Source organism: Streptomyces sp. NPDC051738, assembly GCF_044453205.1.
Lineage (GTDB): Bacteria > Actinomycetota > Actinomycetes > Streptomycetales > Streptomycetaceae > Streptomyces.
On sequence record NZ_JBITCM010000002.1, the window covers coordinates 402,026 to 516,253 of the forward strand.

Annotated in this window: 91 protein-coding genes, 2 tRNA genes and 4 pseudogenes (2 of these 97 only partly in view); 53 read left to right on the forward strand and 44 right to left on the reverse strand. The window is 70.7% G+C overall.

The features are described from left to right. On the reverse strand, nucleotides 1–1,129 hold the 5' portion of the coding sequence (locus tag ACIA8X_RS06390) for a dihydrodipicolinate synthase family protein (protein ID WP_393451893.1). Its footprint begins 23 nt before the window's first position; only the first 1,129 of its 1,152 coding nucleotides appear in the window; the start codon lies at nucleotides 1,127–1,129; its stop codon lies beyond the left edge, outside the window. Continuing rightward, a complete protein-coding gene (locus tag ACIA8X_RS06395) occupies nucleotides 1,126–2,283 on the reverse strand; it encodes a Gfo/Idh/MocA family protein (RefSeq protein WP_399457871.1) in 1,158 nt (385 codons plus the stop codon). Before ACIA8X_RS06395 ends, ACIA8X_RS06390 begins: the two co-directional genes overlap by 4 nt. A 368-nt stretch (nucleotides 2,284–2,651) precedes the next feature. Between ACIA8X_RS06395 and ACIA8X_RS06400 the strand changes: the two genes are divergently transcribed. Continuing rightward, nucleotides 2,652–3,701: a LacI family DNA-binding transcriptional regulator gene (locus ACIA8X_RS06400; protein WP_393451899.1), complete on the forward strand. Its 1,050-nt coding sequence runs from the start codon at nucleotides 2,652–2,654 to the stop codon at nucleotides 3,699–3,701. Between the two features lie 140 nt (nucleotides 3,702–3,841). On the opposite strand, the gene ACIA8X_RS06405 is transcribed toward ACIA8X_RS06400, so the two are convergent. Continuing rightward, nucleotides 3,842–5,770, reverse strand: coding sequence for a zinc ribbon domain-containing protein (locus tag ACIA8X_RS06405; RefSeq protein ID WP_393451902.1), 1,929 nt, complete (start codon nucleotides 5,768–5,770; stop codon nucleotides 3,842–3,844). A gap of 450 nt (nucleotides 5,771–6,220) precedes the next feature. Between ACIA8X_RS06405 and ACIA8X_RS06410 the strand changes: the two genes are divergently transcribed. Then, nucleotides 6,221–7,153, forward strand: coding sequence for a GNAT family N-acetyltransferase (locus tag ACIA8X_RS06410; RefSeq protein WP_399457872.1), 933 nt, complete (start codon nucleotides 6,221–6,223; stop codon nucleotides 7,151–7,153). A 95-nt stretch (nucleotides 7,154–7,248) separates the two neighbouring features. Continuing rightward, nucleotides 7,249–8,049, forward strand: coding sequence for a sugar phosphate isomerase/epimerase family protein (locus tag ACIA8X_RS06415; protein ID WP_399457873.1), 801 nt, complete (start codon nucleotides 7,249–7,251; stop codon nucleotides 8,047–8,049). A gap of 49 nt (nucleotides 8,050–8,098) precedes the next feature. On the opposite strand, the gene ACIA8X_RS06420 is transcribed toward ACIA8X_RS06415, so the two are convergent. Beyond that, complete coding sequence (locus ACIA8X_RS06420; protein WP_393451911.1) at nucleotides 8,099–8,506, reverse strand: VOC family protein; 408 nt, start codon at nucleotides 8,504–8,506, stop codon at nucleotides 8,099–8,101. Nucleotides 8,507–8,642: 136 nt separating this feature from the next. Between ACIA8X_RS06420 and ACIA8X_RS06425 the strand changes: the two genes are divergently transcribed. Further along, complete coding sequence (locus ACIA8X_RS06425) at nucleotides 8,643–9,941, forward strand: MFS transporter (RefSeq protein ID WP_399457874.1); 1,299 nt, start codon at nucleotides 8,643–8,645, stop codon at nucleotides 9,939–9,941. On the opposite strand, the gene ACIA8X_RS06430 is transcribed toward ACIA8X_RS06425, so the two are convergent. Together ACIA8X_RS06430 and aroA are read right to left on the reverse strand one after the other, a co-directional pair. Next, nucleotides 9,922–10,503, reverse strand: coding sequence for an RBBP9/YdeN family alpha/beta hydrolase (locus tag ACIA8X_RS06430; protein ID WP_399457875.1), 582 nt, complete (start codon nucleotides 10,501–10,503; stop codon nucleotides 9,922–9,924). The two genes, ACIA8X_RS06425 and ACIA8X_RS06430, sit on opposite strands and share 20 nt — an antisense overlap. Nucleotides 10,504–10,594: 91 nt before the next feature. After that, a complete protein-coding gene (gene aroA / locus ACIA8X_RS06435) occupies nucleotides 10,595–11,848 on the reverse strand; it encodes a 3-phosphoshikimate 1-carboxyvinyltransferase (protein ID WP_399457876.1) in 1,254 nt (417 codons plus the stop codon). Nucleotides 11,849–12,229: 381 nt separating this feature from the next. On the opposite strand from aroA, the gene ACIA8X_RS06440 reads away from it, so the two are divergent. Both ACIA8X_RS06440 and ACIA8X_RS06445 read left to right on the forward strand, forming a co-directional pair. Next, nucleotides 12,230–14,098 (forward strand): glycoside hydrolase family 3 protein, encoded by a 1,869-nt coding sequence (locus tag ACIA8X_RS06440; RefSeq protein ID WP_399457877.1) that lies wholly within the window; start codon nucleotides 12,230–12,232, stop codon nucleotides 14,096–14,098. A gap of 141 nt (nucleotides 14,099–14,239) precedes the next feature. Next, nucleotides 14,240–14,935: a hypothetical protein gene (locus ACIA8X_RS06445; protein ID WP_393451926.1), complete on the forward strand. Its 696-nt coding sequence runs from the start codon at nucleotides 14,240–14,242 to the stop codon at nucleotides 14,933–14,935. Nucleotides 14,936–14,947: 12 nt separating this feature from the next. On the opposite strand, the gene ACIA8X_RS06450 is transcribed toward ACIA8X_RS06445, so the two are convergent. The 5 genes from ACIA8X_RS06450 to ACIA8X_RS06470 all read right to left on the reverse strand — a co-directional run bounded on the left by ACIA8X_RS06450 (nucleotide 14,948) and on the right by ACIA8X_RS06470 (nucleotide 22,793). Continuing rightward, nucleotides 14,948–16,351: a S28 family serine protease gene (locus ACIA8X_RS06450; RefSeq protein WP_399457878.1), complete on the reverse strand. Its 1,404-nt coding sequence runs from the start codon at nucleotides 16,349–16,351 to the stop codon at nucleotides 14,948–14,950. 92 nt (nucleotides 16,352–16,443) lie between these two features. After that, on the reverse strand, nucleotides 16,444–16,833 hold the full coding sequence (locus ACIA8X_RS06455; protein WP_393451933.1) for a hypothetical protein: 390 nt from the start codon (nucleotides 16,831–16,833) through the stop codon (nucleotides 16,444–16,446). Between the two features lie 104 nt (nucleotides 16,834–16,937). Beyond that, the gene (locus ACIA8X_RS06460; RefSeq protein ID WP_399457879.1) at nucleotides 16,938–20,672 is read right to left on the reverse strand and encodes an ABC transporter ATP-binding protein; all 3,735 of its coding nucleotides are present in this window, start codon (nucleotides 20,670–20,672) and stop codon (nucleotides 16,938–16,940) included. A gap of 115 nt (nucleotides 20,673–20,787) precedes the next feature. Next, entirely contained in the window at nucleotides 20,788–21,828 is a 1,041-nt protein-coding gene (locus ACIA8X_RS06465; protein ID WP_399457880.1) for an esterase-like activity of phytase family protein, read from the reverse strand. Nucleotides 21,829–21,881: 53 nt separating this feature from the next. Then, a complete protein-coding gene (locus tag ACIA8X_RS06470) occupies nucleotides 21,882–22,793 on the reverse strand; it encodes a serine hydrolase (protein ID WP_399457881.1) in 912 nt (303 codons plus the stop codon). 60 nt (nucleotides 22,794–22,853) lie between these two features. Between ACIA8X_RS06470 and ACIA8X_RS06475 the strand changes: the two genes are divergently transcribed. Beyond that, complete coding sequence (locus ACIA8X_RS06475) at nucleotides 22,854–23,345, forward strand: nucleotidyltransferase domain-containing protein (RefSeq protein WP_399457882.1); 492 nt, start codon at nucleotides 22,854–22,856, stop codon at nucleotides 23,343–23,345. On the opposite strand, the pseudogene ACIA8X_RS06480 reads toward ACIA8X_RS06475, so the two are convergent. Then, nucleotides 23,346–23,706 (reverse strand): annotated as a pseudogene (locus ACIA8X_RS06480) (hypothetical protein). Nucleotides 23,707–23,955: 249 nt separating this feature from the next. Between ACIA8X_RS06480 and ACIA8X_RS06485 the strand changes: the two are divergent. Beyond that, a pseudogene (locus tag ACIA8X_RS06485) lies at nucleotides 23,956–24,318 on the forward strand (Scr1 family TA system antitoxin-like transcriptional regulator); the annotation flags it as partial. A gap of 169 nt (nucleotides 24,319–24,487) precedes the next feature. On the opposite strand, the gene ACIA8X_RS06490 reads toward ACIA8X_RS06485, so the two are convergent. From ACIA8X_RS06490 to ACIA8X_RS06500, 3 genes and pseudogenes are all read right to left on the reverse strand, one after another. Beyond that, complete coding sequence (locus ACIA8X_RS06490; RefSeq protein WP_393451948.1) at nucleotides 24,488–25,426, reverse strand: sigma-70 family RNA polymerase sigma factor; 939 nt, start codon at nucleotides 25,424–25,426, stop codon at nucleotides 24,488–24,490. Between the two features lie 10 nt (nucleotides 25,427–25,436). Then, nucleotides 25,437–26,630, reverse strand: coding sequence for an NAD(P)/FAD-dependent oxidoreductase (locus tag ACIA8X_RS06495; protein ID WP_393451951.1), 1,194 nt, complete (start codon nucleotides 26,628–26,630; stop codon nucleotides 25,437–25,439). Between the two features lie 212 nt (nucleotides 26,631–26,842). Next, nucleotides 26,843–27,621: pseudogene (locus ACIA8X_RS06500) on the reverse strand (transposase). Between the two features lie 191 nt (nucleotides 27,622–27,812). Between ACIA8X_RS06500 and ACIA8X_RS06505 the strand changes: the two are divergent. From ACIA8X_RS06505 to ACIA8X_RS06515, 3 genes are all read left to right on the forward strand, one after another. Next, a complete protein-coding gene (locus ACIA8X_RS06505) occupies nucleotides 27,813–30,107 on the forward strand; it encodes an ArnT family glycosyltransferase (protein WP_399457883.1) in 2,295 nt (764 codons plus the stop codon). A gap of 206 nt (nucleotides 30,108–30,313) precedes the next feature. Then, complete coding sequence (locus ACIA8X_RS06510; protein ID WP_399457884.1) at nucleotides 30,314–31,123, forward strand: endonuclease I family protein; 810 nt, start codon at nucleotides 30,314–30,316, stop codon at nucleotides 31,121–31,123. A 160-nt stretch (nucleotides 31,124–31,283) separates the two neighbouring features. Continuing rightward, nucleotides 31,284–31,520 carry a hypothetical protein gene (locus ACIA8X_RS06515; RefSeq protein ID WP_399457885.1) on the forward strand — a complete coding sequence of 79 codons (237 nt, stop codon included), beginning with the start codon at nucleotides 31,284–31,286 and terminating at the stop codon, nucleotides 31,518–31,520. 4 nt (nucleotides 31,521–31,524) lie between these two features. Here the strand turns inward: ACIA8X_RS06515 and ACIA8X_RS06520 are convergent, their stop codons facing one another. The 3 genes from ACIA8X_RS06520 to ACIA8X_RS06530 form a co-directional block, all read right to left on the reverse strand. Continuing rightward, a complete protein-coding gene (locus ACIA8X_RS06520; RefSeq protein WP_399457886.1) occupies nucleotides 31,525–33,213 on the reverse strand; it encodes a thiamine pyrophosphate-binding protein in 1,689 nt (562 codons plus the stop codon). Continuing rightward, nucleotides 33,210–34,190 (reverse strand): agmatinase, encoded by a 981-nt coding sequence (gene speB, locus ACIA8X_RS06525; protein ID WP_093908281.1) that lies wholly within the window; start codon nucleotides 34,188–34,190, stop codon nucleotides 33,210–33,212. The genes ACIA8X_RS06520 and speB overlap by 4 nt, the downstream gene beginning before the upstream one ends. 63 nt (nucleotides 34,191–34,253) lie before the next feature. After that, nucleotides 34,254–35,801, reverse strand: coding sequence for a sodium:solute symporter (locus ACIA8X_RS06530; RefSeq protein ID WP_399457887.1), 1,548 nt, complete (start codon nucleotides 35,799–35,801; stop codon nucleotides 34,254–34,256). A gap of 198 nt (nucleotides 35,802–35,999) precedes the next feature. Between ACIA8X_RS06530 and ACIA8X_RS06535 the strand changes: the two genes are divergently transcribed. The 4 genes from ACIA8X_RS06535 (at nucleotide 36,000) to ACIA8X_RS06550 (ending at nucleotide 40,763) form a co-directional block, all read left to right on the forward strand. Continuing rightward, nucleotides 36,000–37,700, forward strand: coding sequence for a helix-turn-helix domain-containing protein (locus ACIA8X_RS06535; RefSeq protein ID WP_399457888.1), 1,701 nt, complete (start codon nucleotides 36,000–36,002; stop codon nucleotides 37,698–37,700). 95 nt (nucleotides 37,701–37,795) lie between these two features. After that, nucleotides 37,796–38,587 (forward strand): phosphatase, encoded by a 792-nt coding sequence (locus ACIA8X_RS06540; RefSeq protein ID WP_399457889.1) that lies wholly within the window; start codon nucleotides 37,796–37,798, stop codon nucleotides 38,585–38,587. A 159-nt stretch (nucleotides 38,588–38,746) separates the two neighbouring features. Beyond that, nucleotides 38,747–39,970, forward strand: a complete 1,224-nt coding sequence (locus tag ACIA8X_RS06545) for an acyltransferase family protein (RefSeq protein ID WP_399457890.1) — start codon at nucleotides 38,747–38,749, stop codon at nucleotides 39,968–39,970. Between the two features lie 175 nt (nucleotides 39,971–40,145). Then, a complete protein-coding gene (locus ACIA8X_RS06550) occupies nucleotides 40,146–40,763 on the forward strand; it encodes a DedA family protein (protein WP_399457978.1) in 618 nt (205 codons plus the stop codon). Nucleotides 40,764–40,794: 31 nt separating this feature from the next. On the opposite strand, the gene tesB is transcribed toward ACIA8X_RS06550, so the two are convergent. From tesB to ACIA8X_RS06570, 4 genes are all read right to left on the reverse strand, one after another. Continuing rightward, nucleotides 40,795–41,661: an acyl-CoA thioesterase II gene (gene tesB, locus ACIA8X_RS06555; RefSeq protein ID WP_393451977.1), complete on the reverse strand. Its 867-nt coding sequence runs from the start codon at nucleotides 41,659–41,661 to the stop codon at nucleotides 40,795–40,797. Between the two features lie 50 nt (nucleotides 41,662–41,711). Beyond that, nucleotides 41,712–42,869, reverse strand: coding sequence for an acyl-CoA dehydrogenase family protein (locus ACIA8X_RS06560; protein ID WP_399457891.1), 1,158 nt, complete (start codon nucleotides 42,867–42,869; stop codon nucleotides 41,712–41,714). Between the two features lie 106 nt (nucleotides 42,870–42,975). After that, nucleotides 42,976–43,761 (reverse strand): hypothetical protein, encoded by a 786-nt coding sequence (locus tag ACIA8X_RS06565; protein WP_399457892.1) that lies wholly within the window; start codon nucleotides 43,759–43,761, stop codon nucleotides 42,976–42,978. Further along, a complete protein-coding gene (locus ACIA8X_RS06570) occupies nucleotides 43,740–44,681 on the reverse strand; it encodes a helix-turn-helix domain-containing protein (protein WP_399457893.1) in 942 nt (313 codons plus the stop codon). Before ACIA8X_RS06570 ends, ACIA8X_RS06565 begins: the two co-directional genes overlap by 22 nt. Before the next feature lie 267 nt (nucleotides 44,682–44,948). Between ACIA8X_RS06570 and ACIA8X_RS06575 the strand changes: the two genes are divergently transcribed. Continuing rightward, nucleotides 44,949–46,043, forward strand: coding sequence for a hypothetical protein (locus ACIA8X_RS06575; protein ID WP_399457894.1), 1,095 nt, complete (start codon nucleotides 44,949–44,951; stop codon nucleotides 46,041–46,043). Beyond that, nucleotides 46,006–46,401 (forward strand): hypothetical protein, encoded by a 396-nt coding sequence (locus ACIA8X_RS06580; RefSeq protein ID WP_399457895.1) that lies wholly within the window; start codon nucleotides 46,006–46,008, stop codon nucleotides 46,399–46,401. Before ACIA8X_RS06575 ends, ACIA8X_RS06580 begins: the two co-directional genes overlap by 38 nt. 121 nt (nucleotides 46,402–46,522) lie before the next feature. Here the strand turns inward: ACIA8X_RS06580 and ACIA8X_RS06585 are convergent, their stop codons facing one another. Further along, nucleotides 46,523–47,122, reverse strand: a complete 600-nt coding sequence (locus ACIA8X_RS06585) for a TetR/AcrR family transcriptional regulator (RefSeq protein WP_399457896.1) — start codon at nucleotides 47,120–47,122, stop codon at nucleotides 46,523–46,525. Between the two features lie 96 nt (nucleotides 47,123–47,218). Here ACIA8X_RS06585 and ACIA8X_RS06590 point away from each other — a divergent pair, with 96 nt between their 5' ends. The 10 genes from ACIA8X_RS06590 to ACIA8X_RS06635 all read left to right on the forward strand — a co-directional run bounded on the left by ACIA8X_RS06590 (nucleotide 47,219) and on the right by ACIA8X_RS06635 (nucleotide 60,316). After that, a complete protein-coding gene (locus ACIA8X_RS06590) occupies nucleotides 47,219–48,835 on the forward strand; it encodes a carboxyl transferase domain-containing protein (protein WP_393451995.1) in 1,617 nt (538 codons plus the stop codon). A gap of 14 nt (nucleotides 48,836–48,849) precedes the next feature. Next, nucleotides 48,850–50,793 (forward strand): acetyl-CoA carboxylase biotin carboxylase subunit, encoded by a 1,944-nt coding sequence (locus ACIA8X_RS06595; RefSeq protein WP_399457897.1) that lies wholly within the window; start codon nucleotides 48,850–48,852, stop codon nucleotides 50,791–50,793. Then, nucleotides 50,793–51,725 carry a hydroxymethylglutaryl-CoA lyase gene (locus ACIA8X_RS06600; protein ID WP_399457898.1) on the forward strand — a complete coding sequence of 311 codons (933 nt, stop codon included), beginning with the start codon at nucleotides 50,793–50,795 and terminating at the stop codon, nucleotides 51,723–51,725. The genes ACIA8X_RS06595 and ACIA8X_RS06600 overlap by 1 nt, the downstream gene beginning before the upstream one ends. A gap of 6 nt (nucleotides 51,726–51,731) precedes the next feature. Beyond that, nucleotides 51,732–52,892: an acyl-CoA dehydrogenase family protein gene (locus ACIA8X_RS06605; RefSeq protein WP_399457899.1), complete on the forward strand. Its 1,161-nt coding sequence runs from the start codon at nucleotides 51,732–51,734 to the stop codon at nucleotides 52,890–52,892. A 210-nt stretch (nucleotides 52,893–53,102) separates the two neighbouring features. Further along, nucleotides 53,103–54,149 (forward strand): ABC transporter substrate-binding protein, encoded by a 1,047-nt coding sequence (locus tag ACIA8X_RS06610; RefSeq protein ID WP_399457900.1) that lies wholly within the window; start codon nucleotides 53,103–53,105, stop codon nucleotides 54,147–54,149. 124 nt (nucleotides 54,150–54,273) lie between these two features. Then, the gene (locus ACIA8X_RS06615) at nucleotides 54,274–55,116 is read left to right on the forward strand and encodes a siderophore-interacting protein (protein ID WP_393452010.1); all 843 of its coding nucleotides are present in this window, start codon (nucleotides 54,274–54,276) and stop codon (nucleotides 55,114–55,116) included. Between the two features lie 167 nt (nucleotides 55,117–55,283). Then, the gene (gene desA, locus ACIA8X_RS06620; RefSeq protein ID WP_399457901.1) at nucleotides 55,284–56,726 is read left to right on the forward strand and encodes a lysine decarboxylase DesA; all 1,443 of its coding nucleotides are present in this window, start codon (nucleotides 55,284–55,286) and stop codon (nucleotides 56,724–56,726) included. Then, nucleotides 56,710–57,993, forward strand: a complete 1,284-nt coding sequence (locus ACIA8X_RS06625) for a lysine N(6)-hydroxylase/L-ornithine N(5)-oxygenase family protein (protein WP_399457902.1) — start codon at nucleotides 56,710–56,712, stop codon at nucleotides 57,991–57,993. The genes desA and ACIA8X_RS06625 overlap by 17 nt, the downstream gene beginning before the upstream one ends. Then, nucleotides 57,990–58,547, forward strand: a complete 558-nt coding sequence (locus ACIA8X_RS06630; RefSeq protein WP_393452019.1) for a GNAT family N-acetyltransferase — start codon at nucleotides 57,990–57,992, stop codon at nucleotides 58,545–58,547. The genes ACIA8X_RS06625 and ACIA8X_RS06630 overlap by 4 nt, the downstream gene beginning before the upstream one ends. Next, the gene (locus ACIA8X_RS06635; RefSeq protein WP_393452022.1) at nucleotides 58,544–60,316 is read left to right on the forward strand and encodes an IucA/IucC family protein; all 1,773 of its coding nucleotides are present in this window, start codon (nucleotides 58,544–58,546) and stop codon (nucleotides 60,314–60,316) included. The genes ACIA8X_RS06630 and ACIA8X_RS06635 overlap by 4 nt, the downstream gene beginning before the upstream one ends. A 140-nt stretch (nucleotides 60,317–60,456) precedes the next feature. Here the strand turns inward: ACIA8X_RS06635 and ACIA8X_RS06640 are convergent, their stop codons facing one another. After that, nucleotides 60,457–62,046 (reverse strand): beta-N-acetylhexosaminidase, encoded by a 1,590-nt coding sequence (locus tag ACIA8X_RS06640; protein WP_399457903.1) that lies wholly within the window; start codon nucleotides 62,044–62,046, stop codon nucleotides 60,457–60,459. 80 nt (nucleotides 62,047–62,126) lie between these two features. Between ACIA8X_RS06640 and ACIA8X_RS06645 the strand changes: the two genes are divergently transcribed. Next, complete coding sequence (locus ACIA8X_RS06645; protein ID WP_399457904.1) at nucleotides 62,127–63,011, forward strand: DUF4429 domain-containing protein; 885 nt, start codon at nucleotides 62,127–62,129, stop codon at nucleotides 63,009–63,011. A gap of 3 nt (nucleotides 63,012–63,014) precedes the next feature. On the opposite strand, the gene ACIA8X_RS06650 is transcribed toward ACIA8X_RS06645, so the two are convergent. Further along, nucleotides 63,015–64,577: a purple acid phosphatase family protein gene (locus ACIA8X_RS06650; RefSeq protein WP_399457905.1), complete on the reverse strand. Its 1,563-nt coding sequence runs from the start codon at nucleotides 64,575–64,577 to the stop codon at nucleotides 63,015–63,017. 175 nt (nucleotides 64,578–64,752) lie between these two features. Between ACIA8X_RS06650 and ACIA8X_RS06655 the strand changes: the two genes are divergently transcribed. Further along, nucleotides 64,753–65,010, forward strand: a complete 258-nt coding sequence (locus ACIA8X_RS06655; RefSeq protein WP_093908262.1) for a hypothetical protein — start codon at nucleotides 64,753–64,755, stop codon at nucleotides 65,008–65,010. A gap of 14 nt (nucleotides 65,011–65,024) precedes the next feature. Further along, nucleotides 65,025–66,842: a glutamine--fructose-6-phosphate transaminase (isomerizing) gene (glmS, locus tag ACIA8X_RS06660; protein ID WP_393452035.1), complete on the forward strand. Its 1,818-nt coding sequence runs from the start codon at nucleotides 65,025–65,027 to the stop codon at nucleotides 66,840–66,842. A gap of 119 nt (nucleotides 66,843–66,961) precedes the next feature. Here the strand turns inward: glmS and ACIA8X_RS06665 are convergent. The 4 genes and pseudogenes from ACIA8X_RS06665 to ACIA8X_RS06680 all read right to left on the reverse strand — a co-directional run bounded on the left by ACIA8X_RS06665 (nucleotide 66,962) and on the right by ACIA8X_RS06680 (nucleotide 69,801). Next, nucleotides 66,962–67,034: transfer RNA gene (locus ACIA8X_RS06665), tRNA-His, on the reverse strand. Between the two features lie 107 nt (nucleotides 67,035–67,141). Next, nucleotides 67,142–67,744: an oligoribonuclease gene (orn, locus tag ACIA8X_RS06670; RefSeq protein WP_393452038.1), complete on the reverse strand. Its 603-nt coding sequence runs from the start codon at nucleotides 67,742–67,744 to the stop codon at nucleotides 67,142–67,144. Between the two features lie 99 nt (nucleotides 67,745–67,843). Beyond that, nucleotides 67,844–69,088 (reverse strand): annotated as a pseudogene (locus ACIA8X_RS06675) (GlxA family transcriptional regulator). Nucleotides 69,089–69,465: 377 nt separating this feature from the next. After that, nucleotides 69,466–69,801, reverse strand: a complete 336-nt coding sequence (locus tag ACIA8X_RS06680) for a hypothetical protein (protein WP_393452047.1) — start codon at nucleotides 69,799–69,801, stop codon at nucleotides 69,466–69,468. Nucleotides 69,802–70,144: 343 nt separating this feature from the next. Between ACIA8X_RS06680 and ACIA8X_RS06685 the strand changes: the two genes are divergently transcribed. After that, nucleotides 70,145–70,672 (forward strand): universal stress protein, encoded by a 528-nt coding sequence (locus ACIA8X_RS06685; RefSeq protein WP_093908257.1) that lies wholly within the window; start codon nucleotides 70,145–70,147, stop codon nucleotides 70,670–70,672. 151 nt (nucleotides 70,673–70,823) lie between these two features. Beyond that, on the forward strand, nucleotides 70,824–71,390 hold the full coding sequence (locus ACIA8X_RS06690; protein ID WP_399457906.1) for a GPR1/FUN34/YaaH family transporter: 567 nt from the start codon (nucleotides 70,824–70,826) through the stop codon (nucleotides 71,388–71,390). 64 nt (nucleotides 71,391–71,454) lie between these two features. On the opposite strand, the gene ACIA8X_RS06695 is transcribed toward ACIA8X_RS06690, so the two are convergent. Together ACIA8X_RS06695 and ACIA8X_RS06700 are read right to left on the reverse strand one after the other, a co-directional pair. After that, the gene (locus tag ACIA8X_RS06695; RefSeq protein WP_399457907.1) at nucleotides 71,455–72,579 is read right to left on the reverse strand and encodes a sulfotransferase family protein; all 1,125 of its coding nucleotides are present in this window, start codon (nucleotides 72,577–72,579) and stop codon (nucleotides 71,455–71,457) included. Between the two features lie 90 nt (nucleotides 72,580–72,669). Next, entirely contained in the window at nucleotides 72,670–73,725 is a 1,056-nt protein-coding gene (locus tag ACIA8X_RS06700; protein ID WP_399457908.1) for a LacI family DNA-binding transcriptional regulator, read from the reverse strand. Nucleotides 73,726–74,106: 381 nt separating this feature from the next. Between ACIA8X_RS06700 and ACIA8X_RS06705 the strand changes: the two genes are divergently transcribed. From ACIA8X_RS06705 to ACIA8X_RS06720, 4 genes are all read left to right on the forward strand, one after another. After that, nucleotides 74,107–75,432, forward strand: coding sequence for an ABC transporter substrate-binding protein (locus ACIA8X_RS06705; protein ID WP_393452059.1), 1,326 nt, complete (start codon nucleotides 74,107–74,109; stop codon nucleotides 75,430–75,432). Beyond that, nucleotides 75,429–76,457, forward strand: a complete 1,029-nt coding sequence (locus ACIA8X_RS06710) for a carbohydrate ABC transporter permease (RefSeq protein WP_399457909.1) — start codon at nucleotides 75,429–75,431, stop codon at nucleotides 76,455–76,457. Before ACIA8X_RS06705 ends, ACIA8X_RS06710 begins: the two co-directional genes overlap by 4 nt. Next, complete coding sequence (locus ACIA8X_RS06715) at nucleotides 76,454–77,359, forward strand: carbohydrate ABC transporter permease (RefSeq protein ID WP_393457614.1); 906 nt, start codon at nucleotides 76,454–76,456, stop codon at nucleotides 77,357–77,359. The genes ACIA8X_RS06710 and ACIA8X_RS06715 overlap by 4 nt, the downstream gene beginning before the upstream one ends. A gap of 184 nt (nucleotides 77,360–77,543) precedes the next feature. Beyond that, a complete protein-coding gene (locus tag ACIA8X_RS06720; RefSeq protein WP_393457611.1) occupies nucleotides 77,544–78,974 on the forward strand; it encodes a GH1 family beta-glucosidase in 1,431 nt (476 codons plus the stop codon). Nucleotides 78,975–79,036: 62 nt separating this feature from the next. Here ACIA8X_RS06720 and ACIA8X_RS06725 read toward each other — a convergent pair whose 3' ends face one another. Both ACIA8X_RS06725 and ACIA8X_RS06730 read right to left on the reverse strand, forming a co-directional pair. Continuing rightward, nucleotides 79,037–79,891 (reverse strand): hypothetical protein, encoded by an 855-nt coding sequence (locus tag ACIA8X_RS06725; protein WP_393457608.1) that lies wholly within the window; start codon nucleotides 79,889–79,891, stop codon nucleotides 79,037–79,039. Beyond that, the gene (locus ACIA8X_RS06730) at nucleotides 79,888–85,140 is read right to left on the reverse strand and encodes a caspase family protein (protein ID WP_393457605.1); all 5,253 of its coding nucleotides are present in this window, start codon (nucleotides 85,138–85,140) and stop codon (nucleotides 79,888–79,890) included. Before ACIA8X_RS06730 ends, ACIA8X_RS06725 begins: the two co-directional genes overlap by 4 nt. 80 nt (nucleotides 85,141–85,220) lie before the next feature. Between ACIA8X_RS06730 and ACIA8X_RS06735 the strand changes: the two genes are divergently transcribed. Further along, nucleotides 85,221–86,786 (forward strand): oxidoreductase, encoded by a 1,566-nt coding sequence (locus tag ACIA8X_RS06735; RefSeq protein WP_393457602.1) that lies wholly within the window; start codon nucleotides 85,221–85,223, stop codon nucleotides 86,784–86,786. Nucleotides 86,787–86,877: 91 nt separating this feature from the next. On the opposite strand, the gene ACIA8X_RS06740 is transcribed toward ACIA8X_RS06735, so the two are convergent. From ACIA8X_RS06740 to ACIA8X_RS06750, 3 genes are all read right to left on the reverse strand, one after another. Then, nucleotides 86,878–88,347, reverse strand: a complete 1,470-nt coding sequence (locus ACIA8X_RS06740; RefSeq protein ID WP_393457599.1) for a cellulose binding domain-containing protein — start codon at nucleotides 88,345–88,347, stop codon at nucleotides 86,878–86,880. A 107-nt stretch (nucleotides 88,348–88,454) separates the two neighbouring features. Continuing rightward, a complete protein-coding gene (locus ACIA8X_RS06745) occupies nucleotides 88,455–89,858 on the reverse strand; it encodes a sensor histidine kinase (protein ID WP_393457596.1) in 1,404 nt (467 codons plus the stop codon). Beyond that, nucleotides 89,855–90,544 carry a response regulator transcription factor gene (locus ACIA8X_RS06750; protein WP_393457593.1) on the reverse strand — a complete coding sequence of 230 codons (690 nt, stop codon included), beginning with the start codon at nucleotides 90,542–90,544 and terminating at the stop codon, nucleotides 89,855–89,857. The genes ACIA8X_RS06745 and ACIA8X_RS06750 overlap by 4 nt, the downstream gene beginning before the upstream one ends. Nucleotides 90,545–90,690: 146 nt before the next feature. On the opposite strand from ACIA8X_RS06750, the gene ACIA8X_RS06755 reads away from it, so the two are divergent. Beyond that, a complete protein-coding gene (locus ACIA8X_RS06755) occupies nucleotides 90,691–91,221 on the forward strand; it encodes a hypothetical protein (protein ID WP_399457910.1) in 531 nt (176 codons plus the stop codon). 1 nt (nucleotide 91,222) lies between these two features. On the opposite strand, the gene ACIA8X_RS06760 is transcribed toward ACIA8X_RS06755, so the two are convergent. Together ACIA8X_RS06760 and ACIA8X_RS06765 are read right to left on the reverse strand one after the other, a co-directional pair. Continuing rightward, nucleotides 91,223–92,092, reverse strand: coding sequence for a spermidine synthase (locus tag ACIA8X_RS06760; RefSeq protein ID WP_399457911.1), 870 nt, complete (start codon nucleotides 92,090–92,092; stop codon nucleotides 91,223–91,225). 46 nt (nucleotides 92,093–92,138) lie between these two features. Then, nucleotides 92,139–92,582, reverse strand: a complete 444-nt coding sequence (locus ACIA8X_RS06765; RefSeq protein ID WP_393457584.1) for a hypothetical protein — start codon at nucleotides 92,580–92,582, stop codon at nucleotides 92,139–92,141. Between the two features lie 267 nt (nucleotides 92,583–92,849). On the opposite strand from ACIA8X_RS06765, the gene ACIA8X_RS06770 reads away from it, so the two are divergent. Further along, nucleotides 92,850–94,337 (forward strand): hypothetical protein, encoded by a 1,488-nt coding sequence (locus ACIA8X_RS06770; protein ID WP_393457581.1) that lies wholly within the window; start codon nucleotides 92,850–92,852, stop codon nucleotides 94,335–94,337. Nucleotides 94,338–94,399: 62 nt separating this feature from the next. On the opposite strand, the gene ACIA8X_RS06775 is transcribed toward ACIA8X_RS06770, so the two are convergent. Continuing rightward, nucleotides 94,400–94,996 (reverse strand): histidine phosphatase family protein, encoded by a 597-nt coding sequence (locus tag ACIA8X_RS06775; RefSeq protein WP_393457578.1) that lies wholly within the window; start codon nucleotides 94,994–94,996, stop codon nucleotides 94,400–94,402. Nucleotides 94,997–95,183: 187 nt separating this feature from the next. Between ACIA8X_RS06775 and ACIA8X_RS06780 the strand changes: the two genes are divergently transcribed. From ACIA8X_RS06780 to ACIA8X_RS06810, 7 genes are all read left to right on the forward strand, one after another. After that, nucleotides 95,184–96,239 (forward strand): phosphatase PAP2 family protein, encoded by a 1,056-nt coding sequence (locus ACIA8X_RS06780; RefSeq protein WP_399457912.1) that lies wholly within the window; start codon nucleotides 95,184–95,186, stop codon nucleotides 96,237–96,239. Continuing rightward, the gene (locus ACIA8X_RS06785; protein ID WP_393457572.1) at nucleotides 96,190–97,365 is read left to right on the forward strand and encodes a hypothetical protein; all 1,176 of its coding nucleotides are present in this window, start codon (nucleotides 96,190–96,192) and stop codon (nucleotides 97,363–97,365) included. Before ACIA8X_RS06780 ends, ACIA8X_RS06785 begins: the two co-directional genes overlap by 50 nt. Next, complete coding sequence (locus ACIA8X_RS06790; RefSeq protein WP_399457913.1) at nucleotides 97,356–98,963, forward strand: hypothetical protein; 1,608 nt, start codon at nucleotides 97,356–97,358, stop codon at nucleotides 98,961–98,963. Before ACIA8X_RS06785 ends, ACIA8X_RS06790 begins: the two co-directional genes overlap by 10 nt. Further along, nucleotides 98,960–100,294: an AAA domain-containing protein gene (locus ACIA8X_RS06795; protein ID WP_393457566.1), complete on the forward strand. Its 1,335-nt coding sequence runs from the start codon at nucleotides 98,960–98,962 to the stop codon at nucleotides 100,292–100,294. Before ACIA8X_RS06790 ends, ACIA8X_RS06795 begins: the two co-directional genes overlap by 4 nt. Nucleotides 100,295–100,576: 282 nt before the next feature. Further along, complete coding sequence (locus ACIA8X_RS06800; protein WP_393457563.1) at nucleotides 100,577–100,942, forward strand: hypothetical protein; 366 nt, start codon at nucleotides 100,577–100,579, stop codon at nucleotides 100,940–100,942. A gap of 148 nt (nucleotides 100,943–101,090) precedes the next feature. Next, a complete protein-coding gene (locus ACIA8X_RS06805; RefSeq protein WP_393457560.1) occupies nucleotides 101,091–101,735 on the forward strand; it encodes a bifunctional DNA primase/polymerase in 645 nt (214 codons plus the stop codon). Continuing rightward, nucleotides 101,726–101,799 (forward strand) — tRNA-Lys (locus tag ACIA8X_RS06810). Before ACIA8X_RS06805 ends, ACIA8X_RS06810 begins: the two co-directional genes overlap by 10 nt. 134 nt (nucleotides 101,800–101,933) lie before the next feature. Here the strand turns inward: ACIA8X_RS06810 and ACIA8X_RS06815 are convergent. Beyond that, nucleotides 101,934–103,301, reverse strand: coding sequence for a M6 family metalloprotease domain-containing protein (locus tag ACIA8X_RS06815; protein WP_393457557.1), 1,368 nt, complete (start codon nucleotides 103,299–103,301; stop codon nucleotides 101,934–101,936). Between the two features lie 376 nt (nucleotides 103,302–103,677). Here ACIA8X_RS06815 and ACIA8X_RS06820 point away from each other — a divergent pair, with 376 nt between their 5' ends. Next, nucleotides 103,678–105,501, forward strand: a complete 1,824-nt coding sequence (locus ACIA8X_RS06820; protein WP_393457554.1) for a putative bifunctional diguanylate cyclase/phosphodiesterase — start codon at nucleotides 103,678–103,680, stop codon at nucleotides 105,499–105,501. A 53-nt stretch (nucleotides 105,502–105,554) separates the two neighbouring features. On the opposite strand, the gene ACIA8X_RS06825 is transcribed toward ACIA8X_RS06820, so the two are convergent. The 3 genes from ACIA8X_RS06825 to ACIA8X_RS06835 form a co-directional block, all read right to left on the reverse strand. Continuing rightward, complete coding sequence (locus ACIA8X_RS06825; RefSeq protein WP_399457914.1) at nucleotides 105,555–106,658, reverse strand: LLM class flavin-dependent oxidoreductase; 1,104 nt, start codon at nucleotides 106,656–106,658, stop codon at nucleotides 105,555–105,557. A 284-nt stretch (nucleotides 106,659–106,942) separates the two neighbouring features. After that, a complete protein-coding gene (locus ACIA8X_RS06830) occupies nucleotides 106,943–107,674 on the reverse strand; it encodes a decarboxylase (protein ID WP_399457915.1) in 732 nt (243 codons plus the stop codon). Then, on the reverse strand, nucleotides 107,671–108,480 hold the full coding sequence (locus ACIA8X_RS06835) for a decarboxylase (protein WP_393457657.1): 810 nt from the start codon (nucleotides 108,478–108,480) through the stop codon (nucleotides 107,671–107,673). Before ACIA8X_RS06835 ends, ACIA8X_RS06830 begins: the two co-directional genes overlap by 4 nt. 183 nt (nucleotides 108,481–108,663) lie before the next feature. On the opposite strand from ACIA8X_RS06835, the gene ACIA8X_RS06840 reads away from it, so the two are divergent. Both ACIA8X_RS06840 and ACIA8X_RS06845 read left to right on the forward strand, forming a co-directional pair. After that, nucleotides 108,664–109,659: a D-2-hydroxyacid dehydrogenase gene (locus ACIA8X_RS06840; protein WP_393457545.1), complete on the forward strand. Its 996-nt coding sequence runs from the start codon at nucleotides 108,664–108,666 to the stop codon at nucleotides 109,657–109,659. A gap of 23 nt (nucleotides 109,660–109,682) precedes the next feature. Continuing rightward, nucleotides 109,683–111,101 carry an amidase gene (locus ACIA8X_RS06845; protein ID WP_399457916.1) on the forward strand — a complete coding sequence of 473 codons (1,419 nt, stop codon included), beginning with the start codon at nucleotides 109,683–109,685 and terminating at the stop codon, nucleotides 111,099–111,101. Here the strand turns inward: ACIA8X_RS06845 and ACIA8X_RS06850 are convergent. Further along, nucleotides 111,082–111,576 (reverse strand): DUF3830 family protein, encoded by a 495-nt coding sequence (locus tag ACIA8X_RS06850; RefSeq protein WP_393457539.1) that lies wholly within the window; start codon nucleotides 111,574–111,576, stop codon nucleotides 111,082–111,084. The two genes, ACIA8X_RS06845 and ACIA8X_RS06850, sit on opposite strands and share 20 nt — an antisense overlap. Nucleotides 111,577–111,599: 23 nt before the next feature. Here ACIA8X_RS06850 and ehuB point away from each other — a divergent pair, with 23 nt between their 5' ends. The 4 genes in view from ehuB to ehuA are tightly spaced (at most 10 nt apart) and all read left to right on the forward strand, a layout consistent with a single transcriptional unit that may run on beyond the window. After that, a complete protein-coding gene (ehuB, locus tag ACIA8X_RS06855) occupies nucleotides 111,600–112,538 on the forward strand; it encodes an ectoine/hydroxyectoine ABC transporter substrate-binding protein EhuB (protein WP_393457536.1) in 939 nt (312 codons plus the stop codon). After that, nucleotides 112,538–113,260 (forward strand): ectoine/hydroxyectoine ABC transporter permease subunit EhuC, encoded by a 723-nt coding sequence (gene ehuC / locus ACIA8X_RS06860; protein ID WP_393457533.1) that lies wholly within the window; start codon nucleotides 112,538–112,540, stop codon nucleotides 113,258–113,260. Before ehuB ends, ehuC begins: the two co-directional genes overlap by 1 nt. After that, on the forward strand, nucleotides 113,257–113,907 hold the full coding sequence (gene ehuD / locus ACIA8X_RS06865; protein ID WP_393457530.1) for an ectoine/hydroxyectoine ABC transporter permease subunit EhuD: 651 nt from the start codon (nucleotides 113,257–113,259) through the stop codon (nucleotides 113,905–113,907). The genes ehuC and ehuD overlap by 4 nt, the downstream gene beginning before the upstream one ends. A 10-nt stretch (nucleotides 113,908–113,917) precedes the next feature. Continuing rightward, nucleotides 113,918–114,228, forward strand: partial view of an ectoine/hydroxyectoine ABC transporter ATP-binding protein EhuA gene (gene ehuA, locus ACIA8X_RS06870; RefSeq protein WP_393457527.1) — the start only. The gene runs 466 nt beyond the window's last position; the window shows 311 of its 777 coding nt (coding positions 1–311); its start codon is at nucleotides 113,918–113,920; its stop codon lies beyond the right edge, outside the window.

Consider the following 114,228-nt stretch of genomic DNA (forward strand, 5'->3'; position numbering starts at 1 on the left):
ACAGCAGGTTCTTCATCCGCTCCTCGGCCAGCTTCGGGTCCGGGAACAGGCCCAGTCCGTCGGCGAGTTCGTAGGCGCGGGCGAAGTGCGGGAGGGAGCGGGCCGACTGCAGGCCGCCGACCATGGTGAAGTGCGACTGGTGGCCGGCCAGCCAGGCCAGGAAGACCACGCCCGTCTTGTAGAAGCGGGTGGGGGTCTGGAAGAGGTGGCGGGACAGTTCGACGGTCGGGTCCAGCAGCTCCCGGAACCCGGCCACGTTCCCCGTGTCCAGCACCCGGACCGCCTCCGCCGCCAGCGGCCCCAGCGGGTCGAAGATGCCGAGCAGGGCGTGGCTGAAACCCTTCTCGTCGCCGGCGATCAGCTCGGGGTAGTTGAAGTCGTCGCCCGTGTAGCAGCGCACACCCTGCGGGAGGCGTCGGCGGATGTCGATCTCCCGCTGAGCGTCCAGCAGCGACACCTTGATGCCGTCGACCTTGTCAGGGTGCGCGGCGATGACCTCCAGGAAGGTGTCCGTGGCCGCGTCCAGGTCGCTCGACCCCCAGTAGCCCTCCAGGGCCGGGTCGAACATCGGGCCCAGCCAGTGCAGGATCACCGGCTCGGCGGACTGGCGCAGGAGGTGGCCGTAGACCTCCAGGTAGTCCTCGGGGCCGGAGGCGGCCGCGGCCAGCGCCCGCGAGGCCATCAGGATGGCCTGCGCGCCGGACTCCTCCACGAGGGCGAGCTGCTCCTCGTAGGCCGCCCGGACCTCCACGAGAGACCCGGCGGTGATCTGGTCGGTGCCGACACCGCAGGCGATCAGCCCGCCGACCGACTTGGCCTCGGCGGCGCTACGGCGGATCAGCTCGGCCGCGCCCGCCCAGTCCAGGCCCATCCCGCGCTGGGCGGTGTCCATCGCCTCGGCGACACCGAGCCCGTGCGACCACAGGTGGCGGCGGAAGGCGAGGGTGGCGTCCCAGTCGACGGCGGCGGGCGAGTCGGGCGACACGTCGGCGTACGGGTCGGCGACGACGTGCGCCGCGGAGTAGACCGTACGGGAGCTGAAGGGCGCGCCCGGAGTGACGGCCAGGGGTTCCGGGCGGGGGTCGTATGCCCTCAACCCGCCCTTGAAGTCGGGGAGTTGGATGGTCACAGCGCGATCTCCGGCACGTCGAGACGGCGGCCCTCGGCCGAGGACTTCAGGCCCAGCTCGGCGAGCTGGACGCCGCGGGCGCCGGCGAGGAGGTCCCAGTGGTAGGGGGCGTCGGCGTAGACGTGCTTGAGGAACAGCTCCCACTGGGCCTTGAAGCCGTTGTCGAAGTCGGCGTTGTCCGGGACCTCCTGCCACTGGTCGCGGAAGGAGTAGGTGGCCGGGATGTCCGGGTTCCAGACCGGCTTGGGGGTGAGGGAACGGTGCTGGACGCGGCAGTTGCGCAGACCTGCGACCGCGGACCCTTCCGTCCCGTCGACCTGGAACTCCACCAGCTCGTCGCGGTTGACGCGCACGGCCCAGCTGGAGTTGATCTGGGCGATGGCGCCGCCGTCGAGCTCGAAGATGCCGTAGGCGGCGTCGTCGGCGGTGGCGTCGTAGGGCTTGTCGTCCTCGTCCCAGCGCTGCGGGATGTGGGTGGTGGCGATGGCCTGGACGGACTTCACCCGGCCGAAGAGCTCGTGGAGGACGTACTCCCAGTGCGGGAACATGTCGACGACGATGCCGCCGCCGTCCTCGGAGCGGTAGTTCCAGGAGGGGCGCTGGGCGCTCTGCCAGTCGCCCTCGAAGACCCAGTAGCCGAACTCGCCGCGGATGGAGAGGATCCGTCCGAAGAAGCCCCCGTCGATGAGCCGCTTCAGCTTCAGCAGCCCCGGCAGGAAGAGCTTGTCCTGGACGACGCCGTGCTTGATGCCGGCCTCGTTGGCCAGGCGCGCGAGCTCCAGGGCGCCCTCCAGACCGGTGGCCGTGGGCTTCTCGGTGTAGATGTGCTTGCCGGCGGCGATCGCCTTCTTGATCGCCTCCTCACGGGCGGAGGTGACCTGGGCGTCGAAGTAGATCTCGACGGTCGGGTCGGCGAGGACCGCGTCGACGTCGGTCGAGATGTTCTCCGGGTCCAGGCCGTGCTGCTCGGCGAGCGCCTTCAGCGCGTGCTCGCGGCGGCCGACCAGGATCGGCTCGGGCCACAGCACGGTGCCGTCGCCGAGGTCGAGTCCGCCCTGCTCGCGGAGGGCCAGGATGGAGCGGACCAGGTGCTGGCGGTAGCCCATGCGCCCCGTCACACCGTTCATGGCGATACGCACCGTCTTGCGTGTCACGTCGTTCCCTTCGTACGCGGGGTCTGCGCCGCGTACGCCCCTGTCTTTCAACTGGCGAGCGTCACAGCAAGCGCTTTCTATGTCATTAGAAGCTAGCCTCTGAACAGCGGTCTGGACAAGACCGTGACCAGCCTGAGTTGTTCGAGGGGACGAACAACAGGGGTTATTGGCCGTATGGTCTGCTCGGCACACACGGAACCGTGGGCGTGGGCGGCCTGTCTACGTGGGCGTAAGGCTGTCTGTGAGTACGTGGGCGCGAGCCTGCCTGTGAGTACCTGGGCGCGAGCCCGTGTGAGTACGTGGGCGCGAGCCTGTCCGTGAGCACGTAACGAGGTGTACGACGAGATGCACGACCGGAGGACGACGAGATGACGGTGACCCTGGCGGACGTGGCGGCCCGCGCCCAGGTCTCCCCCGCGACGGTGTCGCGCGTACTGAACGGGAACTACCCCGTGGCCGCCACCACCCGTGAGCGGGTGCTGCGGGCGGTCGACGAGCTGGACTACGTGCTGAACGGGCCGGCGAGTGCGCTCGCCGCGGCCACGTCCGACCTGGTCGGCATCCTGGTCAACGACATCGCCGACCCCTTCTTCGGGATCATGGCGAGCGCCATCCAGTTGGAGATCGGCGGGCCGGGCGGCCGCGCGGGCGGTGAGCGGCTGGCGGTGGTCTGCAACACGGGCGGCTCGCCGGAGCGGGAGCTGACGTATCTCACCCTGCTGCAGCGGCAGCGGGCCGCGGCGGTCGTGCTGACCGGCGGCGCCGTGGAGGACGCGCCGCACGCCGCGGCGGTGGCCGCGAAGCTCCGCAAGCTGGCGGACGCCGGTACGAAGGTGGTGCTCTGCGGACGGCCGCCGGCGCCGGACACGGGCGCGATCGCGCTGACCTTCGACAACCGCGGGGGCGGCCGTGAGCTGACCGAGCACCTCATCGGGCTCGGGCATCGACGGCTTGGCTACATCGCGGGCCCTCAGGAGCGCACGACGACCCGCCACCGCCTGGAGGGCCACCGCGCCGCACTGGAGGCACACGGCATCGAGGAGGACCCCCGGTGGTCGGTGTACGGGCGCTATGACCGGCAGTCGGGCTACGAGGCCACCCTGGAGCTGCTGCGCCGGGATCCGTCCCTGACGGCCGTGGTCGCGGCGAACGACTCCGTCGCGCTAGGCGCGTGCGCGGCCCTGCGGGACTCCGGGCTGCGGATTCCGGACGACGTTTCGGTGGCGGGCTTCGACGACCTTCCGTTCAGCATCGACGCGGTGCCTTCCCTTACGACGGTGAGGTTGCCGTTGGCGGAGGCGGGGGCGCGGGCCGGGCGGATCGCCATGGGGCGGGAGGATGCGCCGCCTGGGGGGATCGCGACGATTCGGGGGGAGTTGATGGTTCGGGGGTCTTCTGGGGGGCCTCGCGTTTCCTGAGGCGTGAGGCGGGCCGGGTATCGCTTGCTTCCGAGGAAGGTGTGCGGTGCCGGGGCGTGATCTTCGTTCATCAGTACGGCTGTTGTGCTGCCACACCGGCACGCACCCGCCGAATCCCTGGCTCCGCATCACCGAGTTCATCAGCGTCTCTGATCAGCCAAGCGATCCCACGCAGGAAGTAGGTCCTGGGCAGGTTCTGCCCACCATGGAGGGGAAGCGTGGGCGTGCAGGTGGAAGCCCGCTCCCAGTGCAGCTCCTCGTGGCCAATGTCGGCAGGTGGCGGGTGTGCTGATCGTCGTCACGCCCTGGTGCCGGTGGGCTGCGCGGGGCAGCCCGGTCCGGCCCGTGTGGGCGTGTCCCTCCGGACGCTTGCCCGCCGTGCCGCAGTGGTCGGCGGGGGAGGGTGCCCTGCGTCGCCTGGGCGCGGGGCGTGAGGGACGAGGCCGGGTGGGTCCGGTCTTCGACCGGTCCCGGCCGGTCTTCGTGGTGGTCGGAGTGACCACAGCTTGAACTTCGAGCGTGTCGACCACCGAGCGGATGACCATGGCGCCGGTGGCGCGGTCAGTCACGGTCTGCGTCTGGTGTGTTAGGCCACGTGCCGCGATGCGCTGCCACGCGCCGGTGTCGCGGTCGCCTTGCCAGCGACAGGAGCCGCAGATGGCCCACTTCCAGCCGGGTGTGGTGGGTCGGTCGGGAGATCTGCTGTGCCGCAGCGGGAACATGCACTGGGGGCAGTGCTTCGAGGTGTTCCGAGCCGGGACCATCACCACGGCGATGCCAACCTCTGCGGCCAGGTGGCGCATCAGGTACACGATCTGCCCGCGAACCTGCTGAGACAGGCGGGTGTTCATCGTGCGCCCCATACCCTTGGCCTCCATCGACCGCAGGTCTTCGACATAGATCACAGTCACGGAGGCAGCGATGGCCTGGTCGACGGCCCAGCGGGCAGCGGCCCGGGCCAAGGCGTCGTTGAGGTGGGAGCGGCGGTTGGAGACATGCCGGATCTCATCGTCGAGCACCTCGCGCTTCGCGGTCAGAGCGTGCTGATCGTCTCCTGCGATGAGCCGCTGGTACTGGTCGAATTTGGCGTGCAGGTACTCGCTCTCACGCCGCAGGCGGTGCTGTTTGGCGAGGATACCGGCGGCACGGAACATCCCCCCGCTGCCGAGAGCCGTGATCACGCCATTGTCCCCGAGCCGGATAACACCCGCGCTGAGCAGGGTGTTCAGGCCCCAGTCCACGCCTAGCGCGATCGTGTGCCCGGTGCGGGCTGTCTTCGGTACGGCGTAGGTGCATGCAATATCTGCCAGCACCCGGCCGTGGTGGATGCGTAGGGTGGGCAGGTGAAGGACCGCATCCGCCGGGATCGTTGGCGGCAGCGTGATAGGGCAGGCGACCCACGTCCACTCCCCGTAGGAGCACGGATCGGCGCGGGTAGGCAGCTGCAACCGCAGCAGCGCCCGGCCCGGCCCGGTCTCATGCCGTTCGATGGTGGCCTGCTGGCTGTCGCACGCCGACAGCAGCAGCATCCGCGCGACACGGGGCTTCGACTCCAGTTCGAATAAATCGGCCGGGAGCCGCCCGCGCCGTCGCTCGAAGGCGGCGGCCTGCCGGGTACGGGACTTGATCACGCTGGACGGCAGAGACCACCCGCCCGGAACCGCCTCGCGCACCGCATCCCACTCCTCAGCAGTGCGCCTGGCCGGATCGGCAGGCCACGTGGCGAGAACACCGGCGGTCAGGTCGGCCCGCCACTTCGCCGACCGCAGCGCCCGCCCGGCCGCCTCCTGTGCCATGCGAACAATTCGGTCGTTGACCTTCACAGCTTCGGGCGCGTTCACGGTCCAGCCGAGGCGGCGCAGCGCCATCCACGCATTGGACGGCAACTTCCTGCCGCCGGCGTCTTCACCCGAAGCCAGCGCGTCCACATCTGCGGGGTTCCAGTGCTCGGCCAGCAGCTTGCCGACCATGCCGCACGCCAGATCTGCAGCCCAGCCGACACGCTCAGCCAGCACAGAAACAGGAAGGAGTTCGCCGGTCTCCTCATCCACACCAGTGCGCAGGACCATGTGGGCACAGGCAGTCCGGGATGCCTCGCCCGCGGCAAGCGGCAGCTTCCGACTCACCGATACCCCCTCCCCACCCATGATGCTGTCATCCGATCAACGACACACTCCGTGAAGGGTCACGCATTCGATCTACACACTTGTGTCCGACGCCCCCATCCGGCACCACCCTGACGCCGACACGCCCGGGTTGCGGGAATCCGAGGGCGGCGACCTGGCGATGATGGGCAGCCCCACCCTCGTCCGGACCCTCATCCAGGAGGGCCTGGTCGACCACCGCCAAGACGGGCGCCCAGGTGTGCGTCTACCGGCCCGCCACCGAGGGCCAGCCGCCGAGGGTAGCCACCGAGGGGTAGCCGTGCAGGCGCGGGCGTCCTAGGCTCGACATGGCGATATCTCTGACTGAGTCAAACATCTGAGTCAAGCATCCGAAGCATCCGGGGATCGACGACCATGACCGTCCACGACATCCGCGCCTTCAACCGCTTCTACACGAACGTCATCGGCGCCCTCGACTACAGCCGCCAGCTCTACGCCCCGTACACCCTCACCGAGTCCCGCGTCCTGTACGAGCTCGCGCACTCCCCGCGTACGGACGCGGCCGACCTGCGGGCCGAGCTCTCGCTGGACGCGGGGTATCTGAGCCGGATACTGAACAAGTTCGAGCAGGACGGGCTCATCGAGCGCACGGCCTCCCGGCACGATCCGCGGCGCCGGCGCGTCACGCTCACCGCGCGCGGCCGGGAGACCGGCAAGCTGCTGGAGGAGCGGGCGAACGAATCGGTCGGTTCGCTGCTGTCGACCGTGCCGGCAACGGAACGGCCGCGCCTCGCCGAGGCGATGACGACCGTACGCACCATCCTGTCCCACCGCCGCCCTCCCCGCCGCGAGGACGTCCTGCTGCGCGAGCCCGGCCCCGGCGACCTCGGCTGGATCGTGCAGCGCAACGCCGCGCTGTACGCCGCCGAGTACGGCTTCAACGCCGACTACGAGGGGCTCGTGGCGAGGATCGTCGCGGACTTCGCGGAGGATCACGATCCGCATCTGGAGCGGGTGTGGATCGCCGAGCTGGACGGGCGGCCGGTGGGCTGTGTGATGTGCGTACGGGACGAGGCGCCCGGCACGGCCCGGCTGCGGCTGCTCCTGGTCGAGCCCGACGCCCGCGGCCTCGGCATCGGCGACCGGCTGGTCACCGCGGTCGTCGACTTCGCCCGCGGGGTCGGCTACCGCGACCTCGTCCTGTGGACCAACGACGTCCTGGCCGCCGCCCGCCGCCTCTACCAGCGCCACGGCTTCGTCCTCACCGCCGAGAAACCCCACCGCTCCTTCGGCACGGACCTGAACGGCCAGGACTGGCGCCTGGACCTGCACGGCACACAGGAGTGAGATCACCGGTACGGGGCAGGAGGTGACAGGTCCGGAGCGCCCCCGGCCCGCCTGCCGGATGGGCGTGCCCTCGTTTCCCTGGCAAGGTGGGATCCATGAAACTGGCGTTCTCCACCCTCGGCGTCCCCGGTCTCCCCCTCCCCGACGTGCTGCGGCTGGCGACCGCCCACGGGTATCACGGCGTCGAGCTGCGCACGCACCCGGAGGAGCCGGTGCATCTGGGCCTCGGCCCCGCCGAACGGGCCGATGTGGCGGCCGAGTTCAAGGCCGCCGGTGTCGAGCTGCTGGGCCTGGCGGGGTACACCCGGGTCGCCGCGCCCGGTGACGACGGGCCCGTGATCGAGGAGATGCGCAGGCTCGTCGACCTCGCCCACGACCTCGGCGCCCCCTTCGTCCGCGTCTTCCCCGGCGCCGACCCCGAGCAGAGCCGGCAGTCGGCGGACGCGATCGCCGCGCGGCGGCTGGGTACGGCCGCGGAGTACGCCGCCGACATGGGCGTACGGATCCTGCTGGAGACCCACGACTCGCACCGCACCGCCGCCGACTCGATCCACGTCCTCGGCCTGGTCGGCCACCGCCACGTCGGTTCGCTGTGGGACGTCATGCACACCTGGCTGGGCGGCGAGCAGCCCTCGGAGAGCTACGCGGCCCTCTCCCCGTACCTCGGCTACGTCCAGGTCAAGGACATCGCCTCCGCCGACGACACGACCCCGATCGCGCTGGGCGCCGGAGTACTGCCCCTCGTCGAGTGCGTGGAGATCCTCTCCCGGCACGGCTGGGACGGCTGGCTGTGCTGGGAGTACGAGAAGCGGTGGTACGAGGACGCCGCCCCGCTCGAAGGACTGCTCGACGCGGGGCGGGAGCACCTGTCGCGCCTGCTGAACGAGTCGGCCTAGGCCCCCACGCCGACGGCCGGGGGCGGGAGAAGACGGGCACCCTCCGCCGTCAGGGGAGAGCCACGAGTTCCACCTCGAAGCCGTCGCTGTTCTCCAGGTAGGCCGCGTAGTGCCGCTCCCCGCCCGCATGCGGATGCCGCTCGGGAAACAGCAGCGTCCAGCCGTTGCCCACCGCCCGTTCCGCCAGGGTGTCGACGGTCTGCCGGTCCCGGACATGGAAGGCGAGGTGGTTCAGGCCGGGCGCGCACCGGTCGTGGCGGGCTGCGGTGAGCGCCGGCGACTGCTCGAAGACGAGGTAGGTAGGACCGAGACGCCAGCTGCGCCCGTTCTCCCAGCTCTGGAAGAGCGTGTAGCCCAGCTCGTGCAGGAGCCACTGCCACGGTGCGACGGCCCGTTCGAGGTCCGGCACCCAGATCTCGAGGTGGTGCAGCGTTCCCGCCGGTGCTTCGGTGGACACAGGTGACCCTCCTCGGCCGATCTTCCTCGGCCGACCTTCCTCGGATCTGCGGAGCATAATTCGCTGGCCCGCGCACGGCCCGCCGTATAGCGTCCCCCCTCGTGCCTGAGCCCACCCCGCGCCCCGCCATGCCCTCATGAGCCTCGCCCGTGCGTTGATCGACGTAGGGCCGCTGCGTAGCTCCCCCGTCTTCCGGCGGCTGCTGATCGGGCGGACCGTTTCCCTGCTCGGTGGCTTCATGACCATGGTGACCGTCATGTACCAGGTCTGGGAGATGACGCACAGCGCGGTCTGGAGCGGTGCGGTCGGGCTGGCGCAGGTGGTGCCCATGGTGGGGGTGGGGCTGCTGGCCGGGGCCTGGGTGGACCGGGGGGACCGGCGGCGGATCTACCTGGTCGCCACCGTCGGGCAGGCGGTGTGCGCGCTGCTGCTCGCGGTGCAGGGCTTCACCGGAGGTGTGCCGGTCGCCGGGATCCTCGCGCTCCTGGCGGCCGGCTCCTGCTTCGGCGCGGTCGGCGGCCCGGCGGCGGGCGTGTTCGTGCCGCGGCTGCTGCCGAAGGAACAGGTGGCGGCGGGGTTGGCCCTCAACCAGGTCACCGGCCAGGCGATGATGCTGCTCGGGCCGGCGCTGGGCGGGCTGTTCCTCGGCTGGTTCGGCATCGGCGTCTGCTACCTGCTGGACGCCCTGAGTTTCGGCCTCGCCTTCTACGGCGCCTTCGGCCTGCCCGCGCTGCCGCCCGAGGGCGAGCCGTCCCGGGCCGGACTGCACGGCGTCCTGGACGGGCTGCGCTTCCTGGCCGGCCACCGGGTGGTGCGCGGCGCGCTGGTCACCGACCTCGCCGCCACCGTCCTCGCCATGCCGGTCAGCCTCTTCCCCCTGGTCAACGCCGAACGCTTCGGCGGCAACCCGCGCACCCTCGGCCTGTTCGTCTCCGCCCTCGCGGTGGGCGGTGTCACGGCGACGGCCCTGTCGGGTTCGGTCACCCGGCTGGGCCGCCCCGGCCCGGTGATGCTGTGCGCTTCGGCGACGTGGGGCGTGGCGCTGGCGCTGTTCGGTCTGGTGGCCGACCCGTGGGCCGGGCTCGGGCTGCTGGTGGTGGCGGGGGCCGCCGACAGCATGGCGGTGGTGTCGCGCACCACGATCGTCCAGACCCGTACTCCCGACGCCCTGCTGGGCCGGGTCACGGCCGCCGAGCAGATCGTCGGCCAGGGAGGCCCGCACCTCGGCAACGTGCGCGGCGGCTTGATCGCCGGCTGGTCGTCCGGCGCGACCGCCCTCGTCACCGGCGGGCTGCTGTGCGTTCTGGCGGTGGCCTACGTCGGCACGAGCACTCCGGAGCTGCGGGACGGGGCGGACAGGGCGGAGGGGGCGGACAGGGCGGACGCGGCAGACGGGGCGAACGCTGCGGACGCGGCTAGTCCTGACGTGCCGTGAGCCGTGCGGCCGGATCCAGGCACCAGTCCAGTACCGCGGGCCACGGCCCGTAGCCGGCGTCCAGGTCGAGGTGAGCGGCGCCGGGGAGGATGTCGGTCGGGAGGGCGAGGGGGTCGCCGTAAACGGAGTCGGCGCCCTCCTCGCAGTACGGGTCGTCGTCGCCGGCGACCAGGCGGGTCGGGCCGGGGAGCGTGAACTCCAGGGACGGCGGGGCGAATTCGGCGACCTCGGGGTGGCGGGCGAGCACGGCGCCGGACGGCGGGGCGACGAGCAGCACGCGGTCCACGGCGGCCGGCCCCGGCAGCCCCCGCGCCACGGCGTGCAGCCACAGCACGGCGGACAGGCTGTGCGCGACGACGACCCGCTCCGACACGGCGGCCGGCGCGCCGAGATGTCGGTCCAACTCGCCCAGCCAGACCCCAAGTTCGGGCTCGTCGGGGTCGGGCAGCTGCGGGTAGGCGACCTGATGGCCCCGCTCGGTGAGACGGTCGGCGAGCCAGTGCTGCCAGTGATCCTTGGGGCGGTGGTTCTGCCAGCCGTGGAGGATGAGGTACGCGGTCATGGCGTCGATGGTTTCCGATCGTCGCCTTACCGGTCCAGCGCCGCCAGGGCCGGATCGGCGGCGTGCCGGTACTCCGGGCGGCCCACCCTCGTCACCACCGCGCCCTCAGCGCCCCGAACTCCTCGTGGAAACCGGGGAAGGTCTTCCGTACGCAGCCGGGGTCGTCGAACGAAATCCCCGGCACCCGCAGCCCGGTCACGGCGAAGGACATGACGATGCGGTGGTCGCCGTACGACGTGATCTCCGCACCCGAGAGCCCACCGCCGAGCCCCGAAGGCGCGGCCCCCGGCCGGATCTCGATCCAGTCCGGCCCCGTCGCCACCTCCGCCCCCAGCCGCCGCAGATTCTCCGCGCACGCCTCCAGCCGGTCGCACTCCTTCACCCGCGTGTTCGCCACGTCCTCGATCCGCACCGGTCCGGAGGCGAACGGCGCGATGGCCGCGAGTGTCGGCATGGTGTCGGAGATGTCCCGCATGTTGACGGTGACGCCCCGCAGTTCGCCGGTCCCCCGGACCGTCGTGGCCTGCGCGCCCACCGACACCTCGGCGCCCATCCGGCGCAGTACGTCGACGAAGCCCAGGTCGCCCTGGAGCGCGCCCTCGCCGAGGCCCGGGACCGTCACCTCGCCGCCGGTGACGGCGGCGGCCGCGAAGAAGTAGCTCGCGGTCGACGCGTCGGGCTCGACGGCGTACGTCGTGGCGCGGTAGCCGCCGGGCGGGACGACGAAGACGTCGCCCTCGCGGCGCACCTCCACCCCGAAGGCCCGCATCATCGCGATCGTGATCTCGACGTACGGCACCGAGACCAGGTCGGTCACCGTGATCCGCAGGCCCGTGCGGGTCAGCGGCCCGAGCAGCAGCAGCGCGGTCAGGTACTGCGAGGACTGGCCCGCGTCCAGCGTCACCTCGCCGCCCTCGACGCCGGCCGCCGCGACCGTCAGAGGATGGTGGCCCTCCTGCTGCTCGTGCCGCAGGTCCACGCCGAGGTCGCGCAGGGCGCGGGTCAGCGGGAGCAGGGGGCGGCGGCGCATCTGGGGCGAGGCGTCGAAGCGGAACGTGCCGTGGCCGGCCGCGGCCAGCGTCGGCAGGAAGCGGGCCGTGGTCGCGCCGTCGCGGCAGTAGACGTCCGCCTCGTCGACCGCGGGGCCCTGCGGGCGGCCGTCGACCTGCCAGGTGTCCGGGGTGCGGCCGACCCGGTACCCGAGCCGGGCCAGCCCTTCGGCGAAGCCCTCCGTGTCGTCGGAGCGCAGCGGCCGTACGAGGGTGGTGACACCGTCGGCCGCCGCCGCGAGGAAGAGGGCGCGGGCGGTGATGGACTTGGAACCGGGGATGTCGACTACGGGCATACCCTCATGATCGCCCGGCCCCCGACCCCGGCGCCGCCACGTCCACGGGATGGACCCACCCGCCCCCCAGACCCCCGCCTCACCAACTTCGCGGATTCCGGCCATACCGGGAACCCAGCCCCACCCCCGCTCGTCCAACCCGCAAGCTGCCGGAGAGTCACCTTGGTGCGGTGTCGGCCCTCGCTGCTGGCTGCGATCGCTGACCACCCTCTCCGCCGTGCCACGGCCGGCAGCACGCCGTCATCGGCGCGCCCCCCTCCAACTGCGCCGATGGCGGCCCCTTGTTGGTTACGGTTCGTTCCCTTGACTGGCAGAAACTTCCCGGTTATTGGTGACTTCTCGGAAGTTTCCTTCAGCGCACCACCTCCGGAAGGAGCGCACGTGCCCGACACCAGCACGGGAAGCAAGGGAAGCAAGGAAAGCACCGCAACACCTTCAAGACGTACGGTTCTCGCGGCCACCGCCGGCGTCACCACCGCCCTGGCCGTCGCCGGCCCCGCCCGCGCCGCATCACCCACCCCCGACGACCGAAAACTCCGCGCCCTCATCGCCCGGATGACCTTGCCGGAGAAGGTCGGCCAGCTCTTCGTCATGCGGGTCTACGGCCACTCCGCCACCGCCCCCGACCAGGCCGACATCGACGCCAACCTCAAGGAGATCGGCGTCCGCACGGCCGCCGAGCTGATCGCCAAGTACCGCGTGGGCGGCATCATCTACTTCACCTGGGCGCACAACACCCGCGACCCACACCAGATCGCCGACCTGTCGAACGGCATCCAGCGGGCGTCCCTCACCCAGCCCCGCGGCCTGCCCGTGCTCGTCTCGACCGACCAGGAGCACGGCATCGTCTGCCGCGTCGGCGAGCCCGCCACCCTCTTCCCGGGCGCCATGGCCATCGGAGCCGGCGGCTCACGCGCCGACGCCCGCACCCTCGGCCGTATCGCCGGACAGGAACTCAAGGCGCTCGGCATCCGGCAGAACTACTCCCCCGTGGCCGACGTGAACGTCAACCCGGCCAACCCGGTCATCGGCGTGCGCTCCTTCGGCTCGGAGCCCGACGCCGTGGCCGGCATGGTCGCCGCCGAGGTGGCCGGATACCAGCGATCGCGCGGCGACCGGCAAGTCGCGGCCACCGCCAAGCACTTCCCGGGCCACGGCGACACCGCCGTCGACAGCCACTACGGCTTCCCGGTCATCACCCACACCCGCGAGCAGTGGAACCGGCTCGACGCCCCGCCCTTCCGGGCGGCCATCCGCGCCGACATCGACTCGATCATGACCGCGCACATCATGGTCCCGGCCCTCGACGACTCCGGCGACCCGGCCACTCTCTCCCGCCCCATCCTCACCGGCATCCTGCGCGAGGAGCTCGGCTACGACGGGCTGGTGGTGACCGACTCCCTCGGCATGGAGGGCGTACGGACGAAGTACGGCGACGACCGCGTCCCCGTCCTCGCGCTCAAGGCGGGTGTGGACCAGCTGCTCAACCCGCCGTCGATCGACATCGCGTGGAACGCGGTCCTCAAGGCCGTCCAGGACGGCGAGTTGACCGAGGCGCGGCTCGACGAGTCGATCCTGCGGATCCTGCGGCTGAAGGCGAAGCTGCGGCTCTTCGAGGAGCCGTACGTCAGCCAGGGCGGCGTCGACCGCAACGTCGGCACCCCGTCCCACCTCAGGACAGCCGACCGCATCGCCGAGCGGACGACGACCCTGCTGGTCAACAACGGGTCCGTCCTCCCGCTGTCCCGCCGCACGCACCCCAAGCTCCTGGTCGTCGGTGCCGACCCGGCCTCCCCGTCCGGCACGACAGGACCTCCGACCGGCGTGCTCGCCGCCGCCCTCACCGAGCTGGGCTTCACGGCGACCGCCCTGTCGACCGGTACGGCACCCTCCGCCGACACCATCGCCCGGGCCGTCGAGGCGGCACGGAAGGCGGACGCGGTGGTGGTCGGGACGTACAACGTCACGGCGAGCAGCACGCAGAAGACCCTGGTCGAGCAGCTCCTCGCGACAGGGAAACCGGTGGCGGCGGTGGCGATCCGCAACCCGTACGACGTGGCCCAACTGCCCGCCGTCCCCGCCTACTTGGCGTCCTACTCCTGGACCGACGTCGAACTGCGGGCGGCCGCCCGGGTGATCGCCGGGCGGGTGTCCCCGCGGGGGAGGCTGCCGGTGCCGGTGCAGCGGGCGGACGATCCGACGCGGGTGCTGTATCCGGTCGGGCACGGACTGTCGTACGGGAGCAGGTAGCAGGCCGTAGCACTTTGGGCGTAGAGCCCGTACGCCGCACAACGGGCGCACTCACCCCCAACCGACGCAAAGGACCCCACACGTCTGGCGTGTGCCCGCCGCGACGGGCCACGCTGGAGGGGGGTAGTCGGGGGGAGTGCGATGCGCGAGAGAAGTGTGGCGGGGGTGGCCTGCGCGTTGCTGGCGCTGCTCGTTGTGTTGTTGACGGGGTGCCAGAGCCCGTCGGGGGCGGCAGAGGAGAAGGACGGGCGGCTCGGGGAGAGCGGGAGCTCAACCGGGAACGGGGACGGGAGCGGGAATGGGAACGGGAACGGGAACGGGCGGCCGATGACGCCGACCCGGCCCGCCGGATACGGCGAGGTGTTCCTCGGCGTCGACGAGTGCAGTTCCTTCGGTACGACGAGCTTCACCGAGGTGTCCTGCACCAGCGAACGGGCGGCGGCACGGGTCGTGGCCCGGCACGACGGCAGGGTGGGTGCCGGGCCGCTCTGCCCCGGAACCACCGACTTCGTCCTGCACATCACCGAACAGAGCCGCACCTCCGACGAGGACGGCGACGGCGCCATCCCCCAGGGCTACGCCTGCATGCGCAACCTCGCCTCCCCCCACCCCGGCGACCCCGGCGGCGGAGGAGGCCCCCGCACGATCGTCGGCGACTGCGTCTACAGCTCCGGCGACGGCCAGGTCCGCGAGACGTCGTGCGACGGCAAGGCCAAGCGCAAGCCGCAGTACAAGGTGACGAAGGCCGTCGACAAGCGGGCGAAGTGCCCGCTGTCGACGGCCCTGTACGTCCAACTGGGCGGCGAGAGGCCGGTGGGGTGCGCGCGGCCGGTGTGAGCCGCCCTGCCCTCACGGGCGCAGTTGCTGCTCCCTCTCGGCCCGGTCCAGCTTCGCGTCGAAGGCGGCCAGCGGCTTCGCCCCGTCCGCTTCCGTCGCCACGCCCGCCCAGTCCTGGATGCGATCCGTGGCCAGGGTCCGCTCCGTGTCCACCAGGCCCGCGACCCGCGCCCCGTGGTTGGCCCCGGGTGCCGTGAAGACGTAGGAGTCCTGCGCACCCTTGCCCACACGGAAGGGCTCCGCGCTCCACGGGTCGTTCTCGCCGTTGACGAAGAGCATGTGCCGGGCGTTGTGGCGGACCCAGGTGTCCACGTCACGCATGGCCCACGACTGGAACCTCATCGGGATGTCGCGCGGGACGAAGTGCCTCGGCGGAAGGTAGCCGTAGCGGATCAACTTCCGCTCGATGTGCGGGAACTGGATGGTCGCCGCGCCCAGCTGGGTGCCTGCCTGGTAGTAGTACGGCGTGTACGGCTCCAGGCCCTGGTCCGTGTAGGAGGCGAACCCCGTGATCGTGTCGATGGAGTTCCAGATCGCCTCGTCACCGGCCTGCGCCGCGTCCGCCGGGATCGTGTCGCAGTCGGACAGCAGGCTGTACTGCCAGAAGCCCCAGACGTAGTCCAGGACGACCGCCTCGTAGGCCTTGTCCAGGCTGCCGACCGTGTCGAAGGTGTAGCCGTGCTCCGCCGCGTAGGCCGCGTACCGCTTCGTCAGCGGCTCCCGGCGCACCAACGCCTCCCGCTGCACCGCGTTCAGCCGGTCCCGGCACTCCTTGGTGCCGACCTCGGCGAAGAAGCGGTCGTATGCCGCGTCCTCGTCGTTCACGACGTCGTTGGGGGCGACGTAGGCGACGACGCCGGCCATGTCACGGGGGTAGAACCGCTCGTAGTACGTGGCGGTCATGCCGCCCTTCGAGCCGCCCGTGGAGATCCAGTTCTTGTCGTAGACCTTGTTCAGCGCCTTGAAGATGCGGTGCTGGTCGCTCGCCGCCTGCCAGATGTCCAGCTTGGTCCAGTCGGCCGGCTGGGGCCGGGACGGTGTGAAGAAGCGATACTCCATGGAGATCTGGTTGCCGTCGACGATCTGCGTCGGCTCACGGCGACTCGGCGTCGTGGAGACGCTGTAGCCGCTCGTGTAGAAGACCGCCGGGCGGGAGACGTCCTTGTGCAGCACGGTGAGGCGCTGCTGGAACGTGCCCTTGGACGGGTACCGGTGGTCGACCGGCTGGGTGTAGTTGAGGACGAAGAAGCGGTAGCCGGGGTACGGCTTCTCCTCGATGAGGCTCATGCCCGGTATGGACAGCAGCCGTTCCTTGATGTCCGGCTCGGCGGCGGTGGCCGCCCCTGCCGTGGCCGTGCCGAGCGCGCCCATGAGCAGCGCGAGCGTCAGCAGCCATCTGAGGGTCTTGCGCGCCATGCACTCTCCCCTGAGAAGCGGATGTCCGGCGCAAGCTATCGGTCAACTCGCCACCGCAACAGGGGAGATGAAGCAATCTTCCAAGGGATGCGTCAGCAGAGTATCCAGCCCTTGCTCACCGACCCCCGCCCCACCCTGCCCTTCACCCACACACAGCGGTGCCCGGCATGGACGGTGACCGGACCGGCCCGGTAGCTGTACACACCCTCGTCCTTGACCGGGTTGGCTCGGTACGCCTGCACGCTGACCATCATCTTCTGCTCACGCCCGGGGTCCTTGGGGACGGTGACGGCGCAGATGTAGCCGCGCTTCTTGTAGACGTAGAGGGTGCCGGTGGTGAACGGGTACGTCCTGACCTTGCGCCCCTCGCACCGCGTGGGCGCGGCCTGCGCCTCGGCCGGGGCCGCGACCGCGAGCACTCCGGACGCGGTCAGCAACGCCAGGCCGACCGCCACTCGTCGGCGTATCGCACCACTGTCCACTGTGTTGTCCTCCCCGTACACCGGCAATGAGCGTACTGATGTACGGACGCACGGCGTATGCCGGGTGGTTGCACGACCGCCCCGGACGCGCGCCGTCACAGGACCTACCGGGCCGCTCCGACCGGCTCCTCCGGCTCGCTCTGCCCGAGGAAGGTCCGCCACAGCTCCGCATACCGCCCGCCCCGCGCCACCAGTTCCTCGTGCGTGCCGTCCTCCGCGACCCGCCCGTGGGCCATCAGCACGACCCGGTCCGCACGGGCGGCCGTGGTCAGGCGGTGGGCGACGACCAGGGTCGTACGGCGCCCCGCGACACGGTCCGTCGCCTGGTTGACCTGGGCCTCCGTGGCCAGGTCCAGGGCGGCCGTCGCCTCGTCGAGGAGCAGGATGTCGGGGTCGACCAGCTCGGCGCGGGCCAGCGCGATCAGCTGGCGTTGCCCGGCGGAGAGGTTGCGGCCGCGCTCGGCGACCTCGTGGAGGTAGCCGCCGTCGAGGGTGGCGATCATCTCGTGGGCGCCCACCGCGCGGGCCGCCGCCTCGACCTGGGCGTCGGTCGCCTCCGGACGGCCGTAGGCGATGGCGTCACGGACGGTGCCCTGGAAGAGGTACGCCTCCTGCGGGACGACGCCGAGCCGGTGCCGGTACGACGTGATGTCCAGGGAGCGCAGGTCCGTGCCGTCGACGGTGACGCGGCCGCCGGTCGGGTCGTAGAACCGCGCCACCAGCTTGACGAGGGTCGACTTGCCCGCGCCGGTCTCGCCGACGAACGCGACCGTCTGCCCCGCGGGTATCCGCAGATCGATCCCGCCGAGCGCCTCCTCGTCCTCCCCGTAGGCGAAGTGCACGTCCTCGAAGGCGACCTCGCCCCGCAGCGACAGCACCTCCAGCGGCTCCTCGGCCGCCTTCGTCGACGTCGGCTCCTGGAGCAGCTCCTGGATCCGGCCGAGGGAGACCGTGGCCTGCTGGTAGCCGTCGAAGACCTGGGAGAGCTGCTGGACCGGGGCGAAGAACAGGTCGATGTAGAGCAGGTACGCCACCAGCGCACCGGCCGTGAGGGTCGCGTCGTCGATCCGTCCTCCGCCGACGATCAGCACCGCCACCACGGCCGCCGACGACAGGAACTGCACGAAGGGGAAGTAGACGGAGATCAGCCACTGGCCCCGGATGCGGGCCTGCCGATAGCTGTCGCTGCGCTCGGCGAACCGCGCGGCGCCGTCCCGCTCGCGCCGGAAGGCCTGCACGATCCGCAGCCCGGACACCGACTCCTGGAGGTCGGCGTTCACCAACGACACCCGCTCACGGGCGAGCTCGTACGCCTTCACGCTCGCCCGGCGGAAGAAGAACGTGGCGACGATCAGCGGCGGCAGCGTCGCGAAGACGAACAGCGCGAGCTGGAGGTCGATCACCAGCAGGGCGCCCATGATGCCGAAGAAGGTGACGACCGAGACGAACGCGGTGACCAGACCGGTCTGCAGGAAGGTCGACAGCGCGTCGACGTCCGTCGTCATCCGCGTCATGATCCGGCCGGTCAGCTCCCGCTCGTAGTAGTCGAGCCCGAGCCGCTGGAGCTGGGCGAAGATCTTCAGGCGCAGGGAGTACAGGACGCGTTCGCCGGTGCGCCCGGTCATCCGGGTCTCCCCGATCTGCGCCACCCACTGGACGGTCACGGCGAGCAGGGCGAGGAGCGAGGCCGCCCAGACCGCGCCGAGGGCGGCCTGGGTGACACCCGAGTCGATGCCGTGCCGGATCAGGATGGGCAGCAGCAGCCCCATCCCCGCGTCCACGGCGACCAGGCCGAGGCTGATCAGCAGGGGCCGCCCGAATCCTCGGAGCAGCCTCTTGAGTCCGTACGACTCCTCCGACCGGACCGCGCGCGCCTCGTCGATGCCGGGCGTGTCGGCCGCCGGGGGCAGCGCCTCGACCTGGGCGAGGAGCTCCGGGGTGGCCGGTGACTCCACGAGAGCGAGATCCTTGCGCTCACGGTCGCCGGTCCACAGCCTCGGCGTCACGCCACGCTCGACGTCGAACTCGGCGTCCAGTTCGTCCCGTACGGAGGTGTCCTCGCGGGGACAGGCCGGCTGGGTGTGGCCGGGTGAGACGCCGCCGAGTTCGTCCGGGTCGGTGAGGAGGCGGCGGTAGAGGGCGGAGCGCTGCTGTAGTTCCTCGTGGGTGCCGATGTCGGCGAGGCGGCCCGCGTCGAGGACGGCGATGCGGTCGGCGAGGTTGAGGGTGGAGCGCCGGTGGGCGATCAGCAGGGTGGTCCGGCCCGCCATGACGTGCTGGAGCGCCTCGTGGATCTCGTGCTCGACACGGGCGTCCACCGCCGAGGTCGCGTCGTCGAGGACGAGGAGCCGGGGGTCGGTGAGGATCGCGCGGGCGAGCGCGACGCGCTGGCGCTGGCCGCCGGAGAGGGTGAGGCCGTGCTCGCCGACCTTGGTGTCGTAGCCGTCGGGCAGCTCCTCGATGAAACGGTCCGCCTGGGCGGCGCGCGCGGCGGCCTCGATCTGCTCGTCGGTCGCGTCGGGGCGGCCGTACGCGATGTTGCTGCGCACGGTGTCCGAGAAGAGGAACGAGTCCTCGGGCACCAGCCCGATCGCGGCCCGCAGCGAGTCGAAGGTCAGCTCGCGGACGTCGTGGCCGCCGATGAGGACGGCGCCGCGCGTGACGTCGTAGAAGCGCGGGAGGAGGAGCGAGACCGTGGACTTGCCGGAGCCGGAGGAGCCGACGACGGCGAGGGTCTCACCGGGGCGGATCTCGAAGCTGAGCCCGTCGAGGACGGGCCCGGCGGAGTCGTCGTAGCCGAAGGACACGTCGTCGAACTCGACGGTCGCGGGGGCGTCGGCGGGCAGCGTCTTGGTGCCCTCCTTGATCGACGGCTCGGTGTCGATCAGCTCCAAGACGCGTTCGGTACCGGCCCGCGCCTGCTGCCCGACGGTCAGCACCAGGGCGAGCATCCGGACCGGCCCGACCAGCTGGGCGAGGTAGGTGGAGAACGCGACGAACGTCCCGAGGGTGATGTGCCCGCGCACCGCCAGCCAGCCGCCGAGCGCGAGCATGGCGACCTGCCCGAGGGCGGGGACGGCCTGCAGCGCCGGGGTGTACCTGGAATTGAACCGGATGGTCCGCAGCCGTCCCGCGAAGAGCCGCCTGCTGACCTCCCTCAGCTTCCCGGTCTCCTGCTCCTCCTGCCCGAACCCCTTCACCACCCGTACGCCGCTGACGGCGCCGTCGACCACGCCCGCGACGGCCGCGGCCTGGGCCTGGGCGTACCAGGTGGAGGGGTGCAGCTTGGTCCGGCTGCGCTTGGCGATCCACCACAGGGCGGGGGCGACCGCGAGGGCCACCAGCGTCAGCGGCACCGACAGCCAGGCCATGACGACCAGGGAGATCAGGAAGAGCGCGAAGTTCCCGATGGTCATCGGGAGCATGAAGAGCAGGCTCTGGATCAGCTGGAGATCGCTGGTGGCGCGTCCGACGACCTGCCCGGTGGACAGCTCGTCCTGCCGTCGCCCGTCGAGCCGGGTGATCGTCCCGAACATCTCGGTCCGCAGATCGTGCTGGACGTCGAGGGCGAGGCGGCCGCCGTAGTAGCGGCGTATGTAGGTGAGGACGTAGACGGCGAGGGCGGCGGCTATGAGCAGGCCCGCCCACAGCGCCATGCCGCGGGTGTGGTCGCCGATGACATCGTCAATGATCACCTTGGTGATCAGCGGGACGAGCGCCATGACGGCCATACCCGCGAGCGAGGAGCCGAGGGCGAGGATCACGTCCTTGCGGTAGCGCCAGGCATAACCCCACAGCCGCCGGGCCCAGCCCCTCGTCTCCCCCTGCTGCGCTGCCACGCGGGTGCCCTCCGTTCGTCCTGATCTACCGGAAGGCACCAACGCGGACGGGCTCGGATTTCATCCCGCCGCAACAAACGGGGTGGTGCGAGGGGTGGTGCGAGGAGCGGTGCGCTCAGATGCGTACTCGCAGGTAATAGAACCGGGTCGTCTGTACGGCGTTCTGGTTGTCGTCGCTGACCAGCAGCACCTTCAGGCGCCCCTTCGAGTACCCCGTGATCGCCATGCCCTCGATGTTGTCGAGGAGCGGGTTCGGCTGGGGCTGCTTGGCGGTGGCGCCGAGGGACGGGCAGGCGGCGATGTCCGCGAGGAGGGTCTTCTTGATCAGACGTACGCCGTCCTGACCGGTCAGGTTCTCGATGCCGCTGGTGTCGGTGGCGCGGCGCGGGTCGGCCAGGTAGAGCCGGACCGTGTTGCCGACGCCGGAGGTGAAGCCGCGCTCCAGGACGAGGAGGCGGCCGTCGGGGGTCGCCTGGACCTCGGGGACGCCGAGGCCGGTGTCGGTGCGGTAGGCGTACTGGCGACCGAGCTCGAAGTGGCCGCCCTTGGTCCGCTTGGTCCGCTGCCAGGTCTGGAAGCGGACGATGCCCGCGCTGTCGCCGGCGAGGGCGTACTCCATCGACGCGAGCAGGGTGCGGCCGCCGGGGAGCAGGGTCAGCCCCTCGAAGGTGCCGTTGGAGACGGCGCGGCCGGCCGGGGCGACCTTCAGGGCGTCCGGCACGGGGAGGCGGTCGAGGATCCGGCCGTCGCGGGAGTAGCGGCGGACGGAGGGCTCGGTCTCGGAGGAGATCAGCCGGGTGCCGTCCCGGTCGACGACGAGGCCCTCGGAGTCGAGGGCGGCGCCGGTCTCGTCGGCGAGGGGGACTACGGACTTCGGCGCGAGGGTCCTGCCGTCCGGGCCGGAGTCCAGGCCGAAGAGGGCGGAACGGTCGGAGACGGCCGCGAGGGAGCCGTCCCGGTCGACGGCGAGCGCGGAGAAGTTGCCGACGAAGGTGCCGTCGTACGTCGTCTTGTCGAGCGCGTCGGAGAAGCGGTCGATGGAGACGGACGGGGAACAGGCGTTGCTCTGCACGGCGTTGGCGGGCCCGGCGGCGGACAGACAGGTGGTCGCCGCCAAGGACGCGGCGGCAGTCGCGAGTACGGTTCTCAGGCGCATGGGCGTCACCGTAGGACGGCACGGTGACGGACGGGAGACTGCCGCGTGAAGCGTCAGCTTGCCGCCAGGTCCCGGTGGATGACCTTGGCGACGCCCTGAATGGTCGTAATGCCGTAGTTCATGGTGCTGTTGCCATGAGAGAGCACCGTGATCATGTAGTCATGGCCGCCCCCCTTGAAGGCACCGACGCTGTGCACCCGCCAGCCGTTGGTGGCGCGCTGCAGCCAGCCGTTCTTGACCGCCACGGAGACACCGGACGGCACTCCGTACGGCGTACCCCAGCGCTGCGAGGAGACGACCTGCCCCATCAGCTTCAGGATGTAGGCGCGGGAGTTGTCGCTGAGCACCGCGTTCTTGGCCGTGATGAGCTTGAGCAGCTTCTGCTCGTCGGTGACGGTGATCTGGGTCAGGCCCCAGTAGCCGTTCGCGCCGGGCTTGGTCTGGGTCATGCCGGCGGCGGTGAGGAAGCCCTTGATCTTCGTCAGCCCGAGCTGCTTCCAGAGCGTGCTGGTCGCGGCGTTGTCCGACTTGGTGATCATGGCCTTGGCGAGGGAGACCTCGCGGTCGGTGAGGTACCGGTTCGTCTTCTTCGCGTCCCACAGCAGCGCGGCCAGCACGGTGACCTTGACGACGCTGGCGGAGTCGAAGGCCGTGGAGGAGCGCAGCGTGCACGTGGTGTTGGTGGAACGGTCGTACAGACCGACCGCGATCGTGCCCTTGCGGTTGGCGAGGGCGGCGGTGATGTCCTTCTTCAGCTTGTCCGCGAGACCGGCCTTGGCGGACGTACAGCTGACGGTGGGGGTGGTCGCCGCGACGGCGGGGGTGGCGGCGGCGAGGGACGGTATGAAGACGCCCGCGCCTACGCCTGCGGCGACGAGGGCTCTGGCACGTCTGGAAACGCCGCTTGACTTCTCGCGTCTCGGCTTCTCGCGTCTTGGCTTCTCGTTCGATGTCCCGTGAGTCATGCCCTGATGACTCACGAGGCCGAAGGAAAGGTTGTACGCGTGTGCAAGGTTAGGGATGTGATGACCGCTGATGAGGTGCTGTCCGTCCTGACCGTGCTGCGCTCGGCGCGGGCCGACGTCTGGATCGGTGGCGGCTGGGGCATCGACGCCCTCATCGGCGAGCAGACCCGCACCCATCGCGACCTGGATCTGATGCACCGCCGGGAGCAGGAGGACGCGGTGCTGGCGGCCCTGAACGCGGCGGGTTTCACCGAGACCCTGGACTGGCGCCCCGTCCGCTTCGTACTCACGGCCCCGGACGGACGGGAGATCGACCTCCACCCCCTGGTCTTCACCGAGGACGGCTCCGCGGAGCAGGCGTCATTCGAGCCGTCGCGCCCCTTCATCTATCCCTCCTCCTGCTTCGTGACGGGCACCATCGGCGGTGCGACGGTCCCGTGCCTGTCCGCCGAGCAGCAGGTCCACTTCCACCAGGGGTACGAGCCGACCGACCGCGATCGGCACGATATGGCTCAGCTGCGGAGTGTGTTCGGGATCGCCACGCATTTCTGATCACTGGCCGACGGAAGGCCCAGACCTGCGACACGGGACGGCGAGGCCGTCGTTGTACTCGGGCTCTTCACAGACGGGCACGGGCAGTCGCGCACCCCGGCTCTCCGCGATACGCAGGACATCGGTCAGCGCCTCGCTCATCCTGGCGAGCAGGAAGCGGAGCTGTGCGTATGTCACCCGGCGGTCGTCGTCGAGCATGTCGGCGCCGTGATCGAGGAGGTCGTCCGCCATCCCGAGCTGCACGCTCTCGACGGTGTCGGCGACGCGGGAGACATGGCCGGTGCCGTCGCTGACGAGGTAGCAGGGTTTGCCCCCCGGACCCCGTCCAGGGCAGCAGGCGCGCGTCGGTCACGCCGTTCATGTCGCCGGTCACTTGGTGCTCCTCACGACCACTGAGGGCATGCCGCACGATCCGATGCCGATCCCGGGGACGGCGAGCGGACGCGCCGTCTGCGGGGGCCTGGGCCGGGAGCCGGTGTGGTGAACGGTCGGCCCGTTGAGGCAGCGGCACGCATACCGGCGGGGGCGGGGGCGGGGGCGCATGCGGTGAAGCAGCGGTTCGAAGAACCGGCGGGCGATGGGGTGCCGCATGTAGTCGACTCCGTTCTGTAGCACGTACGGCGACTGGCTCAGGCAGCAGCGCGAAGCGGCGGGGCTGACGCAGGAGGAGCCGGCCGACCGGGCGTTCATGACGCGGTCGCACATCGCGCATATCGAGGCGGGGCGGCGGATGCCGTCGAAGGAGGATGCTCGGCGGCTGGACATGGCTCTGGGCACGGGGAATGTGCTGAGCAGTTTCCTGCCGCAGGACAACGAGGTGTCGATCGCCGACTACTTCGAGGCGGTGCGCGTACTCGAACAACAGGCGGTGATGATCCGCGAGTACGCGCTGGCGTACTTCCCGGGCATCCTTCAGACGAAGAGGTACGCACGTGCGGTGCTGGGCTCGGCGTTCCCTCCGGTGAGCGAGGAGCCCTGAACAGCGACAGCCCCGGAGCGCACCTATAGCTCAATGGGACGGTAAGCACTGTCCCGCAAACGGCTTCGGCTGTGACTTCGAGCGATGGGTGGCCAGGGGCGCTCTGATCCGCCCTGGTCAGCCCTCCGTGACGATTCGTAGTTGGCTTCTCCGGGGGCTCCGGTCACCATGCGTTGATGACCGGCGCGTCGGGTTCGTGCTGCCGCCAGGCCTCGTTGAGGCGCGCGAGCCGGTCTGCGGCGGCGATGCCGCGCAGCGACGCGACCTTGCCGTCGCTGACTTCGAACGCCACGGCGCCCACGACCCGGTCGTCGACCACGGCGAGGACGGCCGGGGAGCCGTTGACCAGCGCGATGTGCATCGCGGGCGAGCCGCCGGCAAGGCGCCGCTTCGCCGGCGTGGGCTTGAAGCCGGCCCGCACGAAGGAGGCGACCCGCTCGGGCGTCTTGAACCGCAGCAGCCGCCTGGCCAGTCCGGCGCCGTCCGAGACCGCGGTCACGTCGTCGGTGAGCAGCGCCACCAGCCGTTCGGTGCGCCCCGACATGGCGGCGGCGAGGAACTCCTCGACGACCCGGCGCGCGGACGCGGGGTCGGCCTCGCCGCCGCGGCGGCGCTCGGCGGTGACCCGGATCCGGGCCCGGTGGACATGCTGCTGGCTCGCGGACTCGGTGATGTCGAGGATCCCGGCGATCTCGGCGTGGCTGTACGAGAAAGCCTCACGCAGGACGTAGACGGCCCGTTCAACCGGCGCGAGCCGCTCCATCAGGGTCAGGACGGCGAGGGACACCGATTCGCGCTGCTCGAAGGTATCGGCTGGGCCGAGCATGGGGTCTCCCTCAAGGAGCGGCTCAGGCAACCAGGCACCGGCCGCTCGCTCGTGGCGCGCCTGCGCCGAGCGGAGCCGGTCGAGGCAGAGATTGGTGACGACCTTGGTCAGCCACGCTTCCGGCACGTCGACCCGTTCGCGGTCTGCGGCCTGCCAGCGCAGGAAGGTGTCCTGCACGGCGTCCTCAGCGTCGGCGGCCGAGCCGAGCAGACGGTACGCGAGCGAGGCCAGCCGGCCCCGGCTGGCCTCGAACCTATCGATGGCTGCGTTGTCCATGCGGAACAACCTATGCGGTGACCCTTGCACCGGCCCCCCGGTCAGGCGCGGTGGCCAGGCGGTGCTTGCGCTTCGGCATGCCGAAGGTCGGGTGGGCGATGCCCCACCCGGCCCCCTTGAGCACGCCCGACTTCAGCCGCGCGGCGGTTCGGCCGCCCAGGTACCAGGACTTCGACCGGACGTCCCGGTCCACCATCTGGAAGATCGCGTCCCGCCGCCCGAGGCTGATGTGGTTGCCGTGGTACTTCAGCCCGGTGGTCGGGACCTCGCTGCCCGTCAGGCGCGCAATGATCGCGGCGGTCGCCTGCATGTTGGTGAAGCCGGCCGAGGCGCAGGACATCGGCAGCGGCCGGCCGTTCTCGCCGATCGCGTAGGCGCAGTCACCGGCGGCGTAGACGTCCGGGTGGGAGACCGAGCGCATGGTGCGGTCGACGACGATCTGGCCGGTCTCGGCGACCTCCAGGCCGCTGGCGGCCGCGATGGGGTGCACGGCGAACCCGGCCGACCACACGGTCACGTCGGCGGGGATGGACCGACCGTCGGCGGCGATCGCCCGTGTCGGCTCGACGGCTTCGATGCCGGTGTGCTCGTGGACGGTGATGCCGAGCCGGTCGAAGGCATGGCGCAGGTGACGGCGGGCCTTCGGGGAAAGCCAGGCGCCCAGCTCGCCGCGGGCGGCGAGCGCGACCGAGAGGTCGGGCCGGGACTCGGCGAACTCGGTGGCGGTCTCGATGCCGGTCAGCCCCTCACCGACGATCAGCACGGTGCCGCCCTCGCCCAGGCCTGCCAGGCGCTCGCGCAGACGCAGCGCCGAGGACCGGCCGGTCACATCGAAGGCGTACTCGGTCACGCCGGGGACGCCGTGGTGGGCTACGGAGCTGCCGAGCGCGTAGAGAAGCGTGTCGTACGCGAGCTCGCCATCGCCGTCCTCGCCGGTCACGGCGACGGTCCTGCGCTCGGCGTCGACGCTGGTGACGCGCGCCAGGCGCAGCCGCACCCCGGTGCCCGCGAATACGTCGGCGAGCTTGCGGAACACAAGGTCCTGGCCGATCGCGAGCTGGTGGAGCCGCATCCGCTCAACGAAGTCGGGTACGGCGTTGACGACGGTGATCTCGGTGTCGGCGGGGGAGAGCCGGCGGGCCAGGTTTCCGGCGGCGAAGGCCCCGGCATATCCGGCGCCGAGTACGACGATGCGGTGCTTCATGGCGTTGCTCCTGTCTCGTTGGCTTGCCCTTCGAACGAGACGGCGCTCCGATTGCTGACAGGAGCCGGGTGTGACGCGGGTCACCGATAGAAGACGAGCGGCTGGGCCTCCGACAGACGCTTAGGCCTGTCTTGGGCAGTCGAAACGGGGCGATGGCCAATTATCGGTCGGCGTCACATCGGGCATGCTTGCTGACCTGGCTGATTGCTTGGTCATCCAGCGAGGGCAAGATTGTGCAGGCGGGTGATGCCGAGCATGGCGTGGAAAACGCCGTCGCCCTTGAGGCGCAGTCGCGCAGGATTTTCCAGGTCGTCGCGCGGGCGAAAGTATGCTCGACGCGGGCATGGACCTTGCGGTGGGAGGCGTTGTGCTCCTCCTTCCAGGCCGGGAGTTCGGCCTGGCCGCGTTCGCGGCGGTGCGGAATGACCAGGCCGGTGCCCCGGTAACCGCCGTCCGCGATGACCGTGGTGCGGCCGACGGCGTCTTTCACTCCGGACGACTCCCATGCCTTGCAGTCGTTGCGATTGCCAGGCAGCGGCCGACCGACGGTGACGACGAGCCGGGTGTCGGCATCGATCACAACCTGGTGGTTGGTCGAGTACCGGTAATTCTTCGACTGCTTGGCAACACTGTGATCACGCGTGGGGACCAGGGTGCCGTCCACGACCAGCACGGTGTCGACCAGCACGGTGTCCTTGCGGAACCGCTTGCGCCGCTGGAGGGCGAGCACGGGTCCGAGGTGGTCAATGATGCGGTGGGCCGCGGACATGGACACCCCGAACAGCTGCGCCGGCTGGCGCAGCGTCAGGTTCGTCCGCCAGTACGCGGCGACCAGCAGCACGCGGTCGTCAAGCGGCAGGCTCCACGGTCGACCCTTACGCACCGGATCTGCACCCTCGCGCCGCAACGCGGTGACCAGCCCGCAGAATTGACGCAGGCTCAGACCGGTGAACGGATCCGACCGTAATTGATCGCACTGACAACGACCCAGGGGCTCGCGCTTCGACTCCAGGCTTGACGTGATTTCAACCCCCGTATCTGCCGACTTGGCCGAGCGTCCCCGCCCGAGCACCTCCTTCGCGGACTCCCTGCGAGCCCCCTTTGCACGCCCCTTTGAGAATCCACAGCAAACAGCCAGGTCCGGCACAGCCCCCACCCACCCCCGCCGCACACGATGCCGGGGTGACATCAGCCACCGATCCCCACCCCCACACGACCGTGACCACCCCCGACGTGCCCCCGTCGGCCCCGGCCCCACCAGCCGCACCCCCGGACAAGGCACCGCGCTGGTCACTCCCCGCGCTGATCGCGATCCTGATCCTGGCGGCGGTGCTGTACTCCTGGAACCTGTCGGGGTCCAGCCTGAACAGCTTCTACAGCGCGGCCGTGCTGAGCGGTACGCAGAGCTGGAAGGCGTGGTTCTTCGGCTCGTTGGACGCGGGGAACTTCCTGACCGTCGACAAGCCGCCGTTCGCCCTGATGGTGATGGGCCTGTCGTGCCGGGTCTTCGGCTACGGCACCTGGCAGATGATGCTGCCGATGATCCTGGTCGCGCTGGCGACGATCTGGATCGTGCACGCCTCGGTGAAGCGGGTGTGGGGTCACGGCGCGGCGACGGTCGCCGCGCTGGTGCTGGCCCTGACGCCGATCACGGTCGCCATCAACCGTGACAACAACCCGGACACCCTGCTGGTGTTCCTGATGGCCGGCGGCGCGGCGCTCGCCCTGCGGGCCGTGCACAACGGCAAGTTGCTGCCGCTGATCGGCTCCGCGGTGTGCTTCGGGCTCGCCTTCAACACGAAGATGCTGCAGGGCTACATCGCGCTGCCCGCCGTCTTCGCCGTCTATCTCTACGCCGCGAAGCCGAAGCTCGTGAAGCGGATCGTCAATCTGCTCATCGCCGGTGTCGCCCTCGCCGTCTCCAGTTTCTGGTGGGCGGCCGCCGTCTCCCTCGTGCCCGCCGACGAACGTCCGTACATCGGCGGTTCGACGGACGGTACGGCCTGGGACCTGATCATGGGCTACAACGGCCTCGGCCGGATCCTCGGCGGCGAGGGCAACGGCGGAGGCGGCGGTGGCGGAGGCGGCGGCTTCTCCGGTACCGCCGGGATCGGCCGGCTGTTCAACGACACCCTCGGCGGCCAGATCTCCTGGCTGATCCCCTTCGCGGCCATCGCCTGCGTCGGCGGCATCGTCCTGTGCGGGCGCGCCCCGCGCACCGACCTCACCCGCGCCGCGCTGCTGCTCTGGGGCGGCTGGACCGCGCTGCACTACCTGACCTTCGCCATGGCCGAGGGCACGATGCACCCGTACTACACGACCGCGCTCGCCCCTGGCATCGCGGCCCTGTGCGGAGGCGGCGGCGTGATGCTGCTGCGCGCCTTCCGTGCCGACAAGCGGTGGGCGTGGGTGCTGCCGGCCGCACTCGCGGTCACGGCGATCTGGGCCGTCGTACTGCTGCGTCGGGCCTCCGGCTGGAACACCTGGCTGTGGCCTGCCATCGCCGTCGTCATGGCGCTGGCGATCGTGGGGCTGCTCGTCTTCCGGTCCGCGTCGGGGATGCGGATACGGCTGCTGGCGGCATCCGTGACGGCGGCGGTCGTCGCTGCCGTGGCGGGTCCGGCGGCGTACGCCTGGTCGGTGCCGTCCGGTTCGGGCGGTGGCGGCATGGGCGGCGGTACGAACCCGACGGCCGGGCCTTCGACGGGCAGCGGCTTCGGCGGTGGCCCCGGCGGGGGCGGTGGCGGCGGCCGGGGTGGCTTCGGCGGCGGCCAGAACACCCAGGCCGGCGGCCCGGGCGGCCAGAACGGCCAGCAGGGCGGCGGCCCCGGCGGCCAGCAGCAGGGCGGCCAGAACGGCGGCGGTCAGAACGGCGGCGGTCAGATGATGCCGGGCGGCGGGAACGGCGAACTTCCCGGCGGCCAGAGCGGCCAGAGTGGTCAGAACGGCCAGGCTCCCGGCGGCACCGGCACCGGCAACAGCAGCCAGCCCGGCAACATGGGCGGCGGCATGGGCGGCGGCGCGAACAGCGAGCTGATCTCCTACCTCAAGAAGCACCAGGACGGCGCCAAGTGGCTGCTGGCGGTGTCGAGTTCGCAGAGTGCCGCGCAGCTGATCGTCAGCAGCGGTGAGCCCGTCATCTCCATGTGGGGCTGGTCCGGCAGCGACAAGGCGATGACGCTGGCCAAGCTCAAGGAACTGGTGAAGAAGGGCGAGCTGCACTACATCCAGATCGGTGGCGGCGGCATGGGCGGCGGCCCCGGCGGCGGCAGCAGCGTCAGCTCCGAGGTCACGGAGTGGGTGCAGAAGAACGCGACGGCGGTGAAGGAGAGCGACTACAGCTCGACTTCCAGCTCGACCACGAACTCCGCCTCCGGCTCCAGCTCGACCACGAACTCGGACTCCGGCTCGGACAACTCCTCGCAGAACAACCAGTCGTCCACCATCTACCGGCTGGACCCCTCGGACCTCACCTGACCCCGACCGACTCCCCCTCAACGGCCCCCGGCTCACCAGCCGGGGGCCGTTTCGGCGTCAACTATCGCACCCATGCCCTGATTTGCCGTTTGACGTCACCCAATGGACACACGCAAGCCCTCGACATCACCGCATGTCCATGCCACGCTCCCGTTTGCCGCCTCCATTCAACCCGCGTAGACCCCCCGCGTAGATGGGAACCCCACATGCTGGCGACACGCATACACCGCAGCCGCTGGAAGTCGGTCGCGCTGACGACGGCCGCCGTCCTGGTCGGCCTCACCACCCCGGCGCTCACCGCTTCCCCGGCCGCCGCTACGACGACGGAGTACGACGACACGTACTACGCCGACGCGATCGGCAAGACCGGCACGGCCCTCAAGGACTCGCTCCACACGATCATCAGTGACCAGACCAAGCTCTCGTACTCGGCCGTCTGGAACGCCCTGAAGGTCACCGACGAGGACCCGAACAACAGCAGCAACGTGAAGCTGCTCTACAGCGGCATCTCCCGCAGCAAGTCCCTCAACGGCGGCAGCACCGGCAACTGGAACCGTGAGCACGTGTGGGCCCAGTCCCACGGCGACTTCGGCACCTCCGCCGGCCCGGGCACCGACCTGCACCACCTGCGCCCCGAGGACGTCCAGGTCAACAGCATCCGCGGCAACAAGGACTTCGACAACGGCGGCAGCAGCTTCACCAACTCCGGTGGCAGCCTGACCGACTCGAACTCCTTCGAGCCCCGCGACGCCGTCAAGGGCGACGTGGCCCGCATGATCCTCTACATGGCCGTCCGCTACGAGGGTGACGACAGCTGGCCCGACCTGGAGCCCAACGACGCCGTCACCAACGGCAGCGTCCCGTACCACGGCCGCCTGTCGGTCCTGAAGGCCTGGAGCGACGAGGACCCGCCGGACTCCTTCGAGGAGCGCCGCAACGAGGTCATCTACGACTCCTACCAGGGCAACCGCAACCCGTTCATCGACCACCCGGAGTGGGTCGAGTCGATCTGGTAGGCGACCGGACTCTGTTCCAGTCGCCGTAGCCGCGCCAAGGGCCGCCGGTGCGATGTACGCCCGTCGGCCCCTGGCGTGCTCGGTCATCACGCGCGCACGCGCTCGATCACCACCTGTACAGCCGAATGACCTGCACCGATCCAACGCCGTTGACCCGGCTATGAAGAAGATCAGCGCGCTCGCCGCGCTCACCATGGCAGTTCTCGCCGTCGCCGCCCCGGCCCACGCCGACGACGGCGACCGGGGCCGTATCAACATCGCCGGCCACTCCGCCCCCAACCTCTGCAGGGCCGCACTCGCGCTCGTCCCGTGGGCCGTACCGATGACCGGCCCTTCGGTGGACGACGCCTGCAACAACCGCGACCACGTCTACACCACGCGCGACCAGGGCCTCTGAGGCATCACGTCGCGAGGTGCGTAGGCGCGAACATCCGCAGCACCGCCGGGAGTACCACCACCGAGGGGCCCGGCTCGGACAGCGCCTTCGCCAGGTCCGTCTCCAGCGTCTCCGGGGTCGTACGGACCCCGGGGACGCCGAACGAATCGGCGAGCGCCACATAGTCAGGCCGCGTCAGCTCGGTGGCCGTGGCCTGGCCGAAGGCGTCCGTCATGTACTCGCGCAGGATGCCGTAGCCGCCGTCGTCGACGATGAGCCAGGTGACGTTCAGGTCGTACTGGCGGGCCGTCGCCAGCTCGGCGATCGAGTACAGGGCCCCTCCGTCGCCGGACACCGCCAGCACCGGACGCGTCGGGTCCGCGACCGCCGCGCCCAGCGCCGCCGGGAAGCCGTAGCCGAGGCCGCCGGCGCCCTGGGCGGAGTGCAGGTGGTTGGGGCCCTTGGCGTCGAAGGCCGACCAGGCCCAGTAAGCCAGGATGGTCATGTCCCAGAAGGACGGGGAGTCGGCGGGCAGGGCACGCCGGACCGAGGCCAACACGTCCTGTTCCAGGGTGAGTTCCTGGGCGCCGATCCGCTCCGACACCTTCCCGAGCACCTCACGCACCCGCTCCGGTGCCGCCACGTCCTCCCGCTCCGACACCGTCTCCAGCAGCGCCTGCAACGCGAGCCGCGCATCTGCGTGGATGCCGAGCGCCGGATGGTTGGACTCCAGCTTGCCGAGGTCGGCCTCGATCTGGATGACCCGGCCGCGCGGCTTGAACGTGTGGTAGTTGGAGGACAGTTCGCCCAGGCCCGAGCCGACCACCAGGAGTACGTCCGCGTCCTCCAGGAAGTCCGTGGTGTGCCGGTCCTCGATCCAGGACTGGAGCGACAGCGGGTGCTTCCACGGGAACGCGCCCTTGCCGCCGGGGGTCGTGACGACCGGGGCTTTCAGCGTCTCGGCGAGCTGACGGAGCTTGCCGGACGCGTCGGCCCGTACCACTCCCCCGCCCGCGACGATCGCCGGACGAGCGGCGTGCGACAGCAAGTGGGCCGCCACCGCCGTCAGTTCGGGCCGCGGCGGCAGCTCCTCCGGGAACGCGTCGCCGCCCGTCACCACCGGGACCGACGTCTCGGCGAGCAGCACGTCCTGCGGGATCTCCACCCATACCGGGCCGTGCGGGGCCGTCAGCGCCGACTTCCAGGCCGCCTCGATGGCGGAGGGGATCTGGGACTGGGTGCGGATCGTGTGGACCGACTTGACCACGCCCCTGAACGACGCCGCCTGGTCGGGGAGTTCGTGGAGGTAGCCGTGGCGGCCGCCGCCCAGGCCCGCCGTCGGGATCTGGCTGCTGATCGCCAGGACCGGGGCGGACGCCGCTGCCGCCTCCTGGAGCGCGGACAGCGAGGTCAGCGCGCCCGGGCCCGTCGACAGCAGCAGCGGGGCCGCCTCGCCGGTCATCCGGCCGTACGCGTCCGCCGCGAAGCCGGCGTTGTTCTCCACGCGCAGGCCGATGTAGCGCAGATCGCTGCGGCGCAGCGCGTCGAACATGCCGAGGGCGTGCTGGCCGGGCAGCCCGAAGACCGTCGTCGCGCCGAGCCCGGCCAGCGTCTCCACGACCAGGTCTCCGCCATTGCGGCCGGGAGGAGGGTTGCGAGCAGCAGAGATCTGCGCCTCCGTCGGGCGGAGCACCAGGTCGTGGTCGTGAGTCACTTCGCTTCCGAGTCCTTCCGGGCCGCCGCGATCTGGCGGGACATGATCGTGGTCAGTTCGTACGCCGTGTGGGACGCGGCCACCGACGTGATCTCGGCGTGATCGTACGCGGGCGCCACCTCGACGACGTCGGCCGAGACCAGGTTGCAGGACGCCAGGCCCCGCAGGATCTCCAGCAGCTCGCGCGAGGTCATGCCGCCGGCCTCGGGGGTGCCGGTGCCGGGGGCGTGCGCCGGGTCGAGGCAGTCGATGTCGATGGAGATGTACAGCGGGCGGTCGCCGATGCGCTGGCGCAGCTGGTCGGCGACCTCGTCGGCGCCGCGCCGGTAGATGTCGGCGGACGTGACGATGCCGAAGCCCATCTTCTCGTCGTCCGTGAGGTCCTGCTTGCCGTACAGCGGGCCGCGCGTACCGACGTGGGAGAGCGCCTCCGTGTCGAGGATGCCCTCCTCCACCGCGCGGCGGAAGGGCGTGCCGTGGGTGTACTCCGCTCCGAAGTACGTGTCCCAGGTGTCGAGGTGGGCGTCGAAGTGGAGCAGCGCGACCGGGCCGTGCTTCTTCGCCACCGAGCGCAGCAGCGGGAGCGCGATGGTGTGGTCGCCGCCGAGGGTCATCAGGCGGGCGCCGGTGCCGAGCAGCTCGTCGGCCGCCGCCTCGACCGTCTCCACGGCCTCGTTGATGTTGAAGGGGTTCACGGCGATGTCGCCGCCGTCCGCGACCTGCGCGAGGGCGAAGGGGGAGGCGTCCTGCGCCGGGTTGTACGGGCGCAGCAGCCGGGACGCCTCGCGGATCGCGTTGCCGCCGAAGCGGGCGCCCGGCCGGTACGAGACGCCCGAGTCGAACGGCACGCCGACCACGGCGACGTCGGCGCGGCCGACCTCGTCGAGGCGGGGCAGCCGGGCGAAGGTGGCGGGTCCGGCGTACCGCGGGATGCGGGAGGAGTCGACGGGGCCGCGGGGCGTCTCGTTGCCAGTCATCGTGGAATGCCTTCTTTCCTACGCTTCATCGCGTATGCCGCGTATGTACATCTGTCACCGACTCTACTGGGGAGCCGGCACCGGTTCGGACACGAGTTCGGGGGACCGTCCGGCGAGGCGCTCACGCCAGGCGGCGAGTACGGCCGCGTCGGTGGGCTTCGTCATCAAGGAGATGACGAGGTACGCGGCGAGGGAGAGCAGCAGGCCGTAGTAGACGGGCTCGTTGGCGAGGATGCCGTGGGTCGCCATCAGGACGATCACCGCCACGCCACCGACGACGACCGAGGCGAGCGCGCCCTGCACCGTCCCGCGCCGCCACAGCAGCCCGCCCAGGATCGGCACGAGCAGTCCGCCGACGAGCAGGTTGTAGGCGACGGTCAGCGCCTCGACGACGTTGTTGAGCGCGATGGCCGTGACGATGACGGCGATGCCCATGAGGAGGATGAAGACGCGGTTGCCCTTCACCTCGTCGTGGGAGTCGACCGCATCGGGCAGGTCGGGCGAGCCGTGCGCGTCCTTGGCGACCCCGGTGCCGCGGAACGCGGCGACCCTGGCGGCCTCGGCGGCCTCGGCGCTGCGCACCGCGCCCCGAAGCCGCGACCAGATGTCGTTGTTGGCGACGGTCGCGCAGGCGATGAGCGCGCCGGAGGAGGTGGACATCACGGCGGCAAGGGCCGCGGCGAGCACCAACCCCCGTACGCCGACCGGCAGTTCGTCCCGCACGATCGTCGCGAAGGCGTCGTCCGGGCTGCCGAGCTTGGGGTAGAGCACCTTGGCCGCGGTGCCGATGACGGCGCCGGCGAGGGCGTAGACGAGGCAGTAGGTACCGGCGACGGTGCCGCCCCACTTGGCGGTCTTGTCGCTGCGCGCGGTGAAGACGCGCTGCCAGATGTCCTGCCCGATGAGCATGCCGAACGTGTAGATCAGGACGTAGGTGAAGATCGTCTCGCCGCCGATGCCCAGCGGGTCGAAGTACTCGGTCGGCAGCTGCGCCTTCATCTCGCTGAACCCGCCCGCCTTGACGACGGCGATGGGGAGCAGGAGCAGCAGCACGCCGATGGTCTTCACCACGAACTGCACCATGTCGGTGAGGGTGATCGACCACATGCCGCCGAGCGTCGAGTAGGCGACGACGATGGAGCCGCCGAGGATGATCGCGACGGTGCGGTTCATGTCGAAGAGGACGTCGAAGATCGTGGCGTACGCGATGGTCGACGTGACCGCGAGCATGAGGGTGTACGCCCACATGACGACGCCGGAGATGACGCCGGCCCGGCCGCCGTAGCGCAGGTCGAGCATCTCGGAGACGGTGTAGACCTTGAGACGGGCGATGCGGGCGGAGAAGAAGACGGAGAGGGCGAGGAGCCCGAGGCCGATGGTGAACACCATCCAGGCGCCGGAGAGCCCGTACTGGTAGCCGAGCCCGACGCCGCCGATGGTGGACGCGCCGCCGAGGACGATCGCCGCCATGGTGCCGGAGTACATGGTCGGACCGAGCCGGCGCCCGGCGACCAGGAACTCGCTCTTGGACTTGGCGCGGCGCATGCCCCACCAGCCCATGGCCAGCATGCCGGCCAGATAGACGACGATGACGGTGTAATCGACGGCCATGGTGGGGCCTCCTTCGCGCACATTCCGGTGGCGTGTCGTGCAAATGGGGGGTGGGGACGGGGACGGTTCGGCAGCGGTTCGCGGGGACATCCGCCCGTACCCGCGGCTGCCGGTCTGGAACGACAGTAGGTGGCCGGAAAGCAACTGCGAAGTGTACGTTTCATCCATCCGAGGTTGCCCGAGTGTAGGAAACGTCCCATGCCGGAACCCGCCGTTCCCCCGACCCCACCGGTCCCCCTCTCGGCCCTCCTGGCCCGCGAGGACCTGGCCCTGCGCCAGATCGCCGGTCCGGTGGACCCGGAGGCGGTGATCCACTGGGCGCACACCTCGGAGATGGCCGACCCGTATCCGTATCTGCTGGGCGGCGAGCTGCTGCTGACGGCCGGGGTGCACATCCCGGAGGCCGCGGGCTCGGGGACGTACTTCGACGACTACGTGGCGAGGATCGTCGCGGCGGGCGGGGCGGCGCTCGGTTTCGGTGTCGCGCCGGTGCACGACACGGTGCCGCGCGCCCTGGTTGCGGCGTGCGAGCTGTACGAGCTTCCGCTCCTGGAGGTCCCGCCCCAGACCACCTTCTCCGGCGTGGCCCGCGCGGTCTGGCAACTGATGGCCCAGGCCCGCCTCGCCGAACTACGCCGCGTGACGGAGGCACAGCAGAGCCTGGCAGCAGCCGCCTCCCGCCCGGATCCGGTACGGGCCGTGCTGCGACAGCTGGCGCAGCGGGTCGGGGGGTGGGCGGTGCTGTACGGGCCGGAGGGGGCGAAGGTCGCGTCGGCGGGGCGGGTGCCGGAGGGGCGGGCGCCGGAAGTCACCGGGCCCACGCCTGCGGGGCCGACGCCTGAAGGCGTGGGTGGCGTACCGCTGAGGACAGGAGCCGGTTCAGCGGGGGCGAGCGCCGCGCCAGGGCGGACGCCAGAAGCCACCGGAGCCGCACCGCTGAGGGCGGCAGCCGCCTCGGCAGGGGCGAGCGCCGCCACGGGGCCGACGCCAGAAGCGACCGGAGCTGCGGCGGGACGGACGCTCCAGGAGACGGTGAGCGCGTCGCTGGCCGAGCTCGCCGAGGTCGTTCGGCCCTCGGGGCCGGGGACGCCGACCTCCGCCACCGACACCGCCTCCGGCATCCACCTCGCCGCCTACGCCCTCGGCGCCGGTCAGGGCTTCGTTCTCGGGGTCGCCGCGCCGAAGCGCGACCCCGGCGACCACACCATCGCCTCCGTCGCCGCCGTGCTTCTGTCCCTCCTCACCGGCGAGCACCAGAGCGGCTCGGGCGCGGCCCGCTCCTCGGCGCTGGTACGGCTGCTGCTGGGTGCCGAGCCGCAGGCGGTGGCCCCGCTTCTGGGCGAGGGCAGCTGGCTCGTGGTCCACGCCCGCCCCGACAGCCGGCCCGGCGACCCGGTGGCGGCCTCCGCGCTGGGCGCGGCCCTCGGCTCCCCGCTGGTCGACCTGGCGCGGGACGTCGTACGCGTCCTCGTCCCGGCGGACCGCGAACCGTCCCCGCAGCCCGGCTGGACCCTGGGCGTGAGCGCCCCCGCGACGGCGCCGGACTGGCCGGCCGCCGACACCCAGGCGTCCCGGGCCCTGTCCCGGGCGAGGGCCACCCGCACGCCCCTTTTCCAGTACGGCACCCGCCGCCCCGCCCTCACCGACCTGCTCTCCCCCGACGAGGCCCAGGCCCACGCCCGCACGCTCCTCGCGCCCCTCACCTCCCCGCTCACCGAGACCCTGCGCACCTGGCTCTCCCTGCACGGCAGTTGGGACCGCACGGCGGTGGCCCTGTCCGTCCACCGCAACACCGTCCGCCAGCGGATCGCCCGGTGCGGGGCGCTTCTCGGTACAGACCTGGACGACCCGGACGTACGGATGGAACTGTGGTTCGCCCTGCGGCACATCGAGCGGTGACGCGTTCCCGTCGAGCGATGATCCACACAGTGACGCGCGTCGCACGCGCCCCGGACTCAGCCGTTCCCGCAGTTGTCTGCCTCACAATGGGAACCATGCCGATACCCGGGACACCCAGCCGCGCCGAGCTTGTCGACCACCTCGTCAGAACCCGTATCGCGGGCGACGTCGCCACTCCCCGCGAGAACAACCTCTCCCACTACCGCAAGCTGGCGAACGGCGACCGCCACTACTGGCTCGGCCTGGAGCTCGGCGACCGCTGGACCGACGAGCAGGACGTGCTCGCGGTGATGGCGGAGCGCGTCGGCGTGAACGACGACCCGGAGTACCGCCACGGGCAGGACACCATCGACCCCGAGCTGACGGTGGCCGCACTGGAGCGGATGGCGGCCCGGCTGCGCAAGGCGGCGGACGGCGGGCAGCGGGTGCTGTTCGCGACCGGCCACCCGGGCGGACTGCTGGACGTCCACCGCGCGACGGCGGACGCGCTGCGCACGGCCGGTTGCGAGATCGTCGTCATCCCGGACGGCCTGCAGACCGACGAGGGCTACGTCATGCAGTTCGCGGACGTCGCGGTCCTGGAGCACGGCGCCACCCTCTGGCACACCCACTCCGGCGAGCCGATGAAGGCCATCCTCACGGGACTCGAGCGCGAGGGCCGTCCGCTGCCGGACCTGGTCGTCGCCGACCACGGGTGGGCGGGGTACGCCGGCCGGCACGGGGTGGACTCCGTCGGGTACGCGGACTGCAACGACCCGGCGCTGTTCCTCGCGGAGTCGGAGGGGACGGTGCAGGTGGTGGTGCCGCTGGACGACCATGTGATCAGCCCGCGCTACTACGACCCGATGACGGCGTTTCTGCTGGCCGAGGCGGGTCTGGCCGAGTAGCGAGCGGGGGGTTGTACTCAACCGCGTTGAAATCTCGGCGAACGCGGCACGACCACTTCATGGAGATCGCGCACCTGCACACATCCCCCTGAGACACGACCTTGTCTGTTCAACCAGCAACGGACGTGACGGAGTGTCTTCAGGGAACGGATGGTGCTCATGCGCAGTTCTGACGGTGGATACACGGCAACCCCACTACGGGTGTTCGGCTCGGCGCGGCTGCCCGCGCAGCCGCTTCCCCCGCTCGCGGAGACGGTGCCCGTACGGCCGTCCGACGCACCCCGGACGCGCAAGCACGTCACCGTCCCCGCCCGCGAGGGGCGCCGACTGTACGTGATCGACGGTATCCGCCTGCTCGCCGCCCTGATGGTGGCCGTGCACCACTACGCGGGCACCGACCGGCTCGATCAGCCGGGCAACGCGGTCTGGGACCGTCCGGTCTCCGAGATCATGCCCACGGTGTTCCGCTTCTCCACCTACGGCTGGATCGGCGTCGAGATCTTCTTCGTCATCAGCGGCTTCGTGATCTGCATGTCGTGCTGGGGCCGCACCCCGCGCCAGTTCTTCGTCTCGCGGGTCATCCGGCTCTATCCGGCGTACTGGTTCGCCATCGCGTTCACCACGGCCGTCGTCGTGGCCCTGCCGGGGGTGTGGGAGCGCCTGAAGCTGCGGGAGATACTCCTCAACCTCACGATGCTCCAGTCCGGATCGGCCTCGCCGCACGTCGACGGCGTCTACTGGACCCTCTGGACGGAGCTGCGGTTCTACCTCCTCTTCCTCGCGGTCGTCGCGATGGGGCTCACCTACCGAAGAGTCGTGGTGTTCTGCTGCGTGTGGGGCGCCGCCGCGATGCTCGCGCCGATCTCCGAGCTGCGCCTGCTGGTCCTGCTCGTGAACCCGGTCGCCGCCTGGTACTTCATCGCCGGTCTGGTGCTCTACCTCATGTACCGGTTCGGTCAGGACCTGCTGCTGTGGGGCATGCTGACCATGGCCTGGCTGATGGGGCAGATGGAGCTGGGACGCCGTATCGACGCGGTCGAGCACGTCTCCGGCTGGCGGGGCAGCGCGCTGATCTTCACCGCGTTCCTGCTGTTCATGGTCGCCGTGTCGCTGGGCTACACGGACCGGATCCGCTGGAAATGGCTGGTCACGGCGGGAGCCCTGACCTACCCGCTCTACCTGACGCACTACCTCGCCGGTACGGCGCTGATCAACCGCCTGCGGGACACCATGGACCCCCGGCTGCTGGTCGTCGTCGTGATCGCCGCCTTCCTGGTGCTGAGCCGGCTGATCCACCGCTACGTCGAGCGTCCGGCGGCACGGCTGATGAAGCGGGGCCTGGACACGTCCTTCGCACGGCTGCGGAACGCGAGCCGCGGCTGACCGCACGGGCAAGCCCTCTGCTCCTGACGTGTGCACCGTCACAGCCGGTCGTGGCCGGTCGTGGGGCCTTCCTCATACGGCCTTTAGGTCAAGACTTAGTAAAGTGGCACCCATGATCATTGCTGCCGCGGCCGACGCACCGGTCGGCGGAGTCGCCGGCTGGGCCGCCGACCTCATGGAGAAGCTGGGCGGCCCGGGCGCCGGGCTGGCCATCGCCCTGGAGAACCTGTTCCCGCCGCTGCCGAGCGAGGTGATCCTGCCGCTGGCGGGCTTCACGGCGAGCCAGGGCCGTATGGACGTCGTCGCCGCCATCGCCTGGACGACGGCGGGTTCGGTGGTGGGCGCACTCGCGCTGTACCTGCTCGGCGCGCTCCTCGGCCGTGACCGGATGATCGCGGCGGCGGCGAGGCTGCCGCTGGTGAAGGTCGCGGACGTGGAACGCACCGAGGCGTGGTTCCTCCGGCACGGCACCAAGGCGGTGTTCTTCGGCCGCTTCATACCGATCTTCCGCAGCCTGATCTCGATACCGGCCGGGGTCGAACGCATGCGGCTCCCGGTCTTCCTCACCCTCACCGCGGCGGGCAGCCTGATCTGGAACACCGCCTTCATCGCCGCCGGATACGCCCTGGGCGCCCGTTGGCACGAGGTCAGCGACCTGGTCGGGGTCTACTCCAAGGTCATTCTGGTGGGCGTGGTCGTGGTGGCCCTGGCATTCGTGGGCGTATGGCTGCTGCGGTCGGGTCGGGGCACGCGGAGGCGCTCACGCGGTGAGGTGAGAGGTGAGGCGAGATGAGCGGGGGTGGCTCAGGTGGTGACGTGAGCCGTCACCGCGGCACCCGCACCACACCCTCCTGGATCACCGACACCGCGAGCTGCCCGTCCTGCGTGTAGATCCGCGCCTGCCCGAGCCCTCGTCCGCCGTGCGCCGACGGCGACTCCTGGTCGTACAGCAGCCACTCGTCCGCGCGGAACGGACGGTGGAACCACATCGCGTGGTCCAGCGAGGCCCCGACCACGTCACCGACGGCCCAGCCGCCCCGCCCGTGGGCGAGCAGGACCGAGTCCAGCAGGGTCATGTCCGAGACGTACGTAGCGAGTACGACGTGCAGGAGCGGGTCGTCGGCCAGCTTGCCGTTGGTGCGGAACCAGACCTGGGAGTGCGGTTCGCGGGGCTCGCCGAACTTGCCGTACGGCGGCTCGTCCACGTAGCGCAGGTCGACCGCCTCACGTGCCTCCAGGAACTTCTCCACCACCGCCGGGTCGAGGTGGCCGTAGTCGCGCAGCCGTTCCTCGGAGGTGGGGAGCGTCTCCGGGTCGGGCGAGGAGGGCATGGGGGCCTGGTGGTCCATTCCCTCCTCGAACAGCTGGAAGGAGGCGGACAGGGCGAAGATCGGCTTGCCGTGCTGGACGGCGACCACCCGGCGGGTGGTGAAGGAGCGGCCGTCGCGCATGCGGTCGACGTTGTAGACGATGGGCGCGCCCGGGTCACCGGCGCGCAGGAAATACGCGTGGAGCGAGTGGGCGTGGCGGTCCGCGGGGACCGTGCGCCCGGCGGCGACGAGCGCCTGGGCCGCGACCTGACCGCCGAAGACGCGCGGGACGACGGCGGAGCGGGACTGGCCGCGGAAGATGTTCTCCTCGATCTGCTCAAGGTCGAGCAGATCGAGGAGACCCTGTAGTGCCTGGTTCATGGCACCTTTTCTACTGACTGGTAATTTCGGGAACCTTGCCGGCCCGTTTCCTACAGACCCATGTCCTTGGCGATGATCGACTTCATGATCTCGCTGGTGCCGCCGTAGATGCGGTTGACGCGGTTGTCCGCGTACAGGCGGGCGATCGGGTACTCGTTCATGAAGCCGTAGCCGCCGTGCAGTTGCAGGCAGCGGTCGATCACGCGGTGCGCGACCTCGGTGCAGAAGAGCTTCGCGGAGGCGGCCTCGGCCGGCGTCAGCTCGCCCGCGTCCAGGGCCTCCAGCGTGCGGTCGGCGACGGCCTCGGCGGCGTCGACCTCGGACTGGCAGGCGGCCAGCTCGAACTTGGTGTTCTGGAAGGAGGCGACGGGCTTGCCGAAGACGGTGCGCTCCTGGACGTACTGCTTGGCGAACCGGACGGCGGCCTTGGCCTGGGCGTAGGCGCCGTAGGCGATGCCCCAGCGCTCGGAGGCCAGGTTGTGGCCGAGGTAGTAGAAGCCCTTGTTCTCCTCGCCGAGGAGGTCCTCGACCGGGACCTTGACATCGACGAAGGCCAGCTCGGCGGTGTCGGAGGTGCGCAGGCCGAGCTTGTCGAGCTTGCGGCCGATGGAGTAGCCCTCGGACTTGGTGTCCACGGCGAACAGCGAGATGCCGTGGCGGCGGTCCTCGGCGCTGGGCGCGTCGGTGCGGGCGCAGACGATCACACGGTCGGCGTGCACGCCGCCGGTGATGAAGGTCTTGGAGCCGTTGAGGACGTAGTGCGTGCCGTCCTCGGAGAGCTTGGCGGTGGTCTTCATGCCCGCGAGGTCGGAGCCGGTGCCCGGCTCGGTCATGGCGAGCGCCCACATCTCCTCACCGGAGACGAACTTCGGCAGGAACCGCTTCTTCTGCTCATCGCTGGCGAGCATCTTGATGTACGGCAGGCCGAGCAGCACGTGCACACCGGAGCCGCCGAACTGCACGCCCGCGCGCGCGGTCTCCTCGTACATCACGGCCTCGAACTTGTACGACTCGATGCCGGCGCCGCCGTACTCCTCGTCGACGCGGATGCCGAAGACGCCGAGCTCGGCGAGCTTGTAGTAGAAGTCGCGGGGCGCCTGGCCGGCCGCGAACCAGTCGTCGTAGACCGGGACGACCTCGGCCTCGATGAAGGCGCGGATGGTCTCCCGGAACGCCTCGTGATCCTCGTTGAACACCGTACGGCGCACGCCGTCCACCTCCACCGGTACATGTCTAAGCGCTTGCTCACTTAAAGTACCGGCGAGTACGAAGGCCCGTCCAGAGGGTCCACCCCGTAACGCTCGTCACGCTGGTTCAGCGGTAGCGGACGAGAACCGGCCGCTCCGTGATCCGTACGGCGTCCTCGGCGCCGATCTCGCGGGTGGTGCCGTCGAGGTGGTGGACGCGATACGCCCCCTCGCCCGCCCGGACGTCCGCCGTGCCGGAGAGGGTCCAGCAGATGCGGGCGGGGTGCTTGGTGCCGTGTTCGTCGGGGATGAGAAACACACACTGCCAGACGTTCTCGGGCAGCGGGGTCTCGGGCGTCTCGGACGGGGGCACCTCGCTCCCGTGACCGCAGGAACGGACCTCGGCGTCGGCGAGCCACTGCTGGAGCCGGTCGACATAGAGACCGGCCTTGGTGGGCGCCTGGCCCTCGGCCTGGATGACGAGGGGGATCTTGCCGCTGCCCCAGGAGTAGAAGTACATCCGCTGCACGAGCCGGGAGTAGAGGCCGGTCAGATAGAAGCGGACCGCGTGGTTCGCCGCCGTGTCCGCGTCCAGCGGATCGTTCAGCTGCAGGGTCTGGGTGGTCCCCGTGTTCCACAGCGGCAGGTGGTACCCGGCGAGCTGGAAGGTCTGCTCGACCCTGCGGATGATCTCCAGCATGGTCTCCGGAGGATCGGTGATGCTGCGCTGGTAGAGGTTGACGGCCGCCGCGTCGCAGTGCTGGTAGACGCCCGTCTCGGCGAACCGGAGCAAGTATGCGTGCGACTCCTTCTTCCACAGGTCGGTGATCGACGGACAGACCACGGTCGCGTCCTTGTCGTACTCCCGGATGGTGCGGCTCGCGCGGCGCGTCATCTCAGCGAGCGTCTCCACGGTGCCGTTGTAGTGGTGCCCGTGATTGGCCGTGATCCAGGGTTCGTACGCGTCGATGCGGTCACCCGCATGCCGCACCAGCGCGCGCACGAAGGCGTCCCAGTCGGCCAGGTCGTCCGGCGGTGCGGCGCGGGGTCCTCCCGGTAGGCGGCCTTGCGGCCGTTCGGGGCGGCCCAAGGGGGCGCAGCGCCGAAGACGAAGACGGTGGGCAGGTCCTGACGTTCGGCGCCATCGAGCAGGCGGTCGAGGGTGGACCAGTCGAACTCTCCTCGTTCGGGCTCCAGTTGGGACCAACGGGTCTCGCTGTCCCACAACCGCACGGTGCCCACCCGGAAGGACGGCATGACCCCGCTGAAACTGTTCATCGTCACACCGAACAGCTCGGGGGCGACCGGTGACGGCCCCTGGGCCCAGCCGTCCGCCCCGACCGGCACCGGCTGACCGGCCTCCGGGCCGCGCCCGGCCGGAGCACTCCCGCGCCCGTCCGGAGCACTCGCGACAGCGGCGCTCAGCACCACCAGAGCCAGCACACCGGCGAGCACGAGCCGTGTCGTCCGGGAACGCCGGCCCGTCCGCCGCCCAGGGCCGGGCGGGACCGGCGCGACGGATACGGCGGGCGGAGCCGGTGCTGCGGGCACGGCCGCACGGGAACCGGCCGCCGCGGGATCCGACTCCTCTCGCGTCGCCGCCTCCCAGTACCGCAGCAGGTCGTTCAGCTCGGCCGGCTCCGCCCCGCACTCCCTGGCGACCCGGACGACGATGTCGTAGTCCCCCGGCACACCCTTGCCGGTGCAGTACCGGTGAAGCGTGGAGCTGCTGATGAAGACCCGCTGCCCCAGTTCCTGATAACTGAGCCCGCCGCGCTCCTTCAGCGCACGCAGCGCCGCGGCCAGCTCCCGCTCCCCGTTCCGCCTGTCCACGCCCCTCACCCCCGTGACGGCCCGCCCAACGCCTCCCTCAGCATCCCAGGCCCGTCCCAACCCGTCTGCATCATTCCTGGTCGATGGTGTGGCGCACGTCCCGCGCCGGGACGGGACGTGGATCCGCTGGCCGGGCGGTGGAGCGGCTCGGCACAGTCGTCACCGCCGGACCGACGGGGGAACGCCGGTCCCACGACCGACCGAAACGGGGAACACATGCCTGCCTCCTTACCAGGGCCGCCCCAGGGCAGACAGCGCGGCGCTGTCATGGCGGCGACCGCCGCCCTCCTGGCCGGATGTCTGGCGGCGTGCGCCGGCCCGGCAGGGGAGTCCACAGCAGCGGCCGTGGAGAACTCCGGTGTAACCGCCGCACAACAGAGCCGGATCGAGCGGGCCGAGGCACTGCTGATCCAGAAATGCATGACCAAGCACGGCTTCCGGTACTGGCCGGCTCCGCTCACCGGCGCCGAGGAGAGTCGCAGCTCGCGTTTCGTCCTCGATGACATCGCCTGGGCCCGCGCACACGGCTATGGCGGCAGGACCGAGCACAGGCTTCCCGCCCAGCGACGGCAGAACCCCAACCGCACTTACGTGGAGTCCCTTGCCGTCGCGAAGCGCGCGGCCTACTCGGCCGCACTGAACGGCGATCCGTCACGCGGCGGTGTCCTGACCGCGGACCTGCCCGGCGGTGGGACCCTCACCACGCCTCGCGGCGGCTGCCGTGCCACGGCACAGCAGGAGCTCTACGGGGACCGGGAGACATGGTTCCGCGTCAGCGGTGTGGCCATGAACCTCACACCGCTGTGGGTGCCGTCTCTCGTCAAGGACGCACGGTTCACGAAGGCGCTCGAAGCATGGTCGGTCTGCATGCGCCGCAAGGGCTACTCCTACGCCGATCCGCGGGAGATCCGTACGAATCTGTCCGGCCTGACCAAAGGGCTGAGCCAGGCGCAGACCCACGCCACCGAGGTGGAACTCGCCGTCGCCGAGGCCACATGCGCCCGCGGCTCGGCGCTCGCCGACACCGCGCGAGCGCTCAAGCGCACCTACCTCGGCCGGGTGAGCGCACGGTACGGCAAGGAGCTCGCTCTCTACCGCCAACTCCAGCGGGCCGCCCTGAAGCGCGCCGAGGAGATAACCGGCCGCCGGCGCTGCCCCCACCCCTCAGATACCTCCGCGACACACAGCCGCGGACAAGCACGCCTCGACCGAGGCGGACGAAGGAGAAAACATGCGCAAGACAGCCACCACCGCCGCCCTCTGCCTGGCCGGGCTCGGCCTCACGATGCCCGCCACGGCCGCCCAGGCGGCTCCCGCGGGAGAAGTGGGCATCCTGGCCGACTGCTCCCCCAACGGCACTGACGGCAAGGTGTATGCCTGGCGGGACTCGGCCTGCTCGGGCAACCTCCTCGGCTCGGCCGTGGGCAACGACGCGAACTGGGGCAACAGCTCGGGGTCGTTCCAGGGCAGCGACGACAACAACGCCACTTCTGTGGCGAACAACGGCTACGTCGGCGGCAACGACGTAGTCGCGTTCTACCGGCTGACCGGAGGCAGCGACGCCTGGGCCGGTGGCTTCCTCTGCGTGGGCCCGGGAGTGGCCCTGTCGGACCTGCGCGGGTACACCTTCACCACCGGGCAGAACGCGAACGACAGGATCTCCTCCCACGAGTGGGTGACCTCCGGAGCCTGCGGGCGCACCGCCTTCATCGACGACTGACGCCGCCTCCCCGGCACCGACGATCCCGTCGGCGCCACCGACCTGATCACCACAGTCCGGGGCACCGCCTGACAGTCGCCCCGAGAGCCCGTGCCGACCTCCCGTCGGCGCGGGCTCACCGCTATGCGCCCTCCTCGGCCGCCCCGAACGCCCCCCGAGCCATCCGATGCAGCAACTCCGCCGTCACCCCCCGCCCCGGCAGCGCCCCCGGCCGCCCCAGATGCGGTGTCGAGTTCAGCAGCCCGAAGACCGAGTGCACCGCCGAGCGGGCCGTCGGCTCCGTGAGGTCGGGGTACACCGTGCGCACCACCTCCACCCACAGCTCGACGTACTGCCGCTGCAGCTGACGGACGAGCTTGCGGTCGCTGTCGCGGAGGCGGTCCAGCTCGCGGTCGTGCAGGGTGATGAGGGGGCGGTCGTCGAGGGCGAAGTCGATGTGGCCCTCGATGAGGGAGTCGAGGACCGCCTCGGCCGGCACCCCGTCGGCCTCCGCCAGGCGCCGCTTGGCGCCCGTCAGCAGCTGGCCGCTGATGCCGACCAGCAGCTCGGCGAGCATCGCGTCCTTGCCGGCGAAGTGCCGGTAGAGACCGGGACCGCTGATGCCGACGGCGGCGCCTATCTCATCGACACCGACCCCGTGGAATCCACGCTCGGCGAAGAGCCGCGCGGCCTCCTTGAGGATCTGTTCGCGGCGGGTCGGGGCGTCGGTTCTGGTGGCCATGGAAGCAATTCTAGACAGGGAGGTTAGCGGTCGTTAACCTGAAGGAAATGCGTTAACGCTCATTAACTGGTGGACCACTGGTGAGGGGACCGCAGGATGCACGAGGCACCGGAGCTTCACAGCGCGGCAGATCCCGCGTCGGAGGCCTGGCGAGCCAACGAGGAGGCCCATCGGGCGCTCGGCGAGGAGCTGCGCTCCAAGCTGGCGGCGGTGCGGCTCGGCGGCGGCGAGAAGGCGCGCGCCCGGCACACCGCGCGCGGCAAGCTGCTGCCCAGGGACCGGGTCGACACCCTCCTCGACCCCGGCTCCCCCTTCCTGGAGCTCGCTCCCCTCGCGGCCGACGGCATGTACGAGGGCCAGGCCCCGGCCGCCGGCGTCATCGCCGGGATCGGGCGGGTCAGCGGGCGCGAGTGCGTGATCGTCGCGAACGACGCCACGGTCAAGGGCGGGACGTACTACCCGATGACCGTGAAGAAGCACCTGCGCGCGCAGGAGGTGGCCCTGGAGAACCGGCTGCCGTGTCTGTATCTCGTCGACTCGGGCGGGGCCTTCCTGCCCATGCAGGACGAGGTGTTCCCGGACCGGGAGCACTTCGGGCGGATCTTCTACAACCAGGCCCGGATGTCGGGCGCCGGGATACCGCAGATCGCGGCCGTCCTCGGGTCGTGCACGGCCGGCGGCGCCTACGTCCCCGCCATGAGCGACGAGGCCGTGATCGTCCGGAACCAGGGGACGATCTTCCTGGGCGGACCGCCCCTGGTGAAGGCCGCCACCGGCGAGGTCGTCACCGCCGAGGAGCTGGGCGGCGGCGAGGTGCACTCCAGGGTCTCCGGCGTCACCGACCATCTCGCCGAGGACGACGCCCACGCCCTGCGGATCGTGCGGAACATCGTCGCCACGCTCCCCGCGCGCGGGACCCTGCCCTGGTCCGTGGAGCCCTCGGTCGACCCGAAGGTGGACCCGTACGGGATCTACGGCGCCGTACCGGTCGACTCCCGCACCCCTTATGACGTACGCGAGATCATCGCGCGCGTGGTCGACGGCTCCCGTTTCGCCGAGTTCAAGGCGGAGTTCGGGCAGACCCTGGTCACCGGCTTCGCCCGGATCCACGGCCACCCGGTGGGGATCGTCGCCAACAACGGCATCCTGTTCTCCGAGTCCGCCCAGAAGGGCGCCCACTTCATCGAGCTGTGCGACCAGCGCGGCATCCCGCTGGTCTTCCTGCAGAACATCTCCGGGTTCATGGTCGGCAAGGACTACGAGGCGGGTGGCATCGCCAAGCACGGCGCCAAGATGGTGACGGCGGTGGCGTGCACGCGCGTGCCGAAGCTGACGGTCGTCGTCGGCGGGTCGTACGGCGCGGGCAACTACTCGATGTGCGGCCGGGCCTACTCCCCCCGCTTCCTGTGGATGTGGCCGGGCGCCAAGATCTCCGTCATGGGCGGCGAGCAGGCCGCCTCGGTCCTCGCGACGGTCAAGCGGGACCAGTTGGAAGGGCGCGGGGAGAGCTGGCCCGCAGCGGAGGAAGAGGCCTTCAAGGACCCGATCCGTGCGCAGTACGAGCGCCAGGGGAATGCCTACTACGCGACGGCCCGCCTGTGGGACGACGGGGTCATCGATCCCCTGGAGACCCGTCAGGTGCTGGGGCTGGCTCTGACCGCCTGTGCGAACGCCCCTCTGGGAGACCCCCAGTTCGGCGTCTTCCGGATGTGAGGGACACAACAACGATGTTCGACACGGTACTTGTGGCCAACCGGGGCGAGATCGCCGTCCGCGTCATCCGGACCCTGCGTGCGATGGGCGTGCGCTCGGTGGCCGTCTTCTCGGACGCGGACGCACAGGCGCGGCACGTCCGGGAGGCCGACACGGCGGTACGGATCGGTCCCGCGCCGGCCGCCGAGAGCTATCTGTCCGTGGAGCGGCTGCTGGAGGCCGCCGCCCGCTCCGGCGCCCAGGCGGTGCACCCCGGCTACGGCTTCCTCGCGGAGAACGCCGCCTTCGCGCGCGCGTGCGCCGACGCCGGGCTGGTCTTCATCGGGCCGTCCGCCGAGGCCATCGCGCTGATGGGCGACAAGATCCGGGCCAAGGAGACGGTGCAGGCGGCCGGGGTGCCGGTCGTGCCGGGCTCAAGCGGCAGCGGCCTCGCCGACGGCCAACTCGCCGACGCCGCCCGCGAGATCGGCATGCCCGTGCTGCTCAAGCCCTCCGCCGGCGGTGGCGGCAAGGGCATGCGGCTGGTGCGGGACGCGGAGAAGCTGGACGACGAGATCGCCGCCGCCCGCCGTGAGGCCCGCGCCTCCTTCGGCGACGACACCCTCCTCGTCGAGCGGTGGATCGACCGCCCCCGGCACATCGAGATCCAGGTCCTGGCCGACGGCCACGGCAACGTGGTGCACCTGGGCGAGCGCGAGTGCTCCCTCCAGCGCCGCCACCAGAAGATCATCGAGGAGGCGCCGAGTGTGCTGCTCGACGAGGAGACCCGGGCGGCGATGGGCGAGGCGGCCGTGCAGGCGGCCCGCTCCTGCGGGTACCGGGGCGCGGGCACGGTGGAGTTCATCGTGCCGGGCGGTGACCCCTCGTCGTACTACTTCATGGAGATGAACACCCGCCTCCAGGTGGAGCACCCGGTCACCGAACTCATCACCGGGCTCGACCTGGTGGAGTGGCAGCTGCGGGTGGCTGCGGGCGAGCGGCTGGCCTTCGCGCAGGAGGACGTACGGCTCACGGGCCATGCGATCGAGGCCCGCATCTGCGCGGAGGACCCCGCGCGCGGGTTCCTGCCGTCCGGCGGCACGGTCCTCAAGCTCCACGAGCCGCAGGGCGACGGCATCCGCACCGACTCCGGGCTCAGCGAGGGCACGGAGGTCGGGAGCCTGTACGACCCGATGCTGTCCAAGGTGATCGCGTACGGGCCGGACCGGGAGACGGCCATCCGCAAGCTCCGCGCCGCCCTCGCCGGGACGGTCACGCTGGGCGTGCAGACGAACGCCGGGTTCCTGCGGCGGCTGCTCGCGCATCCGGCGGTCGTCGCGGGCGAGTTGGACACGGGGCTGGTGGAGCGGGAGGTGGACTCCCTCGTGTCGGCCGAGGTGCCCGAGGAGGTGTACGCGGCCGCCGCGGCCGTACGTCTGGAGGTGCTGAAGCCACGCGGTGCGGGCTGGACGGATCCGTACTCCGTGCCGAACGGCTGGCGTCTCGGCGGCACCCCCAGAGCCGTGGCGTTCCCCCTCCGGGTGCCGGGACTCGAACCCGTCGCTCATGAGGTCAACGGCACGCACACGGTCACCGACGACACCGTCGCCGTCACCCTCGACGGCGTCCGGCACACCTTCCACCGCGCCGCCCTGCCGGACGGCACCTGGCTGGGCCGCGACGGCGACGCCTGGCAGGTGCGCGACCACGACCCGGTGGCCGCCTCGCTCACCGGGGCCGCCCATGCGGGCGCCGACTCGCTCACCGCGCCCATGCCGGGGACGGTGACGGTGGTGAAGGTCGCCGTCGGGGACGAGGTGACCGCGGGCCAGAGCCTGCTGGTCGTCGAGGCGATGAAGATGGAGCACGTCATCTCCGCCCCGCACGCCGGCACGGTCGCCGAACTGGACGTCACACCGGGCACGACGGTCGCCATGGACCAGGTCCTCGCCGTCATCGCCCCGGCGGAGGAGGACTGATGACGCTGCCCATGACGGTGCCGGCACCGGGGCTGCCGGCCCGCGTCCGCATCCACGAGGTCGGCGCGCGCGACGGCCTGCAGAACGAGAAGGCGACCGTGCCGACCGAGGTCAAGGCGGAGTTCGTGCGCCGCCTCGCCGACGCGGGGCTGACGACGATCGAGGCCACCAGCTTCGTACACCCCAAGTGGGTACCCCAGTTGGCCGACGCGGAAGAGCTGTTCCCGCTCGTCAGCGACCTCCCGGTGGCGCTCCCGGTCCTCGTGCCGAACGAACGCGGACTGGACCGCGCCCTCGCCCTCGGCGCCCGGCGCGTCGCCGTGTTCGCCAGCGCCACCGAGTCCTTCGCCAAGGCCAACCTCAACCGCACGGTCGACGAGGCGCTGGCCATGTTCGAGCCGGTCGTGGCCCGGGCGAAGGCCTCCGGCGTCCATGTCCGCGGCTATCTGTCGATGTGCTTCGGAGACCCGTGGGAGGGCCCGGTCCCGGTCCCGCAGGTGGTGAAGGTCTGCAAAGCGCTGCTGGACATGGGCTGCGACGAGCTGAGCCTGGGCGACACGATCGGGGTGGCGACGCCGGGGCACGTACGGGCGCTGCTCACCGAACTCACCGCACAGGGCACCCCCGTGGAAGCCCTGGGCGTCCACTTCCACGACACCTACGGCCAGGCACTGGCCAACACCTACGCCGCCCTCGAACACGGCGTCACCACGATCGACGCCTCCGCAGGCGGCCTGGGCGGCTGTCCGTACGCCAAGTCCGCCACCGGCAACCTCGCCACCGAAGACCTCGTGTGGATGCTGCGGGGCCTTGGCATCGACACCGGAGTAGACCTCGACCGCCTCGTCGCCACGAGCGCGTGGATGGCCGAACAACTGGGCCGACCCAGCCCGTCCCGCACCGTACGAGCCCTGTCCCACAAGGAGCAGTGACCCGCGATGGACCACCGACTCTCCCCCGAACTCGAAGAACTCCGCCGTACGGTGGAGCAGTTCGCGCACGATGTCGTAGCGCCCAAGATCGGCGAGTACTACGAGCACCACGAGTTCCCCTACGAGATCGTCCGCGAGATGGGCCGCATGGGCCTGTTCGGGCTGCCGTTCCCGGAGGAGTACGGCGGCATGGGCGGCGACTATCTGGCGCTGGGCGTGGCCCTGGAGGAGCTGGCCCGGGTGGACTCCTCGGTCGCCATCACCCTCGAAGCGGGCGTCTCACTCGGCGCGATGCCGATCCATCTGTTCGGCACCGACGCCCAGAAGCGGGAGTGGCTGCCGCGGCTGTGCTCCGGCGAGATCCTGGGCGCCTTCGGCCTCACCGAGCCGGACGGCGGCAGCGACGCGGGTGCGACCCGTACGACGGCCCGCCTCGACGAGTCGACGAACGAGTGGGTGATCAACGGCACCAAGTGCTTCATCACCAACTCCGGCACGGACATCACGGGCCTGGTCACGGTCACCGCGGTCACCGGCCGCAAGCCCGACGGCAAGCCGCTCATCTCGTCGATCATCGTCCCGTCGGGCACCCCGGGCTTCACTGTCGCGGCCCCCTACTCCAAGGTCGGCTGGAACGCCTCCGACACCCGCGAGCTGTCCTTCGCGGACGTCCGGGTCCCGGCGGCCAACCTCCTGGGCGAAAAGGGTCGTGGCTACGCCCAGTTCCTGCGCATCCTGGACGAGGGCCGGATCGCCATCGCGGCGCTCGGGACGGGCCTGGCACAGGGCTGCGTCGACGAGTCGGTGAAGTACGCCAAGGAACGCCACGCCTTCGGCCGCCCCATCGGCGCCAACCAGGCCATCCAGTTCAAGATCGCCGACATGGAGATGAAGGCCCACACGGCCCGCCTCGCCTGGCGCGACGCCGCGTCCCGGCTGGTGTCCGGGGAGCCCTTCAAGAAGGAGGCGGCGCTGGCGAAGCTGTACTCGTCGACGGTCGCGGTGGACAACGCCCGCGACGCGACCCAGATCCACGGCGGCTACGGCTTCATGAACGAGTACCCGGTCGCCCGCATGTGGCGGGACTCCAAGATCCTGGAGATCGGCGAGGGCACGAGCGAGGTGCAGCGGATGCTGATCGCGCGGGAGTTGGGGCTGGTGGGCTGAGCTCGGCGCCGACAGCCAGTCGAGGTCCGGCGAGGTCCAACGCCCCTTGATTTCAAGGAAGTTGGGCCTCGCGGGCTGAGTACACGCTCCTACAGCCCGCTCACAGCTTCGATCACAAGGGCCCCCACCCCTGGACATCAGCTCAGGTTAGGCTAACCTACCTTCGAATTGTCCGGCCGGTGATCCGCCCTGTTCGAAAGCAGCGTAACCATGCCCAACGCCAGAGCCACCCACCTCACCCGTCGCGGCATCCTCGCCGCGGGCGGCGCCCTCGGCCTCGGGGCCGTGCTCGCAGCCTGCGGGGACGACGACGCGAAAAGCGGTGGTTCGGACGAGGCGACGACGGCTGCCAAGTCCGGCCCCTGGACGTTCAAGGACGACCGCGGCACCACCGTGAAGCTCGACAAGGTCCCGACGAAGATCGTCGCCTTCGTCGGTGTCGCGGCCGCGCTGTACGACTACGGCATCGAGGTCAAGGGCGTCTTCGGCCCGACCAAGACGCAGGACGGCAAGGCCGACGTCCAGGCCGGCGACATGGACGTCAGCAAGTTGACGGTCTTCGGCAACGTCTGGGACCAGTTCAACGTCGAGAAGTACGCCGCGTTCGCCCCCGAGGTCCTCATCTCCACGACCTTCGACAGCGCCGGCACCCTCTGGTACGTCCCCGAGGCGTCCAAGGACAAGATCGCCAAGCTCGCCCCGAGCGCCGCGATCTCCGTCTACGACCGTCAGCTGACCCAGCCGCTGGAGCGGGTGTGGGAGCTGGCCGAGTCCCTCGGCGCGGACCTGAAGGCCGACAAGATCGCCCAGTCCAAGAAGGACTTCGAGGCCGCCGCCGAGCGTCTGCGCAAGGCCGCCAAGGCCCGCCCCGAGATCAAGGTGCTGGCCGGTTCCGCCAGCCAGGACATCTTCTACGTCTCCGGCACGAACCTCTCCATCGACCTTGAGTACTTCAAGGCCCTCGGCGTGAACTTCGTCGAGCCGCCGGAGAGCGCCAAGAAGGAGGGTGGCGGCTGGTTCGAGAGCCTGAGCTGGGAGAACGTCGACAAGTACCCGGCCGACATCATCATGATGGACGACCGCTCCTCGACGATTCAGCCCGCCGACATCACCGAGGCGACCTGGAAGAAGCTGCCTGCGGTGAAGGCGGGGCAGGTCATCGCGCGTTCGCCCGAGCCGATTCTGTCGTACGACAAGTGCACGCCGCTGCTGACCAGCCTTGCCGAGGCCATCGAGAAGGCCAAGAAGGTCGCGTAGGCGCTCTGCTGAGAGAGCCGGTTCAGCGCCGTAGGTCCACCGCACCGTGGTGAACTGCGCGTCCGCCGTGGCTGGTCGCGCAGTTCCCCGCGCCCCTTCGGGGCGCGTCACCTCAGGAGCACATATGACTACCGCCGTAGCCGCCCCGTTCCGTTTCTTCTCCCTTCAGGTCGTACGGACGAGGCGGCTCGGGCCGTCTCTTGTGCGGGTCTCCTTCGCCGGGGAGGATCTGAGGCACTTCTTCTCCGACGGGTGTGACCAGTCCCTGTCGCTGTTCCTGCCGCACCCCGGCCAGACCGAGCCGCAGGTCCCCCTGGAACTCGGTGACGGCTGGTGGCAGGGGTGGCGTGAACTGCCGGACGACGTACGGGCCGTGATGCGGTCGTACACCCTCCGGGCGCTGCGGCGGGACGCCTACGGGCACACCACCGAGATAGACATCGACTTCGTGCTGCACGGCATCGAGCCCGGCGCGGCCGCCCCCGCCGGCCCCGCCTCCCGCTGGGCCTCCCGAGCCGCCGCCGGTGCCCGCGTCCTACTGCTCGGTCCGGCCATCGCCGACAACCGGGCGATCCGGTTCCGGCCGCCCGAGGGCACCGACCTCGTGGTGATCTGGGGCGACGAGACCGCCGTGCCCGCCGTCTCCGCCATCCTCGAAGCCCTGCCCGCCGGCACCCGCGCCCGGGTGTGGCTGGAGGTGCACGATGCCGGGGACATCCAGGACCTGGTGACCGACGCCGACGCCGAGATCACCTGGCTGGTCCAGGAGGAGGCCATCGGCGCCGTCCGCGCCGCCCAACTCCCGCCCGCCGAGCACCCGTACGTCTGGATCGCGGGCGAGTCCGGCTCCGTGAAGGCGCTGCGCCGGCACTTCGTCCAGGAGCGCGGGGTGGATCGGCGCCGGGTCACCTTCGTGGGGTACTGGCGGCAGGGGGTCAGTGAGGAGCAACTGCGCGAGCAGGCGTAACTGCCCCTGAAAGCAAGGCGATCGGGTGGCTACTGCGACGTAAGTGATCGTAGTCACCCTTGATGCTGCCCTGATTCCAAGGAACTTAGGTTAGGCTCACCTAAGTTCCACGGCACCCCTTCATGCCACCCGCACTTCACGGCCCGTCCCCACCGGAGGACCTCCCCATGCGCTCGCACCTGCTCAATGACACGACCGCGGAGCAGTACCGCAGCTCCGTGACCGAAGGTATAGAGCGGGTGGCAGCCAAACTCGCCGCCACCGACCGTCCGTTCACCGGCGTCACGGTCGACGCCCTGGCCCCCGCCATCGACGCGATCGACCTCGACAAGCCGCTGCACGACACCGCCGCGGTCCTCGACGAGCTGGAGGACGTCTACCTCCGGGACGCGATCTACTTCCACCACCCCCGCTACCTCGCCCACCTCAACTGCCCGGTCGTCATCCCGGCCGTGGTCGGCGAGGCGATCCTCTCCGCGGTCAACTCCTCCCTGGACACCTGGGACCAGTCGGCCGGCGGCACGCTCATCGAGCGCAAGCTCATCGACTGGACGACCGACCGAATAGGCCTCGGCGAGAACGCCGACGGTGTGTTCACCTCCGGTGGCACCCAGTCCAACCTCCAGGCCCTGCTCCTCGCCAGGGAGGAGGCCAAGACCGACTCCCTCGCCAAACTGCGCATCTTCGCCTCCGAGGTCAGCCACTTCAGCGTGAAGAAGTCCGCGAAACTGCTGGGTCTCGGCCAGGACGCGGTGGTCTCCATCCCCGTCGACCACGACAAGCGCATGCAGACCGTCGCGCTCGCCCACGAGCTGGAGCGCTGCAAGAAGGCCGGCCTGGTCCCGATGGCCGTCGTCGCCACCGGCGGCACCACCGACTTCGGCTCCATCGACCCGCTGCCCGAGATCGCCGAGCTGTGCGAGCAGTTCAACACCTGGATGCACGTCGACGCCGCCTACGGCTGCGGCCTGCTCGCCTCCGTGAAGTACCGGGGCCGCATCGACGGCATCGAGCGCGCCGACTCGGTCACCGTCGACTACCACAAGTCCTTCTTCCAGCCGGTGAGTTCGTCCGCCGTGTTGGTCCGCGACGCCTCGACGCTGCGCCACGCCACCTACCACGCGGAGTACCTCAACCCGCGCCGTATGGTCACCGAGCGCATCCCCAACCAGGTCGACAAGTCCCTCCAGACCACCCGCCGCTTCGACGCCCTCAAGCTGTGGGTGACCCTGCGCGTGATGGGCGCCGACGGCATCGGGCAGCTCTTCGACGAGGTCTGCGACCTGGCGGTGGAGGGCTGGAAGCTGCTGGCCGCCGACCCGCGCTTCGACGTGGTCGTTCAGCCCTCGCTCTCCACCCTGGTCTTCCGCTACATCCCGGCGGCCGTCACCGACCCCGCCGAGATCGACCGCGCCAACCTGTACGCCCGCAAGGCCCTGTTCGCCTCCGGCGACGCGGTGGTCGCGGGCACCAAGGTGAGCGCCCGCCACTACCTGAAGTTCACCCTGCTCAACCCCGAGACGACGGCCGACGACATCGCCGCCGTCCTCGACCTGATCGCCGGCCACGCCGAGCAGTACCTGGGAGAGTCCCTTGACCGCGCGTCCTGAAAACCCGACCAAAACCCATGACTTCGTGGGGATCGGGCTCGGCCCGTTCAACCTCGGCCTCGCCTGCCTGACGGAGCCGATCGACGAGCTCGACGGCGTCTTCCTGGAGTCGAAGCCGGACTTCGAGTGGCACGCGGGCATGTTCCTGGACGGCGCCCACCTCCAGACCCCGTTCATGTCGGACCTGGTCACCCTGGCCGACCCGACCTCGCCGTACTCCTTCCTGAACTACCTGAAGGAGAAGGGCCGGCTGTACTCGTTCTACATCCGGGAGAACTTCTACCCGCTGCGGGTCGAGTACGACGACTACTGCCGCTGGGCCGCGAACCGGCTGAGCAGCGTCCGCTTCAGCACCACGGTGACGGAGGTGACGTACGACGACGGCGCCGAGCTGTACGTCGTGACGACGGCCGCCGGTGACACCTACCGCGCCCGCCACCTCGTCCTCGGCACCGGCACCCCGCCCTACATACCCGAGGCCTGCCAGGGCCTGGGCGGCGACTTCCTGCACAACTCCCGCTATCTGCAGCACAAGGCGGAGCTCCAGAAGAAGGAGTCGATCACGCTGGTCGGCTCCGGTCAGTCCGCTGCCGAGATCTACTACGACCTGCTCAGCGAGATCGACGTCCACGGCTACCGGCTGAACTGGGTCACCCGCTCCCCGCGCTTCTTCCCGCTGGAGTACACCAAGCTCACGCTGGAGATGACGTCGCCGGAGTACATCGACTACTTCCGCGAGCTGCCGGAGGCGACCCGCTACCGCCTCACCGCCGAGCAGAAGGGCCTGTTCAAGGGCATCGACGGCGATCTGATCAACGAGATCTTCGACCTGCTCTACCAGAAGAACCTCGGCGGCCCGGTCCCCACCCGACTGCTCACCAACTCCTCGCTGAACGGCGCCCGGTACGAGAACGGCACGTACACCCTGTCCCTGCGCCAGGAGGAGCAGCAGAAGGACTACGAGCTCGACTCCCAGGGCCTGGTCCTGGCCACCGGCTACAAGTACGCCGAGCCTGAGTTCCTCGCGCCCGTGAAAGACCGCCTGGTCTACGACTCGCAGGGCAACTTCGACGTCGCCCGCAACTACGCCGTCGACGTCACCGGCCGCGGTGTCTTCCTGCAGAACGCCGGCGTCCACACGCACAGCATCACCAGCCCCGACCTGGGCATGGGCCCGTACCGGAACGCGTACATCATCCGCGAGCTGCTCGGCACCGAGTACTACCCGGTCGAGAAGACGATCGCGTTCCAGGAGTTCGCCGTATGAGCACCACAGCCGGTACCGGCATCGGTACCTTCACCTTCCGCCCGCTCAATCCCCTGAAGGACGCCGAGCTGCTGCACGGCTGGGTCACCGATCCCAAGGCGGCCTTCTGGATGATGCAGGACGCCAGACTCCAGGACGTCGAGCGCGAGTACATGCGCATCGCGGCGCACGAGCACCACCACGCCGACCTCGGCCTGCACGACGGCGAACCGGCCTTCCTGATGGAGAAGTACGACCCCCGGTACGTCGAGCTGACCGGCCTGTACGACCCCGAGCCCGGCGACGTCGGCATGCACTTCCTGGTCGCCCCCACCGACCGGCCGATCAGCGGCTTCACCCGGGCCGTCATCACCGCGGTGATGACCGAGCTGTTCTCCGACCCGACCACCCGGCGCGTCGTAGTCGAGCCCGACGTGAGCAACAAGGCCGTGCACGCCCTGAACGAGGCCGTCGGCTTCGTGCCCGAGCGTGAGATCCAGAAGCCGGAGAAGAAGGCCCTGTTGAGCTTCTGCACGCGCGATCAGTTCTTGTCCGCCCGAGGAGTGGCCGTATGACCCTGTCCGACGCCGTAGCGCATCTGTCCCCCCACCGCTGGGCGCGGGCCAACCGCCTCCTGATCCGCAAGGCACTCGCCGAGTTCGCGCACGAGCGGCTCATCACGCCGGAGGCCACCGACGGCGGCGAGTACGTCGTCCGCAGCGACGACGGCCTGACCCGGTACACCTTCACGGCCGTGCGCCGCGCCCTGGACCACTGGCAGGTCGACGCCGACTCGATCACCCGTCACCGGGACGGCGCCGAACTCCCGCTCGCCGCCCTGGACTTCTTCATCGAGCTGCAGAAGTCCCTGGGCCTGAGCGACGAGGTCCTGCCGGTGTACCTGGAGGAGATCTCCTCCACCCTCTCCGGCACCTGCTACAAGCTCACCAAGCCGCAGATCCCGGTCGCCGAGCTGGCGAAGGCCGGCTTCCAGGCCATCGAGACCGGCATGACCGAGGGCCACCCCTGCTTCGTCGCGAACAACGGGCGGCTCGGCTTCGGCATCCACGAGTACCTGTCGTACGCCCCCGAGACCGGCAGCCCGGTCCGGCTGGTCTGGCTCGCGGCCCACCGCACGCGCGCCGCGTTCACGGCCGGTGTCGGCATCGACTACGAGTCCTTCGTACGGCAGGAGCTGGGCGAGGAGACCGTCGAGCGCTTCCACGGCGTCCTGCGAGAGCAGGACCTCGACCCCACCGACTACCTCTTCATCCCCGTCCACCCCTGGCAGTGGTGGAACAAGCTCACCATCACCTTCGCCGCCGAGGTCGCCCAGAAGCATCTGGTGTGCCTGGGCGAGGGCGACGACGAGTACCTGGCCCAGCAGTCCATCCGGACCTTCTTCAACCGGTCCAGCCCCGAGAAGCACTACGTGAAGACGGCCCTGTCCGTCCTCAACATGGGCTTCATGCGCGGCCTCTCGGCGGCGTACATGGAGGCGACCCCGGCCATCAACGACTGGCTGGCCCAGCTCATCGACAACGACCCGATCCTGAAGTCGACCGGCCTGTCGATCATCCGCGAGCGCGCCGCCGTCGGCTACCGGCACCTGGAGTACGAGAAGGCGACCGACCGCTACTCGCCGTACCGCAAGATGCTGGCGGCCCTGTGGCGCGAGAGCCCGGTCGCCTCCCTCCAGGAGGGCGAGTCGCTGGCCACGATGGCCTCCCTCGTCCACGTCGACCACGAGGGCGCGTCCTTCGCGGGCGCGCTGATCAAGCAGTCGGGCCTGACTCCGACGGAATGGCTGCGCCGCTACCTGAAGGCGTACTTCACCCCGCTGCTGCACAGCTTCTACGCCTACGACCTGGTCTACATGCCGCACGGCGAGAACGTGATCCTGGCCCTGAAGGACGGCGTGGTCCAGCGCGCCATCTACAAGGACATCGCCGAGGAGATCGCCGTCATGGACGTGGACGCGGTGCTGCCGCCCACGGTCGAGCGGCTGCGCGTGGAGGTCCCGGAGGAGAAGAAGCTCCTGTCCATCTTCACGGACGTCTTCGACTGCTTCTTCCGCTTCCTCGCCGCGAACCTCGCGGCCGAGGGGATCCTGGAGGAGGACGACTTCTGGCGCACGGTCGCCGAGGTCACCCGGGACTACCAGCACTCGGTGCCCGAACTCGCCGACAAGTTCAAGCAGTACGACATGTTCGCCCCCGAGTTCGCCCTGTCCTGCCTCAACCGCCTCCAGCTGCGCAACAACAAGCAGATGGTCGACCTCGCGGACCCGGCGGGCGCACTGCAGCTGGTCGGCAACCTGAAGAACCCCATCGCAGGGCTGTAGTACACGGCCCCACACAGACAGGCGGGCACCCCCGGAGTACGGTCCTCCGGGGGTGCCCGTCTACGTCCGGGGCGTGCGCGCCCCTGTCTTTTAGGGGCGCGGGGAACTGCGCGACCAGCCCCCACCGGCGGTCAGACGAATCACCAAGGAACCTGCGGCGATCGGTAGTAGCTAATCCCCAACGCCTCCCACCGCTCAGCCTGCGCAGCAAGCCGCTCCTTGTAACCCTCCCAGTCATGCGTGGAAGCCGGCGACCAGCCCAGCTCGGCCACGCCCGCCAGCCTCGGGAAGGCCATGTACTCGATGTCGGCCGACTTGGTGATCGTCTCCGTCCACAGCGGCGCCTCGACACCCCGGACCGCCGAAGAAGGCGCCCCCGGAAGGTAGTCGCCGGGATCCCAGTCGTACGACCGCTTCACTTCCACCAGCCCGGCCCAGTCCAGCCCCAGCGGAGTGTCGGCGGTGTACTTCATGTCGAGGTAGATCCGGTCGGCCGGAGACAGAATGATCCCGGTCCCGTTCCGCGCGGCGGCAGCGACCTGCGCCTTCTCCTCCGCACTGGTGCCGTCCAGCCCCCAGTACTGCGCAAGCGCACCCTTCGCCGGAGTCGCGCCGGTCAGCTGGTGCCAACCGACCACCGTCTTGCCGTACTTGGCGACGAGCGGCTGCACCCGGTCCATGAACGTCACATAGTCCTCGTGGCTGGTGGAGTGCGCCTCGTCCCCGCCGATGTGCAGATACTTCCCCGGCGTGAGCGCGGCCAGCTCCCGGATCACGTCGTCCACGAAGTCGTACGTGATGTCCTTGCCGACGCACAGCGAGCTGAAGCCGACCTCGGTGCCGGTGTAGAGCGGGGGCGCGACGCCGTCGCAGTTCAGCTCGGCGTAGGAGGCCAGCGCGGCGTTCGTGTGGCCGGGCATGTCGATCTCGGGGACGACCTCCAGGTAGCGGGAGGAGGCGTACCGGACGATCTCCTTGTAGTCGGCCTTGGTGTAGTGGCCGCCGGGGCCGCCGCCGACCTGCGTCGAGCCGCCGTAGGTCGCCAGACGCGGCCAGGAGTCGATGGCGATGCGCCAGCCCTGGTCGTCGCTGAGGTGCAGATGCAGCTTGTTGATCTTGTACAGGGCGAGCTGGTCGATATAGCGCTTGACCTGGTCGACGGTGAAGAAGTGCCGGGAGACGTCGAGCATCGCGCCGCGCCAGCCGTAGCGCGGGGTGTCCTTGATCGTGCCGCCCGAGACCAGCCAGGGGCCGGGCTGGACGGAGTCCTTCTCGACGGCCGCCGGGAGCAGCTGGCGCAGGGTCTGGACGCCGTGGAAGAGGCCTGCGGGCCGGGCGGCGGTGATGGTGACGCCCTTGCGGCCACTGTCGAGGCGGTAGCCCTCGGCGCCGTACGAGCCCTTGGCGAGGCGCAGTTGGATGCCGCCGGCGCCGTGGGCGGTGACGGGGAGGCGGTAGCCGGTGGAGGGGCGCAGGACGGTCGCGAGGTACTCGCCGACGCGACGGGTCTCACGGGAGTCGTCGACGCGGATGCGGGTGTCGCGGGTGATCCGGTAGGGGGATCCGCTCGGGGCGACCGACGCGGGCGCGGGGACCACGCGGTCGAGCGGGGTGGGCGTTGCCGCCTGCGCGGGAGCGGCCCCTGTCAAGGAGACGCCCGTCGCGAGCAGCAGCAGGGAACCGAGCAGGCGAAGTGTTCTGTGGTGGGGTCTGACACGGCCTTCTCTCACAAGCGTGTCCCTTTCATGAGCCGTCGAGCTCCAAGAGGTCTGGACCACTCTCTCGTGAGACTGGTGGAACAATCCACCCCATGGCGGAAATCCTCCAGAAGGACGGCACGTGGGTCTTCGACGGCGACGCACTGCGGCTGACTCCAGGACGGGACAAGAACGTCAGCCTGTTCCGCAAGACGCTGGGTGAACTGGTCGTCCCCTTGGGGGCGTTGGCGGGGGTCTCCTTCGAGCAGGGCAGGAAGGCCGGGCGGCTGCGGCTGCGCCTGCGCGACGGCGCCGACCCGCTGCTGCACGCCACGGGCGGCCGGCTGACCGAGCCCAACGACCCGTACCAGCTGATCGTGGAGTCCGACCGCTACGGCGTCGCCGAGTACTTCGTGGACGAGGTGCGCAGCGCCCTGCTGCTGGACCAGGTCCCCGCCGACCCGGTCGACGCGTATCTGGTGCCGGGCCCGTCCGTCCCCCTGTCGGTCTCCGCCGGGGACGGCACCGCGAGCTTCGACGGCGAGCACATCCGCCTGGAGTGGAACTGGAAGACGGAGGACGCCAAGGCCGCCGCCGGCAGCCGCTCCCTCACGCTCACCGACATCGTGGCGGTGGAGTGGCATCCGGCGGCGGGCCTGGAGAACGGCCACCTCCGCTTCACCGTCAGGAACGCGCCCACCAAGGCCCCGCCCAAGTACGACCCGAACTCGGTCGAGCTGTGGGGCTTCAAGAAGGACCCGCTGATGGCCCTGGTCGCGGCGGCGGTCCAGGCCAGGCTGCCGCACCCGGCCGGGCCGGGCGCCGCGGACGTACCGAACGCGCGACCGGAACTGCCTTCCCCTCCGGTCGCGCCCACCGAGGACGACCACGACGCCCTGCTGCGCCGCCTGCGCGAACTCGGCGAACTCCATCGCACGGGCGTGCTGACGGACGAGGAGTTCACACTGGCCAAGCAGGCGGTTCTCAAACGGATGTGAGGGCTACTTCGCCCGGCGCGCCACCGTGAAGTGGTCGATACGGTCACCGGTCTCGGCGATGCCCGACACGACCAGCTTGGCGTAGCGCCCGCGCGCCGCGGGCTCGACGTCCACGCGCAGGAACGAGTAGTTCAGGTAGCGCACGCGCGACCAGGCGACCGTCTCGTTCTGCTTTCCGTCCTTGAGGTTGACGAAGGAGGCCACGGAGTCCTGCTCGTTCTCGTGCCCCTCGTAGGAGTCCGGCGCGGTGAACGCGTAGAGGCTGCGGCCGGCCGCGCCCGCGGTGACGTAGACGACACCCTCGGTCTCGGGGTAGGCCGTGCCGCCGATCGGGAGCTTCTTGACGACCTCGTTGCCCTTGATCACGTCCGTGCGCTCGTACTGGTGATTGTGGCCGTTGATGACGAGGTCCACCTGGTACTTCTCGAACAGCGGCACCCACTCCTGGCGCACACCCCCCTCCGAGGCGTGCGCCGTGGAGGTGCAGTACGCGCAGTGGTGGAAGAACACGACCACGAAGTCGATGCCGTGGGCCGCCCGGAACTTCTTCAGCTGCGCCTCGAACCACTTGGTCTGCGTGCCGCCGGAGATGCCGAGGTTGGCGGGGATCTCGTACGACACGTCGTTCGGGTCGAGCGAGATGATCGCGGTGTTGCCGTGGACGAAGGAGTACACGCCCGGCAGGTTCTTCTTGTCCGGCCCGTTGTCGGGGAGCGCGAAGCGGGCCTCCTCGCCGCCGTAGCCGCCCGGCGAGTACCAGGCCTCCATGTCGTGGTTGCCGTACGACACCATCCACGGCACCGACTTGGCGACGGACTCGGTCTGGGCCAGGAACTGGTCCCACACCCGCGAGTCGAAGCCGGTGTCGGCGGACTTGCCCTGGCCGGCCGGGTCGGCGTAGGCGATGTCGCCGGCGTGCAGGTGGAACGCCGGGTTCTGGCCGAGGAGCAGGCTGTCGTTGGCCAGGCCGTGGTAGCTGACGCCCTGGTCGCCGAAGGCCGTGAAGGTGAACGGCGCCTTGTGCGCGGGGGCGGTGGTGAAGGTGCCGAGGGTGCCCAGGAGGTGCGGCTCGGCGGGGTCGAAGCCCTGGTGGCCGACACCGTAGTAGTACGTCCGGCCGGGCTTGAGGTGGGCCAGCTTGGCATGGACGTAGTACTGCGTGTGGTCGGCACTCGCCCCGACGCCGGCCGGCGTGTAGAGGGTGCGGACCTCGGCCTCGATCTTGCGGGAGAGGTCCCAGGGGTGGGCGCCGATCCGGACGAACGGCTTCTTGACGGTGACGGGGACCTGCCACGAGACGGTCATCTCGGTGCGTGCGTCGTTGCCGTAGGCGAGGTGGCGGCCGAAGGGGGCGACGAGGGCGCCGTCGACGGTCTCGGTGCGCGGCGCCGTCTGCGGGGGTACGGCGGCCTGTGCGGTGGCGCCCGGCACGAAGGCGCCACCCGTGACGGCGCCGAGCGTGACGGCGCCGCCTCTGATCATGTTGCGCCGGGAGAACTTGGCGCGCAGGTACTCGTGCTGCTCGGCCATGCTCATGCGCTCGGCGAGCTGCTCGGGTACTCCCATACGAGGAATGTCCATGGCGCCACAAGCTGGTCGGTGCAAACATCCGCCCGCGGAACAACCGCCCAACGAACACCCATGGCTGTTCCATAACTCCCCCAAAGGCCTCTGACACTCTCTTGCCCGAAATCGGGCAGGATTCTTGCGAAGCGGCCCCCAATACCCCAGGATCTACCGAGTGCACGACGACCTTGTTGATCACCTGACCCGCAGCACGCCCCTCCAGCGGGGCGAGGCGCTGCGGGTGATCCAGGACGTGCTCGCCTACTTCGACGAGACGACCGAGGAGTTCGTCCGTCGCCGCCATCGCGAGCTCCAGGCCCAGGGCCTGGTGAACGCGACGATCTTCGAACGGATCGAGGCGGACCTGAAATACCGGGCGGTGGCCCCACCGGAGCTCACGCTCCGCCAGCTGCGCCGGATCGTCTACGGCTAGGGATACCTATATATATGTGCGGAATCGTCGGATACATCGGGAAGCGTGACGTGGCGCCCCTCCTGCTGGAGGGCCTTCAGCGCCTGGAGTACCGCGGCTACGACTCGGCGGGCATCGCCGTCACCTCCCCGAAGGCGGCGGGCCTGAAGACGGTCAAGGCCAAGGGCCGGGTACGCGACCTGGAGGCCAAGGTCCCGGCCCGCTTCAAGGGCACGACCGGCATCGCCCACACCCGCTGGGCCACCCACGGCGCCCCTTCCGACCTGAACGCCCACCCGCACCTGGACGCCGAGGGCAAGGTCGCCGTCGTCCACAACGGCATCATCGACAACGCCACCGACCTGCGCCGCAAGCTGGAGGCGGACGGCGTCGAGTTCCTCTCCGAGACCGACACCGAGGTCCTCGTCCACCTCATCGCCCGCTCCCAGGCGGAGAAGCTGGAGGACAAGGTCCGCGAGACCCTGCGCCTCATCGAGGGCACGTACGGCATCGCCGTCCTGCACGCCGACTTCCCGGACCGCATCGTCGTCGCCCGCAACGGCTCCCCGGTCGTCCTCGGCATCGGCGAGAAGGAGATGTTCGTCGCCTCGGACATCGCGGCCCTGGTCGCCCACACCCGGCAGATAGTGACGCTGGACGACGGCGAGATGGCCACCCTGAAGGCCGACGACTTCCGCACGTACACGACGGAGGGCACGCGCACGACGGCGGAGCCCACGACGGTCGAGTGGGAAGCGGCGTCCTACGACATGGGCGGCCACGACACCTACATGCACAAGGAGATCCACGAGCAGGCCGACGCCGTGGACCGCGTCCTGCGCGGCCGCATCGACGACCGCTTCTCCACCGTGCACCTCGGCGGCCTCAACCTGGACGCCCGTGAGGCCCGCCAGATCCGCCGCGTGAAGATCCTCGGCTGCGGCACCTCGTACCACGCGGGCATGATCGGCGCCCAGATGATCGAGGAGCTGGCCCGCATCCCCGCGGACGCCGAGCCGGCGTCGGAGTTCCGCTACCGCAACGCCGTGGTGGACCCCGACACCCTGTACATCGCGGTCTCCCAGTCGGGCGAGACGTACGACGTCCTCGCGGCCGTCCAGGAGCTGAAGCGCAAGGGCGCGCGGGTGCTGGGCGTGGTGAACGTCGTCGGCTCGGCGATCGCGCGCGAGGCGGACGGCGGCATCTACGTCCACGCGGGCCCCGAGGTCTGTGTGGTCTCGACGAAGTGCTTCACGAACACGACGGTCGCCTTCGCCCTCCTGGCCCTCCACCTCGGCCGTACCCGCGACCTCTCGGTCCGCGACGGCAAGCGCATCATCGAGGGCCTGCGCAAGCTGCCCGCCCAGATCTCCGAGATCATGAAGCAGGAGGCGGAGATCGAGAAGCTGGCCCAGCAGTACGCCGAGGCCCGCTCGATGCTCTTCATCGGCCGTGTCCGCGGCTACCCGGTCGCCCGCGAGGCCTCCCTCAAGCTCAAGGAGGTCTCCTACATCCACGCCGAGGCCTACCCGGCCTCCGAGCTCAAGCACGGCCCGCTGGCCCTGATCGAGCCGGCCCTCCCCACGGTCGCGATCGTCCCCGACGACGACCTCCTGGAGAAGAACCGCGCCGCCATGGAGGAGATCAAGGCCCGCAGCGGCAAGATCCTCGCGGTGGCCCACCAGCACCAGGAGAAGGCCGACCAGACGATCGTGGTCCCGAAGAACGAGGACGAACTGGACCCGATCCTGATGGGCATCCCGCTGCAACTCCTCGCCTACCACACGGCATTGGCTCTCGGCCGCGACATCGACAAGCCGAGGAACCTCGCGAAGTCGGTGACGGTGGAGTAGTCCAGGCCGGCGGAATGAGCGGACCCCCACGTGATGCCCCTGATCACGTGGGGGTCCGCTCTGTTCCCGGGAAACACCTCAGCCGGTGACTTCGATGAAGTCACCGGCTGAAGGGTGAGGGTGAGTGACGGGACTCGAACCCGCGGCATCCTGGACCACAACCAGGTGCTCTACCAGCTGAGCTACACCCACCATGACCGGCTCTGGGTTTCCCCGACCGGCCGAGAAAAAGTGTACAGGGTCCGAAGGGGTGCTCGCGCACAGATTCCGCGGCGCCCCCTTGCACCCCCCTCGCACCCCTACTGAGCAGGCAGAACGTGCTTCGCGGCGATCGACTTCGCCGTGTCCGAGTCCGGGCCGGGCTGGGGCACGAAGACGGCCTCGCGGTAGTAGCGGAGTTCGGCGATGGATTCGCGGATGTCGGCGAGGGCGCGGTGGTTGCCGTTCTTCTCGGGGCTGTTGAAATACGCCCGCGGGTACCACCGGCGCGCCAGCTCCTTGATCGAGGAGACGTCGACGATGCGGTAGTGGAGGTAGTCCTCCAGTGTCGGCATGTCGCGCAGCAGGAAGCCGCGGTCGGTGCCGACGGAGTTGCCGCACAGCGGGGCCTTGCCGGGTTCTTTGACGTGTTCGCGTACGTACGCCAGGACCTGCGCCTCGGCGTCCGCCAGCGTCGTGCCACCGGCGAGTTCGTCGAGCAGGCCGGACGCGGTGTGCATCTGACGCACCACCTCCGGCATCGTCTCCAGCGCCGAGTCCGGCGGGCGGACGACGATGTCCACCCCCTCGCCGAGGACGTTCAGCTCGGAGTCGGTGACGAGGGCGGCAACCTCGATGAGCGCGTCGTCGGACAGCGAGAGGCCGGTCATCTCGCAGTCGATCCACACCATGCGATCGTTCATGCGACCACCCTAAAGCTGGCGTCGCCTTTTGGGATGCCCGGACCTCGTTCTCAGAACGCCGGACGGGCTGGGATGCCCGTCCGGCGTCACAAGGTCACGTCACGATCCGCTGCGCTGCCCCGGCAGACTCGCCCGGCTCGTCGCGTACGCCTCGCGGCCGTTCTCCCCCGGCACCGACAGCGACGCGGTCGCGCCGAGCGTGCTCGGTGCCGGTGTGCGGCGGGTCTGGAGCGGGACCGGGCCACTGTCCGGGTAGGGCGACGGCGGTGGGCCCGGCGGCGCGGGTGGGCCGACGCTGGGCTCCGGGTCCGTCGGCCTCTCGGCCTGCGGACGCCGCGCGCGGTACGCCGCCCGGTACGCCGCCGGCGACGAGCCGAGCTGGCGCCGGAAGTGCCCGCGCAGTGCCACCGGTGAGCGGAAGCCGCAGCGGCTCGCGACCTCGTCCACCGAGTAGTCCGACGTCTCCAGCAGGCGCTGGGCCTGGAGCACCCGCTGGGTGATCAGCCACTGCAGCGGGGCGCTGCCGGTCAGCGAGCGGAAGCGGCGGTCGAAGGTGCGACGGCTCATGTACGCGCGTGCCGCCAGCGTCTCGACGTCGAACGCCTCGTGGAGGTGCTCCAGCGCCCAGGCGACGACCTCGGCCAGCGGGTCGGCGCCGATCTCCTCTGGTAAAGACCTGTCGAGGTAGCGCTCCTGACCGCCGGCCCGGCGTGGCGGGACCACCAGGCGGCGGGCCAGAGCTCCGGCCGCCTCGTTGCCGTGGTCCGTCCGCACGATGTGGAGACAGAGATCGATTCCGGCCGCTGTGCCCGCCGACGTCAGGACGTCACCGTCGTCCACGAAGAGTTCTCGCGGATCCACGTGCACCGACGGGTAGCGCTTGGCCAGCGTCGGTGCGTACATCCAGTGCGTCGTCGCGGGGCGGCCGTCCAGCAGGCCCGCCGCGGCGAGGACGAAGGCGCCGGTGCACAGCCCGACTATGCGGGCACCTTCCTCGTGCGCCCGGCGCAGTGCGTCGAGCGCGTCCTCGGGCGGTGGCGAGGTGATCGAGCGTCAGGCCGGCACGACGACCGTGCCCGCCCGCGAGATCGCCTCCAGGCCATGTGGCGTGGAGAGTTCCAGGCCCCCTGTGGTCCGCAGCGGGCCTTCCTCACCGCCGCACACCAGAAGGCGGTAGCGCGGCACGCCGGCGTCCTGGCGGTCGATCCCGAACACCGACAGTGGTATGGAACTCTCGAAGATGGGGCCGCCGCTGAACAGCAGCACCGCGACGATCTCCTTGCGGCGTCGCCCGGACAGTTTCCGGGCCGCAGCTTCCGGCGCGGCAGTGGAGTCGTGGCTCATACTGCTAAGCCCCCCTCGGTGGTCGCGGCTCCTCGGTTGTGTCGCTCCTGCACGTTTCCCCTCGGTCCTGCACGAGTCCCCCGCCGTAGACAGTCAAGATCGAATCTACTGTGTCGCGTCGCGCCGCAGTGGCCGGTTCGGCACTCGGCACATTGTCGACTTGGCAACTTGGCGTGAAGCATTCGATCACGAAGCGTTGCACTCACGGGCCGTGCAGGGAAGTGCGCCTTGTCGCAGTGGCCAATCCACGTAGGGTGCGCAGGTCCCCTGAGGCCCTTTCCGTGCAGGTGGAACGGGGGTTGGGGGGTGTTCTGGGCGGGGGATGCTTGCACGCCAGAAGTTGGCTGAAAAGCAACGTCCCCGTGCGCGGAAACCGGTCAACCGACCGGTGTATTTCCCCCACTGTGACGTCCGCCTCTATGGGCCCCGGTTCCGGTCCTGTGGTGGCGTCCGCGACGCGAGGGCACCGGGCCGGCCCGTTCCTCGTCCTTCATACGGGCCGCGTCGTCCCGCAGGCGCGCCGCGCCGCGTTCCGATTCGCGCAGCAGCACGCGGCACACCGCCGTCACGGCCGCGAGACCGAGGGCCGTGCCGGTGGCGCCGGCCAGGGAGGTGCCGTACCAAAGGAGGACCACGGGGACCAGGACGCAGCAGAAGACCGCCCACCGGACCACGGTGGCGCTGTCCTCGAAGGTGGTGCGGGGTCCGGCCATGCGTGCGTGCTCCCTGGGCTCCCTGGGGGGTGGATCACGGTGATCAACGCCCGTTCGAGCGGTCGGTCACTGGTCCGGGCCATGCCGGGCAAGTGAATCCTGTGCAAACCGCCTGTACACCGCAGCAACCATTGCGTGACGGGCGTCCCCTCGTGCATGCTCCCTGGAACCCGCACCGACCGTGAGCGGGGATCTGGGCTAAGGAGGCGTGCCGCCGTACCCTTGGGGTATGGGGTTGGGAAGACCATTCCCGGACACAGCTCCGCCGCACCTCACCGCTGCATCCGTCAGCGAGCTCCGCTCGCGGGGCCCACCCATAAAGGATCACTACGCCGAGACATCCATGGCCGGTCACGAATTCTTCGAACCCGCGGACCGCAAGCGGCCCGTCGCCGACCCCACGGCGGCCGAGCCCCTGGCGGCGGAAGAGCCACGCCACTCCTGCGACCCCGCCTTCAAGCACGGCGTCGTAGTCGGCTTCGACGGCTCCACCTCCAGCGAGCGCGCCCTCGCGTACTCCATCGGCATGGCCCATCGCTCCGGGTCGGGCCTGATCATCGTCCACGTCGCCAACCGGCTGCCCACCACGGTGTGGGCCGGCTGCGAGCCGCCGGTCTTCGTCGACGTGCCGGACCACCGGACCGAGGTGCTCGGCCTCGAACTCGCCTGCGCCGACTATCTCGCCGAGGTGCCCTGGATCCTCGTCGAGCGCGGCGGCGACATCTGCCACGAACTCGAAGAGGTCGGGCGGGAGTACGAGGCGGACGCGATCGTCGTCGGCTCCACGCACGGCATCGTCGGCCGGATCTTCGGCTCCGTCGCCGGGCGGCTCGCCAAGCGCGCCAAGCGTCCTGTCGTTGTCATTCCGTAACTCGCCGTTGTCCCAGGTGAGATGAGCCGTTCGAGACAGCGGGCTCCTTCTTGCGATGTGTGAACCTACTCGCGCGTAGAGGTGTTTGTGCCTTTGTGAAGGGCATATACCGGTCACCGCACAACAGCACATTGCATGAAGGGAGCCCGCCGTGGACAACGACGTCTCCGCGGGAAGCGGAATCACCACCGTGGTCGGCCGACTCGCCCTGGGAATCACCCTGTTGGCCTTCGGGCTGGGGTACACCGGTGTGATCGACGGTGTGTCGGCTGCTGACGCCGTATCAATCGCCCAGTACGTGGGCGGCATAGCCCTCTTCGTCACCGGCCTGATGGCCCTGCGAGACCGGGACAGCGCGAACGGGACCGCGTTCGTGGTGCTCGGTGCACTCTGGTTCACGTGGGCCGTCTCGGCCGACGCGACCGTCTCCGCCAATGCGGCCGGGTTGTTCCTGCTGCTGTTCGCCCTGGTGGCGCTGTCCCTCACCCTCGCCGGTGGTGACCAGCTCGGTCAGGGTGCCTACGGGCTGTTCTTCGTGTCCCTGCTCCTCATGGCGATCGCCGGCTTCGCCGACAACGACGGGCTCACCAAGGTGGGCGGCTGGTTCGCCGTTGCCGCGGGTGCGGTCGCCTGGTACGCCGCGACCGCGGCGCTGGCCCACTGGCCGACCGCCCTTCCGCGACGCGCTGCCGGCCGGGGCGTGACGGCCACCGGTTAGCTGCGCGGGCTGGGGAGTTGGGCGGCTCCCCGGCGCTCGAACGGACCCCCCGTGACAGGTGGCATCACGTGGGGGTCCGTCCTTGTTTCGTCGGCCTGTGCGGGTGGGTGGGGGCTGGTCGCGCAGTTCCCCGCGCCCCTTGGGGCGTTGTTCGACCGTCACCGGACAGGCCACCCAAAGCATGGGTGCCCGGTGCGCAGCTCTCCGTCAGGGCGGCGAACTCGGCTGCTGGCAGCCTGCTCGCGGAGCCGCGGCGGCTGTGGTCGAGCAAGGCGGACCCGGTGTCCAGCCACTGCGGCCGGGGGGCGACGCCGAGGAACTCGGCCAGGCGGGTGAGTTCTTCGGCCGGCTTGTCGAGGAGGTCCTCGTAGGCGAGTGTCGTGCGCTGGACGGCCGGGAGCCGGGTGAGGAACTCCGCGCCGTCGGTGACGAGTTCGGACCACAGGGCGCCGAAGCTGCGCAGGGGGATGTCCCGGTCGCGTACGAGGGCGGGGTCGAAGCGGTCGTCGAGCAGCGGGGAGAGGTCGGCGGGGAGCGCGCGCACGTGCTCGGGCGTCAGGTCGGCGAAGCTGTCGATGCCGGCTCGTTCCTTGATCTCGCGCAGCAGCAGGATCGTGCGGTATCCGGGATGGCGGCTCATGGACAGGGCGCAGTCCGGCCCGTCCCTGAACATGTGCACGAACCTCGCGTCCGGGAACGTGTCCCGTAGCCCCGGTGCCCAGCCGGTCGAGTAACCGGACCGCTCCACGACGGCGGTCCGTCCGAACCGCGTGCAGAGCAGTCCGAACAGGGCTCGGTGGTGCTCGGCGGCGGTGCGCTCGGGCCAGCGGACCACCGCCGCGCCGAGTTCGTCGAGAAGCCCGTCCGGGTCGTCGGTGAGGTGGGGCAGCACCATCAGGGAAAGCGCGGGGATTCCGGTCGTCTCCGCCGTGTACCTGCCGGGGCGGCGTGTGTAGAGGAATTCCGGGAGGGGCAGGTCGCTGCGGATCATCCGCTCGAAGTGAGGGGCGGGCCGGTAGAGCAGCTGCCAGAACTCCTCACCCGTCACCGTCCCTTCGGGGAAGGCCGCGTCGCCCACGGAGGCCATGAACTCGTTGAGGCTCAGTACGTCCGGGTGGGCGTTGAGGATGCGGGACAGCGCGGTCGAGCCGCTACGTCCCGTACCGATGACGAAGGTCAAGGAACGCATGGTCATCCTCCGCAGTCCGCGCCGGTCGTCGCCTGTGGGGCCGTTCGCCCCGTGCGCAGTCCTACTCTGCCCGGTCCGAGCAGCCTGCCCTCAGGACGAAGTCCTCATCACCAACTCCGTCGCCAGCACCATCTGCGGCCTCTCCAGCCCCCGCGACACCGCCGGCCTGCGGTCCGCGATCTCGGCGAGGAGGAGCTCCAGCATTCGGCGGCCCATCTCCTCGATCGGCTGGCGGACGCTGGTGAGGGGCGGCTCCATGTGGCGGGCGATGGCCGAGTCGTCGTAGCCGACGAGGGCCACGTCGTCGGGGATACGGCGGCCCACCTCGCGCAGCACCTGGCGGGCGCCCGCCGCCGTCACGTCCGATGCCGCGAAGACCGCGTCCAGGTCGGGGCAGCGGGCGAGCAGGGCCTTCATCGCCGCGGCGCCGCCCTCCTCCGTGAAGTCGCCGGGCTCGATCAGCCGTTCGTCCGCCTTGTGCCCCGCGTCGCGCAGGGCGTCGCGGTAGCCGTCGACGCGGCGCTGGGCACCGTAGACGTCGAGGCGGCCGGTGATGTGGGCGACGCGGGAGCGGCCGCGGGCCAGCAGGTGCTCGGTGGCCGAGCGGCCGCCACCGTAGTTGTCCGAGTCGACGGAGGTCAGGGTCTCCGCGGCCGAGCGGGGGCCGCTGATCACCGCCGGGATCTCCAGCTGGGCCAGCAGGTCCGGCAGGGGGTCGTCGGCGTGGACCGAGACCAGGAGCACGCCGTCCACGCGGTGCGCCGCCAGGTACTGGGCCAGCCTGCGCCGCTCCCGGTCGCTGCCCGCGAAGATCAGCAGCAGCTGCATCTCGGTGTCGGCGAGCCCGGCGCCCACGCCCTTGAGCATGTCCGAGAAGTACGGCTCCGCGAAGAAACGCGTCTCCGGCTCGGGGACGACCAGCGCGATCGCGTCCGTGCGGTTCGCCGCGAGGGCCCGGGCGGCCGTGTTGGGGACGTAGCCGAGCTCCGCGACCGCCGCTTCCACCGCCGCGCGTGTCGCGTCGCTGACCCGGGGCGAACCGTTGATCACCCGGGAGACGGTGCCGCGGCCGACGCCCGCGCGCGCCGCCACCTCTTCGAGGGTGGGTCGGCCGCCGCTCCGGCCCCGCGCTCCGTGGGTTGCCATGGGCTCCGCCTTCCCGCCGTTGTCTCTGTGCTGGCCTGGAATTTAACAGTCCTGCCAGGGAGAGTGACCGTTGCTGGGGGCTGCCGCCCCCAGGCCCCGCTTCGGCCCCGAAAGGGCCTCGTCCTCAAACGCCGGACGGGCTGGGTTAGTCCAGTTAACGGCCCGATAACTGAACGCATCTCTCCGCGTCGACTCCCTTGACACCCCCGCCCGGACCGACGAACCTTCAACACATCACCTGTGGGAGCGCTCCCACAGTACCTGACACATACACATCCCGCACGTTCCCCGCCCGAGCCGCAGCGATGCAAGATGACGTTTCAACGGGCCCAACAATGCCGTTGGCCGGGGGGTCGGCACGTCAGGCAACAGGAGGACGCAATGCGCACGAGTACCCGCGGGTTCCGCCGGCTGATGGCCTTCACGGCCGCGGCCGCGCTGACGACAGGGCTGCTCGCCGGCTGCGCCGAGGACTCGGACGACGGCTCCGGGAACGAGGGCGGTGGAAACGGCGGGGGTGGCAAGACCACCCTCACCGTCGGCACCTTCGGCACCTTCGGCTACAAGCAGGCCGGCCTCTACGACGAGTACATGAAGCTCAACCCGGACGTCACGATCAAGGAGAACGTCACCACCCGCACCGACGTCTACTGGCCCAAGGTCCTCACCCGACTGCAGGCCGGCGCCGGGGCCGACGACATCCAGGCCATCGAGGTCATGAACATCACCGAGGCCGTGGAGACGCAGGGCGACAAGTTCGTGGACCTCGGCAAGGAGGTCGACAAGTCGCAGTGGCTGGACTGGAAGAACGCCCAGGCCACCACCAAGGACGGCAAGCTGATCGGCCTCGGCACCGACGTCGGCCCGATGGCGATCTGCTACCGCAAGGACCTGTTCGAGAAGGCCGGCCTGGAGACCGACCGGACCAAGCTCGCCGCGCAGTGGAAGGGCGACTGGGGCAAGTACGTCGACCTCGGCAAGCAGTACATGAAGAAGGCGCCCGACGGCACCAAGTTCGTGGACTCGGCCTCCTCGGTCTACAACGCGGCCCTCGGCGGCGAGCCCGAGCGCTACTACCAGACGGACGGCACCGTCACCTGGGACAAGTCGAAGAGCGTCAAGAACGCCTGGGACGTCGCCATGGACGTGGCGACCAGCGACATGTCGGCGAAGCTCAAGCAGTTCGACAAGCCGTGGGACCAGGGCTACGCCAACGGCACCTTCGCCACGGTGGCCTGCCCGGCCTGGATGATCGGCTACATCCTGGAGAAGTCCGGTGACGCGGGCAAGGGCAAGTGGGACGTGGCGGCGGCGCCGACCGCGGCCAACTGGGGCGGTTCGTTCATCGGCGTGCCGACGTCGAGCAAGCACCAGAAGGAGGCCATCGCGCTGGCGAAGTGGCTGACCGCGCCCGAGCAGCAGGCGAAGGTCTTCGCCAAGCAGGCCAGCTTCCCGTCGACCCCGTCGGCGTACTCGACCCTGAAGCCGGCGACCGCCACCACGGAGTACTTCTCCAACGCGCCGATCACGGAGATCTTCTCGGCCTCCGCCGAGACCATCCCGTCCCAGTACTTCGGCATCAAGGACCAGGCGATCAACACCGCGCTGACCGACGTCGGCATCCTCCAGGTCGAGCAGAAGGGCAAGTCCCCTGACGAGGGCTGGGACGCCGCGTCCGAGGAGATCAAGGACGTGCTCGGCCAGTGAGCAGTTCCAAAGAGGCCCTCGCGCACCCCGCGTCGAGCGCCGACGCCGCGCCCGGTGACCAGCCGGGCGCGGCCGGCCGCGCGCACGGTCGCGGTACGCCGCCGCCGGGGAACAGCTCCTGGCGGAGCCGGCTGTACCGCTGGGACATGAAGGCGTCGCCGTACGCGTTCATCGCCCCCTTCTTCATCGTGTTCGGGGCGTTCTCGCTGATCCCGCTCCTCTACACGGCCTGGTACTCGCTGCACAACGTGCAGCTGGCGAACCTGGACGGCCAGACCTGGACCGGCCTGGACAACTACCAGAACCTGCTGTCCTCGGACTTCTTCTGGAACGCGCTGTGGAACACCTTCACCATCGGCGTGATCTCCACGGTCCCGCAGCTGGTGATGGCGATCGGCCTGGCCCACATGCTCAACTACAAGCTGCGCGGCTCGACCGTGTGGCGGGTCGTGATGCTCACCCCGTACGCCACCTCGGTGGCGGCGGCGACGCTGGTGTTCGTGCTGCTGTACTCCTGGGACGGCGGCATGATCAACTGGCTGCTGGAGTTCGTCGGCATCGACCCCGTCAACTGGCGTGAGTCCGACTGGGGTTCGCAGTTCGCGGTCTCGTCGATCGTGATCTGGCGGTGGACCGGCTACAACGCGCTGATCTACCTCGCCGCCATGCAGGCGATCCCGGCCGACCTGTACGAGTCGGCCGCCATCGACGGCGCCAACCGCTGGCAGCAGTTCATCCATGTGACGATCCCGCAGCTGCGGCCGACGATCCTGTTCACGGTCGTCGTCTCGACGATCGGCGCGACCCAGCTCTTCGGCGAGCCCCTGCTGTTCGGCGGGGTGAGCGGCTCGAAGGGCGGCTCCGAGCACCAGTACCAGACGCTCGGTCTGTACATGTACGACCAGGGCTGGATCATCGGCAACCTCGGCAAGGCGTCCGCGATCGCCTGGTCGATGTTCCTGATCCTGCTGATCGTCGCCGTGATCCAGTTGCTGATCTCCCGACGGCTGAGGAAGTCCCAATGAGTACAAGTCAACTGACGGCACCTCAGGCCGATTCCGAACCCAAGAAGCCCAAGCGCGAGCGCCCCCGGGTGATGGGCGCGGGCAAGCAGCTGCACGCCGGTCCGCTCACCTACGTCGTGCTGTCCGTCTTCGCACTCGTCTCGCTGGCCCCGCTGGTGTGGACGGCGATCGCGGCCTCGCGTACGGACCGGCGGCTCGCGGAGACGCCGCCGCCGCTGTGGTTCGGCGGGAACCTCTTCAAGAACATGGACCGGGCGTGGGAGGAGGCCGGGCTCGGAAAGGCGATGTTCAACACCATGTTCGTCGCGGGCACGATCACCATCAGCACGGTGCTGTTCGCCACGCTCGCCGGGTTCGCCTTCGCCAAGCTCCGCTTCCGGTTCTCCGGCGTCCTGCTGCTGCTGACGATCGGCACGATGATGATCCCGCCGCAGCTGGCGGTCGTACCGCTGTATCTGTGGATGGCGGACCTCGGCTGGTCTAACCAGCTCCAGACGGTCATCCTGCCGACGCTGTGCACGGCCTTCGGTACGTTCTTCATGCGGCAGTACCTGGTGCAGGCGCTGCCGAGCGAGCTGATCGAGGCGGCGAGGGTGGACGGCGCGAGCAGTCTGCGGGTGGTGTGGCACGTGGTCTTCCCGGCCGCCCGGCCCGCGATGGCCGTACTCGGCCTGCTGACCTTCGTGTTCGCCTGGAACGACTTCCTGTGGCCCATCATCGCCCTGAACCAGGAGAACCCGACCGTGCAGGTCGCCCTGAACTCGCTGGGCACCGGCTACGTTCCCGACCAAGCGGTGATCATGGCCGGCGCCCTGCTCGGCACGTTGCCGCTGCTGATCGCGTTTCTGCTGTTCGGCAAGCAGATCGTGGGCGGGATCATGCAGGGCGCGATCAAGGGGTAAACGCTCCGCTTGCAGTGCCGCGATGGGCCGTCGGTTCGCTGCGGCGCCATCGTGGCTGGTCGCGCAGTTCCCCGCGCCCCTTTGGGGCGCTGCTACTCAGCTCGGGGGCCAAGTCACCGCCGCCTCGGCCCCTTCCCCCTTTCCCTCTACTCCGGTCTTCTCGACCCGCCTTGGGAGCGCTTCCATGCCTGAGCCTGAAACGCCCGTCTCCTTTCCTCCCGCCTTCCTCTGGGGTGCCGCGACGTCCGCGTACCAGATCGAGGGAGCGGTGCGGGAGGGCGGCCGTACGCCATCGATCTGGGACACCTTCAGCCATACGCCGGGCCGGACGGCCGGCGGCGAGCACGGTGACATCGCTGTCGACCACTACCACCGCTACCGCGAGGACGTGGCGCTGATGGCCGACCTCGGCCTGGGCGCGTACCGCTTCTCGATCTCCTGGTCGCGCGTCCAGCCGACGGGCCGGGGCCCGGCGGTGCAGGTGGGGCTGGACTTCTACCGCCGCCTGGTCGACGAGCTGCTCGCCGCGGGGATCAAGCCCGCCGTCACCCTCTACCACTGGGACCTGCCGCAGGAGCTGGAGGACGCGGGCGGCTGGCCGGAGCGCGACACGGCGTACCGGTTCGCCGAGTACGCGCAGATCGTGGGCGAGGCGCTCGGCGACCGGGTGGAGCAGTGGATCACGCTCAACGAGCCGTGGTGCAGCGCGTTCCTGGGCTACGGCTCGGGCGTGCACGCGCCGGGCCGTACCGAACCGGTGGCCACGCTGCGGGCGGCCCACCACCTCAACCTCGCGCACGGCCTCGGCACTTCGGCCCTGCGCTCGGTGATGCCGGCCCGCAACTCGGTGGCGCTCAGCCTCAACTCCGCGACGGTACGGCCGGTGTCGCAGGACCCCGCGGACCTGGCGGCGGCCCGGAAGATCGACGACCTGGCCAACGGAGTCTTCCACGGGCCGATCCTGCACGGGGCGTACCCGGAGTCGCTGTTCGCGGCGACGGAGCTGCTGACGGACTGGTCGTACGTCCACGAGGGCGACCTGACCGCGATCAACCAGCCGTTGGACGCGCTGGGGCTGAACTACTACACCCCCGCCCTGGTCTCGGCCGCGGAGACCGAGCTGTCCGGCCCGCGCGCCGACGGCCACGGGGCGAGCGAGCACACCCCCTGGCCGGGCGCGGACGACGTCGCCTTCCACCAGACGCCCGGCGAACGCACCGAGATGGGCTGGACGATCGACCCGACGGGCCTGCACGAGCTGATCATGCGCTACTCCCAGGAGGCACCGGGCCTGCCCCTCTACATCACCGAGAACGGCGCGGCGTACGACGACAAGCCGGACCCCGACGGCCGCGTCCACGACCCGGAGCGCATCGCCTACCTGCACGGCCACCTCACGGCGGTCCGCCGCGCGATCGCCGACGGCGCCGATGTCCGGGGCTACTACCTGTGGTCCCTGATGGACAACTTCGAGTGGGCGTACGGGTACGAGAAGCGGTTCGGGGCGGTGTACGTCGACTACTCGACGCTCGTACGGACGCCGAAGTCGAGTGCGTACTGGTACGGGAAGGCGGCTCGGACGGGGGTGTTGCCGGAGGTGGCGGAGGAGATCTGAGGTCGGCCGGGGACGGGGCGCGGCATGTGGAGGGGGCGTGCCGCGCCCTGGTGGTCGGGCCGCTACGAGCCTCGCAGGCCGTCCGTGATCGCCCGCCCCGTCGCCGCAGCGGTGAGGTACGGGCGGACGTCATGTGCCTTGGCGCCGTTGTGCACCAGGGTGTCGGTCACGCGGGAGCCGAAGTGCGGAGCCAGTTCCTTGGTGAGCGCGACGACGTCTCCCCGGTCCGCGATGTTGCTCCAACGGCTCACCGGGGCGGGCCAACGCCCTTGTCCCTGCGCGGGTTTCGGCAGCAGGCGGTCGAAGACGAGGCGCGGTACCGCGAGCGGAGAGCCGAGGGTGACGAGGGTGAGGTCGGGCCAGTCCGGGCGGGCGCAGAGCGTCTCGTAGGCCACCACGGTACCGAGTGAATGGGCCACGATCACTTCCGTGCTCCCGGTCACCGCGGACGCGAAGCGCTCCCGGATCTGTTCGCGCAGCTCCGGCTCGGTGAAGTAGCGACGGACCTGTCGGACGCTGTGGATCATCAGCCGTTCGCTCACTCCGGCGAAGAAGGCGGAGTGGCTCAGCGCGTTGAGTGCCCGCTGCACGACATCCGGAGTGCGCATGCGCGCGGCGGCCTCCGGTCCGGGAACCCGGCTCTCCGCGCCGGCCGCCGTCTCCCACCACTGGAGGAGCAGTTCGCGTTCCAGGCCCTCCTCGACGTCACCGGCGTCGAGTTCGGGAATGCCGAGTCCGCGGTGGCTGGGCGGGCGGAACACGTCTCCGTAGAACGCCATGGCCACGTCGTCGGGGTCGAGGCGGGGTCCGTCGGCCAGGGCGACGCCGTCGCACAGCGCCGGGTACCAGTCGGCGAGCAGCGTCTGGCCGCCTCTGAACTGCTGGGCGATGCCGTGGACGAGGACGACACGGGTCACGACGCATTCCCCCTCTCTCCGCCGGACTTGGTCAGGTGGACGCCGAGCACGACGGCGCCCATGTACGTCGCCACACAGACCCGGTCCCCGCCCACGGCCACATCCGCGACGCTGCTGCCGATGTCGAGTTCCGCCGACCAGGTGGGGGACTCCATGTCCCACACCCGCACGACGCCGTAGCCGTCGGCCGCGATCAGTGCTTGTGCTCCGTGGATTTCCGCGACTCGGAGGGCACGGACGGCTGACGGGAACGGCTCCAGGTCGACGCCGATGTCGGTTCCGTCGGACGGGTCCCAGAAGTGGAGTCGGCCGTCGCCGGCGCCGGAGACGATGATGTCGCGGTCGAGGTGGGCGAAGTCGACGCTGTAGGCGCCTCTGCTGTGGCCGGCGAGGGGTTCCGAGAACGGCTCGCCTGTGCGCAGGTTCCATAGCCGGACGGTTCCGTCACCCGAAGCGCTTGCGACGAGATCGGCATCTGCGACCCTGCATGCTCGTAAGCCGAGCACCAGGGCCGTGTGACCGTTCATCGGCGGGCATATGGGCGACTGGGTGTGCAGGTCCCAAGCGTGCAGTACGTGGTCGGTGTCGGCGGTCACCACTACGGATCTGCCGTCCGGGGCATACACGCACACCTGTGTGGATGAGCCGGACCGTCGACCCAGCCGTCGGCGGGGTTCCAGAGCCCAGGCCTCCGCGTGCATCCAGCCGCTGCGAACGACGACCGTCTCGCCGTCCACGTGGTCAGTGGCCGCGTCATTTACCGTGCCGACGGCTGACACGATGTGGGCGGCTGTCTGCAGCCCATCGCCGAGCCCGTGGAACCGTACCGTCCCGTCGATGCTCGCTGTGACAACGGTCTGGCCACCGTCGGCAGCGGGGACGACGCCCACCGAGACCAAGGAGTGATCCGTACCGCACAGCGCCTCTCCGACGGGCTGCATGGCGGTCAGGTCCCAGACCCGCACCTCGCGCGAGGAGGCGGTGATGGCCACGGGAACGCCGTCCACCCGCCCCAGCGCCGGAGCCGGGGGGTCCTCCGTGCCGCCCAGCCGGACCAGGCCGTCCAGCGGTGGGCCCAGAGCGGTGCCGGTTTCCAGATCCCAGACACGTGCCGTGTTGTCGAGGGCGGCGGACGCCACCAGGGTGGTCGTGCCGACCCGCGCCAGTGTCCCCGTCCTGATGAAGTTCGTGTGGCCGAGGAGAGGGCCGCTGACGACGGCATGCGTGGCGATGTCGTGGACGTACAGTCCATTGCCCTCACGGCTGGAGAGAACGACCGGACGGCCATCGTGGAAGGCCACGCCCACGGCCATCGCGGTCGGTGACAGGTCCTCGATGTCGAAGTGCGCGAACGGTCCGCTCGGCCGGCCCGTCTCACTGCCGTTCACCCGCCACACATAGGCGTGGTCGAGCGAGGTGGCGATGGCGATCTCCAGGTGCTGGGGGGTGGAGCGGATCGCCAGATGGTGTACGGCGCCGATGTGGCCCGCGAGCGGGGGCGCGATCGCGGTGCCGCCGCGTGCGGACCAGATCCGGACCGTGCCGTCCTCTCCCCCGCTGACCACGACCGGCTCGTCTGCCAGCGTGCCGAGTGCCACGCACCGGACGACGTTGGTGTGCCCCCTCAGCGGCGGGCCCAGTGCCTCGCCCCGCAGCGGATCCCAGAGCCGTACGGTGCTGTCCGCGCCTCCGGTGACGGCCAGCAGACGCCCGCCGACGTCGCCCATGGCCACGGCACGCACCTGACCGCGATGGCCCTCCATGGGCGGTCCTGCCTGCTGACGGGTGCGCAAATCCCACAGCCGAGCCGACCCGTCGTTCCCGCCCGTGACCGCCAGGGGACGTCCCCGTACGTCATGGAGAGCCACCGAGAGCACCTGGCCCGTGTGGCCGTCCACCGGCTGGTCGCTCGACAGGTCCCAGATGCGGGCGGTGCGGTCGTCGCCGACCGTGACCGCCAGCGACGCGTCCCCCCGGTCGGTGAGCGCGGCCGCGTTGATGTCGTAGACGTGCCCGCGCAGCGGAGGGCCGAGTTGACGAAGCGTCCGTAAGTCCCACAGCCGGGCGTCGTGGGCCCCGGCGGTCAGGGCCACGGGACGGCCCTGGAAGTCACCGATCACAGCGGAGGCGACTCCACTGCGCACCAGGTAGCGATGAGCTGCCACCTGTTCGCCGATCTGGCGGCGTTCGGCCACGTCCCAGAGGCCGAGCATGCCGGACTTGTCGCCCACCAGCGCGACCGTGCGGTCGTCCAGCCGGCCCAGGCACACGGCGCTGACCGCCTCCGCCGGGCCGAGCAGTGGGCTGCCGTCGATACGGGGGTCGCCTCCGGCCGACAAGTCGCTCAGGTCCCAGACGTAGACCGCCTTGTCCTCGCCGCCGGTGACCGCGATCGGACGCCCGTCGAGCTCGCCGAGAGCGGCGTCGAGAACAGTGCGCTTGTGCACGGCCAGGTCGCAGCCGAGTTGTCTCCGCTCGACCAGGTCCCAGATGCGCGCGGTGCCGTCCTGGCTGGCCGTCAGGACGACGGGGCGGCCGTCGAGGGCGCCGATCCGCATGGCTTCGATGCGGTTGGTGTGCCCTCGCAGCGGCTGTCCGTACTCCTGTCCGGCCGAGAGGTCCCAGATCCGCACCGTTCCGTCGACGCCGCCGGTGAGCGCGACCGTGTAGTCCTCCATGTCCCCGATGGCGATCGCACTCACGGCGATGCCGACCGGCAGCGGATCGCCGATCTGCCGTTGCGTGGTGAGGTCCCAGATCCGCGCCGTTCTGTCGAGACCGCCGGTCACCGCGATGGGCCGCCCGTCGAGATCGCCGACGGCCACGCAGGTGACGCCCTTCGTGTGCCCGCTCAGCAGTCGGTGCGCGCCGCTCGCAGACCACCAGGCCCAGCGTGCGGTCCATGGCAGCTCCACGCCGAGTCGGCCGATGCGGTCCGCGAGTTCGTCGGCCTCGCAGCGCCGTGCCGAGAGCTGCAGATCGGCCGCTCGACCGCCGAGTGAACGGTCGGCCGTCAACCGATGTGCCACCTGCTCGTACGCGGTCCGCACCCGCCTGGCGCGTTCGCCCTCGATGGAGGCGAGCGCCCGCAACAGGCTGAGCGGTTCGCTGGCCAGCAGGAACCCTGGGTCATCGACGAGATCGACGAGAGTGCCCGCCGCGTCGGCGTGCGTTGCCAGGTGCCGACGGACGTACGGTGGCGCCGCGAACCAGTCGGGCCGGTCGCCGCCGGGTACCCGGGGTGCGATGCTCACCAGGGCATCGACGACGGCACTTTGGATCTCTGCGGCCGGTCGGCCGAAGGTCGCCCGCAGATGCTCCGCCAGCGCCTTGTGATACAGCCGGTACACCGAGCGCCGGTCGTCGTCGATGACCTCCGCGACATAGGCTCCGGCGACGTCCAGGAGCCAGGAGACGTCCTGTTCCGTGCACTCGGCGCCGGAGAACACGGAGCTGAGCGTGGTCCACACATGCCCCCGGGGAAGGCCCTTGCCCTCGGAGAAGGCGAGCGGGAGCAGCATGCGGCGCACCCGTGGCTCGTCCGGACCGAACCTGGCCAGGTAGTCGTCGAACGCCTCGCCCACCTCGCTGGGCAGCGCCCTCTCCCACCCCGCACGGGAGACGTCCACGACGGAGCAGTCGGATCTCAGGGTGCGAGCCGTCGTCCTGGCGTAGAGGTAGACACCGTCGGCCCGGGCGGCCACTCCCCTGGCCACGGTTTCGGCGAGGTGCGGGAAGCCCCGGTACGGGGTGCGGACCTCCGGCTCCTCGGATGCCAGCAGCACCTTGGTGACGTATCCGGTGACGTCCGCCTCGTCGGCGCAGTAGGCGGGGAGGTCGAGATCGAGGCAGGTGAACGTGGGGCCGAGGGGTGTCACCAGTTCGCGCCGGGTACCGACCAGCAGGCGTACCCCATGGATCTCCGACATCGGGCGCAGCAGTTCGCGGGTGATGCGGCGCGGCTCCCCGTGCCCGCCGGCGTCGGCGGCGGTGTCCGATCCCGCCTCGTCGACGGCGTCGACGACGATGACGATCGGTGCTCCCTGGCGGCCCCGGCGGGTCAGCTCCTGGAGCAGCGCCGCCGTGCCGTCCACTTCGACATCGAGGAAGGCGGCGATCCGTTCGACGACCTCCTCCAGCCGCTTGTGCCGTGCGTGCACGGCGGCCGTGACACAGTCTTCGGGGATCACGGTGGCGGGATCGACGTCCGTCAGCTCGAACCGCGCACGGTACTGGGCGTCCGACAGGGCGACGATCCTGCCCAGCACCGCCGACTTGCCGCACCCGGGGCTTCCGGTGACGACCCGTCCCCTGCTGTCGCCGTCCTCGGCGGTGAGCCACCGCACGAGTTCGGTCAGCACCCGCACTCGCCCGCTGAAGTAGAGCCCTTGCTCGGACTCGAACTCCACACCTCGGGAACGGGGGCCGAAGTGCTCGATCAGATCCCGGGCCGCCACCCTGCGCTGCACTTCGAGGTCGGTGCCGACGGGCGGCAACTCCTCACGGAAGCCGGGGTTGGGCAGGAAGGGCGCCAGGCCGGTGACCAGACCACTGGCGAGTTCGGCGCGTTGGCCGCGCCCTTCGCCGTCGAAGCACTCGTTGACCACCTTGACGAGTTCCGTGAGGTCCACGTACTGCTGCCGCTGCCCCGTACGACCCGTCATGATCTCCACGGAGGTCCGCAGGGCGGTCGCGAAGGCGCCGTCCTCGGCGATGTCCTTGCGGCGGGCGGATGCCAGGAACCACAGCCCGCTGGCCGTTCCCGCACCCCCGTACCGGTAGGCGATCGACTGCAGGGCGACCCCGGCCGCCTCGGCACTGCCCGCACCGGCCGCGCAGGTGTCGAGGATGAGAAGCAGGTGCCGGAGGTCTCCCCGGCACAGGATCCGCACCAGGTCCTCGGTGGCGAGGGCCGTGGTGGCCGGGTCGTCCTCCTGGGAGTCCCAGCACAGGAGGTAGTGCCGGTCGCGCTCCTGCACGAGTCCGTGTCCCGCGAAGTACACGACCACCACGTCGTCGTGGGTCAGCGACGTGTCGGCCGACCAGTGCCGCAGCTTCTGGCGTATCTGCTCGGCCCCGTCGTACTCCCCGAGTCCCGGCAGCACCGCCTGGTACCCGAAGCCTTCGAAGAGTTCGGTCGTCAGGGAGACATCCGCGGGAACGTGGCCCAGTTGTTCTTCGTCCGGCAGATGGCAGTACCTGCCGCTGCCCAACGCCATGAAGAATCGCCGCTCCACTCGCAGCCCCACCGCCCTGCCCCATCGGCTTACGGATGACCGGTTACGCGCCCGTGGTCGCTGCGCGCGGGACAGATGCCTACCCTGCACGGGTGCTCTCATACGCCGAATTGACGCCGCCGGAGCGGGAGTTGTGGGATGCGTTCCCCGAAGGGCGCCCCGTGGATCTGCGCACCGGTGTACCCGAGGACGACCGCGTTGCCGGAGGGGCGGGGTGGGGGCCCGACCGTACGGTCCGCGCCGCCGTGATCGCGGCGCTGCTGCTGGGTGCGAACGCCCCGCAGCCGGGAGCCGTCGCGGTGCTGAGGCTTGCCGGGGCGCGGGTGTCCGGGCATCTCGATCTGGCCGGCGCGCAGATCGGTCACGCGCTGTGGATCGAGGAGTGCTGGTTCGAGGGGTCGGTGAACCTGATGGGAGCGTCGACGCAGGCGCTGATGATCGCGGCGAGCCGAGTGCCCGGCCTCGAAGCCGGATCGGCGGTGGTCGAGGGCTACCTCGTCCTGCGGCGCTCCGTCCTGGAGAGCGGTGCTCCCTCGCTCTTCCACCGCAGCATCACCGCGCTGTCGCTCACCAACTCCCGGGTGACCGGTGGCGTGATCCTCAACGGGGCCGAGATCAGTGCGCCGGGAGGCTGGGCGTTGGCCGCCGGCGGAGCCGTCGTCGAAGGCGGCTTCTTCTGCCAGGGCGGGTTCGTCGCACGCGGTGAGATGCGGTTCCTGGGGGCTCAGTTGACCGGCGGGCTGTTCATGAGGGGGGCTCGTCTGGAGCAGCCCGCGACGCGCGGTGTGGCGCTGGCCCTGGACAACGCCACGGTGGCGAAGCTCGACTTGTCCGAGGGCTTCACCGCGAACGGAACCGTACGGCTGCGGAGCGCTCGGATCGGGGACAGTCTGACCTTCGAGGGAGCCGTCCTGAACGGGCCGCCCGACGGCGCCGGCCCCGCCCTGGTGGGGATGCTGATGCAGGCCGTCGACTTCGACTTCACGCTCGCCAGGACGCCGTCCGGGGTGGTGGATCTGCGGGGCGCGCAGGTGTCGTACCTGCATGAGGGGGAGCACAGTTGGCCGGAGGTGGTGGAGCTGGACGGGTTCGTGTACGGCTCCGTCAAGGTGGCCGCCACGGACGGGACCGGCGAGCGCCGGGAGGCGGTGGGGGCGCGGAGTTCCGTCACCCGCCGGCTCGAGTGGATAGGGCGCAGCCCGGGCTACAGTCCGCAACCGTACGAGCAGTTGGCCCTCTGGTACCGGACGGTCGGTCATGACGACGACGCCCGCCGAGTCCTCCTGGCGAAGCAGCGGCACCGCCGCCGCACCCTGCGGCCTGCCGCACGGGCCTGGGGGCAGCTGCTCGACGCGACCGTCGGCTACGGCTACCGCCCCTGGCTGGCGGGCATCTGGCTGCTGGCGCTGACCCTGCTGGGCACGCTCGTGTTCCGTGCGCACTCTCCGACGCCGGTCAAGCCGGGCGAAGGCGCCCCGTTCCAGCCCTTCGTCTACACACTCGACCTCCTGATCCCCATCGGCGGTCTGGGGCAGCGCTCCTCCTGGTACTGGACGGACGACGGTGTGCAGTGGCTGGCCTACGCGCTGGTCGCCCTGGGCTGGGTACTGACCACGGCCGTCATTGCGGGCGTGACGCGCACGCTCCAGAAGAACTGAGGGAAGACCCGCCCGCCCCGGCCGGATGGGGGGGGAAGACCGGCCGGGGCGCGCAACCCCCGTGTCGTGGGTGTCTCTTGGCGGCTCGGCGTTACTTGCCGTAGGCCGCGAACGCCTTCGAGAACGCGAACTTCTCCTGGAGGACCGAACTGCACGTCGCGTCCGCCGCCGGCTTCTCGCCTCCTGGGCACTGCTTGTCTCGGGTGGCCGACCACATCGACAGCCAGCCGAGGCCCTTGGACTTGGCGAAGTTCACCAGCTGGGTGGCGTCGTCGACCTTGAAGATCTCGGTGGTGACGTCGTTGACGCCGATCATCGGGGTGACGGCGACCGTCTTCCAGGCGGCGCTGTCGGAGAGGCCGAGCACGCTCTTGACCTGGGCCTGGGTGGCGGTGGCCGCCTGTTCGGCGTAGGTGCCCATGTCGCCGCTGTACGCGGGGCCGTAGTCCATCGCCATGATGTTGACGGTGTCGATCCGCACGCCGTTCTGCTTGGCGTCGGCGAGGAGGTCGACGCCCGGCTGGGTCAGACCCTCCGGCATGACGGGGAGGGTGAAGGAGACGTCCAGGTCGGGGTGGGCCTTCTGGAGCTTGGCTATCGCCTGGGCGCGGCGGGTGTTGGCCGCCTTGTCCGGCAGCGCGCCGCCCTCCACGTCGAAGTCGACCTTGGTCAGCTTGTACGCCTCCACGACCTTGCCGTACGCCGCCGCCAGCGCGTCCGCCGAGGAGCAGGTCGTCGCCAGCTCGCTGCCGGCCGCACCGCCGAAGGAGACGCGGACGTCGCCGCCCTTCGACCGCAGCTCACCGATCTGCGCGGCCACCGCGTCGCTGCCGAGGTCCGTGACGCCGCCCCACTTCGGGGTGCAGCCACCGCCGTCGGTGACGAAGGCGAGGTTGTAGTCCTTGACGCCCGTCGCCTGCGCGCTCGCCAGCAGGTCGAAGGCCGGGTAGAGGGACGTGTCGATGTACGGGGCGAAGCCGGCGGTGGATCCCGTTCCGGTGCCGGGGCTTTCCGAGGGCTTGGCGGTGGGGGTCGGGCGCTGGGTCGGGGTGGCGGACGGTCGGGGAGTCGAAGGGGGAGTCGCCGTAGGCGTCGGCGACTGTGTCGGGCGGCCGCTCGGCTCCGGCGTCGCGCTGTCGTCGGTGGAGCACTTCGCGTCGTCGATGAGACAACCGGTCGGCGCGCCCGTGCCGTTGACCACGAAGCCGACCGTCACCGACTCACCGGCCGCCAGGCCGTCCGTGTCCCACTTCGGCGGCGTCACGGTGACGTGCTGCCCGCGCACGCTCGACTCGGCGTTCCACAGGGAGCCGAGCTTCGCGCCCGACGGCAGGTCGAACTCCAGCGTCCAGTCCCGGTCCGCCTGACCGCTGGTGTTCGTGACGACGTACTGCGCGGTGTAACCCGTCGACCAGTCACTGGTCTTCGTGTACGCCGCCCCGACTCCGGCGGCCTGGGCAGTGCCGGTGAACAGGACCGCACCGCCGCCGACCACGGCCGCGGCGACCGCGCCGCCTATCGCCTTGTTCCTGCCACTGACCTTGCGCCGGTGGGTGCTCATCAGGTGCCTGCCTCACTGTTCACGGGGGTGGGTGCGGCAGCACGCTAGCGATTCGGAAACGGGCAAAAGGCCTGATCCGGACGGGGGTCGAGGGCCTTAGGACGCACTTAAGGGAGGGATCGGGGCCGGTTAAAGGTCGAGACCAATCTGCCGGGCCGGCGGCGGCGTACCGACCCCCGATGACCCCGGCGCACCGGCTCTCTCCCGTCCAGCTGGATCCAGATCCGCACCTCGGTGCCGCCCAGCACCGACGACCCGATCCGCACGTCACCGCCCGTCGACTCGGCGAGGCGCCGCACGATGTCCAGCCCGAGCCCGGTCGACCCGGCACTGCCCGAGCCGCGCCCGCGCGCCATCGCCGCCTCGGGGTCGGATATGCCGGGCCCCGCGTCCGAGACGAGCACGATCACCGCGTCCTCGCCGTTGTGCACGTCGACCGCGAACGCCGTGCGCTCGGGCGTGTGCCGGAAGACGTTGCCGAGCAGGGCGTCCAGCGCGGCCGCCAGATCCGCCCGGGCCACGGGTATGCGCACCGGCCGGTCCACGCCGGCCACCCGCACCTTGCGGCCCTCGTCCTCCGCCAGCGCCGACCAGAACCCCATGCGCTCGCGGACCACCTCGGCCGCGTCGCACCCGGCGCCCGGCCCCGCCGCCACCGTCTGCGGCTTGGCGTCCCTGGCCGTACGGATGATCGTGTCGACCTCGCGCTCCAGCTGGGCCACGGCCGCCCTGGTCTGCTCGGCGGCCGGACCGTCCCCGAGCGAGGCCGCGTTCAGCCGCAGCACGGTCAGCGGTGTACGCAGGCGATGGGACAGGTCGGCCGCCAACTCCCGTTCGTTCGCGAGGAGTTGGACGACCTGGTCGGCCATCGAGTTGAACGCGACCGCCGCCAGCCGCAGTTCGGTCGGCCCTTCCTCGGGCACCCGGGCGCCCAGCTTGCCCTCCCCCAGCTCGTGCGCGCCCTCGACCAGGCGCTGCGCGGGCCGCACCATCCTCACGCCCAGCCGGTCGGCGACCGCGACCGACCCGACGATCAGCGCGAGGCCGACCCCGGCGAGTACCGCCCAGGCGGTGGTGAGGCCGTTGGTGACCTCCGCCTCGGGGACGTACACCTCGACGACGGCGATCTCGCCCGAGCTCAGCGCGACGGGCTGGAGCAGCGTGGACCCGCCGGGCACCTCGGTGGTCGAGGCTCGGCCCAGCCGTCGTACGGTCGCGATGTCCGCGGCGGCGGCGCGCTGCCGGCCGAGGTCGACGGCGGCCGAGTCGCCGGACGCCGGTATGTGCACGGCCATGCCCGCGTCCGACCCGGCCGAGGCGACGACCCGCTCCAGCTGGTCCCGGTCGGTGGTGATGGACAGCGCGGGGGCGACGGCGGCGGCCTCCCGCTCGGCGTTGGAGAAGGCGCGGTCGCGGGCCATCTCCCTGATGACGAGGCCGAGCGGCACGGCGAAGGCGACCACGACCATGGCGGTGACCGCCAGACAGACCTTGACCAGTGCCCACCTCATCGCGGCGGCTCCAGCTTCACGCCGACACCCCGCAGGGTATGCAGATAGCGGGGGTTGGCGGCCGTTTCGCCCAGTTTCCGGCGCAGCCAGGACAGATGGACGTCGATGGTCTGGTCGTCGCCGTACGACTGCTGCCACACCTCGGCGAGCAGTTCCTTGCGCGGGACGACGACACCGGGCCGTCCGGCCAGGAAGGCGAGCAGGTCGAACTCGCGGCGGGTGAGGTCCAGAGGTACCCCGTCCAGCTCGGCCTGGCGGCGCAGCGGGTCGACGGTCAGGCCGCCCACGCGCAGCACGCTCGACGGGGCGGCCTCCGCGCTGCCCGACCGGGCGCGGCGCAGGACGGCGGCCATCCGGGCCGACAGGTGCTCGACGGAGAACGGCTTGGTCAGGTAGTCGTCCGCCCCGGCGTTCAGCAGCCGGACGATCTCCGCCTCGTCGTCCCGTGCGGTGGCGATGATCACAGGTACGTCCGTGATGCCGCGCAGCATCTTCAGGGCCTCGGAGCCGTCCAGATCGGGCAGACCGAGGTCCAGGATGACCACGTCGAAACGGAAATGGGCGACCTCGCGCAGCGCCTCCAGCGCCGTCCCGACGCTGCGCACCGTGTGCGTGGCATCGGTCAGGTGCCGGATGAGCGCCGAGCGTACGAACTGGTCGTCCTCGACCACGAGCACACTTGCCATGCGCCGCACCGTACGCCATGCGCCCGAGCCCGGTCCGGGCCTGTGGACAACTCCGTCCCTGTGGACAACGGGACCTCTGCGGGCATCTCGGGACCTGTGGGCGACGGCGCGACACCGCTGCGACGCGTGAGGCAGTATGGCCCGCGATGCGCAGAGGACTCGTACACGTACTGGCTTGGTCGCTCGCCACGGGCGCGGCGGTCACGCTGTCGTGGTGGGGTGTCCACACGGTGATGGCGGGCACGGTGTACGACCGCCCGCGCGCCCTGCCCATCACGGCGGCCGACGCGACCACGCAGGAGTCGAAGCCGCTGGCGTCGTCGACGAATCGGCCGACCCCGTCCAAGAGCCCCTCGAACTCCTCGGCTCCTTCTCCGAAGCCGACCGGGACGCCCCGCACGCCGGCCCCCTCGAACTCGCCGACGCAGCGCCCCAGTCCGACGGCCACCGCGTCCGGCCAGGTCAAGAGCTACGACACCGACGGCGGCCGGGTGGTCTTCGACATCGGTGAGAGCTCCGCGACCCTCGTCTCGGCCACCCCGGGCGCGGGCTGGTCGATGCAGGTGTGGAAGACGGAGACGTGGATCCGGGTGGAGTTCAGCGCGGGCGCGGACCGGGTGTCGGTGTTCTGCACCTGGCACGACGGGCCGCCGCGGGTGGAGATCGGGAACTACTGAGTCACCGGAACACCGCCGGGGGCGGGGCCGGGGAGGCCACCGCCGCGAGGTCCGTCACGGGTACGGCCCCACCGGTGAAGTCGGTGAGCGCCTTGCCGTGTTCGACCCGGCCGGGGTGCGGGTCGGAGGCGGCTCGGCGGGTCAGTTCGGCGAGCGGAAGCGGGCGGTCGGAGGCGACGAGGACGGCGTTGCCGAAGCGTTTTCCGCGCAGTACGGCCGGGTCGGCGACCAGGGCGAGTTCCCCGAAGCGGGCGCCGGAGGTGGCGATCTGGCCGCGCAGATGGGTCAGCGGCGGCCCGTCGGCGAGGTTGGCGGCGTACACGCCATCGGGCTTCAGCGCCCTGCGGACGTCGTCGAGGAATTCCGTCGAGGTCAGGTGGGCGGGTGTACGAGCCCCGCTGAACACATCGGCGATGACGAGGTCGGCCCAGGCGTCGGGCACCTTGGCGAGCCCGTCGCGCGCGTCCGCCGACCGCACGCGGATCCGGGCGTTCGGATCCAACGGCAGCTCGCGCCGGACCAGTTGGACAAGGGTGGCGTCCCGCTCGACGACCTGCTGGGTGGAGCGGGGGCGGGTGGCGGCGACGTATCGGGCGAGAGTCAGCGCACCACCGCCGAGGTGCACGGCGTGGACGGGCTTGCCCGGCGGGGCGACGAGATCGATGACGTGCCCCAGGCGCCGCTGGTATTCGAAGGAGAGGTACGCCGGGTCGTCCAGATCGACGTGCGACTGAGGAGCTCCGTCGATCAGGAGCGTCCACGCCCGGGCACGGTCCGGGTCGGGTATCAGCTCGGCCAGCCCACCGTCGACGCGCTCGACGACGGCTTCGGCCGTGACCGACCGACGCCGGACGTTCCTGGACTTCCTCATTGGGTCATTGTCACAGGTGGCAGGCAGTGCCGCCCGGGCAGCCGGGTCACCGGCAGTTGTCGGCCGCCTCGATCAACCGCGCCGCTTCCCCCAGCGCCGCCCGCAGCGCGGCGGGATCCGTGGCCAGGTCCGCCTCGCCGGGCGGCAGCAGCCAGTCCGAGCCCTCGACCGGCGGCTCGGGGTCCAGGTTGAGGCGCAGCCCCCGGCCCTCGGTCTCCGTACAGGTGCTGCCCGGCATGTCCCAGGCGGCAGCCGTGCCCGGCGGGACCACGAAGCCGAGTGTGTCGCCACCGTCGTCGTGCAGGACGGGACCCACGCCGTCCCCCTCCCCGGCCCCGCGGCGCAGGATGTCGACCGCCTCCAGCCCCTGCCGCGCCGGAACGGTGACCACGTCGCAGCCCGCGCCCGGCGGCTCGCTGCACTCCGCGGTCGGCGCATGCCCCGCCGTGTTCATCGGCGTACGAGGAACGATGCTCTGGCTGGTCTCCATCCCGACCTCCACCACGGAACCCCTTTTGCAGTCCGAAGAGTTCAACGCGGGGCGGCGTCAACGGCTACGGCGGAAGTGCGCCGCAAAGGATGGCAGTTCATGGCAGATCACGTATGAGATATCCGGTTTGTAGCTAAACCCTGCGTGGCGGCTCCGCTACAGCAGGTACGTTCTTGCCCGCCGGAGACAAGGGCACCAGACGGATTGTTCGGTCCAACTCGTCCTCGTCCCGGCATGGTTCGACGGTTCGCACGAGAGGACCCGGCCATGGCGTCGTCAGAGCTGACCTCGTCCCAGACCCCCAGGCCGCCGCGGCCGAATCTCGCGTTCCGGCAGTTGCGCGGACAGCGCTCGCCGGCCGAGTTCGCCGCAGCGGTGCGACGGGCCGCCCACGAGATCGGCGAGCAGGTCAGCTGTGACGCGCGCTACGTCGGGCGGGTCGAGGCCGGCGAGATCCGCTGCCCCAACTACGCGTACGAACGGGTGTTCCTGCACATGTTCCCCGGCCGCACGCTCACCGACCTCGGCTTCGCGCCCCGCTCGTTCGTACGCGGACGCCGGGCGCATGCCGACGAGGACGCGCTCCCCACTCACACCACGATCCCGGCGCGCACCTCGAGTGAGACGTGGGGAGCCCACGAGCCGTATGACCCGCTGAACCCTCAGGACCCGTACGACCCCCACGACCCGTACGGCGCACAGCAGAACCACCAGAACCACGAGATCCACGAGGAGAGCGACGTGCTGCGTCGCGCATTCATGACCGGCGGGGGCGCCACAGTGGCCGCCGCCTCGCTGAGCCCCCTGGGGCTCGCCTTCGACGCCGCGGCCGCCGAGCGTCCCGTCCGACATGTCGGGGGGCGCGAGGCGGACGCGCTCGAAGAAGCCGTACGCCATATCCGGCTGCTCGACGACCGGCACGGCGCCGACGGCCTCTACCGGCGTGCGGCCACCCCGCTGCGCGCCGCCTACGCGCTGCTCGACGCCGGTACGACCCGGCAGGCGATCGGCGACCGGCTCCACTCGAGCGCGGGTGAACTGGCCATCTCGGTGGGATGGCTGGCGCACGACTCGGGGCGGTTCGACGACGCTCGCTCGCACTACGCGGAGGCGCTGGCGACGGCCCGAATGGCCGGGGACCCGGCCCTGGAGGCGCACGCCTTCTGCAATACGTCCTTCCTCGCGCGGGACACGGGCCGGCCCCGCGAGGCCGTGCGGGCTGCGCAGGCCGCGCAACGCGCCGCGCGGCCCTTGGGCTCCTCCCGCCTGATGTCCCTGCTCGCGCTGCGCGAGGCGGGCGGCTGGGCCGGGCTCGCCGACCGCACCGGCTGCGCACAGGCCCTCGCCCGCGCGCAGGCCCTCTTCGCGCGGGGCGGCTCGGACTCAGACCCCGAGTGGATGAGCTTCTACGGCGAGGCCGAGCTGGAGGTCCTGGAAGCGCAGTGCTGGTCGACGCTGGGCAACTGGCGGCGGGCGGCACGGCACGCCGAGCGGGCGGCACAGCTGCAGGATCCGCACTTCACGCGCAACATCGCGCTGTACATGGCGGAACTGGCTGACGACCTGGCCCGCGGCGGACGACCCGACGAGGCGGCGGCGGCCGGGATGCGGGTGCTGGATCTGCTGGACCAGGTGCAGTCCTCGCGGGTGCAGACGATGCTGGCGGGGACGGCGCGGGTGCTGCTGCCTCACCGGCGGGCGGGCGGGGTGTCGGCGTTCCTGGAGCGGCATGCCTCGGCGCCGCGTACGGCGTGACCCGTACGGCCTGACCGGTACGGCCTGACCGGTACGGCATGACCGGTTCAGCCTGCCAAGAGCTAGGCCGCGAGATGCCCCAGGTCGTTCCAGCTCTCGATCGCCGGCTCCCCGTACGCCCACCCCAGCACCGACAGGGACGTCGGGTTCAGGCGGATGCGGGCCGCGAAGTCGAGCGGGAGGCCCAGCCAGCGCGCGCCTATGGACCGCAGTATGTGCCCGTGCGCGAAGACCAGCACGTCTCGGTCCTCCTCACGCGCCCACGCCACCACCTCGTCCGCCCGTGCCGTCACCTCGGACAGGGTCTCGCCCTCGGGCACGCCGTCGCGCCAGATGAGCCAGCCGGGCCGGACGGCCTGGATGTCCGCCGGGGTCATGCCCTCGTACGCGCCGTAGTCCCATTCCATGAGCGTGTCCCAGGCACGCGCGCGCTCGCCGAAGCCGGCGATCTCGCACGTCTCACGCGCGCGTGCGAGAGGGCTGGTGCGCACCTCGACCCCCGCCAGCCCGTCGTACGGCGCCCTGTACAGACGTTCGCCGAGGAGCTTCGCGCCCCTGCGGCCCTCCTCCAGGAGCGGCACATCCGTCCTGCCCGTGTGCTTGCCGGACAGTGACCATTCGGTCTGTCCGTGCCGGGCCAACAGGATGCGCGGTGCCATGGAAGGGGCCTTCCGGGAGAAATGAGAGGCGGAACCCCTCCATCATCGCGCACGCTGTGCCGGGGCAACCGGGCGGGCGATCTACGCGTCTTGAGGGCCAGGGCGCCCGCAGGGGGCGCCCGCATACACCGTAAAGTGGTACGACCGGTCGACCGGGGCGCCGCGAAGAGAAGGGGGAGGCGATCGGATGCCGCACGCCGAGACAGCTGGCGTGGAGGCGACGCCGCGGACCCGCCTGCGCTGGTGGACCGAGCTGCCGCTGATATTGCTGGTCTACGCCTGCTACTCGGCGGGGCGCCTCCTCGCCCGCGGCGACGTCAGCCACGCCGTGGACCACGGCATCGCGATCCTGGACATCGAGAAGGCCCTGTTCCTCAACGCGGAACACCCCCTCAACCGCCTCTTCACCCGCGAGCCCTGGATCGGCGTCCCGGCCGACTTCTGGTACGCGTCGCTGCACTACCTCATCACGCCCGTGCTCCTGGTCTGGCTCTTCAGATCGCGCGCCGTGCACTACCGCGCGGCCCGCACCTGGCTGATGACGTCGACCTTCATCGGCCTGATCGGCTTCACCCTGCTGCCCACCTGCCCGCCCCGACTGCTCGCCGAGGGCTACGGCTTCGTGGACACGATGGCCCAGTACAGCTCGTACGGCTGGTGGGGCGGCGAGGCCAGCGCACCCCGGGGCATGGGCGGCATGACGAACCAGTACGCGGCCATGCCGAGCCTGCACGTCGGCTGGGCGCTGTGGTGCGGCGTGATGCTGTGGCGGTTCGGCGGGACGCGGCTCACGAAGGTGGCCGCGGTCGCCTACCCGCTGATCACCACGATCGTGGTGATGGGCACCGCCAACCACTACTTCCTCGACGCGCTCGCGGGCGCCGCCGTGATGGGCGTCGGGCTGCTGCTGGCGCCGTACGTCATGCGGACCATGGACCGGGCGCGGGCCCGGTTCGCGGCACGGGTCGTGCCCGCTGCGGCCGCCACGACGGCAGCGACGGCAGCGGCGGCAGCGACGGCCACCACGGTCGCGCAGGGCCCCCGTGACACGGTCGCGGTCGACTCCGGCGACCCCGTCCCGGTCGGCTCCGGCACCACAACTTCCTCAAATGTCAGTGGCGGATGCCAGACTTCCGCGGGTGAGCGAATTCCACGGCAGCGCGAGTCCCGCCTCGGATCCGGAGCCGAGCCGAGTGCCTCTCCCCAGGATGCGGGGGACGGCGCTCCGGCACCGGCTCGCTGAGCTGCGCGGCCCCGACGTACCGGCCAAGGCGCTGGACGCGCGCGCCCTGGCCGCCCTCGCCGCCAACCCCGGCTGCAAGCGGCGCGCGATCCTGGACGGCGCCGGGGTGAACAAGGCGGCGCTGGCGAGCGCGCTGGGCTCGCCGTCGGCGTTCGGGCAGTCGCAGTTCGCCCTCACGCGCGGGAACGCCTTCGAGGCCAAGGTCAAGGCGGACGGCGGCGCGGAGCTGCTGCGCCTGGTGCACGAGAAACTGGACCGCACCGCCGAACCGCCCGCCCACGCGCGTGTGCCCGAACTCACCGCGACCGGCCCCGAGGGCCGGACGGCCCGTACGGCGCTGGCGCTGCGCGAGGCCACCGAGGCGAGCGGCGAGTGGACCCTGCTCGACCATCCGATGCTCGCGCTGGACGTGGCCGGCACGCCAGCCTTCCTGGAGCCGGACGCGGTCGTCGTGCACCCGGACGGCAGCTGGACGGTCGTGGAGATCAAGTCCTTCCCGATGCTGGACGGCTCGGCGGACCCGGCGAAGGTGGGCGCGGCCGCCCGGCAGGCGGCGGTGTACGTGCTGGCGCTGGAGCAGGTCGCCGCCCGGCTGGATCCAGCCCCGCGCGTGCGCCACCGGGTCCTCCTCGTCTGCCCCAAGGACTTCTCCAACCTCCCCACCGCCTCGGCCGTCGACATCCGCAAGCAGCGCGCGGTGACCGCCCGCCAGCTGGCCCGCCTCACCCGCATCGAGGACATCGCCGACGCCCTCCCCACCGGCACCTGCTTCTCCCCCGACCTGCCCACGGCCGACCTCACGGCCGCCGTCGAGTCGGTCCCGGCGACGTACGCACCCGAGTGCCTGTCCGCCTGCGAGCTGGCCTTCCACTGCCGCGCCCGCTCCCGCGCGTCCGGCGCGGTGACGTCGCTGGGCCGTTCGGTACGGGCCGAGCTGGGCGGCCTGACGACCGTCGAGGACGTCCTGTCGGCGGCCCGCGGCGAGACCGGCGACCCGGACGACCCGGCGGTGGCCGCCCTGCGCAGGGCGGCGCGGCTGCGCGCCGAGGCCCTCGGCCAGGGAACCCGGGATCCCGGTCGGGACACCCTGCCCCTCGGCCAGGAGGCGGTGGCCCCGTGTCTCTGATCGCCACCCTCGCCCGCCTCGAAGCCGTCAGCACGGGCCGCGCCCAGCCCGCCGCCACCGTCCGCCACCGGCGTCTGTCCGACCGCCCCCTGGTCTTCGTGCCCCTCACCACCGCGGGCGAGGCCGGCGCCCCGCTCGGCGCGCTGGTCGGCACGGACCGGGACGCCCCGCACCTGCTGGTCGTACCGCAGCCGCGCGACCGGGACCTCAGGTTCGCGTTCCTGTCCGAGCTGGCGGACATCGTGCTGCCGTACATCGACACCTACGCCGATGACGTGGAGGCCGCCGAGCGCAACGAGACCGACCCCGAGACCGGCAAGCGGGTCAAGGTCGAGGTCGAACTGTGCGCGGACGCCCCGCAGTTGATCGTGCCGAGCCGTGCGGGCATCGATTTCGTACGGCTTCTCGGCCGCTCCATGCGCTTCAGGCGTACGGCGGAGCAGGACCCTGAGACCCCCTACCCCGCGCCCCCGCGCGTGCCGTTGCTCGGTCGCTGGCTGACCCACTTCGGCGAGCGGGCCCGGGTGCCCGGCTCCTCGCTGCTCCTGGCCATGACGGACGTGCTGTCCCGGCACTGGACGACCGGCCAGTCCACCCTGGAGGACCAGCACCTGGGCGCGCTGCTGTCCTGGATCGCCCCGCCGGAGGGCGAGACGGGTGCCGAGGCGGCGCTGCGGGCGGAACTCGCGCGGGACGCCCAGGGCCAGTTGCTGTGCCCGCCCGCCGGTCCCGCGACCGACCCGGCGTTCGACAACAAGCTGCTCGCCCCCGCCATCGAGCGCTACGACCGCGCGCGTACCGCCCTCGCCGCCGCCGAGGACGGGCTGGAGGCCGACGACCGGCTCGGTGACCTCACCGCCGCCGAGCGGGAGATCCGCGCCCTGGTCGAGAGCCGGACCCGGCCCACCTGGGACGCGGTGTGGCGCGGCCTCGACCTGCTGCGGGAGCTGCCGGAGGCCGGCCGGGTCGAGGAGCGGTGGACCCGGGACCGCTGGTCGTTCACCGGCCACCGCGACCGCGTCCTCGCGGGTGAGCCCCCGCAGCCGCGCCGCGACGACGCGGTCACCGCCGCGAACAAGCTCGCCGCGCGCGAGCGGGAACAGGCCCGACTTGAGGCGCAGGAGGCGCTCGACGATCCGCTGGTGATGGCGGGGCGGCGGCTGACCGGGGAGGCGTTCGCGGGCGAGGTCACCGAGGTCGTGATGGCGTACAGCGAGGGCAAGCGGCCGAGCCCGCGCCCGCTGGTCACCGTCCGCACCGACGACCGGCCGCATCTGGGCGAGCGGGCCAAGGTGTTCCGGTCGCTGGGCGGGAAGCCGCAGTCGGCGGAGTTCGTCGGGTACGAGGGGGACGTCGAGGACGGGGGCGGCGCGTACGTGGTGCTGCGGGTGCTGGACAAGATGGGCCGCGGCAAGGAGCCGGAGGAGGGATCCGTGCCGGAGAAGGGCGACCTGGTCTGCTTCACGCTGTTCGAGCACGAGCAGCGGGGCGGCGCGAAGCTGCCCGACCCGGAGGAGACGCCGTGGACGCACGGCGGGCCGCCCGGCGAGCAGGCATCCGAGGCCGCCGATCCGCTGACCGAGGAGGACGTGCTGTGACCGCCGTGTTCGACCCCGGTGCCGCGGCGACCGAGGCCACCGACGCGATCCTCCACGACACCCTGCACGGCACCGCGCGCGGTGTCGTCGTCGACTCCCCGCCCGGCGCCGGCAAGTCCACGCTCGTCGTCCGCGCGGCCCTGGAACTCGCCGATGCCGGGCGCCCGCTGATGGTCGTCGCGCAGACCAACGCCCAGGTCGACGACCTGGTGCTGAGGCTCGCCGAGAAGAACCCCGAGCTGCCGGTGGGCCGTCTGCACAGCAGCGACGCCGACCCGTACGACAAGGCGCTGGACGACCTGCCGAACGTACGCAAGTCGGCGAAGGCGGCGGAGCTGGGCGGGCTCGCGGTCGTCATCTCCACGGCGGCCAAGTGGGGGCACGTCAAGGTCGACGAGCCCTGGCGGCACGCGATCGTCGACGAGGCGTACCAGATGCGCTCGGACTCGCTGCTCGCGGTGGCCGGCCTCTTCGAACGGGCGCTTTTCGTCGGCGACCCGGGCCAGCTGGACCCCTTCGCGATCGTCGGCAGCGAGCAGTGGGCGGGGCTGTCGTACGACCCGTCGGCGTCCGCCGTCACCACCCTGCTGGCCCACAATCCGACCCTCCCCCAGCACCGCCTGCCGGTCTCCTGGCGCCTCCCCGCGTCCGCCGCGCCCCTGGTCTCCGACGCCTTCTACCCGTACACGCCGTTCCGCAGCGGCACGGACCACGGCGACCGCCACCTGGCCTTCGCGGTCCCGTCGGACGGCTCGGGCCCCGACCGGGTGATCGACGAGGCGGCGGAATCGGGCTGGGGCCTGCTGGAGCTGCCCGCCCGGCACACCCCGCGCACGGATCCCGAGGCGGTACGGGCGGTCGCGGCGGTCGTACGGCGCCTCCTGGACCGGGGCGGCGCGGCGACGTCGGAGCGCTCGCCGGATCCGGCGCCGCTGACCGCCGACCGGATCGCGGTCGGCACGGCGCACCGGGACCAGGCGGCGGCGGTCCGGGCGGCACTGGCCGAGCTGGGCGTGGCGGACGTCACCGTGGACACCGCGAACCGTCTCCAGGGCCGCGAGTACGACGTGACCGTGGTCCTGCACCCCCTCTCCGGCCGCCCCGACGCCACCGCCTTCCACCTGGAGACGGGCCGCCTGTGCGTCCTCGCCTCCCGCCACCGCCATGCGTGCATCGTGGTGTGCCGGGCCGGGGTGAGCGAGCTGCTGGACGACTATCCGTCGACGGAGCCGGTGCAGCTGGGCACGGTGGTGAAGTTTCCGGATGGTTGGGAGGCGAATCACGCGGTGTTGGCGCGGCTCGCCGAGCATCGGGTGGGGTGGCGGCCGTGAAAGGAACCGCACTCACGCCATCAGGGCTGCTCAGGGCGCCATCCATCTGCCGGACGCCCACCGCGGCAGCGGCATATCGATACCGCGGCACGCCGCCGGAGGCGGCCAATGAATGCAGCCCGGATGGTTGGGAGGCGAATCACGCCCTGTTGGCGCGGCTCGCCGAGCATCGGGTGGGGTGGCGGCCCCGTTGAGAGAGCCCCATTGACCTGCGTCACACGCCTACTTGCGCGGGCGCGGGACAATGGACGGTGGACCGGTTACGTACGAGGAGGACACAGCATGGCGGAGCCCACGCCGCGTCGGAACGAATCGCGGCTACGCCCCGCGCCCCTGCTCTTCGAGCCCGCGGAGGTAGCCTCCGACCCGGAGCACTTCTTCGACCTGGAGTCGATCGACGACCCCCGTGCGCTGCTGGCGCGGGCGACCGAGCTGACGCAGGCGTTCCGGGCGGCGACGGACCGTGCGGTGGAGTTCCAGGCCATCGCGGCGGCCCAGCTGGCGGACCCCCGGCGGTTCGACCGGCTGACGCCCGCCGACATCGCGGCGCGGGCCGAGTGGACCGAGGACTACGCCAAGAAGATGGTGGAGTTCGGCCGGGATCTGATGCGCGGGGTCGAGGGGCCGGGGCACGTCGACCCCGTGTGATCAACCCTGCGACCGTCTCTGCGATCGTCCCCGCGATCACCCCCACGGCATATGCCAGGCGGGCAAGATACCCGCTCCTCCCGTCCCCTGTCCGGCTTTTCGGCAACCCTCGGAAACCGGGCCCTCACCGTCGGTAGATGTATCCGTCATGAGCCGCACACGGGACGACCTCTTCACCGACCTCTTCGCCGACCAGTCCGACGCCTGCGTCGACGTCCGCGCCGACGCCTTCGGAGTCACCGGCGTCACCCCCGACGGAGCCGCCTGGCTCGCGTCGGCGGGATCGTATCCGCGCAGCATGCTCGCCCTGTGGGCGGAACGTCCGCACGCGCCGGTGGTCCTACCCTGCGGCTCCGTCTTCGACATCGTCAACACCCCGGCGATCTTCGGGCGCCGCATGCTCGACCGGCTGTGGGACGAGGGCCCGGGGACGGGCCCGGTGGCCGCCTTCCGGGGGCGGATCCTGATGTTCGCCGCCCCGGGCACCGCCCAGCGGCTGCCCTCACTGCTGCGCTGGGAGGAGTTCAGCCGCACGGACGGCATTCCGCCGCTGCTGTGCCACGGCACCGGCGACGCGGTGACCGTCCCTGCGCCGGCGGACACCTATGCGGCGTCCCCGGCGCCCTCCGAGACCCGCTGGCTGGTCGCCCCGGACACCCGTAATCCCTGGTTACCGGGCCCGGAGGTACTGCTCTGGGCGGCCGTACGGGCGGCCCGCGCGGCCGTTCGGATTTCGATTTTTCCCCACGCCGACCAGGATGCTAAGGTCTACGACGTCAGCAGGCGCCGCTAGCTCAGTTGGTTAGAGCAGCTGACTCTTAATCAGCGGGTCCGGGGTTCGAGTCCCTGGCGGCGCACGACAGTGAAAGCCCCTCGCGGAAGCGAGGGGCTTTTCGCATGCGCCCGGTGCGCGCCACCACCACCGTCCGCGAGCGGCGTACGCCCGCCCTTACCGGCGCACCGCGACCGGCACGCCCCCCAGAACCTGCTCCTATCCGCCGCGAGCGCTGCGCGCCGGTGCGATCTTCACCGTCCACGCCCCCGAAGCCGTACGCCCCTCCACCTCCACCCGTACGCCCTCCCCCGGCACCGTGAAGCTCTCGCCCAGCCCGACCGGCGCGTCCGCGAGCGGTGGATACACCGACTGCTCCCAGCAGGCCTCGGTGTGCGGGTGGGCGTCGATCACCTCGACCGGGCCGCCGCCGGACTCGGTCTGGCTGCGCACCCGGTACACCAGCACCCCCTGTCGGCAGGCCTGCATGTCGTTGCCCACCGGGCCGCGCACCTCGAAGGCGAGGGCGCTCTCGGGGCCGGTGCGGACGACGGCGAGCTTGATGCCGTTGCCCAGCCCGAAGCCCGGTACGGCGCCGACCGTGCCGGGCGACCCGAACGAGCCGACGGCGCCGGGCGCCCCGACCGCCCCCGCCTGCATCGGAACGCCACCCCCCACCGCCAGCGGCTCCAGCGTCAGCCGCGCGCCCGCGGCCCTCGCCCCTTGCACGCACACCACCTGGCGCCGCTCCAGCCACCCCAGCTTCCACTTGTGCCAGCCGAACAGGTCCGGAGCCATCCCGAACTGGCTGCCCATCAGGTCCCAGTCGCCGACGTAGGTGTCCCAGTCGCCCTTGCCGTCCATCGGGCGGTGGTACAGGTCGGGCAGGTCGAAGACGTGGCCGGTCTCGTGCGCGAGGACCAGCCGGTCCGGCGGATGGTTCTCGAACACCGTGACGACGCGCCGGATGTCGGCGCCGTCGGCGTGCAACGGGGTGTCCAGGTTGACGACCTTCGTGGCGTCCGAGTCGACGCCGGGCGCGTCGGGATCGGCGACGAAGTACACGACGTCGTAGCGGGAGAAGTCCACCTCCTGGTCCGCCGCGGCGAGCGCGTCGCGCAGATAGGTGGCCCGGTCGTCCACGCTCCAGTCACGCTTTATGGCGTACGCGGTCGACGGGCGCGGCATCCGGACCCAGTGCCGCAGCGGATGCGGACGCAGGGTGAATCTGCCGTAGGAGGCGCGTTCGAAGAAGTGGGTGGTGGCCGGGAAGTGGTCGGCCGTCAGTTCGGCGGGTGTCGTGTGGGGGGCCGCGTCCGGGAAGGACAGGAAGATCATGACCGCGTCGAGCTTGCGGGTGGGGCGCGGATAGGCGGCGTTCCAGGTGTTCAGGCCTTCGGAGTGGTGCGCCTCGGTGCGCTCGAGGGCGCAGGCCGCCGTGTCGAACGGTTCGGCGGCCGAGGGATCCGTGATCAGGGAGGTCGCGGCGAGCGCCGACATGGTGGTGAACACGGCGGCGACACCGCGCAGTCGGGGCCATTCCCGCAGCCGACCCATGCCGGGGAGCAGGGGGAACTGACGCGGCACGTGGACCTCCGGGGCGGTTCGCGGGACACCGCACCCAGCCTCTGTCAGATTGTCGTACTACGTCCTGTTTGCCTGCGCCGGACGGGTGAGAGGCCCGAGAGACCGCCGGAACCGACACCCCGGAATCGCTCACGGAACGTCACAACCGGTCGAGGGGCCGAAGAAGCCGTCCAGGTGCGAGCAGAAACGATCTGTCGGAAGGTCGGCTCACCGGGGAACACTGAACAGTGGGTGGAAGGGCCGGGGACCAGCCTCTATGATCGGCACACTTTCCTGACACTTTCCCTGCACGAACAAGGCCCGGCGGCCCACAGCCTCCCGGCCCAACATTCCGATGAGACCCATCCGAAGATCGAGTGCACTGCGGGAGCGAGCGGTGAGCGGAACGCCCGAATGGCCGACACCTGCGGCAGACCTCATCGGGCCGGCCGTCACAGAGAGTAACGCGCAGCCATCACCCGGTACCGAGGTGCCGCCCTACTCCGCCGCCTTCTCCGCCGCGCCCCTGGCGATGGCCGTGGTCGACCGAGAGGGCCTGGTCACCGGCGCCAACCCCGCCCTCGCCGACCTGCTCGGCACGGCACCCGGGGAACTGGCCGGTTCCGTAGCCGCGGACCTGGTGGACCTCGCCTCCGACGCCCGCACCTGGCACGCGTACCTCGAAGTACTGCGCGGCCGTCAGGCCAGACTGCGTTGCACACGCCGTCTCAAACACCCGGACGGGCACTCCCTTTGGGCCCAGGTCACGGTCGCGCCCCTGCCCGACGCGGAGCTCGGCGGTGGTGTCCTGCTCTCCGTCGCCGACATCAGCGCCCACCGCGAACTCCAGGCCCGGCTGCGGCACTTGCAGATGCACGACCCGGTGACCCGGCTGCCCAACCGCACCCTGTTCTTCGAGCGCCTGACGACGGCACTGGAGGCGGAGTCGTACGAGGACAGCGGCACCACCGGCCGAATCGGCCTGTGCTACCTGGACCTTGACGGATTCAAGGCGATCAACGACACCCTCGGCCACCGGGTCGGCGACAGCCTGCTGGCCGGCGTGGCCGAACGGCTCACGCGCTGCGCCGAGGAGGCGGGGTACGCCCGGTCGAGCCCGCTGCTGGTGGCCCGGCTCGGCGGCGACGAGTTCGCCCTGCTCGTGGAGGACTCGACGGGCACCGAGCAACTGGCCGACCTCGCCGAGTCGGTGCTCGAAGCCCTACGGGCCCCCTTCGACCTCTCCGGCCGGCGCCTTTCGGTGTCGGCGTCGATCGGCGTGGTGGAACGCCAGGCGGCCGGCACCACCCCCACCGCGCTGATGCAGGCCGCCGACACGACGCTGTACTGGGCGAAGGCCGACGGCAAGGACCGCTGGACGCTGTTCGACCCCGAACGCAACGCCCACCTCATGACCCGCCAGGCCCTCTCCTCCACCCTCCGCCCGGCCATCGAGCGGGGTGAATTCGCCCTGGAATACCAGCCGTTGGTGAGCATGGAGGACGGCCGGCTGCGCGGCGTCGAGGCACTTGTCCGCTGGAAACATCCTCAGTTCGGCGTACTGGCGCCGAATCGGTTCATCGGACTGGCCGAGGAGGACGGCTCCATCGTGCCGCTCGGCCGCTGGATCCTGACGACCGCCTGCCGTCAGGCGCGCGCCTGGCAGGTGGCGCACCCCGACGAGCCGCCGATCTTCGTGAGCGTGAACGTCGCGGTGCGGCAGGTCTGGGACTCCGACCTGGTGGCGGACGTGGCCCGCATCCTCGCCGAGACGGAACTCGCCCCGCACCTGCTGCAGCTGGAGCTGACCGAGTCGGCCGTGATGGGCTCGGCGGGTCGGCCGCTCCAGGACCTCCAGGCGCTCAGCGACATGGGCGTACGCATCGCGATCGACGACTTCGGCACCGGCTACTCGAACCTGGCGTACCTCAGCCGGCTGCCGGTCTCGGTCCTGAAGCTGGACGGTTCCTTCGTACGGGGCTTCCAGTACGAGAGCGACAACAGCGCGGCCGTGCCGCCGAACCCGGCCGACGAGGTCGTCGTCGAGGCGATGATCCAGCTGGCCCACCGGCTGGGGCTGACGGTCACCGCGGAGTGCGTGGAGACGCTGGCGCAGGCCTCGCGGCTGCGGCGGATCGGCTGCGACACCGGGCAGGGGTGGCTGTACTCGCGGCCGGTGCCGCCGGATCGTATTTCCGAGTTGTTGGGTGTGCGGGTGTGAGGAGGGCAGGGCGAGGGGGCGTGACCGGGTGGGCGGGCGTGCCGGGGGCGTGATTACGCCGTCGGCAACCCGTAGGCGTCCGCGATGAGTTCGTACGAGCGCAGGCGTATGTCCATGCCGGGTGCGTTGCTCGTGATCATCAACTCGTCGGCGCCGGTGCGCTTCTGGAGGTCGTCCAGGCCTGCGCGGACCTCGTCGGGGGTGCCGTGGACGACGTCCGCGTTCCAGGAGTCGGCGAACTCGCGCTCCATCGGCGTGAATTCGTAGGCCTCGGCCTCCTCGGGGGTGGGGATGAGGCCGGGGCGGCCGGTGCGCAGGCGGATCATGCTGAGGGCGGCGGCCCTGACCTGGCGGCGGGCCTCCTTCTCGTCGTCGGTGGCGAGGGCGGAGACGCCGATGAGGGCGTACGGCTCGTCGAGGACGGCGGAGGGCCGGAAGGACTCTCGGTACAGGTCAAGGGCCGGGACGGTGTTGCGCGCGGAGAAGTGGTGCGCGAAGGCGAAGGGCAGGCCGAGGACGGCGGCGAGGCGGGCGCTGAAGCCGGAGGAGCCGAGCAGCCAGATCGGGGGGCGGTGCGGGGACTGGACGCCGCCGGGTGACGTCGCCTGGATGGGGCCGGGGATGGCGTGGATACGGCGGTAGGGGTGGCCGTCGGGGAAGTCGTCGTCGAGGAAGCGGGTGAGCTCCGCCAGTTGCTCGGGGAAGTCGTCGGCACCTTCGCCCAGGTGGTCGGTGCGGCGGAGGGCCGCTGCCGTGGCACCGTCCGTGCCGGGAGCGCGGCCGAGGCCGAGGTCGATGCGGCCGGGGGCCATGGCCTCCAGGGTGCCGAACTGCTCCGCGATGACGAGGGGGGCGTGGTTGGGGAGCATGACGCCGCCGGAGCCGAGGCGGATGCGGGTGGTGTGGGCGGCGATGTGGGCGAGGATCACGGCGGGGGACGAGGAGGCGACGCCGGGCATGGAGTGGTGTTCGGCGACCCAGTAGCGGTGGAAGCCGCGGGATTCCGCTCGGCGGGAGAGTTCGACGCTGGTGCGGAGGGCGTCGGTGGCGGTGCGGCCTGCGCTGACCGTGACGAGGTCCAGTACGGAGAGGGGGACGGGGGCGGTGCCCTGTGCGGTGCCTCGGATCTCGTCGGCCTGGGTTTTGTCTGCCGCCACGGGTGCCTCCTGTGGTGATGCGGTGCGCTGTTCTGCCCGGCGTTAACAGGAGGGAGGCTCCGGTTTATTCCCGGTGTGTTTTCTCGCCCCCGCCGCCCCTACCCGTCCCGTCCCTGGGGGCTCCGCCCCCAGACCCCCGTTTCGGCCCTGAAGGGGCCTCGTCCTCAAACGCCGGACGGGCTGAACTACTCAGCCCCTCCGGCGTTTGAGGAGCGGGGTCTGGGGCGGAGCCCCGGAAGGACGGGAAGGGTAGGGGCGGCGGGGGCGAGAACCGTCCCCGGGCGCTACACCTGCACGATCGGCTCCTTCGTGAACAGTGCCCCCAGTTCCGGGGCGTTCACCCGGCGGTCTGTCAGGCGTAGGGCCTCCCAGACCGTGACCTGGTTCGCGGTGAGGACCGGCTTGGTGAGGTGGTGTTCCAGGGCTGCGAGGTGGGACGCGGTGTGCAGGGCCGTGTCGGGGAGGAGGATCGCCTCGGCGTCGGGGTGGTCCGCCTCCCTGGCCAGGGCGAAGAGTTCCTCGTCGCCCCAGGTGCCGACCTCCGCCGCCGTGATGATTCCGGAGCCTCGGACCGACAGCACATCGATGCCCGCCGCCCGCAGGAAGTCCGCGAAGAGCTGCGCCACGTCGTCGGGGTACGTCGCCCCGATCGCCACCCGCCGCACCCCGAGCTCCCGTACCGCGTGCACGAAGGCGAAGGACGTCGACGACGCCGGCATGCCCGCCGCGACGGCGAGGGTGCGCACCTGCTCATGGGCGCCCTCCCAGCCGTACACGAAGCTGCCGGACGTGCACGCCCACACCACCGCCTCGGCACCCGTCAGCCGCAGCGCCTCCACGCCCGCCGCGAGGCGCTCGGCCGAGCCCATCCGGAGCAGTGCGTCCACCCGGTGCGCGTCCTCGCCGATGTCGGTGTGCACCAGGTCGACCCGGATGTCGCTGGCGAGCAGCTGCTCGATGCGTGGGTAGTCGTCCTCGGCGGAGTGGCCCGGGTAGAGGAATCCGAGTGCGGTCATGTCGGCCCTTCCTGCTGTTGTTCTTCGCCCGGCACGTTCGGCAGTGCTTCGGGGAGCACGGGGCCACCACGCGCCGCCGGATCGATCAGCGCCTGATACGCCCCCACCGCTCGGGTACCCAGCCGACGCAGTGCGGCCCACATCGTGACCTGGTTGGCCGAGAGAACCGGGATGCGCAGTTCCGCCTCCAGCTGGGGGATCACGTCGTAGGTGGGGAGGTTGGTGCAGCTGATGAACAGCGCGTCCGTGGGCCCCCGCACCGCCCTGTGCGCCATGTCGGCCACATCGCGGTACGGCACCTTCCAGATGTGCCGTGTCAGCCCCATGAACTCGCACCCGGTGACCGCGACCCCCGCCTCGGCCACGTACTCCTCCAGCGCCCGCGTCACCGACACGGTGTACGGCGTCACCAGCGCCACCCGCCGTACGTTCAGCTCGGTCAGGGCCTCCAGCAGCGCCCCGGAGGTGGTGACCGCGGGCACCGCGCCCGCCTGTGTCATCGCCTCGCACATGGCCCGCTCGCCCGCGATGCCGCCGACGAAACTGCCGGAGGTGCAGGCGTAGGCGACCACCTCGGGTGCGACCGCGGTCAGGGTGCGGACGCCGTCGCCGAGCGTCTCGTGCTCGCTGACCAGACGGGCCAGATCCAGGCTGACCTCGACCGGGACGAACGGTGTTCGGGTCAGATGCAGGGAGACCTCGTCCGGCACCCAGCGCCACAGTTCCCGGTCCAGCGCGAAGTCGAAGGGGGCGACGACTCCGACACCGCGCTGCGGGCAGGGTCCGCCAAGGAAGGAGATGTCCATGGAGCTCATGGCAGGCACCGTCCTCACTACGAGAAACAGGTGAGCAACGGACCGTATGTTCGCCCGTGTTGACGAAGGTAGGTTCGGGTGCGAGCGTGGTCAAACCTCGCATGTCAGACGGCTGGCACTTCCAGTAAAACCCCGAGAAACGGCACCCGCACCCCTCTGGAGAAGCGACCCCGAATGACCGCATCCACCCCCGGTCCGACCCCCGCCTCCAACCCCGCCCCCGCCTCCCCGCCCACCCTCCTCGTCCTCGACGCCGATCCCCTCCCCCGCCTCGGCCGCCTCACCGGCCGCGCCCGCGTCGAGCACGCGGACGAGTCGACCCTCGCCGCGCGGCTGCCCCACGCCGACGTCCTGCTGGTCTGGGACTTCACGTCGCATGCCGTACGCCACGCCTGGCCCGGCGAGGGCCCGCGGCCGCGCTGGGTGCACACGGCGAGCGCGGGTGTGGACCATCTGATGTGCCCGGAGCTGACCGCGTCCGACACCGTGGTCACCAACGCGCGCGGGATCTTCGACCAGCCGATCGGCGAGTACGTCGCCGCGCTGGTGCTGGCGATGGCGAAGGATCTGCCGAGGACCCTGGAGTTCCAGCGCGGCCGGGAGTGGCGGCACCGCGAGGGGCAGCGGGTGGCGGGCACGCGCGCGTGCGTCGTCGGATCCGGTCCCATCGGTCGTACGATCGCCCGCACGCTCAAGGCCCTCGACGTCACCACCGCGCTGGTCGGCCGGACCCCGCGTACCGGCATCCACGGCCCGGACGATCTCGACCGGCTGATCGCCCGCGCCGACTGGGTGATCGCCGCCGCCCCGCTCACCGAGCAGACGCACGGCATGTTCGACACCCGCCGCTTCGGCGTCATGCAGCCCTCCGCCCGGTTCATCAACGTCGGGCGCGGGCAGCTTGTCGTGGAGGACGCCCTGGCCGAGGCCCTCACCAGGCGCTGGATCGCGGGGGCCGCGCTCGACGTCTTCGAGCACGAGCCGCTCGGTCCCGACAGCCCGTTGTGGGGGCTTCCGGGGCTGATCGTCTCGCCGCACATGAGCGGGGACACGATCGGCTGGCGGGATGAACTCGGCAAGCAGTTCGTGGAGCTGTACGAGAGGTGGGAGGCGGGCAGGCCACTGCTGAACGTGGTCGACAAGCAGCGTGGGTACGTACCCGGACGCTGACGTCTACGGCTGGAGGGCGACGCATGACGGATCTCACCGAACTGACCGCCGTACAACTCCTCGACGGCTACCGAGAAGGGCGGTTCAGCCCCGTCGACGCCACCCGTGCCGCCCTGGAGCGTGCCGAGCGGATCCAGCCGGAGGTCAACGCCTTCGTACGCCTCACCGCCGACGAGGCGCTCGCCCGGGCCGCCGAGTCGGCCGAACGCTGGCGGCGCGGCGCACCGGCCGGGCTGCTCGACGGTGTCCCGGTCACCGTCAAGGACATCCTGCTGATGCGCGGCGGACCCACGCTGAAGGGCTCGAAGACCATCTCCGGGAAGGGGAGTTGGGACGAGGACGCCCCTTCCGTGGCCCGGCTGCGCGCGCACGGCGCCGTCTTCCTCGGCAAGACCACGACCCCCGAGTTCGGCTGGAAGGGCGTCACCGACTCGCCCCTGTCCGGTGTCACCCGCAACCCCTACGACCCGACCCGCACCGCCGGCGGCTCCAGCGGCGGCGCCGCGGCGGCCGTGGCCCTCGGCGCGGGGCCGCTCGCGCTCGGCACCGACGGCGGCGGCAGTGTCCGTATCCCGGCGGCGTTCTGCGGCATCTTCGCCCTGAAACCGACGTACGGCCGCGTCCCGCTCTACCCCGCGAGCGCATTCGGCACCCTGGCCCACGTCGGCCCGATGACCCGCGACGCGGCCGACGCGGCCCTGCTGCTCGACGTCATCGGCACGCCCGACTCCCGCGACTGGTCCGCGCTCCCGCCCGCGCCCGGCTCCTTCGTGACGGGGCTGACCGGCGGCGTGCGCGGTCTGCGCGTCGCCTACTCGCCCTCCCTCGGCGGCCAGGTGGCGGTGCGCCCGGCGGTCGCGGCGGCGGTGCGGCGGGCGGTGGAGCGGCTGGCGGGGCTGGGGGCGTACGTCGAGGAGGCCGACCCCGACTTCACCGACCCGGTGGACGCCTTCCACACCCTGTGGTTCACCGGGGCGGCCCGGGTGACCCAGCATCTCGGACCGCACCAGCGGGAGTTGCTCGACCCGGGCCTACGGGAGATCTGCGGCGTCGGCGCCCGCCTCTCGGCGCTGGACTACCTGGCCGCGGTCGACGTCCGTATGGAACTCGGCCGCCGCATGGGCCGCTTCCACGACACCTACGACCTCCTCGTCACCCCGACCCTCCCGATCACCGCCTTCGAGGCGGGCGCGGAGGCCCCCAAGGGCTCGGGACATCGCAGGTGGACGGGCTGGACCCCGTTCACATACCCCTTCAACCTCACCCAGCAGCCGGCGGCCACCGTCCCCGTCGGCAGGGACGGGGACGGTCTGCCGATCGGCCTGCAACTCGTGGCCGCCCGGCACCGGGACGACCTGGTGCTGCGGGCGGCGCACGCGCTGTACGAGGCCGGGATCGCCGGAGTCGCGGGGGTCGCGGGAGTCACAGCCTCCGGAAGCTGAGCGACTCCCCCAGCGCCCCGGACCGCCACAGGTCGTTGCAGCCCTCGGCCATCTCTTCGAGGCCCTCGACGACCTGGCCCCAGACGATGCCGGGCACCCAGCCCACGTCGCCGTTGAGGAGCAGGTTGTTGCGCTCGTAGAACAGGGCCAGGTCGACGAGTGTCGTGCCGGGGCGGACCTCGCGGTCGTAGCCGTAGGACTTGGTGCTCAATTCGGTGCCGGCGAAGGAGAAATAGCAGAGATCTCCTGGAATGGGGGTGATGGTCGGGTTTTCCAGGGGTGGTTCCGATGTCGCGAACGGTGGGAACAGGGCGTAGATCTCGTTTCGGGCGTATTTCGCGTGATAGACGTCGCCGCTCAGCGGAAGGGCGTCCCACACGGCCGCGCAGGTGACGGGTGCGCGATCGTCCAGCAGTTTTGCCGTGCAGGTGATTCCACGCTTGACCAGCGAGACTTCGAGGTAGCGGTCAGCCATGCCTTCCATAGTGCATACATCGCATGGTCTCGGGTAGCCGCGCCGCCATGGCTCCACCTAATGGGAACGACAGAGACACACCTGGGACCACGCGCCGATCGCTGCTCGCGGGGGTGGCGGCGCTCGGCGCGCTGGGGGCGGCCGGCTGCACCCGTGTGGCCACCGCATCGACCGAGGACGGCGGCGACCTGCTCGACCGCATGAAGGCGGCGGGCGTCGTACGGCTCGGTATAGCGGGGGAGATCCCCTTCGGTTACATCGACAAGAACGGCGATCTGACCGGCGAGGCGCCGGAGTTGGCCAAGGTCATCTTCAAGCGGCTGGGCATCGACCGGGTGCAGCCGGTGCCGACCGAGTTCGGGTCGCTGATTCCCGGGCTCAACTCGCAGCAGTTCGACGTCGTCGCCGCCGGGATGTACGTCAATCCCGAGCGCTGTGAGCAGGTCATCTTCTCCGACCCCGACTACCAGATGCTCGACTCCTTCATCGTGCGCAAGGGGAACCCCAAGGGGCTGCACGACTACAAGGACGTCGTCGAGAAGAAGGCCAAGTTCGCCACCGGGACCGGCTACGCCGAGATCCAGTACGCCGTCGAGGCGGGGTACAAGGAGGGCGACATCCTCATCGTGCCGGACCAGGTCGCGGGGCTGAACGCCGTCGAGGCGGGGCGTGTCGACGTCTTCGCCGGTACGGCGCTGACCACCCGGGAGGTCGTCAAGAAGTCCGGCAAGGCGGAGGCCACCAAGGCCTTCGCGCCCCTCGTCGGCGGCAAACCGCACGTCGACGGCGGCGCGTTCGCCTTCCGGCCGACCGAGACGAAGCTGCGGGACGCCTTCAACGTGGAGCTGCACAAGCTCAAGAAGAGCGGGGAGCTGTTCCGCATCCTCAAGCCCTTCGGCTTCACCGAGGCCGAGATGACCGACCTCACCGCGAAGGAGCTGTGCGCAGGGGGGACGGGCTGATGACCTCGGGACTCTGGGAACTCGTACTCAAGGGGATCTGGACCACCGTCCAGCTGCTCGTCCTGAGCGGGCTGCTGGCCGTGGCGGTCGCCTTCGCCGTCGGCATGGCCCGTACCCACCGGCTGTGGATCGTCCGCTTCCTCGCGGGCTTCTACACGGAGGTGTTCCGCGGGACCTCCGCCCTGATCATGATCTTCTGGGTGTTCTTCGTCCTGCCGGTGGCCTTCGGCTGGCAGCTGGTACCCCTGTGGGCGGGCACGCTCGCGCTGGGGCTGACGTACGGCGCGTACGGCGCCGAGATCGTGCGCGGCGCGCTGAACTCCGTCGACCCGGCGCAGCGCGAGGGCGGCATCGCACTCAGCTTCACGCCATGGCAGCGCATGCGGCTGATCCTGCTGCCGCAGGCGGTGCCGGAGATGATCCCCTCCTTCACCAACCTGCTGGTGGAACTGCTGAAGGGCACCGCGCTGGTGTCCGTGATGGGCATGGGCGACCTGGCCTTCAGCGCCAACCTGGTGCGGCTCGCGCTGCAGGAGAGCGCCGAGATCTACACGTACATCCTGCTGATCTACTTCGTCATCGCCTTCCTGCTCACCCGGGGGATGCGCGGACTGGAACGCAAACTCAAGGCAGGGCTGGGCAAGCCGGTCGGGCGTACGCCCGACCAGGAGCTGCACCGTCCTGAGACGACCGGCGTGGGCGCGGGAGGTTCTTTCTCATGACCTGGGACTGGGGCGCTGTCGCCGACTTCATGCCGCGATTCTGGGACGGGCTGCTGCTCACCCTGCAGATCCTGGCCATCGGCTCGCTGATCTCGTTCGCGCTCGGCCTGGTGTGGGCGCTGCTGATGCGCACGCCGACCCGCTGGGTGCGCTGGCCGGTAGGGGCGGTGACGGAGTTCATCCGCAACACCCCGCTGCTGGTGCAGTTGTTCTTCCTCTTCTACGTGCTGCCCGAGTGGGGCATCACCTTCTCGGCGCTGGCCACCGGCGTCTTCGCGATCGGGCTGCACTACTCGACGTACACGATGCAGGTCTACCGGGCCGGCATCGAGGCGGTGCCCGTCGGCCAGTGGGAGGCCGCGACGGCGCTGAACCTGCCGACGACCAGGACGTGGCAGGTGGTGATCCTGCCGCAGGCGATCCGCCGGGTCGTGCCGGCCCTCGGCAACTACGTCATCGCCATGCTCAAGGACACCCCGATCCTGATGACGATCACGGTCATGGAGATGCTCGGCTCGGCGCGGCTGTTCGCGCAGGAGAACTTCCAGTTCACCGAGCCCCTGACGGTCATCGGAGTGGCCTTCATCTTCATCGCCTATCCGGCCTCCCTTCTCGTACGAGCCTTGGAGCGACGCCTTGTCCGCTGACACCCCTCTGATGAAAGATCCCGACGCGAGCGCCAACCCGCCGGTGGACGGCGGCGAGCTGATCCGCTTCGACCACGTCACCAAGCGCTTCGGGTCCAACACCGTGCTCGACGGGCTCGACTTCTCCGTCGCGTCCGGCAAGCACGTCACCCTGATCGGCCCGTCCGGCTCCGGCAAGACGACGATCCTGCGGATGCTGATGACCCTGATCAAGCCCGACGAGGGCACGATCAGGGTCGCCGGGGACCAGCTCTTCCCGGCCCCGGAGAAGCAGGTCCGCGAGGTCCGCAAGAAGATCGGGATGGTGTTCCAGCAGTTCAA

Excerpts from the sequence above, each read along its gene's own strand:
- ACIA8X_RS06475 (WP_399457882.1), top strand. The coding sequence starts at position 22,854 with ATGACCGCTGATGAGGTGCTGTCCGTCCTGACCGTGCTGCGCTCGGCG.
- ACIA8X_RS06550 (WP_399457978.1), top strand. The coding sequence starts at position 40,146 with ATGGAGAAGCTGGGCGGCCCGGGCGCCGGGCTGGCCATCGCCCTGGAG.
- ACIA8X_RS06465 (WP_399457880.1), bottom strand. The coding sequence starts at position 21,828 with ATGCGCCTGAGAACCGTACTCGCGACTGCCGCCGCGTCCTTGGCGGCG.
- ACIA8X_RS06840 (WP_393457545.1), top strand. The coding sequence starts at position 108,664 with ATGACCGCATCCACCCCCGGTCCGACCCCCGCCTCCAACCCCGCCCCC.
- ACIA8X_RS06575 (WP_399457894.1), top strand. The coding sequence starts at position 44,949 with ATGGCGGCGACCGCCGCCCTCCTGGCCGGATGTCTGGCGGCGTGCGCC.
- glmS (WP_393452035.1), top strand. The coding sequence starts at position 65,025 with ATGTGCGGAATCGTCGGATACATCGGGAAGCGTGACGTGGCGCCCCTC.
- ACIA8X_RS06805 (WP_393457560.1), top strand. The coding sequence starts at position 101,091 with ATGAGCCGCACACGGGACGACCTCTTCACCGACCTCTTCGCCGACCAG.
- ACIA8X_RS06630 (WP_393452019.1), top strand. The coding sequence starts at position 57,990 with ATGAGCACCACAGCCGGTACCGGCATCGGTACCTTCACCTTCCGCCCG.
- ACIA8X_RS06845 (WP_399457916.1), top strand. The coding sequence starts at position 109,683 with ATGACGGATCTCACCGAACTGACCGCCGTACAACTCCTCGACGGCTAC.
- ACIA8X_RS06535 (WP_399457888.1), top strand. The coding sequence starts at position 36,000 with ATGCCGGAACCCGCCGTTCCCCCGACCCCACCGGTCCCCCTCTCGGCC.
- ACIA8X_RS06850 (WP_393457539.1), bottom strand. The coding sequence starts at position 111,576 with ATGGCTGACCGCTACCTCGAAGTCTCGCTGGTCAAGCGTGGAATCACC.
- ACIA8X_RS06615 (WP_393452010.1), top strand. The coding sequence starts at position 54,274 with ATGACTACCGCCGTAGCCGCCCCGTTCCGTTTCTTCTCCCTTCAGGTC.
- ACIA8X_RS06470 (WP_399457881.1), bottom strand. The coding sequence starts at position 22,793 with ATGACTCACGGGACATCGAACGAGAAGCCAAGACGCGAGAAGCCGAGA.
- ehuC (WP_393457533.1), top strand. The coding sequence starts at position 112,538 with ATGACCTCGGGACTCTGGGAACTCGTACTCAAGGGGATCTGGACCACC.
- ACIA8X_RS06650 (WP_399457905.1), bottom strand. The coding sequence starts at position 64,577 with ATGGGAGTACCCGAGCAGCTCGCCGAGCGCATGAGCATGGCCGAGCAG.
- ACIA8X_RS06680 (WP_393452047.1), bottom strand. The coding sequence starts at position 69,801 with ATGGCCGGACCCCGCACCACCTTCGAGGACAGCGCCACCGTGGTCCGG.
- ACIA8X_RS06585 (WP_399457896.1), bottom strand. The coding sequence starts at position 47,122 with ATGGCCACCAGAACCGACGCCCCGACCCGCCGCGAACAGATCCTCAAG.
- ACIA8X_RS06490 (WP_393451948.1), bottom strand. The coding sequence starts at position 25,426 with ATGGACAACGCAGCCATCGATAGGTTCGAGGCCAGCCGGGGCCGGCTG.
- ACIA8X_RS06745 (WP_393457596.1), bottom strand. The coding sequence starts at position 89,858 with ATGAGGTGGGCACTGGTCAAGGTCTGTCTGGCGGTCACCGCCATGGTC.
- ACIA8X_RS06495 (WP_393451951.1), bottom strand. The coding sequence starts at position 26,630 with ATGAAGCACCGCATCGTCGTACTCGGCGCCGGATATGCCGGGGCCTTC.
- ACIA8X_RS06715 (WP_393457614.1), top strand. The coding sequence starts at position 76,454 with ATGAGTACAAGTCAACTGACGGCACCTCAGGCCGATTCCGAACCCAAG.
- ACIA8X_RS06400 (WP_393451899.1), top strand. The coding sequence starts at position 2,652 with ATGACGGTGACCCTGGCGGACGTGGCGGCCCGCGCCCAGGTCTCCCCC.
- ACIA8X_RS06425 (WP_399457874.1), top strand. The coding sequence starts at position 8,643 with ATGAGCCTCGCCCGTGCGTTGATCGACGTAGGGCCGCTGCGTAGCTCC.
- ACIA8X_RS06835 (WP_393457657.1), bottom strand. The coding sequence starts at position 108,480 with ATGGACATCTCCTTCCTTGGCGGACCCTGCCCGCAGCGCGGTGTCGGA.
- ACIA8X_RS06765 (WP_393457584.1), bottom strand. The coding sequence starts at position 92,582 with ATGGAGACCAGCCAGAGCATCGTTCCTCGTACGCCGATGAACACGGCG.
- ACIA8X_RS06775 (WP_393457578.1), bottom strand. The coding sequence starts at position 94,996 with ATGGCACCGCGCATCCTGTTGGCCCGGCACGGACAGACCGAATGGTCA.
- ACIA8X_RS06445 (WP_393451926.1), top strand. The coding sequence starts at position 14,240 with ATGCGCGAGAGAAGTGTGGCGGGGGTGGCCTGCGCGTTGCTGGCGCTG.
- ACIA8X_RS06830 (WP_399457915.1), bottom strand. The coding sequence starts at position 107,674 with ATGACCGCACTCGGATTCCTCTACCCGGGCCACTCCGCCGAGGACGAC.
- ACIA8X_RS06595 (WP_399457897.1), top strand. The coding sequence starts at position 48,850 with ATGTTCGACACGGTACTTGTGGCCAACCGGGGCGAGATCGCCGTCCGC.
- ACIA8X_RS06515 (WP_399457885.1), top strand. The coding sequence starts at position 31,284 with ATGAAGAAGATCAGCGCGCTCGCCGCGCTCACCATGGCAGTTCTCGCC.
- aroA (WP_399457876.1), bottom strand. The coding sequence starts at position 11,848 with ATGCCCGTAGTCGACATCCCCGGTTCCAAGTCCATCACCGCCCGCGCC.
- ACIA8X_RS06530 (WP_399457887.1), bottom strand. The coding sequence starts at position 35,801 with ATGGCCGTCGATTACACCGTCATCGTCGTCTATCTGGCCGGCATGCTG.
- ACIA8X_RS06430 (WP_399457875.1), bottom strand. The coding sequence starts at position 10,503 with ATGACCGCGTACCTCATCCTCCACGGCTGGCAGAACCACCGCCCCAAG.
- ACIA8X_RS06760 (WP_399457911.1), bottom strand. The coding sequence starts at position 92,092 with ATGAGGAAGTCCAGGAACGTCCGGCGTCGGTCGGTCACGGCCGAAGCC.
- ACIA8X_RS06645 (WP_399457904.1), top strand. The coding sequence starts at position 62,127 with ATGGCGGAAATCCTCCAGAAGGACGGCACGTGGGTCTTCGACGGCGAC.
- speB (WP_093908281.1), bottom strand. The coding sequence starts at position 34,190 with ATGACTGGCAACGAGACGCCCCGCGGCCCCGTCGACTCCTCCCGCATC.
- ACIA8X_RS06800 (WP_393457563.1), top strand. The coding sequence starts at position 100,577 with ATGGCGGAGCCCACGCCGCGTCGGAACGAATCGCGGCTACGCCCCGCG.
- ACIA8X_RS06750 (WP_393457593.1), bottom strand. The coding sequence starts at position 90,544 with ATGGCAAGTGTGCTCGTGGTCGAGGACGACCAGTTCGTACGCTCGGCG.
- ACIA8X_RS06415 (WP_399457873.1), top strand. The coding sequence starts at position 7,249 with ATGAAACTGGCGTTCTCCACCCTCGGCGTCCCCGGTCTCCCCCTCCCC.
- ACIA8X_RS06510 (WP_399457884.1), top strand. The coding sequence starts at position 30,314 with ATGCTGGCGACACGCATACACCGCAGCCGCTGGAAGTCGGTCGCGCTG.
- ACIA8X_RS06695 (WP_399457907.1), bottom strand. The coding sequence starts at position 72,579 with ATGCGTTCCTTGACCTTCGTCATCGGTACGGGACGTAGCGGCTCGACC.
- orn (WP_393452038.1), bottom strand. The coding sequence starts at position 67,744 with ATGAACGATCGCATGGTGTGGATCGACTGCGAGATGACCGGCCTCTCG.
- ACIA8X_RS06635 (WP_393452022.1), top strand. The coding sequence starts at position 58,544 with ATGACCCTGTCCGACGCCGTAGCGCATCTGTCCCCCCACCGCTGGGCG.
- ACIA8X_RS06605 (WP_399457899.1), top strand. The coding sequence starts at position 51,732 with ATGGACCACCGACTCTCCCCCGAACTCGAAGAACTCCGCCGTACGGTG.
- ACIA8X_RS06700 (WP_399457908.1), bottom strand. The coding sequence starts at position 73,725 with ATGGCAACCCACGGAGCGCGGGGCCGGAGCGGCGGCCGACCCACCCTC.
- ehuB (WP_393457536.1), top strand. The coding sequence starts at position 111,600 with ATGGTCTCGGGTAGCCGCGCCGCCATGGCTCCACCTAATGGGAACGAC.
- ACIA8X_RS06740 (WP_393457599.1), bottom strand. The coding sequence starts at position 88,347 with ATGAGCACCCACCGGCGCAAGGTCAGTGGCAGGAACAAGGCGATAGGC.
- ACIA8X_RS06410 (WP_399457872.1), top strand. The coding sequence starts at position 6,221 with ATGACCGTCCACGACATCCGCGCCTTCAACCGCTTCTACACGAACGTC.
- ACIA8X_RS06685 (WP_093908257.1), top strand. The coding sequence starts at position 70,145 with ATGGCCGGTCACGAATTCTTCGAACCCGCGGACCGCAAGCGGCCCGTC.
- ACIA8X_RS06705 (WP_393452059.1), top strand. The coding sequence starts at position 74,107 with ATGCGCACGAGTACCCGCGGGTTCCGCCGGCTGATGGCCTTCACGGCC.
- ACIA8X_RS06450 (WP_399457878.1), bottom strand. The coding sequence starts at position 16,351 with ATGGCGCGCAAGACCCTCAGATGGCTGCTGACGCTCGCGCTGCTCATG.
- ACIA8X_RS06610 (WP_399457900.1), top strand. The coding sequence starts at position 53,103 with ATGCCCAACGCCAGAGCCACCCACCTCACCCGTCGCGGCATCCTCGCC.
- ACIA8X_RS06405 (WP_393451902.1), bottom strand. The coding sequence starts at position 5,770 with ATGGTCCTGCGCACTGGTGTGGATGAGGAGACCGGCGAACTCCTTCCT.
- tesB (WP_393451977.1), bottom strand. The coding sequence starts at position 41,661 with ATGAACCAGGCACTACAGGGTCTCCTCGATCTGCTCGACCTTGAGCAG.
- ehuD (WP_393457530.1), top strand. The coding sequence starts at position 113,257 with ATGACCTGGGACTGGGGCGCTGTCGCCGACTTCATGCCGCGATTCTGG.
- ACIA8X_RS06720 (WP_393457611.1), top strand. The coding sequence starts at position 77,544 with ATGCCTGAGCCTGAAACGCCCGTCTCCTTTCCTCCCGCCTTCCTCTGG.
- ACIA8X_RS06780 (WP_399457912.1), top strand. The coding sequence starts at position 95,184 with ATGCCGCACGCCGAGACAGCTGGCGTGGAGGCGACGCCGCGGACCCGC.
- ACIA8X_RS06545 (WP_399457890.1), top strand. The coding sequence starts at position 38,747 with ATGCGCAGTTCTGACGGTGGATACACGGCAACCCCACTACGGGTGTTC.
- ACIA8X_RS06540 (WP_399457889.1), top strand. The coding sequence starts at position 37,796 with ATGCCGATACCCGGGACACCCAGCCGCGCCGAGCTTGTCGACCACCTC.
- ACIA8X_RS06590 (WP_393451995.1), top strand. The coding sequence starts at position 47,219 with ATGCACGAGGCACCGGAGCTTCACAGCGCGGCAGATCCCGCGTCGGAG.
- desA (WP_399457901.1), top strand. The coding sequence starts at position 55,284 with ATGCGCTCGCACCTGCTCAATGACACGACCGCGGAGCAGTACCGCAGC.
- ACIA8X_RS06600 (WP_399457898.1), top strand. The coding sequence starts at position 50,793 with ATGACGCTGCCCATGACGGTGCCGGCACCGGGGCTGCCGGCCCGCGTC.
- ACIA8X_RS06755 (WP_399457910.1), top strand. The coding sequence starts at position 90,691 with ATGCGCAGAGGACTCGTACACGTACTGGCTTGGTCGCTCGCCACGGGC.
- ACIA8X_RS06770 (WP_393457581.1), top strand. The coding sequence starts at position 92,850 with ATGGCGTCGTCAGAGCTGACCTCGTCCCAGACCCCCAGGCCGCCGCGG.